The organism is Inquilinus sp. Marseille-Q2685, assembly GCF_916619195.1.
GTDB lineage: Bacteria > Pseudomonadota > Alphaproteobacteria > DSM-16000 > Inquilinaceae > Inquilinus.
The window spans coordinates 55,265-167,320 of the sequence record NZ_CAKAKL010000004.1; the positions used below are offsets into that span (position 1 = coordinate 55,265).

Genomic DNA, 112,056 nt, shown 5'->3' on the forward strand with positions numbered 1-112,056 from the left:
GACGAGCACGTCCACTACTCCGCCGCCAAGTCCGGCGTGGTCGGGCTGGTGCGCGGCCTGGCGGTGGAGCTGGCGCGCAGCGGCATCCGCGTCAACGGCATCGCACCCGGCTACATCCGCACCGCCCAGGCCCTGTCGCGCGAGCATTCGCTGGGCCCCGAGGGGCTGGAGAAGGCGGCCGCCTTCATCCCCATGGGCCGGGTCGGCGAGCCGGACGACATCGCCGACGTGGCGCTGTTCCTGGCCTCGCCGGCGGCCCGCTACATCACCGGCCAGACCATCGTGGTCGATGGCGGGCTACTGGTCGGACGCTACTGACAAACGAATCTTGGCGGCCCCGCTGAGAAGGGCCGGTTTCCGGGTGGTTTTCACGAAACGGGAGACTTCGCATGGCACAGTTTCCGAGCCTGAGCCGCAGGCAGATCCTGCAGGGCACGATCGGCGCCACCGCCCTGGCGATGGGCGGCGGCACGCCCTTCCTCGATTCCCGCCGCGCCTACGCCCAGGCCGGCGCCCTGGCCAAGGAGCAGTTGCGCACCATCGGCCTGTCGGTCACCGTGCAGGATCGCATCCTGGCCGATTTCCAGAAGGCCTCCGGCGTCGGCGGCACCCAGGGCACGGCGGCGACCTTCCCCGACGCCCAGACCAAGATCCTGTCCGGCGCCACCGACTACGACTGCTGGGAGGTGATCGGCGAGCGGCTGCCCTCGGTGGTGCAGACCAACAACGTCACCGCCATCCCGGCCTCGGCGCTGAAGAACTGGGCCAATATCCGCGACACCTTCACCAAGCCGGACCCGAAATGGCCGCGCGGCGCCCAGATCGTCGGCCAGATCTGGAAGGACGAGGCCCAGACCGAGCTGTGGATGGTGCCGGCGGTCTACAACTACGATTCCATCGGCTTCAACCCGTCGGTGCTGTCCGACGAGGAGGCCAACACCTGGACCGCGATCTTCGACCCGAAGTTCAAGGGCAGGTCCGGGCTGAACACCGACCCGCTGATCGCGCTGGGCCAGGCGATCATGGCGATGAACTCGCTCGGCCTCTCCTCCGTTCAGAATCCAGGCAACCCGAGCCAGGCCGAGATCGACGAGGCGATGAAGTTCCTGGTGTCCAAGAAGAAGGAAGGCCAGTTCCGCGCCCTGTGGGGCGATTTCGGCGAGCTGGTGAACCTGATGGCGTCGGGCGAGATGGTGGTGTGCGACGCCTGGCAGCCGGCGGTGATGGCGGTGAAGGCCCAGGGCAAGCCCTGCCGCTACGCCGTGCCGAAGGAAGGCTACCGCGCCTGGGCCATCGGCGTGTCGCTGATCGCCAGCTCGCCGAACCAGGCGGCGGTGACGGCCTATGCCGATTACTGGCTGTCCGGCCCGCCGGCGATCACGGTGTCGGAGCAGGGCTACTACTCCCCCACCACCAACATCAAATCGGTGATGGCGCCGGAGAAATACGGCTTCTGGTACGAGGGCAAGCCCTGGGTCGGCGCGCCCGACCGCGGCATCAAGGAAGGCGACCTGCGCGACGGCGGCTCGCTGGAGACCCGGGCCTCGCATGTCGCCTACTGGCACCAGTGGCCGGACGAGTACGACCACGTGATCCAGAAATGGGACGAGTTCCTGAACGCCTGAGGGCGCGCGGATCGGAGGAACGCAGGATGACCTACGATCTCGAGCTCGTCGGCGTCGGCAAGACCTACCCGGACGGCACGCCGGCGGTGGTCGATTTCGACCTGCAGGCGGCGAAGGGGGAGTTCATCTCCTTCGTCGGTCCCTCCGGCTGCGGCAAGACCACGACCTTGCGGATGATCGCCGGCTTCGAGGACATCAGCGCCGGGGAGGTGCTGGTGCGCGGGCGGCGGATCAACGACCTGCCGCCCGAGCGCCGCCCGACCTCGACCATCTTCCAGAACTTCGCGCTGTTCCCGCACATGACCGTGCGCCAGAACATCGAATACGGCCTCAGGATGAAGGGCCTGCCGGCGGCGGAGCGGAGGGCCAAGGCCGACCATATGATGCAGGCGTTGGACTTGGCCGACATCGCCGATCGTCGCAGCGCCGGCCTGTCCGGCGGCCAGCGCCAACGCACCGCGCTCGCCCGCGGCCTGGTGGTGGAGCCCGACATCCTGCTGCTGGACGAGCCGCTGGGCGCGCTGGACGCCAATCTGCGCAAGTCGATCCAGGCCGAACTGAAGCTGCTGCAGCGGACCATCGGCATCACCTTCGTCTTCGTCACCCATGCCCAGTCCGAGGCGCTGGCGCTGTCGGACCGCATCGTGGTGATGAACCGCGGTCGGGTGGAGCAGATCAGCCCGCCCGAGGAGATCTACCGCCGGCCGAAGACCGAGTTCGTGGCCCGCTTCATCGGCCGCAACACAGTTCTGCCGGGCCGGCTGGAGGCCAAGGACGGCGCCGTGGCCCGGGTCGGCACCGGCTTCGGCCCGCTGCACGGCACCTTGAACGACCCGACGCTCAAGGTCGGCGACGCCGCCGCGGTGGTGGTGCCGTCCGAGGCGATCGACGTGGTCGGCGCCGCCGGGGCCGCTTCGCTGGCCGGGCGCGGCGACACCCTGCCCGGCCGGCTGATCGGCCAGGCCGTCACCGGCCATGCGCTGCACCTGACCATCGGTCTCTCGGACGGCCGCGAGATCGGCGTGGAGAGCCATGTCGACAAATACGCCGCCGGCTGGTCGGGCGAGGAGATCGTGCTCGGCTGGCAGCCGGGCGAGGCGACCGTGATCCGGGCGGCCGCGTGACCGGCGCCCCAGAGAGGAGGAAGTGCGATGGCGAAGGAAATCCTGTGCGGCTTCGGCGTCGATGTCGACGCGGTGGCCGGGTGGCTCGGCTCTTATGGCGGCGAGGATTCGCCGGACGACATCTCGCGCGGCCTGTTCTCCGGCGAGGTCGGCAGCCCGCGCCTCCTGAAGCTGTTCGACCGGCTGGGGATCAAGACCACCTGGTTCATCCCCGGCCATTCGATCGAGACCTTCCCGGAGCAGATGAAGGCGGTGGCTGAGGCCGGGCACGAGATCGGCATCCATGGCTACAGCCACGAGAACCCGATCGCCATGACCCCGGCGCAGGAGGAGGAGGTCCTCGACAAGTGCATCGAGCTGGTGACGCAGCTGTCCGGCCGCCGGCCGACCGGCTATGTCGCGCCGTGGTGGGAGTTCAGCGCGGTCAGCAACGAGCTGCTGCTGAAGAAGGGCATCAAGTACGACCACTCGCTGATGCACAAGGACTTCGAGCCCTATTACGTCCGCGTCGGCGACAGCTGGACGAAGATCGACTTCGCCAAGAAGCCGAGCGAGTGGATGGTGCCGCTGAAGCGCGGCGTCGAGACCGACCTGATCGAGATCCCGGCCAGCTGGTACCTCGACGACCTGCCGCCGATGATGTTCATCAAGAAGTCGCCGAACAGCCACGGCTTCGTGAACCCGCGGCATATCGAGGAGATGTGGCGCGACCAGTTCGACTGGGTCTACCGTGAATACGACTACGCCGTGTTCCCGATCACCATCCACCCGGACGTCGCCGGGCGGCCCCAGGTGCTGCTGATGCTGGAGCGGCTGTACAACCATATGATCCGCCACCCCGGCGTGCGCTTCGTCACCATGGACGAGATGGCCGACGACTTCGCCCGGCGGAACCCGCGGAGGAAGTAGAGGAGCTCTTGGATGGGCCGGAGCCGCCCCCTCACCCGAAATCGCTGACGCGATTTCGACCTCTCCCCGAGGAGAGGTGTAGGGGCCCCGGCTCCTATTCCCCTCTCCTCGAGGAGAGGGGGGGGGCCCGACGCCGAAGGCGGCGGGAGGGTGAGAGGGTGGCGCCGTCTCTCCGCCCGGCTTTGCCATAGACCAGAAGGAAGAGGACACCATGTGCGGCGTGTGCGGCGTGCTCGGCGGCGAGGAGCACTGGACGGCGGAATCCGCCCGGCCGGAGGTGTTCGGCGCCGGCCGCACCCGCCGGGCCGAGCGGCTGCACCGCGCCGCCGCGGCCAACCGGATCCTGGCGCTGTTCGGGCTGCGGCTCGACGACTGGCAGGGCACCGCCTTCGTGCTGAGCGGCCCGACCGGCAAGCGCGAGATCGTCGACGCGCTGCCGGCGGTGTGGGAGGCGGCGTCGCGGCTGCTGGGCCGCAGGATCGACCCGCTCGACCCCGCCCTGCTCGACCGCATCGCCGGGGGCGGACGATGAGCGAGGCGATCCCGGTCAACGTCCTGACCGGCTTCCTGGGCAGCGGCAAGACCACGCTGCTGCGCCACATCCTGGCCGACCCGGCCTTCGCCGGCTGCGCCGTGCTGATCAACGAGTTCGGCGAGGTCGGGCTGGACCACCACCTGCTGCAGGCGGTGGACGAGGACGTGGTGCTGATGCAGAGCGGCTGCATCTGCTGCACCATCCGCGGCGACCTGGGCCGCGCCATCCGCGGCCTGTACGACCGGCGCGAGGCCGGGACCATCCCCGCCTTCGGCCGGCTGATCGTCGAGACCACCGGCTTGGCCGACCCGATCCCGGTGCTGGCCACGGTGATGAGCGAGCCGGTGATCCGCCACCATTTCCGCCTGGGCAACGTGATCGCCACGGTCGATGCGGTGAACGGCTTGGCGCAGCTGGACCGCCAGCCCGAGGCGGCGAAGCAGGCGGCGGTGGCCGACCGCATCCTGGTCACCAAGACCGACCTGGCGACGCCCGAGGCCGTGGCGGCGCTGGAGGCGCGGCTCCGGGCGATCAACCCGGCGGTGCCGCTGTGGCGCTCCGCCAACGCCCCGCCGCCGGCGGAGGAACTGGTCGGAAGCGACGCCTTCGACCCCGCCACCAAGCCGGCCGAGATCCACCGCTGGTTCGACCTGGCGCGCGGGACGGGCGCCGGCCACCATCACGCCCATGACGCCAATGGGCACGACGTCAACCGCCACGGCCCGGAGATCGGCGCCTTCGTTCTGGAGGTCGAGGACCGTGTCGACTGGACCGTGTTCGGCCTGTGGCTGACCCTGCTGCTGCACAGCCGCGGCGACGACGTGCTGCGGGTCAAGGGGCTGCTGCGCGTCGCCGAGGTCGACACGCCGGTCGTGGTCCAGGGCGCGCAGCACATCGTGCATGCGCCGAGCCATCTGGAATCCTGGCCGGACGGCGACCGGCGCTCGCGGCTGGTGTTCATCACCCGCGGCATCGCCCGGGCCGAGATCGAGCGCTCCTTCGCCGCCTTCCAGGCCGCCTTCGCCGAGACCGCCCCCGTCGCCGCATGACCCGGGGAAACGGACCCTCCGCCGCACTGGCCAGCCACCGGCAAATCCGCTTCTAATACGACTTCGCCCGGGGGACGGACCATGGCCGCGGACGCAGCCGATACCGTGTTGAGCAAGCCGGCGCTGCACACCGAGGGCCGGCCGCATCTGCGCGTGCTCGGCACCGAGATCACGCTGCTGGACAGCATCCGCGAACGGGCCGAGGCCGACCTCGGCATCACCGTCAGCTACGAGACGCTGGATTTCCTGGGCGCACAGCAGAAGGCGGCGACCCAGCCCGGCGCCTTCGACATCTACGACCAGTGCTTCCACAACCTCGACATCGTCTGGTTCTGGAAGGCGATCCAGCCGATCGACACCACCCGCATCGCGCATTGGGGCGAGGTCAACGACCTGACCAAGACCGGGCGGCTGAGCGCCGACGCCATGATCGGCCGCGGCGACGCGCCGGTGAAGAAGCTGTACGTCCAGCCCGACCGGTCGCTGGGGCCACAGCCGTCGCGCCACATCAGCATGCTGCCGGCGGTGCACAATGTCGACGCCTTCGCCTACGACCCGACCGTGGTGCCGCCGGGGCAGCCCTATGAGACCGAGAGCTGGGGCTGGCTCCTGGACGAACGCTGGCGCGGCCGGGTCGCCCTGGTCGACGAGCCGGCGATCGGCGTGTTCGACGCGGCGCTGGCGCTGCAGGCCCGCGGCGAGGCCAGCTTCGCCGATATCGGCAACATGACGCTGGCGGAGATCGACCGGCTGATCGACCTGCTGGTCGCGCGCAAGCGCCAGGGCCATTTCTGCGGTTTCTGGCAGACCATGGCCGACGCCAAGCGGCTGATGGCCGACCACCGCGCGGCGATCCAGAGCAGCTGGGCCCCGGCCGCGGTCGCCCTGTCCGGCCTCGGCGTGCCGGTGCGCGAGGCGGCGCCGCGCGAGGGCTACCGCGCCTGGCATGGCGGCCTGTGCATCGCCGCGCCGCTGTCCGGCCGCGCGCTCGACGTCGCCTACGCCTATCTGAACTGGTGGCTGTCCGGCTGGCCCGGCGCGGTGATGGCCCGGCAGGGCTATTACATGTCGATCCCGAAGCGGGTGCGCCCGTTCCTGGACCCGGCGGAATGGGACTACTGGTACGAGGGCAAGCCGGCGGCCAAGGACCTGGAGGGCACCGACGGCCGGGTCGCGGTCAGGGCCGGCGCCGTGCGCTCCGGCGGCTCCTATTGGCGCCGCGCCAGCCGCATCGCCGTGTGGAACACGGTGATGGACGAGCACAACTATCTTGCCCGCCGGTGGTCGGAGCTGACGGCGGAGTGAAGCTGGCGACGTCGTCGGAGTCCTTCCCGGGGGCGACGGGTCAGCCGCCTTGCGGCCCAAGAGGAAATGTGATTGCGGTGGCGGACGCTCTCCATAGAGGCCGCCGGCGGCCTATTCCCGCGGCAGCGTCAGCCGCGCCGTCAGGCCGTGGGGCTGGCGATTGACCAGTTCCAGGCTCCCGGAATGCGCCTGCACGATCTCCTTCACGATCGACAGGCCGAGGCCGACGCTGCCTGCACGGCCGGACCGGGTCGGATCGAGCCGGACGAAGGGCTCGATCACATCCTGCAGATGCTGGCCGGGGATGCCGGGGCCGTCGTCCGTCACCTCGATCACGATCGTGCCGTCATGCCGGACGGCCGCGCCGACCGTCACCTCCTTGCCGAAATGGGAGCCGTTCTCGATCAGGTTGGTCACCGCCCGCGTGATGGCGTTCGGCCGGCAGAAGGCCTGGATCTGCGGGGGGCCGTCATAGCGTATGACGACGCCGCCCTCCTCGAACTCGTCGCAGAGGGTCGACAGCAGCGCCCCGAGATCGAGCCATTCCTTCTCTTCGCGCTCGAAATGGCCGCTCAGGAAGGCCAGTGCGGAGGTAACCATCGACTGCATCAGGTCGACGTCCCGGATCAGCTTGCCGCCGACCATCTCCGCCCGCCCGGTCTGGAGCTGCAGCCGCATCCGGGTCAGCGGCGTGCGCAGATCGTGGCTGATCGCCGCCAGCATGCGCGTGCGATCCCGGATCGAGCGGGCGATCCGCTCCTGCATCAGATTGAAGGCGCGCGTCGCCAGCCTGATCTCGTGAGGCCCTTCCTCACGGATCGGTGCAACGGCGATCTCGCCGCAGAAGCTGTCGGCCTTCTCCGCCAGGCGGCGGAGCGGACCGATCACCCGGGACAGGGCCCAGGCCGACATCGACGCGACGGCGACGCTGAGGAACAGCAGGGTGCCGATGAAGGGCAAGGTGACCGGCGAGAACCGCGGGGGAGGCCGCGGCGAGACGCTCTCGGTCCGGATCTCCAGGATCTGATCGTCGATCACGGCCAGGACCTGGATGTCCCCGGACCGGTCGGTGCCGGCGACATCGCAGGAGCGCACCGTCGCGTCGGTCATGAGGCTGCGAAGCTGGGCATCCAGCACCGCCCGCATGCCCTTCGCCTCGGGCCGCAGCCCCGTGCAGAGAACCGCCGCGGAGGCCAGCCGGACCGACAGGCCGCGCTCCGTCGCCGCGGCGGCGATCAACGCCCGGTCCGCCTGGGGGACGGCGTGGATGCTTTCGATCAAGGCGGCGATCCGGAACGCGTCCGGCCATGGCCATGGCGGCGGTGGCGGGACGGGCGGATCGTGCGTCAGCAGCAGGGCCAGGAACAGCAGGAAGGTCAGCGCCGACGCCCCCGCATTGATCGCGAGGATCTGGCCGAGCATCGTGCCGATCAGGCGCCGGATCATTCGGCCAGGACACGCGGCTGGAAGACGTACCCGTCCGATCGCACGGTCCGGATGATCTCCGCGGCGAGATCGTCATTGGCGAGCTTGCGTCGCAGCCGGCTCACCAGGATATCGACGGACCTGACGGCGATGGCGAATCCTTCGCCGCGGGTCAGGCTGATCAGCGTGTCGCGCGACAGCACCTCGCGCGGGTGCTGGCAGAAGGCGAGCAGCAGATCCGCCTCGGCCCCCGTCAGCGGGACGCGCAGCCCGGCCGGGGACCGCAGGAAGCGTCGCTGCGGGAAGAAGGCGAAGCCGGAGAATCGGTACGCCGCTTCCGTCTGGCGCGGCCGCCCCTGCGCCGGAAGTGGCCGGCGCAGCACCGCCCGGATGCGGGCGAGAAGCTCGCGCAGATCGAACGGCTTGCAGATGTAGTCGTCAGCGCCGAGTTCCAGCCCGACGACGCGATCGGTCGGCTCGGATAGGGCTGTCAACATGATGATGCGGGGTCCGTTCGCGGCGGACAACCGACGGCACAGCGCGAGTCCATCCTCGCCCGGCAGCATCAGATCAAGCAGGACAAGGTCGATTTCATCACTCGCCAGCACTGAGGCAGCATCTTCGGCGCTTGCGATCGCGGTCGTCGCAAGACCATTGATCCGCAGGAAGCGCTCAAGCGGACCGCTGATCTCGGCATCATCCTCGACAATCAATATATGAGCCAAAGCCATTTCGCTTTCCCCTGAATCTTCCTCCCCCGTTATGATTAAATACTAGTATTTAATTTTCGAGAAACAGAGAGCCCCAGTTCTCCTCTGCTCGCTTCGAATTGACTTCTTGTATAGCACGAAATATCTCCTTCAAAATCAGATTTTTATAGGAATTTATACACCATAGAACTCCAAATCTCCGGAGCCAATTGAATCACATCTTCCTCATATCAGGTTATGACTAAAATCTAGAAACTCTATATCAACATTTAAATAAATTTATGTTCGACGCCATCGCGGCTCCATCATAAAATCCGACATATGGGTCAACGAATAGATCGTCAGAGAAATACCCCGCTATTCTCAATTCATGCCAAAAACTACTTCGGACGAGGAGGAGGAGAACGGCCGTTCTTTTTCGTACCCATTGCATCTTTATGCTGCGGCCCAGATCAGGTGCGGACCAATACATCTGCCTAACTCTACTTTTGATTGCTGAACAGACTAATCCACAACAGCTGCGTTGGGCAGAGCCCGGCTGCATGCCCGCGAATCGTCGGGCCAAGCGGCGCCTGCACTGGAGGGGTGATGACAACCTTTCTGATCATCTGGGCCATCATCGGCCCTTCCCTTGGCCTCCTGGCCGGCACCCTCCTTCGGCCGCCCTGAAACGGCCGCCGTCGCCCGTGTCGCGCAGCCGGACCTGCGAGATCGGCTCGCGGAACGCTCGTCTCGATGAAACCTTCGCGCCGTCCAGGCGAGATCCGCCGGAATCCCGAGCCATGCCGGAATTCGTCCCTCCATTTCCGCCACGCCCGAAGACATCGCCATCGATCCTTGAGCTTTTGCGGCTGAGGACGCTCGATTTCTTGAGCATCTGGGAAGAGAAGGCATTCGAATACCAGACGATGTCCATGCAGCTGCTGGCGCGGCAGATCTTCATCTGCAACAGTCCGGATTCGGTCCACCACGCCTTCGTGGGCCGGGCAGAGAACTTCCAGCGCAAGAGCCCGCAGATGCGCAATGCCCTGTCCCCGCTCCTGGGCGACGGGCTGTTCGTCAGCGACGGCGAGACCTGGCGGCGCCGGCGCCGCATGGTCGCACCGGTCCTGCACAGCGGACGCCTCGGGCAGTTCGCCTCGATCATGGTCGGGGCGGCCTCCGAGCTCGGCGGCCAGTGGGCCGCACTGCCTCCGGGTTCGACCGTCGACGCACTCAAGGCGATGGCCCAGCTGACGGCGGAGATCATCGGCCGGACGATCTTCGGCCGCACGCTCGGCGCCGAGCGCACGCGGGAGGTGGTCGAGGCCTTCAGCGAGTACCAGAGACACGCCGACCAGCGCGACCTCCTCTCCCTGCTCGGCCTCCCACTGTCCGTCCCACGCTGGCGCAGCGCCAGGATCACCCGGTCCGCGGCCAGGATCCACGCCATCCTGGACGAGGTGATCGCCGACCTTCGGGACAAGGACGACGCCGGCTCGGTGGTCCGGATGCTGATGCGGGAGGATCGGGGCGGAGCCCTTGATGCCGCGGCGCTGCGCAACGAGGCGGCCGTGCTGTTCATGGCCGGGCACGAGACCACGGCCAACTGTCTGGCCTGGGCCTGGTATCTGCTGTCCCAGGCACCCGAGGCCGAGGACCGGCTGCACCGGGAGCTCGATGCCGTGCTCGGCGGGCGGCCGCCCGCCCTCGCCGACGTGCCGCGCCTGGTCTACACCCGCGCGATCATCGAGGAGACCCTGCGGCTCTATCCGCCGGTGCCGCTGCTGGCGCGGGAGGCGGCGCGCGAGGACACCATCCGCGGCCGCCGGGTGAAGGCCGGCGCCCTGGTCATCGTCGTGCCCTGGCTGCTGCACCGGCATCGCCTGTTCTGGCGCGAGCCCGATCATTTCCGGCCCGAGCGCTTCCTGCCCGGGCACCCGGACGCCCCCCTGAAATACAGCTACGTGCCGTTCAGCGTCGGGCCGCGGACCTGCGCCGGCCTGTCCTTCGGCCTGACCGAGGCGATCGTCTGCCTCGCCACCCTGGCCCGCATGGTGCAGCTGCGGCTGGCGCCCGGCGCCGCGGTCGAGCCGGTGTGCCACCTGACGCTGCGCCCGGGGGACCGCCTGCCGATGACCGTGTCGGCCCGGAACGCCCGCCCGGCGACGGAGACGGATATCGCAGCGGTGGCAATGCCGTGCTGCCCGGTCGCCCGTGGCTGAGGCGCCGCCCCCGCTCTCCGCCGTCTGGGGCGGGGCCGAGGCCCGCGCGGCGTGGCGGCGCTACTGGCTGCGCGACACGGTCTCCGGCCTGTCCGACACCGCCTTGCACTACGGCCTGAAGGCGCTGCCGGTCGGGTTGTGCTCGGTGCTCGGCTGGTGGCTGGGCCAGCGGTTCGGCGCCCGCCATCGGGCGTGGCAGGCGCGGGCCCTGCACAACCTCCGGCGGCTGCGGCCGGATCTGGACGACGCCGCGGCCGCCCGCGCGGTCCGCCGGATGTGGGGCCATATCGGCAGCACCATGGCGGAGTTCTCCGTCCTGCCGCGGATCTGGGGCTCCGACCGCGTCGCCGTCGAAGGACTCGGCCATCTGGAGGCGGCGCGGGCGACGGGACGGCCGCGGATCGCCGCCGCCCTGCATCTCGGCAATTGGGAGATCGTCGGCCCGACCCTCCTGGCACTCGGCGAGAACGGCCTCGACGTCTACCAGCCGCCGCGCAACCGGTTCGAGCGCCGCATCGCCGACCGCGTGCGCCGCCGCTTCGCCGACCATCTGCTGCCCCCCGGACGGGACACGGCGCGGCGCCTGTACCGGGCGCTGGTCGAAGAGAAACGCGGCGTCGTGCTGTATGTCGACGAGTTCCAGGACCGGCGCGTCCACGCGCCTTTCTTCGGACGGCCGCTGCGGCTCGACGGCAATCTCGCGCGCGTCGTGCGCCTGGCGCTGATGGCCGACGCCGTCGTCATCCCGGCCTATTGCCTGCGGGAGGGGCACGGCCGGTTCTGCGTGCACATCCTGCCGCCGGTCCGGCTCGGCCCGCGCGCCGACCGGTCGGCCATCGCCCGGGGCGTGGCGCAGCTGGATTCGATCATCGCCGCGGTCGTCCGCCGCCACATCGAGCAGTGGTTCATGCTGCACGACCTGGTGCTGGACGAGACATGACCGGTCCTGCGCAGCGGCCGGAAGGAGGAACGCCAGTGACTGCAGCCGAGACGCTGGACGGGAGCGCGCGCCGTTCGGATGCGGCGAACGACGACGCTCCTGCCCCCGAGGCCTGGGAAGGCCGCGTGGCCGGATTGAAGCAGAGGGTCATGGCGCGGATCACCCGCAGCATCGAGCAGGCCGCGGGCCGCCTGCCGCCGGTCCCGCACGGGCGGCGGCGCCCGTCGCCGCAGAGGATCGACCGGCCGACCAGCCGGCAGCGCGAGGCAATCGTCCAACCCACAGGTGAGGTCTTGATCGTGACATCGAGCTACAGGTTCCGGGCCTTCGACGGGCTCATCCCGGAGGAGCTGGACGGCCATCTGCCCTTCGCCCCGGCCCGCACCGACCCGGCGGGAAGATCCGGGAGCCTCGACGATCCCGGCGTCCGCGAGCCGGCCGGGCCGGCGCCCACGCCCCTGGGGGCCGGCGCCGCCGCGCTGTCGGCGGGCCGCCCGGCATCCCCCGAGCTCGCGGCCGCGACGGCGGGATCGGGCGAGGGCCTGGCGGCGTGGACGGTCGAGATCGTCCTGGCCTATCTGGCCAAGAACACCATCGATCCGATCGACCTGCCCAGGCTGATTTCCGACCTGAACAAGACCCTCTGGCAGATTTCCGAGAAGGATGTCCCGTCGAAGGACGGAAGCCGGCCGGCGGTTCCGATCGCCAAATCGGTGATGCCCGACTACATCATCTGCCTGGAAGACGGCCGGCGCTTCAAATCCATGAAGAGGCACCTGAAGGCGACCTACAATCTCACGCCGGAGGAATACCGGGACAAGTGGGGCTTGCCGGAAAGCTATCCGATGATCGCGCCCAACTATGCCCGGCAGTGCTCCGAGCGGGCCAAGGTCCAGAAGCTCGGGAAAAGGCGGTCGGGAGGCTGAGAGGAGGCGACGGCAAGCCCGGCGCCGGGCTCCCCGGGATCAGCCGCCCGCCGCCAGCGCATGGAACGCCAGGCCGAGATGGTCGCGGAAGGCGCGGACGGCCGGGGTCATCGCCAGGTCGCGCTTCCAGGCCAGGCCGGCGTCCATGGTCGGCACCGGCTCGGCCAGGGCCCGCTTCTCGATCCGCTGCCCGTCCAGCGACCAGGGCCGGTAGACCATGTCGGACAGGATCGTCACGCCCATCCCGGCCGCGACCATGGAACGGACCGCCTCGACCGAGGAGGTCTGGAACACGATGTCGGGCTGATAGGGCGTGCGGTCCCAGTAGCGCTTGGCGGTGAAGGCGGCCTCGTCCACCGTCAGCATGATGTAGGGCTCACGCGCCACGTCGGCCAGCGACACGCGCTCCGCCTTCTGCAGCGGGTGGTCGACCGGCAGCCAGAGATGGCGGGCGGAGCGGAACAGCGTCTCCGCCGCGATCTGGTCGGTGTTCTCCAGGTTCGAGGTCAGCATCACCGCGAGGTCGAGCTCGTCGCGCACCAGCCCGTCCTCGATCGCGGTGCGGTGGGCCTCGCGCAGCTCGACCGTCACCCCGGGATGGGCGCGGCGGAAGCGGGCCAGGTAGGGCGGCAGGAAATAGCCGGCGACGGTGTAGGTGACGCCGACCCGCACCCGGCCCTCGACCGGCGCGGCGTCGCCGGAGACGCGCATCGCCTCGGCCACCGCCGCCGCGATCGCCCGGGCCTGAGGCAGGAAGCGCGCCCCCTCATGGGTCAGCGATACGCCGCTGGCATGGCGGAACAGGAGACGCGTGCCGAGCAGGTCCTCGAGCTGCCGGATCGCCGCCGTGACTGCCGATTGCGAGACGTTCAGCTCCACCGCCGCCTGGCTGATCTGGCCCAGTTCCGCCGCGGCGATGAAGTAGCGGACCTGGCGGAAGGAGAAGCTCAATCAGCACCTACAACCCTTAGGCGAGCGATATCGGAAAATCAAATATCGATCTGAAGAAGATACTATTTCACAGGGGTGCTTTGCGGCGCAATGATGGGCCAACAACCGGCCCGGACCCGAACGGCCCCGCCCTTCGGCCAGGCGGCCGGATCCAGACAGAGGGGCCTCAATGCGCGCTCCGCGCCCCGGCACCGCCGTGCCCGCCCGGTTTGAAAGGCTCTGACGCATGACCGAGATCAACTGCGACATGGGCGAGGGCTTCGGCCTGTACCGGATGGGCGACGACGACGCGCTGATGCCGCTGATCTCCGTCGCCAACGTCGCCTGCGGCTTCCACGCCTCGGATTTCAACCACATGCGCCGCACGGTGCAGCTGGCCAGCAAGCATGGCGTGCGGGTCGGCGCTCATCCGTCGCTGCCCGACCTGCAGGGCTTCGGCCGGCGCGAGATGAAGATCGGCCGCGACGAGCTGGCCAACTGCATCATCTACCAGATCGGCGCGCTGAAGGGCTTCCTGGATGCCGAAGGCATGCGCCTGAACCACATCAAGCCGCATGGCGCCCTCTACGGCATGGCGGCGCAGCAGGAGCCGATCGCGCATGCGATTTGCGACGCCGCGGACGTGTTCCGGGTGCCGATCCTGGGCATGGCCGGGACGCTGCACGAGACCGTGTACCAGAGCCGCGGCCACCGCCTGGTGTCGGAGTTCTACGCCGATCTCGACTATGGCGACGACGGCCACCTAATCATCGTGCGGTCGCGCGGCAGCATCGACCCGAAGCGGGCGGCGGAGCGGTCGCTGCGCGCCCTGACCGAGGGCAAGGTCGCCTCCCAGGGCGGCAAGGACATCGCGGTGACGCCGGATTCGATCTGCATCCATTCCGACACGCCGAACGCGGTCGATGTGGTCCGCGCCGTGCGCGACGCCATCGGCCCCTGGCTGCGCGCGGCGTGAGGGCGGACCGGTGAAGACCCTGCTGATCGCCAATCGCGGCGAGATCGCCTGCCGCATCATCCGCAGCGCCAGGGCGCTGGGCCTGGCGACCGTGGCGGTGCATTCCGACGCCGACGCCAGGGCGCTGCATGTCGCGCTGGCCGACCGGGCGGTGCATATCGGCCCATCCAAGCCGGCCGAGAGCTATCTGAAGATCGACGCGATCATCGAGGCCGCCCGCGCCAGCGGGGCCGACGCCGTCCATCCCGGCTATGGCTTCCTGGCCGAGAACGAAAGCTTCGCCCGGGCAGTGGCGGAGGCGGGGCTGACCTGGGTCGGGCCGACGCCGGAATCGATCGAGGCGATGGGCGACAAGGCCCGGGCCCGCGCCTTGGCCGAGGCCGCCGGGGTGCCGGTGCTGCCCGGCAGCCGGCGCTTCGCCGAGGGCGACCTGGAGGGGATCGAGGCGGCCGGCGACGCGGTCGGCTACCCGCTGCTGGTCAAGGCCTCGGCCGGCGGCGGCGGCATCGGCATGCGCGTGGTCGAGGTGCCGGCTGATCTGCGCAAGATCGCGGAGTCGACCCAGGGCATGGCGGCGCGCAGCTTCGGCGACGGCGCCGTGTTCCTGGAGCGCTATGTCCGCAACGCCCGCCATGTCGAGGTCCAGGTCTTCGGCTTCGGCGACGGCCGGGCCGTGCATCTGTTCGAGCGCGAATGCTCGGTGCAGCGCCGCTTCCAGAAGATCGTGGAGGAGAGCCCCTCCCCCGGCATCTCGGCCGCCACCCGCGGCCGGATGACGGCGGCCGCCGTGGCCCTGGCCGAGGCGGTGCGCTATCGCGGCGCCGGCACCATGGAGTTCGTGGTCGACGCCGACAGCGAGGAGTTCTTCTTCCTGGAGATGAACACCCGGATCCAGGTCGAGCATCCGGTGACCGAGGCAGTGACCGGCCTCGACCTGGTGGCGCTGCAGCTGCGCCTGGCGGCCGGCGAGGAGCTTTCGCTGCGGCAGGAGGACATCCGGCAGCAGGGCCACGCCATCGAATGCCGGCTTTATGCCGAGAACCCGGCGAAGATGTTCCTGCCGCAGCCCGGCACGCTGGCGCGCCTGGCACTGCCGGAGGGCATGGAGGGCATCCGCGTCGACACCGGCGTGCGCCAGGGCGATGCGGTGACGCCGTTCTACGACCCGATGATCGCCAAGATCATCGCCCACGGCCCGGACCGCGCCGCCGCCATCGACCGGATGCTGGCGGCGCTGGGGCGGGTCGAGGTGGAGGGGCTGGTGGCCAACGCGCCGTTCCTGGCGCGCACGGGCGGCCACCCCGCCTTCCGCGCGGGCCGCACCACCACGAGCTTCGTCGACACCCACAAGGCCGCGCTGATCGGCTGACCAGGAAGACAGGGCAGGCAGGGAGACAGGGATGATCTACGAGACGCCGGCATTCCGGCCGGGCGGCGACCGGTACATGCTGATCGAGTTCGGCAACGAGATGAATCTCGAGCTGAACTTCATGGCCCAGGGCCTGGCCACTGCCATCGCCGAGCAGAAGACCAAGGGGGTGATCGAGACCGCGCCCTGCTTCGCCTCGATGCTGATCCATTACGAGCCGGACGAGATCTCCTACGCCGACCTGTCGCGCGAGCTGGAACGGCTGATCGCCGCCCTGGGCCCGTCCGACGACATCGAGCTGGAGAGCCGGATCTTCTATTTCCCGACGGTCTATCTCGACCCCTGGACGCGCGAATGCGTGCAGGACTACATCGCCAAGATCGCGCCGAAGCAGACCGACCCGGAATTCGTGGCCGAGCTGAACGGGCTGTCGGACGTCGACCAGTTCGTTCGCGTGCATTCCGGCACCGAATACTGGGTGGCGTCGCTGGGCTTCTGGCCCGGCCTGCCCTTCATGATGGCGCTGGACCCGCGCTGCAAGCTGACCGCGCCGAAATACAACCCGCCGCGCACCTGGACGCCGAAGGGCACGGTCGGGATGGGCGGCGCCTCGACCGCGATCTACCCGGAGCACCTGCCCGGCGGCTATCAGATCTTCGGCCGCATCCCGGTGCCGATCTGGGATCCGGAGAAGCGCTTCGACGTGTTCGCGGACTCGATCTGCCTGTTCCGCCCCGGCGACCGGGTGAAGTTCGTGCCCTGCACGGTCGAGGAGTTCGAGGAGGCCGAACGGCGCGTCGCCGACGGCAGCTACGTCTACAACCTGGTCGAGTACCAGAAGTTCTCCGTACGCCAGTACAAGCGCTGGGTCGGGTCGCTCGACCTGGCCCGCCGGTTCTGAGGAGGCCCGCATGCTCGAGGTGATCAAGCCGGGGCTCGAGACCTCGGTGCAGGACTGGCCGGGCCGGATCGGCTTCTGGAACCAGGGCTTCCCGCCCTCCGGCCCGATGGATTCCTGGTCCTTCCGCCTGGCCAATGTGCTGGTCGGCAACGCGCCCGGCGCCGCCGGCCTCGAATGCCAGTTCCTGGGCCCGACGCTGAGGTTCCAGCGCGACGGCGTGATCGCCGTGACCGGCGCCGACATGCAGGCGGCGCTGGACGGCGAGCCGCTGCCGCTGTGGCAGTCGGTGGCGGTCAGGGCCGGCCAGACCCTGGCCATGGCTTTCGCCCGCACCGGCGCCCGGACCTACATCGCCGTGGCCGGCGGCATCGAGACGGAGCCCTGGCTGGGCGCCCGCGCCACCTTCCACAAGGCCGGCGTCGGCGGCATGGGCGGCCGGGCGATCAAGGAAGGCCAGTCGGTGCCGGTGGCCGAGGCCGCGGGCAGGCCCGGGCGCCGGGTGAAGGCCGAGGCGCGGCCGGAGTTCGCCAAGGAGAAGCGCTGGACGGTCGAGGTGGTGGCCGGGCCGAACGACGACTGGATCGACGCCGCGGGACACGAGCGCTTCCTGTCCGCCGACTGGAAGCTGTCGGCCAAGTCCGACCGCACCGGCTTCCGCCTGGACGGGCCGCAATGGAGTTTCACCGACAAGGCGACGGACAAGGCGCCGGAGCACGGGTCGCTGCCGTCCAACATCATCGACCAGGGCTATCCGCTGGGCGCCATCAACCTGGCCGGGCAGACGCCGATCATCCTGGTCAATGACGGGCCGTCGATGGGCGGCTTCATCAACCCCTACACCGTGCCGCAGGCCGCGTTCTGGAAGCTGGGCCAGTCGCGGCCTGGCGAGATCTACAACTTCAAGGCGGTCTCGGTCGACGAGGCCCAGGCCATGGCCCGCCGGCTGCGCGAGCTGTGCAGCGAAGCCTCGATCGAAACCATCTGACGACAGGGAAGACCATGGCGACCGAAGTGAAGACCCAGACCGCGGGCAACATGTGGAAGGTGCTGGTCAAGCCCGGCGACGCGGTGGCGGCGGGCGACACGCTGTTCATCATGGAGGTGATGAAGATGGAGGTGCCGCACGAGGCGCCGGTGGCCGGCACCGTCACCGCCGTGCATGTCGCCGAGGGCGCCGAGGGGCTGGACGCCGACCAGACCGTGGTGGTGATCGGCTGACCGCCCTATACGCGGGTATAATCCCCTAGTCCCCGCGGTTACGGCCTTAAACGTCAAGATGATGGTGCCGTCGGCGTAAAGGGCGTTTGCTTCCGGGGCATCGACGGCCGGGCCGCGATGGCCGGAGCAGCGCCCTTTCGGGTTGCAACCGAAACCTCCGGCCCCGCCTTCCGGCCGTCGAGCCAGCGTGCCAATCGGCCTTGGCCGAAGGTGCGGGCGAGGCCCCGACGACCGTCCCGACCTCCACCTCGCAGCCTCCCGGGAAGACGATCGACGCGTGGATCCGATGACGCCGCCGCGTCGGCCCCGCCCCGCGGCGTGCGGTCCGGCTCCTGAAAAGCCGGGACCACGAAGGACTGGAGGAACACATGACCCTGTTCACCCGCCGCGCCGCCCTCGGCACCATGGCCGCAGGCGGCCTCGCCGTCGCCGCCACCGGCGCGAACGCGCAGACTGCAGCCGTGCCGCAGCCGATGACCCCGGGCCGCGGCGGCACCGATCCCGGCCCGCGCGATCTGCTGCGCGACCAGGAGAATCCGAGCTTCCTGACCCCGCCGCGGACGGACAGCGGCACGTTCCAGAACCTGCGCTATTCGTTCTCCGACGCGCATGTGCGCCAGGAGGAGGGCGGCTGGACCCGTCAGGTCACGATCCGCGAGCTCAGCGTCTCCAAGAACATCGCGGGCGTGAACATGCGCCTGAACGCCGGCGGCACGCGCGAGCTGCACTGGCACAAGCAGGCGGAATGGGCCTACATGCTGTATGGCTCGGCCCGGATCACCGCGGTCGATGCCGACGGCAACAACTTCGTCGACGATGTCGGCGTCGGCGACCTCTGGTTCTTCCCGGCCGGCATCCCGCATTCGATCCAGGGCCTCGGCAATGACGGCTGCGAGTTCCTGCTGGTGTTCGACGACGGCGAGTTCGACGAGGACGGCACCTTCCTGCTGAGCGACTGGTTCAAGCACGTGCCGGCCGACGTGCTGGGCAAGAACTTCGGCGTCGACCCGAAATACTTCGGCAACACGCCCGACCCGCGCCAGCGCTACATCTTCAACCTGCCGGTGCCCGGACCGCTGGCCGGCGACAGGATTGCCGGGGCCACGCCGGTGCCGCAGGTCTTCAGCCACCGGATGCTGAAGCAGGATCCGATCAGGACCAAGGGCGGCACCGTCCGCATCACCGATTCCTCGGTGTTCCCGGCCTCGAAGACCATCGCCGCGGCGCTGGTGGAGATCGAGCCCGGCGGCATGCGCGAGCTGCACTGGCACCCGAATGCCGATGAGTGGCAGTACTACATCGAGGGCGAGGCCCGGATGGGCGTGTTCGGCGCGGTCGGTTCCGCCCGCACCATCGACTTCAAGGCCGGCGATGTCGGCTTCGTGCCCTACGCCATGGGCCACTACGTCGAGAACACCGGCAGCACCACGCTGCGCTTCCTCGAGATGTTCAAGAGCGACCGCTACGCCGACATCTCGCTCGACCAGTGGCTGGCGCTGACCCCGCCGGAGCTGGTGCAGGGCCATCTGAACCTCGACAAGGCGGTGATGGACGCGCTGCGCAAGGACAAGACCCCGGTCGTCGCCGGCTGAGCCGGCGGCCCCGCCGCCGGGTCCCTGCGCCACAGGTGGGGGGCCCGGCGAGGGATGGTTTGGACGCAACATCGGCGCCGTGAAGGAGAAACCGGCGATGTATCGCGACACCATTGCCAAATACGCCGAGTCCGGCGCGCACAAGGCCGGGATGGTCAGGGCCCATCTGCTGAGCTTCCTGATCGGGTCGGCCCTGGCCGGCGCCTACATCGGCTTCGGCGACATCTTCATGTTCACCGTGGGCGCCCATGCCGACCCGTCCTGGTCGCATCTGGTGATGGGCGCGGTCTTCGCCTCGGCCCTGACCATCGTGGTCTTCGCCGGGTCGGAGCTGTTCACCGGCACCGCCATGTACATGCCCTTCGCCGTGCTGCGCGGCGACAGCGGCCTGGGCGACATGGTGCGGGTCTGGACCGCCTGCTGGGTCGGCAACCTGGCCGGCGCGGTGGTGCTGGCAGCGCTCTTGCACATGGCCGGCGGCGGCGTGCTGCTGACCGACGGCAGCAGCGAGTTCTTCGCCGTGGTCGCCGCCAAGATCGCGGCGCCCGGATACGAGCTGTTCGCCCGCGGCCTCCTGTGCAACTGGCTGGTCTGCCTGGCGATCTGGATGTGCGGCCGCACCGAGAACGACGCCGCCAAGATCGCGCTGATCTTCTGGCCGATCGCGATCTTCGTCGCCTGCGGCTTCGAGCATTCGGTCGCCAACATGTTCGTCTTCGCCCTGGCCCTGCTGGGCGAGCATCCCGACACCATCACCTTCGGCGGCGCCGTGCACAACCTGGCCTGGGTGACGCTGGGCAACCTGGCCGGCGGCGGGCTGATGGTCGGGCTGGGCTATTGGCTGCAGGAGCGCGGCGCCGAGCGGAAGGCCGCGATCCCGGCCGTCCAGCCGTCCGGCGCCCTGCCCCGCGCCTGACCCGATCCGAGGAGCACCCCGATGCCGAGAGACAACGATGTGCCGGGCGTGAAGCCCTATGACGGCCCTGCCGGCGGCTGGGGTGCCCTCGGCGCGGTGGCCCGGGCGATCAAGGACCAGATGGCGATCGCCGAGGACACCCGCGCGCTGATGCGGATGAACCAGCCCTCGGGCTTCGACTGCCCCGGCTGCGCCTGGCCCGACCCGAAGCACACCTCGTCCTTCGAATTCTGCGAGAACGGCGCCAAGGCGGTGTCGTGGGAGACCACGAGCAGGCGCGTCACGCCGGAGTTCTTCGCCGAGCACCCGGTCGCGGAGCTGTGGAGCTGGACCGACCATGCGCTGGAGGACCAGGGCCGGCTGACCCATCCGATGGCCTATGACCGGACGACCGACCGCTATGTCGCGATCGGCTGGGACGAGGCGTTCCGCCGGATCGGCGAGCGGCTGCGCGGCTATCCCGACCCGAACATGGTCGAGTTCTACACCTCGGGCCGGGCCTCGAACGAGGCCGCCTTCCTGTACCAGCTGTTCGTCCGGGAATACGGCACCAACAACTTCCCCGACTGCTCGAACATGTGCCACGAGGCCACCAGCGTCGGGCTGCCGCAATCGATCGGCGTCGGCAAGGGCACGGTGACGCTGGAGGATTTCGACCTCTGCGACGCCATCTTCTGCATCGGCCACAACCCCGGCACCAACCATCCGCGCATGCTGACGACGCTGCGCGAGGCGGCGAAGCGCGGCGTGCCGATCGTGGTGTTCAACCCGCTGCGCGAGCGCGGTCTGGAACGCTTCGCCGCGCCGCAGAACCCGATGGAGATGCTGACCCTCGGCTCGACCCCGATCGCCTCGGCCTATCACCAGGTCAAGGTCGGCGGCGACGTTGCCGTGCTGAAGGGCATGATGAAGGCGCTGCTGGCGGCCGACATCGCGGACCTCGCCGCCGGTGGGCCGGGGCTGCTGGACCGCGGCTTCATCGCCGAACACACCACCGGCTTCGAGGCGCTGGCCGCGGATCTGGAGACGGTGTCCTGGGACGCGATCGAGGCGCAGTCCGGCCTGCCGCGCGACATCATCGAATCCGCCGCCTCGGTCTATGCCCAGGCGCAGAACGTCATCGTCTGCTACGGCATGGGCCTGACCCAGCACCGGCACGGCACCTCGAACGTGCAGCAGCTGGCCAACCTGCTGCTGCTGCGCGGCAATATCGGCCGGCCCGGCGCCGGCATCTGCCCGCTGCGCGGCCATTCCAACGTGCAGGGCGACCGCACCGTCGGCATCACCGAGATCCCGACCAAGCCCTTCCTCCACGCGATCGAGCGGGTCTTCGGCTTCGCCCCGCCGCGCGAGAAGGGCCACAACGCGGTGGAATCGGTGCAGGCGATCATCGACGGCCGGTCCAGGGCGATCATCTGCCTCGGCGGCAACCTGGCCGTCGCCATGTCGGACCCGGAGGCGGTGTTCGCCGGCATGCGCCGGCTGGACCTGGCGGTGCACATCGCCACCAAGCTGAACCGGTCGCACCTGCTGCTGGCGCGGGAATCGATCATCCTGCCCTGCCTGGGCCGGACCGAGCGCGACGAGCAGGAGACCGGCGCCCAATCGGTCACGGTCGAGGATTCGATGTCGATGGTGCACGCCTCGCGCGGTGCCCTGCCCCCGGCCTCGGACCAGCTGCGGTCGGAGCCGGCGATCATCGCCGGCCTGGCGCTGGCGACCCTGCCGGAGACGAAGGTCGACTGGGCCTGGCTGGTCGCCGACTATGCCCGCATCCGCGACAAGATCGAGGCGGTGTTCCCGGACTTCTTCGACTTCAACGAACGGGTGTCCAAGCCGGGCGGGTTCCGGCTGAACGTGCCGGCGTCGCAGCGCGACTGGCGGACGCCCTCGGGCAAGGCCAACTTCCTGGTCTGCGCCGGGGTCGAGGAGGATCCGCGCGCGGCCCGGGCCGACGCGCTGCGCCTGACCACCATCCGCAGCCACGACCAGTACAACACCACGATCTACAGGCTGAACGACCGCTACCGCGGCATCACCGGCCGCCGCGACGTGGTGTTCCTGAACCGGGACGACCTCGCGGCGCTGGGCCTCGGCCATGGCGACGTGGTCGATGTCGAGGCGGTGGCCAACGACGCCGGCGGGCCGCCGCGGATGCTGCGCGGCGTCACCGCCGTGGCCTACGACATCGCCCGCGGCTCGGCCGCCGCCTATTACCCGGAGGCCAACGGCCTGGTCGCGCTCGATTCCTACGACGAGCGCAGTGGCACGCCGACCTACAAGTCGATCCCGGTCGTCATCCGCCGCGCCGGCTAGGGCGCGCCAATGTCGTGTAACCTCTACCGCAAGCGGGACCTTTCCAGAATTCGATCGCCCGAACCGACCTCTGCTTTCCGCTCTCCCCCTCCCCTTGCGGGAGGGGGCTGGGGGAGGGGTTCTCTCTGCGAGATCCGACGTGGATCGTCGCAAGCCGTCGCGGATGGCGAGTTGTGCCCACGGCCACTCGCGCGGACGCGCGCAGACCCCTCCCCCTGCCCCCTCCCGCAAGGGGAGGGGGAGAATGGAAGGCTGCGGCGGTGTCGATTTCGCGGGTTGGGTTCGCGGCACGCGAACCAGTTCCCGTTCCCCAGCTGATATGCCCGAGGTCGGGCATCCAGAGATGCGTCGACATTTTCTGGATTGCCGGGTCAAGTGTATGGCCCGGGGAGATGGCGGACACCTGTTCGGAGACATGGCGGACAGATCATGGGTCGGTCAAGTCGATGGTGGCGATGAGGTGGCTGGCGAAGAAGAGGCCGAAGCGGCCGTCGGTGGTCTGTGGCCGAATGGCGACGCGTTCGCCGCGGAAGGCCTGGGGGACCTTCCAGAGCCGGCCGCGGAAGCTGACATAGGCTTTGGTGGTGCCGACGGTGCGGACGAGATCGAGGCTGTCGTACTCGACCTCGGGCAGGCGGCTGGGCATGGCGCGGGGGCTGGAGCGGTAGCGGCTGCCGGGGACCTGCTGCTGGAGCGCCTGGTGCGGGCGCTGCCAGTTGTAGAGCTCGCGCCAGCGGTCGAAGGCGCGCTGGGCGGCGGCGAGGTCGGGGAAGGGCTCGAGGGCGAAGACCTCGGCCGCGAGGGTGCGGTGGAAGCGCTCGATCTTGCCGCGGCTCTGGGGATGATAGGGTCGGCTGTACAGGACCCGGATGCCGAGCTTGAGGAACCAGACCGAAAGCCGGGTCCAGCGCTCGCCCGAGGCGTCGCCCCAGGGGGCGCCGTTGTCGATGAAGATGGCCTCGGGCAGGCCGTGTCGCCGGAAGGTCGCCGTGAGCCGGTCCTGCACGGTCTGGCTCTTCTGATCGGCACAGGCCTGCAGACAAGGCGAGAAGCGGGAGTGGTCGTCGAGCACGGTCAAGGGATGGCACCGGCCGCCCCGGACGAGCGGCTCCCAGCCTTTGAAGTCCATCTGCCACAGCCGGTTCGGCGCCGCCGCCTCGAAACGCCGATAGGGCTGGGTCGCCTCGGCTGCCACCGGATCGATCCGGCCGTGCCGGACCAGGATCGCGTGCACGGTCGAGGCCGCCGGCGGTGCGATCCCGTCCCAGGCCAGGCGGCGGACGATCTTGCGGGCGCCCCACGCCGGATGCGCATCCCGCACCGCCAGCACTGCCGTCTCCAGCTCTGCCGTGCTGCGGCCGGGGCTCACATGTGGCCGGCGCGAGCGGTCCGCCAGCTCGGCATCGCCGGCCTGCCACCGCGCCAGCCATTTGTAGCCCACATCCGGGCTGATCCCGAACCGGCGGCACAGCTCCCGACGGTTCGCCCCCTCCTGCTCCGCCAGCCGGACAAATTCCCGACGCTGCTCCATGACCGACACCTCCCGCCACGCCATGGCCGCCTCCCAAGACGCCGATGCCATGGCTCAATGTGTCAGTCATCTCCCAGAACACCCGTCTGGGATCTCCCCGGGCCATACATCAAGCCCGGCAATGACAGCTGGAGGGATCGCGTCTACCCGGTGTCCGGAGGCTTGCGCCGGGCGGGGGCGGCCGAGCGGGGCTTGGGCGGATCCGCGGCGTCCTCGCCGTCCTGCGGCGGCAGGAAGCCGAGCTCCTCCATCGCCTCGTCGGCCATCTCCAGCCACTGCTCCACCCGCACCGGGTAGCCCCAGCGCCGGCACAACGCCGCCACCGCCACCTCCGGCCGGCTGGCCTCGATCAGCTCCACCACCTCCGGCCGCTCCAGCCGCTCATGCATCTCGGCTTCACGGCGGTCCGCCCCCTCGCCGCCCTCGGACACCTCATAGGCCGCCGCCATCATCGCCAGCTGCACCCGCAGCCCGTGCCAGTCCTCCTGCGCCGCCTCACGCTGCGCCGCCGCCTTGCGCTTCTCCTCCGCCTGCCGCGACAGCTTGTCCTTCAGCAGCAGGGTCAGACGCACGGCGCGGGCGGCGACGGCGAATCTCTGGCCATAGTCGACGCCGGGTTGCGGCGCCTCCACCGCTTCCGTGCGGGTGGCCTCGATGATCTCCATATGGACCTCCGCCGCCCGGGCGAGCATGCGCAGATGCCGGGCCGCCCGCTCCTCCTGAAGAGCGGGCGCGGCCTCCGATGCCTGATCGGTCTGCGTCGCGTCCATGGAACATAGCATGAACACAGATAACCGATAATACTACTGCGACTGCTCGTCCAGCACGCCGGCGATGCGGACGAGGTCGGCGACCGACCGCGCCGCCATCTTCCGCATCACCTGGCCGCGGTGGATCTTGATCGTGATCTCGGCGACCCCGAGCTGCGCCGCGATCTCCTTGTTCATCAGCCCGTCCACGACCAGGGTCATGATCTGCCGCTCGCGCGGGGTCAGGGTCTCGTACCGTCCCACGACCTCCGCCATGCGCTGCGCCGCCGCCCGCCGGTCGCGGTCGCGCTCGATCGCCGCGGCGACGGCGTCGAGCATGTCCTGGTCCCGGAACGGCTTGGCCAGGAAGTCGACCGCCCCGGCCTTCATCGCCCGCACGCTCATCGGGATGTCGCCGTGGCCGGTCATGAACACCACCGGAATCCGGCAGCCGGCCCGGACCAGCTGCGCCTGGACGTCGAGGCCGCTGGCCATCTGCAGCCGGACGTCCAGCACCAGGCACCCGGCCGACGGCGCCAGGCCGCTGTCCAGGAATTCCTCCGGCGACGCGAAGCAGGCGACGCGGAAGCCGACCGAACGCAGCAGGCTGTCCAGCGCGGTGCGGACCGCGGCCTCGTCGTCCACCACCAGCACCAGCGGCGCTTCGGCCGCCATGCCGGTCATGCCGTCCTCCCGGCCGCCGGCAGGGCGACATGGAAGGTCAGCCCGGCATCGGCGTTGCGCGAGGCCCAGATCCGCCCGCCATGGGCTTCGACGATCGAGCGGCAGATCGACAGGCCGAGGCCCATGCCGCCGGGCTTGGTGGTGTGGAACGGGGTGAACAGGCGCGCCATCTCCTCCGGCCCCAGCCCGATGCCGCTGTCCGCGACCAGGATCAGCACCTCCCCCGCCGGGCCGACGCCGGTCTCGATCGCGAGCTCGCGGCGGGGGGCCGCCTCCATCGCCTGGACGGCGTTGACCACGAGGTTGATCAGCACCTGCTGCAGCTGGATGCGGTCGGCCGACACCGGCGGCAGGCCGGGAGCCAGCCGCGTGTGCAGAGTCACGCGGTGATCGGCGATCTCGCGGCGCGTCAGTTCGACGACCTCGCCGATCGCGGCGCCGAGATCGACCGCCGCGGGCTCCGGCGGCGCCTTCCGGGTCAGGTCGCGCAGCCGCTGCACCACATGATCAGCGCGGACCGCCTGGCCGGCGATCCGGCCGGCGCAGGCCCGCGCCTCGTCCAGTGCCGGCACCGGCCGATCGAGCCAGCGCAGGCAGGCCTGGGCATCGGTGACGATCGCGGCCAGCGGCTGCTTCACCTCATGCGCGATCGACGCCGTCAGCTCGCCCAGCGTGACCACGCGGGAGACATGCGCCAGCTCGGCCCGAGCCTCGGCCAGGGCCCGTTCGGCGAGGGCACGCTCGATGATGATGCCGCTCCACCGCCGCTCGTTGTCACGCAGCACCGCCATCGCCGTCTGGCTGCGATGGGCCAGCGCCGTGGCGATGCCGATCGCCGACAGGCTGACGACGCCGCGCAGCAGATGCGCCTCGAAGCCGGTGTGCCGCAGCCCGACGAGAAAGCCGATCACCGTCAGCCCGCCGCAGCCGAACGCGGTGAGCAGCACGCCGCGCCGGTCGAGAAAGCCGACCGACATCAGGATCACGATGGCGTACAGCACAGCCACCGCGATCTTCATCGGGCTGAAGGTGTCGAACAGGAAGATGGCAAGCGCCAGCGCCGCGGTCAGCAGCGGCAGCACCCAGCCCGGGCCGGGCCAGGTGGTTAAGCCGGGCCGGAAACCGGCTTCGGCGGCCGGAGCAGCGGTCACCTTCGTCACTCTCCCGCCGAAGGCGCGCCCTCGGCGGCCAGGTGCGGCGGCATCGCAGTGTCCTGCCGGCGGCGGCCGGCCAGCCAGACCCGCAGCCTGTCGAGATACAGATAGACCACCGGGGTCGTGTACAGGGTCAGCGCCTGGCTGAGGATCAGGCCGCCGACCATGGCGTAGCCCAGCGGCTGCCGCAGCTCCGACCCCGTGCCGGAGCCGAGCATCAGCGGCAGGCCGCCCAGGAGCGCCGCCATCGTCGTCATCATGATCGGCCGGAAGCGCAGCAGGCAGGCCTGGCGGATCGCCTCGAACGGCGTCAGGCCCTGGTCGCGCTCGGCCTGGATGGCGAAGTCGACCATCATGATGCCGTTCTTCTTGACGATGCCGATCAGGAGGATGACGCCGATCAGCGCGATGACGCTGAAGTCGAAGCCGAACAGCATCAGCATGACCAGGGCGCCGGCGCCGGCCGAGGGCAGGGTCGACAGGATCGTCAGCGGGTGGATGTAGCTCTCATACAGCACGCCGAGGATGATGTAGATGACGATCAGGGCGGCGGCGACCAGATAGGGCTCGCTGGCCAGCGAGGACTGGAAGGCCTGGGCGTTGCCCTGGAAGGCGCCGGTCAGCGAGGCCGGCACGCCCAGCTCCTGCTCGGCCTGCTGGATCGCATTCACCGCGTCGCCCAGCGCCACGCCCGGCGCCAGGTTGAAGCTGAGCGTCACCGCCGGGAACTGGCCCTGGTGGTTGATCGACAGGAAGGCCGTCGGCCGCGTGGTCCAGTGCGCCAGGGCGCTGATCGGCACCTGCTCGCCGGTCAGCGGCGACTTGATGTAGATCCGGTCGATCGCCGAGGGCTTGTCCTGCAGCTGCGGCAGCACCTCCATCACCACATGGTAGCTGTTCACCTGGGTGAAGTACTGCGCCACCTGACGCTGGCCGAAGGCGTCGTAGAGCGTGTCGTCGATCAGCTGCGGCTGGATGCCGTAGCGGGCGGCGGCGTCGCGGTCGATGTCGAGCGTCAGGGTGGTGCCGCCGGTCTGCTGGTCGGTGGCGACGTCGCGCAGCTGCGGCAGCGTCCTCAGCTTGTCGTAGATCCTGGGCGCCCACTGGTTCAGCTCGTCGATATTCGCGTCCTGCAGCGTGTACTGGTACAGGGTGCGGGACGTCCGGCCGCCGATGTTGATGTCCTGCGCCGGCTGCAGGAACAGGGCCGCGCCTTCGACCTTGGCCAGCTGCGGCCGCAGCCGGTCGATGATCTGGCTGGCCGAGGCCTCGCGCTGGTCGCGCGGCTTCAGGGTGATGAACAGGCGGCCGTTGTTCAGCGTCTGGCCGCCGCTGGAGCCGAGCGCCATGCCGACGGTGTCGACATCCGGGTCGGCGGCGACGATCTGCCCGAGCTCGACCTGCTTGCGGCTCATCTCGGCGAAGGAGATGTCCTGCGCCGCCTCCGAGGTGCCGAGGATCAGGCCGGTGTCTTGCTGCGGGAAGAAGCCCTTGGGGATGATGACGAAGAGGTAGCCGGTGGCGGCGATGGTCGCGAGGAAGACCAGCAGCGTGATGCGGCTGTGCCTCAGCGCGGCATCGAGCGACCGGCGGTAGCCCGCCAGCATCAGGTCGAAGCCGCGCTCAGACAGCCGGTAGAGGCGCCCGTGCCTGCCGGTGTCGTGCTTCATGAACTTCGAGCACATCACCGGGGTCAGGGTCAGCGACACGACGGCCGAGACCAGGATGGTCATGGTCACGGTGACGGCGAATTCGCGGAACACCCGGCCGACGATGCCGCCCATCAGCAGCAGCGGGATGAAGACGGCGACCAGCGACAGGCTGATCGAGAAGATGGTGAAGCCGATCTCGCCCGCGCCCTTCAGCGCCGCCTGCACCGGCGACAGCCCCTCCTCGATATGGCGGTGGATGTTCTCCAGCATGACGATGGCGTCGTCGACGACGAAGCCGACGGCGATGCTGAGGCCCATCAGCGAGAGGTTATCGAGGCTGTAGCCGAAGGCGTACATCAGCGCCAGGGTGCCGACCAGCGCCAGCGGCACGGTCACGCTGGGGATCGCCGTGGCCCAGAAGTTGCGCAGGAACACGAAGATCACCATCACCACCAGGCAGATGGTCAGGAGCAGCGTGAACTGCACGTCGGCGACCGAGGCGCGGATGGTGGTGGTGCGGTCGCTGAGGATGTCGACCTTGACCGCCGGCGGGATGGCCGCCTGCAGCTGCGGCAGCAGCGACTTGACGTGGTCGACCACGTCGATGACGTTGGCGCCCGGCTGCTTGAACACGATCAGCAGCACCGCGCGCTGGCCGCCGGACCAGGCCGCGAGCTTGGTGTTCTCCGGCCCCTCCACCGCCTGGCCGATGTCGCGGATGCGCACCGGCGCGCCGTTCCTGTAGGCGATGATGACGTCGTTCCAGGGGTCGGCCTTCAGCTCCTGGTCGTTGTCGTAGATGGTGAAGGTGCGCGTCGCCCCGTCGATGCTGCCCTTCGGGCTGTCGGCGGTGGCGTCGGCGATGACGCCGCGCACGTCCTCGAGGCCGATGCCCAGCGCCGCCAGCTTCTGCGGGTCGACCTGCACCCGCACCGCCGGCTTCTGCTGGCCGCCGATGCTGACCTGGGCCACGCCCGGCACCTGGCTGATGTTCTGGCTCAGCACGTTCTCGGCATAATCGTCGACCGTGGTCAGCAGCAGCGTGTCGGAATGGACGGCGAAGACCAGGATCGGCGAGTCGGCGGGGTTGACCTTGCGGTAGGTCGGCGGCGAGGGCAGGGTCTTCGGCAGCTGCCCGCCGGCGGCGTTGATCGCGGTCTGCACGTCGCCGGCCGCGGCGTCGATGTTGCGGTCGAGGTCGAACTGCAGGGTGATCGAGCTGTTGCCCAGCGTGCTGCTGGAGGTCATCTGCGACACGCCGGGGATCTCGGCGAATTGCCGCTCCAGCGGTGCCGTCACCGACGAGGCCATGGTGGTGGGGTCGGCGCCGGGCAGCTGGGCCGAGACCTGGATGGTCGGGAAGTCGACCTGCGGCAGCGGCGCGACCGGCAGCAGCGGATAGGCGACGAGGCCGACCAGCAGCACCCCCGCCATGATCAGCGAGGTGGCGATCGGCTTGCGGATGAAGGGTGCCGAGATGCTCATGATCAGGCGCTCGGCTGGCTGGCGGCGGCATCGCGGGTCTGCACCCTTGTGCCCGGCTGCAGCCGGTACTGGCCGGCGGTGACGACGCTGGTGCCGGCGTCGAGGCCGGTCTCGACCACGGCCGCGCCGCCGGTGATCTGGCCGATGCCGACTGGCCGCAGCTCGACCGTGGCGTCCGGCTTCACGGCATAGACGTAGAGACCGTCGGGCCCGCGCTGGATCGCGGTGGAGGGCACGGTGACCACGTTCTGCTCGGTGCGCAGCAGCAGCCGGACATCGACGAACTGGCCGGGCCACAGCTGGTTGGACTTGTTCGGAAAGGTCGCCTTCAGCCGGATCGTGCCGCTGGCCTGGTCGATCTGGTTGTCGACCAGCTGCAGCGTGCCCTGGTCCAGCGGCTTGTCGTCGCCGCGGGTGTCGGCGAAGACCGTGAGCGGCCCCTTGGCCATCGCCGCCGAGATCTCCGGCAGGTCCTCCTCCGGCAAGGTGAAGATCACCGTGATCGGGTGCAGCTGGGTGATCACCACGAGGCCGCCGGTGTCGGTGGCGTGGACGATGTTGCCCTGGTCGACCAGCCGGATGCCGGTGCGGCCGTTCAGAGGCGAGGTGATCGTGGTGTAGCTGAGCTGCGTCGCGGCGTTGTCGATCGCCGCCTGGTCGCCCTCGATCTGCGCCTGCAGCTGCGCGATCAGCGCCTTCTGGGTGTCGACGCTCTGCGCCGTCGCATACTGGTGCAGGTTCTCGAAGCGCGTCAGGTCGAGCTGGGCGTTGGCCAGCTGCGCCTCGTCCTTGGCCTTGGTCGCCTTGGCCTGGTCCAGCGCCGCCTGGAACGGCCGCGGGTCGATCTGCGCCAGGGTCTGGCCGGCGGTGACGTGCTGGCCTTCCTGGAAGGACACCGTCTGCAGCTGGCCGTCGACCCGGGACTTCACCGTCACCGTGTTCAGCGCCTGCACGGTGCCGAGCCCGGTGAGATAGACCGGCACGTCGCGGCGCTGCGCCGCCGCCGCCTCGACCGGCACCGCCGGAGGCGCGGCGGACGCTTCGGGCGCGGCCGAGGCGGCGCTGCCGCGCAGCTCGCGCCCGACCAGAACGGCGGCGCAGACCAACACGAGGGCGATCGGGGTGCCGATCCGCAGCACCGTCCGGCGGGCGACAAGGGGCATCTGCGTCTCTCCAGCGGGCAGGCAATCGAGAGAGGCGCGGGCGCCGCAGCCATGACGGCCGCGGCGCCCGCGATCGACGTCTCCTCCCGGTCTTCGGCTGGCCCGATGCGCTCCGCCCCGGCGGGCTGCCGGGACCGGGCGCGGACCGGCGCCGACGCCAGCGCGGCGCCGACACCTGCCTCCTTGGTGCTAAGCGAATGACGAAAGGTGACTTCGCCAAAGCTGGGAAGTCAATGGAGGAAGTTCAGCAGGAGACAGGATGACGCAGCGCTCTTTCTTCATGAATTCTTTGCAATATTAGCTCCGGATGATCGCTTTATTAAATTCCCGTAAGAAGAGCTGCACCCGCGCCGCCCCCACCCATATGCTGCAGTGCGGAATCGCTCGACGCCACGGCGATCGCGGCAAGCCCCGCGGCCCGGACGGCCCGCGTTCCGCTGCACTCTCGAAGACCACGCAACGCCGGGAGCCGCCCCGAGGGCCGCTGCCGGACCAGGTTGAAGAGGAACCATCATGTCTCTGCTCAGGCATCCCCGCCCCGCGGGGGTCGCGGCCCTGCTCATGCTCGGACTCGCCGCCGGGCCCGCCTTCGCCCGCACCGGGCTGCAATCCGAGCCCTATCAGATCCCGCTGCAGACGGCGCAGGCGGATCCGGCCGACACCCAGAACGGCTCCGGCTCGACTTTCGACCATGGCGAGAACGGCGACGACCGGTCCGATCATCTGGGCCACGTCGGCCATGACCGTGGAGAGCACGACCATGGCGGGCACGACCATGGCGGAGGGCGAGGCCGATAACCGGACCATCGGCGGAGCCGGCGGGACATCCCTGCCGGCTCCGACGGCCCCGCCCGGCGAAGAGCCCCTCATGGCAGCGCTTGCCCGTCGGCATTATTATCGATATCGTTATCGATAACGATAATGGAGATCGGATGCTCACCCTCGTCCAGGACGGCATGCGGCCCGGCAAGAGCGCGGAGGTCTTCGACGGCCTCAAGCGCATGATCATGCTGGGCGAGGTCGCGCCCGGCATCGCTCTGCTGGAGCTGGAGCTGGCGCAGCGCTTCCAGTGCAGCCAGGGCACGGTGCGCGAGGCGCTGCTGGCGCTGCAGGAGGAAGGGCTGGTGCACCGCCTGCCGCACAAGGGCACGCGCGTCGCCGACTGCACCGAGGACGAGGCGGTCGAGATGTTCCGGCTGCGCCACGGCATCGAGACCCGCGGCATCGTCCGCGCCCTGCGGCGCCCCGACCCTGCCCTGCTGCCGGACCTGACCGCTCTGATCGAGGGCATGGAGGCGAAGGCGCTGGCCGGTGACGAATACGGCCAGACCGAGCTGGACCGCGCCTTCCACCGCCGGCTGTTCCGGGCCGCCGGCCTGCCGGCGGTGGAGCCGCTGCTGCACCGCTGCATCCTGCACAACCACCGCTTCAAGATCACCCGCAGCGGCGAGCGGCGCGACCTGACGGCCACGGCCAGGCGGCACTGGAGCATCGTCGAGGCGCTGGCGGCGCGCGACGAGGCCGCGGCGGTCGCCGCCATCGGCCATCACATCGAGACCATCGTCGATGTCGGCCCGTCGATCTTCGGCGCCGCCCCCGAAGGACCCAAGGCATGACCGGCTTCGACCCGAACGACGCGCCGAACCCCGAGATGGCGGCGATCATGGCACGGCTGGCCGCCGAGGACGGCCACCTGCCGGACCCGACCACCCTGCCGCCGGCCGAGGGCCGCGCCCAGGCGGAGGCGGGCAATGTCCGCTGGAACCGGGACCTGCCGCCGATGGAGACGGCGGAGCTGACGCTGCCCGGCGGCGCTGGCCCCCGCGCGGCCCGGCTGTTCCGGCCGGCATCGGCGCATGGCGCGATCCTGTACATCCATGGCGGCGGCTGGGCCTTCTGCAGCCTCGACACCCATGACCGGGCGATGCGCTGCCTGGCCGAAGCGACGGGCATGGCCGTGATCGGCATCGACTACCGCCTGGCGCCGGAGCATCCCTACCCCGCCGGCCTAGATGACGCCGCGGCAGCCTGGCGGGCCTTGCCGGAGGTGCTGGCGCGGCATGGCATCGCGGGTCCGGCCGGCGTCTCGGGCGATTCCGCCGGCGCCAACCTGGCGCTGGCGCTGATGCTGCGCGAGCAGGAATCCGGCCGGATGCTGCCGGGCTTCGGCCTGCTGTTCTACGGTGTCTATGCCGTCGACCACGACACCGAGTCCCACCGGCGCTTCGGCCCCGGCGGCTACGGCCTGACCACCGCCAAGATGATCCGCTACCGGGACTGGTACGCGCCCGACCCCGCCAGCTGGGGAGAGCCGCCGGTCTCGCCCCTCACGGCATCGAACGCGGCGCTGCGGACGCTGCCGCCGCTCTACCTCAACGCCGCCGGGCTGGACCCGCTGCTGAGCGACACGCTGATGCTCGGCGAGCGGCTGCGGGCGCTGGGACGGGCCGACCCGGTGCGGGTCCATCGCGGCGTCATCCACGGCTTCATGCAGATGACGACCGCGCTGGCGGAGGCCCGGACCGCCTTCGCCGAAGCCGGGGCCTGGGCCCGGCGCTTCAACGAAAACGCATAGAGGGAGGAGGAAACGTCATGAGGACGATGCAGAGCGCGGCGCTGGCCGCGCTGCTGGCGCTGGCCGCCGGGACGGCGCAGGCCGAGAGCACGGTCCGCTTCTGGTACCATTTCGACAATCCGAACAACCCGGTGGCCGACCTGGTCGCCAAATTCGAGGCGGCCAATCCGGGGATCAAGGTCGAGGCCGAGAACATCCCCTGGAACAGCTACTACGACAACCTCTACACCGCGATCGCCGGCGGCAACGCGCCGGATGCGGCGATGGTGAAGCTGTTCGCCCAGCCGCGGCTGGTGGAGATGGAGGCGCTGGAGCCGCTGGACGACTGGATCGCCGGCTGGGACGGCAAGGCCGACCTGCAGGACGACCTGTTGAAGATCAATGGCGGGCCGGACGGGAAGCAGTACTACCTGCCGGTGCAGTACGTCGTCTCCTACCTCTACTATCGCGCCGATCTGTTCGCCGAGGCCGGGCTGCAGCCGCCCAGGACCTGCGACGACTTCCTAAAGGCGGCCAAGGCGCTGACCCGCGACACCAACGGCGACGGCCAGCCCGACCTCTGGGGCTTCGGCTTCCGCGGCGGCAAGGGCGGCTACGACCATTGGGGACCGTTCGTCCTGTCCGCCGGCGCCAGATTCGAGAAGGGCGGACTGACCAGCCAGCCGGTGGTCGCCGCCAACACCTGGCTGGTCGACCTCTACCGCAACCAGAAGCTGTTCCCGCCCTCGGCCCCGAATGACGGGTTCCAGGAGATCATCGCCGCCTTCCAGCAGGGCCGCACGGCGATGACGATCCACCACATCGGCTCCTCCGCCGGCATGGTGAAGGCGCTGGGCGACAAGGTCTCGGCCGTGCCGGTGCCGGAGTGCAACGGCGGCCGCTGGACCTCCTATGGCGACGAATCCCTGGCCGTTCTGTCCTCGGCCGAGGACAAGGACGCGGCCTGGAAGTGGATCGCCTTCCTGGCCAGCGGCGACGCCAATGTCGAGTTCAACAAGGCCACCGGCCAGCTGCCGGTGACCAAGAGCGGCGCGGCGAAATGGACGCTGCACGAGAAGCGCTTCGTCGACGCCACGGTGCAGTCCCTGCCCTTCGCCCACAGCCTGCCGGCCGTCTCGCAGACCGCGGATTTCGTCAACACGGTGTGGCCGGCGGCGATGCAGCGGGCCCTGACCGGCGAGATCACGCCGGAGCAGATGATGCAGGAGATCGAACAGCTCTACGCCCCATGAAGTCCGCCTCGATGACCCTGGCGACGGCCCGGCTGGCCCCGATCCGCGGCAAGCAGCGGACCCGGATCCTGCCCTATGTACTGCTGAGCCCGGCGGTGCTGGTCACGCTGCTGATCGTGTTCCTGCCGATGCTGCAGGCGCTGGTTCTGAGCCTGCACGAATTCGTGCTGTTCCGGCCGACCCGGATGCCCTTCGTCGGGCTCGACAACTTCGCCAAGGCGCTGGCCGACCCGGTGTTCTGGACCTCGCTGCAGCACACCGCGCTGTGGGTCGGAATCACCGTCCCGGCACAGCTGCTGCTCGGCCTCGCCACGGCGCTGCTGCTGAACCAGCGCTTCTGGTGGCGGCCGCTGGCGCGGGCCGTGGTCATCATTCCCTGGGCGCTGCCCAGCGTCGTCATCGCCCTGATGTGGCGCTGGATCTACGACCCCAACGCCGGGGTGCTGAACGACGTGCTGGTGCGCCTGGGCATGCTGCAGGGCGCCTTCCCCTGGCTGGCCGATCCCGGCACCTCGCTCACTGCCATCATCCTGACCCTGACCTGGCAGGGCTTCCCGTTCTTCGCGGTGATGATCCTGGCCGGGCTGCAGGCGGTGCCGCGCGACCTGTACGAGGCGGCGGCGATCGACGGCGCCACGCCCTGGCAGCAGTTCCGGCGGATCACCCTGCCCTCGATCGCCGGGGTGATCGCGACCGCGGTGCTGCTGCGGCTGATCTGGGTCGCCAACTCGATCGACGTGATCTTCGTCATGACCGGCGGCGGTCCCGGCTACGCCACCCACACCCTGCCGCTCTACGCCTTCATCAAGGCCAGGACCAATCTCGACTTCGGCTACGGCTCGGCGCTGGCGGTGATCTTCACCCTGCTGCTCGCCGGCTTCGTCCTGGTCTATCTGCGGCGCACCACGAGGACCATGGACTGATGGTCACCCGCAGTTCCCCCTGGCAGCGCGCCGCCCTGATCCACCTGCCGATGCTGCTGATCGCCGGCTTTGCGCTCGGCCCCTATCTGTGGATGGCGCTGACCTCGCTGACGCCGCCGGACGACATCGTCGGCCGCGGCGTCGCCGCCGACCCGTCGGCCTGGACCGCCGCCAGCTACGAGCGGCTGTTCGGCCGCACCAGCTTCCTCGTCAACATGGGCCACAGCCTGATCGTGGCGCTGGGCACGGTCGCGGTCGGGCTGACCCTCAGCGTCACCGCGGCCTACGCCTTCTCGCGCTTCCGCTTCGCCGGGCGGCGGCTGCTGATGGTCCAGTTCCTGGTCATCAACATGTTCCCGATCGTGCTGCTGATCCTGCCGCTGTTCGTGCTGATGCGGCAGCTGGGCCTGCTGGACACCCACATCGCGCTGATCATCGCCAACGCCACCGTCGCCATCCCCTTCGCCATCTGGATGATGACGAGCTACATCGACGCCATCCCGAAGAGCCTGGACGAGGCGGCGATGACCGACGGCTGCTCCCGGCTCGGCGCGCTGTGGCGGGTGATCCTGCCGCTGTGCGTCCCCGGGCTGGTGGCGACCGGCATCTACATCTTCATCACCGCCTGGAACGAATACCTGTACGCCCTGACGCTGGGCGGCCGCACCGTCCGCACCATGACCGTCGCGATCCAGACCCTGATCGGCGAGTACCAGATCGAATGGGGCCTCTTGACCGCCGGCGGCGTGGTCGGCGCCCTGCCCGCCACCATCCTGTTCCTTCTCGTCCAGAAACGCCTGATCGGCGGCCTGACCCAGGGCGCCGTGAAGGGATGACCGACCCTCGACCGAAAGAACCATCCATGCCGAACCCGATCGGCCTGATCTCCATGCAGGTCGCGCGCCCCTTCACCGCCGAGCATTTCGGCTGGTTCGAGCGGATCCGCGCCATGGGCTACGACTTCATCGAGCTGCTGGTGCCGGAGCCGGGCGAGCTGGACCTCGCCGAGACCCGCCGGGCGCTGGAGGGGGCAGGCCTGTCGGTCGTGCTGGCCGCCCGGGTCAACCTGCAGCGCAACCTGACCGGCGACGATGCCGCCGCGCGCGAGGCCGGGGTCGAGTATCTGCGCACTGCCGCCGGCTGCGCCGAGAAGCTCGGCGCCCGCATCGTCGGTGGCCCGCTTTACGGCAACCCGCTGGTCTTCGCCGGCCGGCCGCCAGCCCCCGTCTCCGAGGATCTGCGCCTGCGCCGGCAGGACTGGTGCGTCGACGGGCTGCGCCGGGCGGCCGACGCGGCTCGGGACCATGGCGTGACGCTGGCGGTCGAGCCGCTGAACCGGTTCGAGACCGACATCCTGTGCACCACCCGCCAGGGGCTGGAGCTAATCGAGCTGGTCGGCCGGCCGGAGGTGCGGCTGATGCTGGACACCTTCCACATGCATATGGAGGAGGCGGACATCGCCGAGGCGATCCGCCTGGCCGGCGACCGCTTCGTCCATTTCCAGGCGAACGAGAACCATCGCGGTTTCGTCGGCACCGGCGCGACCGACTGGGTGGCGGTGGCACGGGCGCTGGCCGAGGTCGGCTATGCCGGGCCGATCTCGGTCGAGCCGTTCCGCCGCGACGACGACCGCTTCGGCGTGCCGATCGCGCAATGGCGGCCGCCGCATGAGGACGAGACCGAAAAGCTGACGCACAGCCTGGCCCTGCTGCGCGGCGCCCTGGCGATGGGAGGGCACCGGCGATGACGCTGAAGATCGGCTGGATCGGCTGCGGCACCCACGCGACCCAGATGCTGCTGCCGCAGCTGACGCGGCACGACGTCGAACTCGTGGCGCTGTGCGATGTCGACGGCGCCAACCTGGCCCGCGCCGCCCGCCAGTTCGGCGTCCGCGCCGCCTATGCCGACCATCGCGACCTGCTGGCCCATCCTGGGCTGGACGCGGTCGGCATGGCGGTCGGCCCCGCGGCGCATCACGCCATCGGCCTGGCCGCCCTGGCCAAGGGGCTGCCGGTGTTCATGGAGAAGCCGCCCGGCGGCACCGCCGCCCAGGCGGAGGAGCTGCTGGCGGCGTCGGAACGTGCCGGCAAGCCGCTGGTGCTGGGGTTCATGAAGCGCTGGTCGATCGGCAACCGCATCGCCGGCAACATCGTCCGCGGCGGCGAATTCGGCCCGGTGCTGGGCTTCTATGGCTCCTACATGACGGCGCCGACCTATTTCCGCGGCGCGGTCGACTACAGCGGCTTCTTCCTGCACCACTGCGTCCACTACATGGACCTGCCAGCCTTCCTGGCAGCGTCGCCGATCCGGGAGATCTCGGCGCGCAAGGTCGAGAACGGGCCGGGGCGCCTGCTGATGCATATCGCGCTGGGCTTCGACAGCGGCGCCATCGGCACCGTGGTCATGGGCACGGTGCAGTCGCGCGGCACGCCGATGGAGTTCGTGCAGATCATGGGCGACCACCGCCGGCTGGAGGTGCGCAACGTGATCGACGTGACCTATTACCGCGATCCGGCGTTCAAGACACAGGACCTCGGCGCCACGCTGTCCGCCGATCACGACGCCCTGACCTGGTCGCCCAACTTCACCGCCGCCGCCAATGAGGACGTCAAGGGCTATCACGCCCTGCTGGAGGTGACGCTGAAGGCCTTCCGCGGCGAGGCGGCCGACGCGCCCACCATCCGCGACGGCGTCACCGCCATGCGGCATCTGGAGACGCTGCGGCGGCAGGTGGGCGGATAGCCCCGCCCCGCCGCCGCGAACCGGGCACTGCGTCAGTCCGCGACGGTGCCGATCACCGCCAGGCAGTCGCCGGCCTTGACCAGCCCGGGGAAATGCCGCGCCGCCAGGATGCCGTCCAGCGCCGCGCGGTATTCCGCCGGCGCCTGGCCGGTGCGGTCGACCGGGTGGATGCGGGCGATGATGTCGCCCTTCTTCACCGGGTCGCCCAGGTCGACGCAGGTCTCGGCCATGCCGTCCTGCTCGGCGAAGCGGAAGCAGTCGGCGGACGGCATGTCGAGCCAGCGGCTGGGCGCGCGCTCGACCTCGCCCTCGAGGATGCCGGCATGGCGCAGCAGGTTGCGCACGCCGCGCTTCGCGATCCGCGCCGTGCGCGCGGTGGCGGTGCCGCCGCCGCCGAGCTCGGTGGTGACGAAGACCTTGCCCGCCGCCTCGGCCGCGGTGTCGTACATGCCGACCGCGTCGATCTCCAGCATCCGCATCGAATACGGGGCGGAGAAGGCCTCCACCGCCGCGAAGCAGCGTGCCTCCTGATCCTTGTCGGGCAGGATATGGGCGGCGGCGAAGGGCACGAAGTCGAGCGTCCGGCCGCCGGAGTGGAAGTCCAGCACGATGTCGGCCAGCGGCAGCAGGTGGCGCTGGAAGTAGTCGGCGATCTTCTGCGTCACCGTGCCGTCCGGCCGGCCCGGGAAGCTGCGGTTCAGGTTGCCCTTGTCGATCGGCGAGGTGCGGGTGCCGGCGCGGAAGGCCGGGTAGTTCATCGCCGGGACGATGATCACCCGGCCGCGGACCGACGCCGGGTCCAGCGTCCGCGCCAGCTCGAACAGGGCGATCGGCCCCTCGTACTCGTCGCCGTGATTGGCGCCGGTGAGGAGCGCGGTCGGCCCCTCCCCGTTCCTGATCACCGCGACCGGGATCATCACCGAGCCCCAGGCGGAATCGTCCCGGCTGTAGGGCAGGCGCAGCGTGCCGTGCTGCACCCCGTCGCGGCCGAAATCGACCGAGGGGACGATCGGCGAGGACGGAAGCTCGGCGACGGTCATGGCTTCACGAAGAGCTGGCGGGGCACGTCGGCCAGGATCTCGACGCCGCTGTCGGTGATGGCGATGCTCTCGGTGATCTCCAGCCCCATCTCCTCTAGCCACAGCCCGGTCATGAAGTGGAAGGTCATGCCGGGCTCCAGCACCGTGCGGTCGCCGGGGCGCAGGCTCATGGTGCGCTCGCCCCAGTCGGGCGGGTAGCTGAGGCCGATCGGATAGCCGGTGCGGTTGTCCTTGACGATGCCGTACTTCTTCAGCACGGCGAAGAAGGCGTTGGCGATGTCCTCGCAGGTGTTGCCCGGCCTCGCCGCGCCCAGGCCCGCCTCCATCCCCTCCAGCACCGCCTTCTCGGCGTCGAGGAAGGCCTGGGTCGGCTTGCCCAGGAACACGGTGCGCGACAGCGGGCAATGGTAGCGCTTGTAGCAGCCGGCGATCTCGAAGAAGGTGCCCTCCCCCGACCGCATCGGCTTGTCGTCCCAGGTCAGGTGCGGGGCCGAGGCGTCGGCGCCCGAGGGCAGCAGCGGCACGATCGCCGGATAGTCGCCGCCGAAGCCGTCGACCCCGCGGGTGCCGGCGTCGTAGATCTCGGCGACGAGGTCGTTCTTGCGCAGGCCGGGCTCGACCTTCTCCAGGATCCGCCTGTGCATCGCCTCGACGATGCGGGCGGCCTTGCGCATGTAGTCCAGCTCCTGCGGGCTCTTCACCGCGCGCTGCCAGTTCACCAGCGCGGTGGCGTCGGCAAAGCGGGCATTGGGCAGGTGGCGCTGCAGCGAGGCGAAGGCGGCGGCCGAGAACCAGTAATTGTCCATCTCGACGCCGATCGACAGCCGGCCCCAGCCGCGCGAGTCGATGATCTCGGCCAGCCGGTCCATCGGGTGCCGCTCGGTCGACTGCACGTAGTGGTCCGGGTAGCCGATGATGTTGTCATGGGCGAGATAGGCGGTGCGCTTGGCGCCGTTGGCGTCCTGGCCGCGGCCGTACCAGATCGGCTCGCCCTCCGGCGGCACCAGCACGCCCTGGTGGACGTAGAAGGACCAGCCGTCATAGCCGGTCAGCCAGGCCATGTTCGACGGGTCGCTGACCCACAGCAGGTCGATGCCGCGGCGGGCCATGGCGGCGCGGGTCTTGGCCAGCCGCGCGGCATATTCCTCGCGGCTGAAGTTCAGTTCGACAGACATGAATTCCTCGGGAACTTGTTGTCAGTTGCGTTTCTGTCGTCTCAGGCTCGACACAGCCCGGTCTCGTGAGAGAACCGTCACCTCGAAAGGGTGAGGCCGCTCCCCCTCACCCTCCCGCCGCCTTCGGCGTCGGGCCCCTCCCTCTCCCCGAGGAGAGGGAGGGGCGGCTCCCTTCACCTCTCCTTGGGGAGAGGTCGAAATCGTGCAGCGATTTCGGGTGAGGGGGCGGCGCCGGCCGATCCATCGGCTCAGCTTTCGAACGGGGTGCCCACCCCGGCGGCGGCGACGCGGCCGCGGGCCAGGGTGGCGATGGCGGTGTCCTGGACGCCGGTGCCGGTCAGATCCGCGACGGTGACGGCAGTGGCGGAGGGCCGGCCGGGTGCCGTGCCGGCGATGACCGCGCCGAGCTCCGGGAAGACGGCGTCGGCGGCCACGGCGCCGGCGGCGATGGCGTGGTGCAGCTCGCCCAACCGGCGCGTCTGGGCCAGGCTGTCGGCGACATAGAGATCCGCCTTTGTGAGAATCGCCGGGTCCAGCTCGTTCTTGTGCTCGGCGTCCGACCCCATGGCGGTGACGTGCTGGCCGGGCGACAGCCAGTCGGCACGCAGGATCGGCTCGGAAGCCGGGGTGGTGGTGACGACGATGTCGGCGCCGTCGACAGCGGCCTGCGGCGCCGCCTCGGCATGGACGGCGAGGCCCAGCTCGTCGGACAGCCTGGTCGCCACGGCCTGCGCCCGGTCGGGATCGCGGGCCCAGATCCGGGCTTCGGCGATCGGCCGCACCAGGGTCAGGGCCTTCAGCTGCAGCCGCGCCTGAACCCCGGCGCCGAAGATCGCCGCCACCCGGGAGTCCGGGCGGGACAGGTGCTTCGCCGCCACGGCGCCGGCGGCGGCGGTGCGGACATCGGTCAGATAACCGTTGTCCAGGAACACGGCGTCGACCAGACCGGTGCGGGCGCTGAACAGCACCATCAGCCCGTTGGTGCTGGGCAGGCCCAGCTTCGGATTGTCGAAGAAGCCGGGGCTGATCTTGATGGCGAAGCCGTCGAGGCCGGGGACATAGGCGGTCTTGACGTCCACCTCGCCGCGATGCTCGGGGATGTCGAGGCGCAGGATCGGCGGCATCGCCACATCCTTCGTGGCCAGCGCCAGGAATGCGTCCTCGACGCAGGCGACGGCGTCGTGGTCGAGCGGGACGGCGCGGCGCAGTTCCGCCTCCGTCACGATGGTCATGCGGGGCACAGTGTGTCCTCCCAGGCGCCGCTGACGATCCGCCGATGCAGCGCCATGTCGATGTTGCGGCCCGAGACCACCAGGACGGTCGGGCCGGATACGGTGAGCTTGCCGGCCAGGAGCGCGCCGATGCCGACCGCGCCGCCGCCCTCGACGATCTCCTGCTCCGCCGCATAGGCGTGGTCGATCGCGGCGGCGATCTCCGCCTCGGTCAGCAGCACCGCCTCGTCCAGCAGGTCGCAGGCCAGGGCGAAGGTGTGGCGGTTGTCGAGGCCAATGCCGCCGCCCAGCGAATCCGCCAGGGTCGGCAGCTCCTCGACCGCGACCGGCCGGCCGGCGGCGAGGCTGTCGCGCATCGCCGGGCCGCGTTCCATCGACACGCCGACCATCCGGGCCTGCGGCCGCAGCGCCTTGACCGCGGCGGCGATGCCGCCGAACAGGCCGCCGCCGGACAATGGCACCACCACCTGCGCCACCTCCGGCAGGTCGGCGACGATCTCGAGCCCGATCGTGCCCTGGCCGGAGATCACGTCCGGATGGTCGAAGGGGGGGATGGCGGTGAAGCCCTCCTCCGCCACCAGCCGGTCGACCTCCTCCTGCGCGTCGTCCTGGGACCGGCCGACGATGCGGATCTCGGCCCCCAGCGCGCGGATCGCGGCGACCTTGTTCTCCGGCACCAGGACGGACATGCAGACGACGCAGCGCAACCCCTGGCGGGCGGCGGCATGGGCCAAGCCGCGGCCGTGATTGCCGGTCGACGCCGCGGCGATGCCGACCTTCCGCGCCTCCGGCGGCAGCGACAGCACCGCGTTGGTGGCACCGCGAAGCTTGAAGCTGCCGGTGGTCTGCCGGGTCTCCAGCTTCAGGAACACCGGCGCCCCGGCGCGCTCCGACAGCGCGGCCGAGCGGACCAGCGGCGTCCGCACCACCTCCCCGGCGATGCGGCCGGCGGCGGCGCGGACGGTGTCGAGGGTAACGGCGTGGGTCATCGGCGCCCAGCCCCCTCACCCTCCCACGCGCTTCGCGCGCGGGCCCCTCCCTCTCCCCGAGGAGAGGGGAATGGAGCGCTGGCCGCCGAATACCTCTCCTTGGGGAGAGGTCGAAATCGCGCAGCGATTTCGGGTGAGGGGGCGACACCGCCCCAACGGGTTCCAAGCCGCCCATTCAGCATGTTCACATGCCGGATCATCTCCCCGCCCTCACAGCGCCATCAGCCGGCCGAGCTCCGGCCGGGGACGGTCGTCGCCGCACAGCCGCAAGGCCATCCAGGCGGTGGCGAGATTGCTGGACACGACCGGCCTGCCGATCCGGCGCTCGATCTCCGCCGCCACCCCGGCGGCGCGGAGCGCGGTGCAGGAGATGAACAGCGCCTCGGCCTCCGGCGCCATCGCCGCCTCGGCCGCCGCCACGATCGAGACCGGGCTGATCCGCGCCATCTCGCGGTCGTCGTCGAGGCCGAGGCAGGTGAAGCGGGCGATGTCGTAACCGTGATCGGCGAAGTACCCGGCCATCGGCCGGCTGGTCTCGATCGTATAGGGGGTCAGCACCGCGATCCGGCGGGCGCCGAGCGCATCGAGGGCGCGGCGCGCGGCCAGCGGCGGGGTCACCACGGTGACGCCCGGCTTGGCCTCGCGGATCGCCTCCTCGATCGCGTCGTCGCCCATCACCACCGAGGCCGAGGTGCAGGAGTAGCAGACGAGGTCGAGATCCTCTTCCGGCAGGATCAGACCGGCGCCCTCGCTGAGGCGCGGCTGCATCCGGCGCAGGTTCTCCGGCGTCGTCGGGTTGGCATAGGCGATACGGGCGACGTAGACGCCGACCCGGTCGCTCGCGACCATGCGGCGGAAATCCGGTTCGGTGGTGTGGTCGGTCGCCAGGATGACGAGGCCGACCCGCTTCGCCAGCGGACGGTCGTCGAAGCCGAGCGGCAGGGCGGACCGTTCGATCTCAACCATGAGGAGCTCCGGGGTCAGCGCAGCGGCCGGAAGCGGCGCTCCAGGAAGCGGAGGCCGATCACGGCGATCAGGCTGATGACGAGGAAGAAGGCGCCGACGAGGGTCATCGGCTCCAGGTAGCGATAGTTGAAGTTGGCGACGCTGCGGGCCTGGTTCATCAGCTCCAAGACCGTGATGGCGGAGAGCAGCGGCGTCTCCTTGAACATGGCGATGAAGTAGTTGGCCAGGGCCGGCAGCATCGGCGGGACCGCCTGCGGCAGGATCACGTGGCGCCAGCTCTGCCCCGCGGTCAGGTTGCAGGCCTTCGCCGCCTCCCACTGGCCGCGCGGGGTGTTGTCGATGCCGGCGCGGTACACCTCCGCCGTGTAGGTCGCATAGTGCAGGCCGAGGCCGATTACCCCCGCGGTCAGCGGCGACAGCGTCAGCCCGAGATCCGGCATGATGTAGAACAGGAAGTACAGCTGCACGAGCAGCGGCGTGCCGCGGATGAACTCGATCAGGAAGCCCACGGTGCGCGCCAGCCAGCGCTGGCGCGTCCGGCGCAGCAGGGCGAGGCCGAGCCCCAGCACCACCGCCAGGGCATAGCCCAGGATGGTGGCCAGGATGGTGATCTTCACGCCCTCGATCAGGGTCGGAAGGATCTCGGCGACGAAAGCCCAGTCCCAATCCATGGCTCAGCTCCGCACGCCGTCGAGGCCGCGGGTCAGGCGCCGCTCCAGCGCCCGCACCCCGGCCGAGATCAGCATCGCCAGCGCGAAATAGATCACCAGGATGGTGAGGAACGGGAAGGCGGTGCTGCCGGTCTGGGCCCGCACGATCTGGGCCTGGAAGGTCAGGTCCGCCAGCGAGATCAGCGACACCACGGCGGTGGCCTTCAAGAGCTCGATGGCGTTGTTGCCGAAGGTCGGCAGCATCAGCACGAAGGCCTGGGGCAGGATGACGTGCCACAGGCTCTGCCGCCGGGTCAGGTTCAGCGCCACGCAGGCCTCGCGCTGCTCGCGCCCGATCGACTGCACGGCGCCGCGCACCACCTCGGCCCCATAGGCCCCGACATTGAGGCCGAGGGCCAGCACGCCGGCCAGCAGCGGGCTCAACTCGAAACCGGCCAGCGGCAGCACGAAATAGATCCAGAACAGCTGCACGAAGATCGAGGTGCCGCGGAAGAACTCGACATAGCAGGTGGCGATGGTGCGCAGCACGAAACTGGACGACAGCCGCCCCAGCCCGGCCAGGAAGGCGACCACCAGCGCCAGCGCGCAGCCCAGCACGGTCAACTCGATCGTCACCCAGGCGCCCTGCAGGATCAGCCCGAGATAGCCTTCCCACTGGCTCATGCGGCGGCTCGTCGTGGCATCGTGTCCCTATGGTGAGGCCGGTGCCGCCCCCTCACCCTCCCGCCGCAAGCGGCGGGTCCCTCCCTCTCCCCAAGGAGAGGGAAGGCAGCGCTCTCGCGGCGAGAGCACGGATCACCTCTCCCCCGGGGAGAGGTCGAAATCGCGACAGCGATTTCGGGTGAGGGGGTTGGCACCGGCCTCTCCTTCCGCCGCGGTTAGTTCGTGCTGCCGCAGAGCTGGTCGCGGTTGGCTTCGATCGCGGCCTTGGCCGAGAAGCCGTAGGGCTCGACGATCTTGGCGAACTCGCCGGACTGCTTCAGCGCCGCCAGCTCCTTGTCGAAGGCGTCGCGCAGCGCCGTGTCCTGCTTGCGGAAGGCGGCGCCGTCGCAATAGAGCGGCGCGTTCTTCACCGGGCCGACCATCTCGATGTTCGGGTCGTTCGCCTTCTTCAGCAGGTCCTGGATCGACAGGATCGGCAGCGAGTAGACGTCGATGCGGCCGTCCTGCAGCATCTTGATGCCGCTCTGCCCGTCCGGCACCACGATCACCCGGTCGCGCGGCACCCCGGCCTCCAGCGCCAGCCGCTCCTCGGTGCCGCCGCCCGGCGCGCCGATCTTGGCGTCGGCATTGGCGGCGATGTCGGCATAGCTCTGGAAGTTCGACGGGTTGCCCTTCTTCACCGCGAAGGCCTCGCCGTCGCACAGGATCGGCTGGGAATAGGCCACGGCGCGGCAGCGCTCCGGCTTCATGAACAGGCCGGCGGTGACCGCGTCGAAGCGGCGCGCCTGCAGCCCGGGGATCATGGCGCCGTATTCCGAGATCGAGGCGACGACGTCGGGGATCCCCATGCGCTTGAACACCTCGCGCGCCACGTCCGGCCCGGCGCCGGAGACCTTGCCGTCCGCCGCCACGGCGGTGAAGGGCGGCTCGTTGGCGATGGCGATGCGGGCGAAGCCCTGCTCCTTCAGGTTGTCCAGCGTGTCGGCCGCGGCCGGCTGCGCCAGGGCCACGGCCGATACGGCGGCCAGGATCAGACTCGCGCAAAATCGGTTGTTCATCTCTGCCTCTCTGTTCCCGTGTTTGTGGTGCGGCCGCGCGGCCCGGGTCAGACCCGGTGGCCGGCGGCGATGATCTTCTTGAGGAAGGTCTGGGTCCGCTCCTCGCGCGGGTGCCGGAAGATCTCGTCCGGCGGTCCCTCCTCGACGATCCGGCCGCGGTCGAAGAACAGGACCCGGTCGGCGAAGTCGTGGGCGAAGCTCATCTCGTGGGTGACCAGCAGCATGGTCATATCGGTCTCGGCGGCCAGGCGGCGCATGACGTTCAGCACCTCCTCGACCAGCTCGGGGTCGAGCGCCGAGGTGACCTCGTCGAACAGCATGATCTTCGGCTTCAGCGCCAAAGCGCGGGCGATCGCCACGCGCTGCTTCTGGCCGCCGGACAGCTGCGCCGGCATCGCCTTGGCCTTCTCCGCCATGCCGACCAGCTCCAGCAGCTCCATCGCCCGGGCCTCGGCGGTCTTGCGGTCGACGCCGTTGGTCAGGATCGGGGCCAGCGTGACGTTGTCCAGCACGCATTTGTGCGGGAACAGGTTGAACAGCTGGAACACCATGCCGATCTTGGCGCGCATCCTGTGCAGGTGGCGCTCGTCCGCCGGCACCAGCCCGCCGTTGCGCGGCATGTGGAACAGCGGCTCGCCCTCGATGCGGATGATGCCGCCGTTGATCTCCTCCAGCGTCATCAGGATGCGCAGGATCGTGGTCTTGCCGGAGCCGGACGGCCCGATCAGGGCCAGCTTCTCGCCCGGCTTCACGGTGAAGGTCAGGTCGTTGAGGACGGTCAGCGGCCCGAAGCGCTTGGTCACGCCCTCGACGCTGATGCACGGATCGGATGCGGAATTTGCCAAGTCGCTCTCCCTGCTGGCGACGGGCCTCTGTTGGCGCCAACGATGGAAGGGAGACAAAATCATGTCAAACGGAAAAACAAATCAGTACAATTTGGCTGGACGTGATGATCCGTTAGGCGCCGGCTTGCCTGTTTTTACATCGCCAGCAGCACCGGCTCCGGCTCGCCCTGCAGCAGGTTGACGACGATCTTGAGTCCGTCGCGCAGCTGCTCGGGCGTGGTCGAGCCGACCGAGATGCGCACCGCCGGCGGCCGGTCCATGCCGCCCTCGGCGGCGCCCCCGATGGCAAAGGAGGCGCCGGGCGCAATCGCCACGCCCTGCAGCCGCGCATGCGACACGAACTCCTCCTCCGACCGTCCTTCGCCCAGCGGCAGCCAGACATGCAGCCCCTCCGGATGCGCCTTGTGCGGGATGCCGGCCAGGAGATCCGCCGCGATCGCCTGGCGGCCGCGGATCGCCGCGTTCTGCCAGTGCACCAGCTCCGCCGCCGTGCCGTTCTCGACCCAGCGCGCGGCCAGCTCCGCCACCAACCCGGTCGCCATCCAGCTGGTGACCAGGCTGCGGTTGGCCACCGACGGGCACAGCCGGTCCGGCACCACCAGATAGCCCGCGCGCAGCCCCGGCATCACGCATTTGGTGAAGGTGGTGACGTAGAGCGTGCGCTCCGGCGCCAGGGCGGCCAACGGCGGCAGCCGGTCGGTCAGCAGCGGCGCCAGCACGTCGTTCTCGATGATCTGCAGCCCGTGGCGGCGCGCCACCTCCACGATCTCCGCCCGCCGCGCCGCGCCCATCAGGCTAGCAGTGGCGTTGATCGGGTTCGGCATGACGAAGAGCGCGCGCACGTCGCCCTCGCGGCAGGCCTCGTCCAGCGCCTCGGGGATCACGCCCTCGGCGTCGATCGCCACGCCGCGCAGCCTGAGGCCGAGATAGGCCGCCAGCGGCACCAGCGTGTGGTGGCCGACCGCCTCGGTCACCACGGTCGATCCCGGCGGGGCCGCGGCCATCAGGGCGATGGTCATGCCGGAGGTGGCGCCGTTGGTCAGGTGGATGGTGCCGGGCGTGGCCTCGACCCCGCAATGCTCGCGCAGCCAGGCCTGCGCCACCCGGCGGTGCCGGGCGAACAGCATGTTCGGGCGGAAGGACAGCACGGCGGAATGCGGCAGGTCGTCGGCCAGGGCGTGCAGCGCCGCCTTCATCGCGTCGATGTGCCGGGTCTCGCACACCACCGGCTTCAGGATCGAGAGGTCGATGACCTCGCTCAGGCGCTCGGGGATATAGGGCGGCGCGGGCTCGCGCTGCGGCGGGCGGATGAAGGTGCCGCGCCCGGTCTCGCCGGAGATCAGGCCGCGGCGGATCAGCTCCTCATATGCGCGGCTGACGGTCTGCACCGACAGGTCCAGCGTCTCGGCCATCGCCCGGTGCGTCGGCAGCCGTTCCCCGGATTGCAGGCGCCCGTCCGAGATCGCCCGTGCGATCTGGTCGGCCAGGGAGAGATAGGCGGGCCGCCGCAGGGCGGCGGGGTCGGGCTGCCAGATTGTCATGATTGGACTGTGATCCACAATCAGTTCAATTGACAACCCGAATTGCGCACCGGCATGGTCGGAAGCATGTCCTCCGTCAAGCTCGACCCGATCGACCTGCGCATCCTGGCCGAGATCCAGCGCGACGGGCGCATCACCAAGCTGGCCCTGGCCGAGAAGGTCGGGCTGTCGCCGACGCCGTGCTGGACCCGGCTGCACCGGCTGGAGCGCGAAGGCGTGGTCGCCGGCTACCACGCCCGGCTGGCGCTTCGCCGCATCGCGCCCTTCGCCATGGTGTTCGTCGAGATCACCTTGGGCGCCCACCGCCAGGCCGATTTCGACCGGTTCGAGCGGGCGGTGAAGGCAGTGCCGGAGGTGGTGGCCTGCTGGTCGCTGGGCGGCGGCATCGACTATCTGCTGAAGGTGGTGGCGCGCGACATCGACGGCTATCAGCGGCTGATCGACCGGCTGCTGGAGGACGAGATCGGCATCGACCGCTACTTCACCTACATCGTCACCCGCACCGTGAAGGACGACGCGACGGTGCCGGTCGAGGTGCTGGCGGACGGGACGTAGACGCCGGCTCTCCCCCTCACCCTCCCGCCGCCAACGCGGCGGGCCCCTCCCTCTCCCCAAGGAGAGGGTTTTCAGAGCCATGCCCACTTCACCTCTCCCCCGGGGAGAGGTCGAAATCGCTCAGCGATTTCGGGTGAGGGGGCGGCTCGGTCTCGCTGAGGAGAAACTCTCTCCCCCATCCCGCCTGCGCGAGAGACTTGGTCTCCCGACCCCGGCCCGAACAGTCTCCTTCTCTCCCGCTCTCCCCCTACCCTGGCGGCCTCGCCCTTGACGGAGGCTCAGCCCATGACCGCCCTCGCCACCCGGCCCAGCCAGCACGACGCGCTCGGCCGCCTGACCGACCGCCGGCTGCTGCGCGAGCTGGCCTATATCGACGGCCGCTGGACCGCCGCCGCCAACGGCGCGGTGTTCGAGGTCGACGACCCTGCCACCGGCGTCACCGTCGCCCGGGTGGCGCGGCTGGGCGCGGCCGAGGCGGATCGCGCCATCGCCGCCGCCGAGGCCGCCTTCCCGGCCTGGCGGGCGCTGCTGCCGCAGGAGCGGGCGGCGAAGCTGCGCAACTGGTTCGACCGGATCCGGGCCGCCAAGGAGGACCTGGCCCTGCTGATGACGCTGGAGCAGGGCAAGCCGCTGGCGGAATCGCGTGGCGAGATCGACTACGGCGCCGGCTTCGTCGAGTGGTTCGCCGAGGAGGCCAAGCGCCTGAACGTCGAATCCGTCACCAGCCACCTGCCGGGCGCCGAGATGATGGTGCGGCGCGAGCCGCTGGGCGTCGTCGGCGTCGCCACGCCCTGGAACTTCCCCTGCGCCATGCTGACCCGCAAGGCCGCGGCCGCCCTGGCCGCCGGCTGCACCGTGGTGGCGCATCCCTCGTCGCAGACCCCGCTGTCGGCCCTGGCCCTGGCCGAGCTGGCGGAACGCGCCGGCATCCCGGCCGGGGTGCTGAACATCGTCACCGGCGACCCGGAGCCGATCGTCGGCCGGATCTGCGCCGACAAGCGGGTGCGGGCGGTCAGCTTCACCGGGTCGACCGAGATCGGCCGGCTGATCGCCGAGCGCTGCGCCCCGACGATCAAGCGGCTGCAGCTCGAGCTCGGCGGCCACGCCCCGCTGATCGTCTTCGCCGACGCCGATCTGGACCGCGCCGTGTCGATCGCGATCGACGCCAAGTTCGCCACCTCCGGCCAGGACTGCCTGGCCGCCAACCGGATCTATGTCGAGCGGCCGGTCTACGCCGCCTTCTGCGAGGCCTTCGCGCGGCGGGTGGCGGCGCTCAGGGTCGGCAACGGCCTGGAGCCGGAGACCGAGATCGGGCCGCTGATGCACGACCGCGCCGTGGCCAAGGCGGCGGAACACGTCCGCGATGCCGTCTCGCGCGGCGCCCGCTGCCTGGCCGGCGGCGAGGCCCATCCGGCCGGACCGCTGTTCTTCGCCCCGACCGTTCTGGCCGACGTGCCGGACGACGCCGCGATCATGCGCGAGGAGACCTTCGCCCCGGTCGCCGCCGTCACCCCCTTCGACGGCGAGGACGAGGTGGTCGCCCGCGCCAACGACACCGAATACGGCTTGGTCGCCTATGTCGTCACCCGCGATGCCGGCCGCGTGCTGCGCCTCGGCCGCGCCCTCGACTACGGCATGGTCGCGGTCAACCGGGTGAAGATCACCGGCGCCCCGATCCCGTTCGGCGGCACGAAGCAGTCCGGCCTCGGCCGCGAAGGCTCGCGCCACGGCATCGAGGCCTTCACCGAGCTGAAGTACCTCTGCCTCGACGCGGCCTGAGCCCCGCCCCCATTTTTCAAGGAGACTTCCGATGGCCCTTCGCGGCAACGAACTCGACGCCTGGGATCGCGACCACTTCTTCCACCCGTCGACCCACATGGCGGCCCATGCCCGGGGCGAGACGCCGAACCGGATCATCACCAGCGGCGAGGGCGTCTACATCACCGACCGCGACGGCAAGCGCAGCCTGGACGCCTTCGCCGGCCTGTACTGCGTCAATGTCGGCTACGGCCGGCGCGAGATCGCCGACGCGATCGCCGCCCAGGCGCATGAGCTGGCCTATTACCACGCCTATGTCGGGCACGGCAGCGAGCCGTCGATCCGCCTGGCCAAGATGATCATCGACCGGGCGCCGGCCGGCATGTCGCGGGTGTTCTTCGGCCTCGGCGGCTCCGACGCCAACGAGACCAACATCAAGCTGGTCTGGTACATCAACAACATCCTCGGCCGGCCGGAGAAGAAGAAGATCATCTCGCGCTGGCGCGGCTATCACGGCTCCGGCCTGATGACCGGCAGCCTCACCGGGCTCGAGCTGTTCCACAAGGCCTTCGACCTGCCGCTGGCCCAGGTGCTGCACACCGAGGCGCCGTACTACTACCGCCGCGAGGACCGGTCGCTGAGCGAGGAGCAGTTCTCCCAAGCCTGCGCCGACAAGCTGGAGGAGCTGATCCTGGCCGAGGGGCCGGAGACGGTGGCCGCCTTCATCGGCGAGCCGATCCTGGGCACCGGCGGGCTGGTGCCGCCGCCGGCCGGCTACTGGGAGAAGATCCAGGCCGTCCTGGCCAGGTACGACGTGCTGCTGGTCGCCGACGAGGTGATCACCGGTTTCGGCCGGCTGGGGTCGATGTTCGGATCGGACCACTACGGCATCAAGCCGGACCTGATCACCATCGCCAAGGGCCTGACCTCGGCCTATGCCCCCCTGTCCGGCGTGATCGTGTCGGAGAAGGTGTGGAAGATCCTGGAGAAGGGGTCCGACGCGCTCGGCGCCATCGGCCATGGCTGGACCTATTCCTCGCACCCGCTGTGCACCGCCGCGGCGATCGCCAATCTCGAGCTGATCGACAGCCTGGGGCTGGTCGAGAACGCGCGCGAGACCGGCGCCTATTTCAAGCAGGCGCTGACCGACGCGCTGGCCGGCCACCGCATCGTCGGCGAGGTGCGCGGCGAGGGGCTGGCGGCGGCGGTGGAGTTCGTGGCCGACAAGGACGACCGGGTGTTCTTCGACCCGGCGCTGAAGGTCGGGCCGCGGATCTACGCGGCGACGCTGGCCCGCGGCGTGATCTCCCGCGCCCTGCCGCAGGGCGACATCCTGGGCTTCGCCCCGCCGCTGTGCCTGACCCGCGACGAGGCCGACATCGTGGTCAAGGCCGTGGCCGGCGCGGTCGAGTCCGTGGCGGCCGAGCTGTGAAAGGGGCCGACGCGATGATCGCCGAAACCATCCCCGCCACCATGCGCGCCGTGGTCCTGACCGGCCATGGCGGGCCCGACAAGCTGGTCTATCGCGACGACGTGCCGGTGCCGAAGCCGGCCGCCGGCGAGGTGCTGATCGAGGTCACCGCCTGCGGCATGAATAACACCGATGTCTGGGTCCGCGAGGGCGCCTACGGCACCGAGGCGGACCCGGAGGCGGTGTCGAGCTGGCGCGGCCGCGGCGACCGGTCGACCCTGACCTTCCCGCGCATCCAGGGCACCGACACGGTCGGCCGCATCGTCGCCGTCGGCGCTGGCGTGCCTGCGGCGCGGATCGGCGAGCGGGTGATGGTCGACTTCAGCATCTACAACCGCGACGACGACAGCCTGGCCGACATCGACTACATGGGCCATGGCCGCGACGGCGGCTATGCCGAGTACATGGCGCTGCCGGCGGACCATGCCCATCGCGTCGACACGCCGATGAGCGATGTCGAGCTGGCCACCTTCTGCTGCGCCTACCTGACCGGCGAGCACATGCTGGACCGCGCCCGGGTGGCGGCGGGCGAGCGCGTGCTGGTCACCGGCGCCTCGGGCGGTGTCGGCTCCGGCATCGTCCAGCTGTGCCGCGCCCGCGGCGCCATCCCCTATGCCGTGGTCGGCCGCGGCAAGGAGGAGGCGGTGCTGGCCGCCGGCGCCGAGGCGGTGGTCACCCGCGACGCCGGCGACCTGGTCTCGGCGGTGGAACGGGCGACGAAGGGGCGGCCGATCGACGTCGTCGCCGACCTGGTCGGCGGGGCGATGTTCAACGACCTGCTGCGCATCCTGCGGCCGGAGGGTCGCTACACCACCGCCGGCGCCATCGCCGGGCCGGTGGTGCAGCTGGACCTGCGGACGATGTATCTGAAGCACCTGGAGCTGCACGGCTCGTCCCAGGGCACGCGCGGCGCCTTCCGGCGGCTGGTGCGGTACATCGAGGAGGGCAAGCTGAAGCCGCTGGTCGGCGGCGTCTACCGCCTGTCCGACTTCCACCGCGCCCAGGCCGACTTCATGGCCAAGGGCTTCGTCGGCAAGCTGGTGGTGGTGCCGGATTCGAAGTGGGGCGGCGCGGCCTGACGCTTGCCACGGACAGGGGCCGGCGCCGGAACCGCGGCCCCTTCCATCCCGTTGACCGGAGGACATTGGACACAGCCGTTCGAGGTGGAGACCACGATGGCAGATCCGAACGCCTCCCATCCGACCCCGCCTTTGCCGAAGCAGCAGCAGGAACCGCCCGGGCTGACCGGGCAGATGAGGCCGGAGCCCGACCACGGCGAGCACAGCTACCGGGGCAGCGGCCGGCTGGAGGGCAAGGTCGCGCTGATCACGGGCGGCGATTCCGGCATCGGCCGCGCCGTCGCCATCGCCTTCGCCCGCGAGGGCGCCGATGTCCTGGTCTCCTATCTCGACGAGCATGAGGACGCCCGCGAGACCGTGCGCTGGGTGGAGCAGGCCGGGCGCCGCGCGATCGCGATGGCCGGGGACGTGGCCGACGAGGCACATTGCCGGGCGCTGGTGGAACGGGCGGTCCGGGACCTCGGCGGCATCGACATCCTGGTCAACAACGCCGCCTATCAGATGACCTTCGAGGGCCTCGATCAGATCAGCGCCGAGGAATGGGACAAGACGTTCCGGACCAACATCCACAGCCAGTTCTACCTGTCCAAGGCCGCGGTGCCGCACCTGAAGCCGGGCAGCGCCATCGTCAACACGTCCTCGATCAACGCCAAGGACCCGTCGCCCTCGCTGCTGCCCTATGCCACCACCAAGGGCGCCATCGCCAACTTCACCGCCGGGCTGGCGCAGCTGCTGGCTGACAAGGGCATTCGCGTGAACTGCGTCGCCCCGGGGCCGGTCTGGACGCCGCTGATCCCGTCGACCATGCCGGAGCAGAAGGTGGAGAATTTCGGCGCGAACACGCCGCTGGGGCGGCCAGCGCAGCCGGCCGAGCTGGCGCCGGCCTATGTGCTGCTGGCCTCGCCGGAGGCGAGCTACATCACCGGCGCGGTGCTGGCGGTCACGGGCGGCCGGCCGATGCTCTGAGGCGGAGACAGGCATGACGCACCTCCTCCGCACGGCCGGCATGGCCTGCTCCGTTGTCATCTGCCTCGCCTCGGCGGCGTCGGCCCAGCCGCAGCCGGTCGCGCCCGGCTTTCCGTCCTCGACCCCGCAGGGACAGGTCTCCCATCCTCCGCCCGGGATGCTGGGCACCAGCCTGATCGGCGCCAAGGTGACCGACACCGCGGGGCGCGGCATCGGCACGATCACGGATTTCGCCTTCGACCGGCAGGGCGGCGCCATCCGCTACGTCGTGGTCGGCGTCGACCAGATCCTCGGCCTGTCGCTCAAGCAGGTGAAGATCCCGAGCGACAAGCTGCGGCTGGCGGACGCCGCCGGCCGCGAGGTCGCGACCGACCTGTCCGAGCAGGACCTGAAGGCGCTGCCGGCGGCGGATGCGGAACCCTAGCGGCCAGCAGAAAGGAGCGATCGATGCAGACCTGGCTCGTCACCAACCCGTCCGGCCCGCCCGTGGCGATCCAGGGCGAGGATCTGGTCAGCGCGATGTCCCGGCACCGGGAGGCGCTGCTGGCGCTCGCCTTCCCCGCCGGGGTCGAGGCGGTCGAGACCGCCTGGATGCATTGGGACCAGGACCTGCTGGACGGCAGGGGCGCGGTCGAGGTCATCCTGACCGGCCTGCGCGCCGGCACCGAGCAGCAGGGACGCCTGCTGATCGACGCCGCGCCGGGCGAGATCGCCCCGGACACCGGCAGGGCCGTGTTCTTCTGAGCCCGTCCGGAACCGGCGTCCGGCCGGCCCCATTGCCGCTGGTAGGACGCGACACGCATGGAGGTTTTCCCCATGGCCACACAGCATCACAGCGGCCAGAGCGAGGCCCACGAGACCCGGGATCACGACACGATCCGGCGCTGGGCCGAGGAGCGCAAGGCCGTTCCCGCCACCGTGCGCGGCACGGCGCGCGGCGGCGACGAGGCCGGCATCCTCCGCTTCGACTTCGTCGGCGACGGCCAGAAGCGCGAAGAGGCGCTCGAAGAGATCTCCTGGGACGAGTTCTTCGAGAAGTTCGACGAGGCCAAGCTGACCTTCCTGTACCAGGACCGCACCGCCGACGGCCATGTGAGCCGCTTCAACAAGTTCGTGCGCCACTGAACCGCAGCCGGCGACGCGGGAGGCAGGGATGACGGACCCATTGCTGGCGGTCCTGCTGTACTTCATCCTGCCGCTGTGGTTCGTCGCCGGCCTCGCCGACTGGTTGTGCCATCGCGCCACGAGCATCGAGGCGACGACAGGGGCGAAGGAATCCCTGATCCACCTGCTGATGTTCGCCGAGGTGGCCGTGTCCCTGCTGGCCGCGCTGTTCCTCGAGATCAATGCCCTGGTCATCGCCCTGATGATCGTGGCCTTCCTGGCGCATGAGGCGACCGCGCTGTGGGATGTCGGCTACGCCGTCACACGGCGCGAGGTGACGCCCTTCGAGCAGCATGTCCACAGCTTCCTCGAGATGCTGCCGCTGATGGCGACCGCCTTCGTCGCCGTCCTGCACTGGCCGCAGGTCCTGGCGCTGTTCGGGCTGGGGCCGGAGCCGGCGCGCTTCGACCTGACCTGGAAACAGGAGCCGCTGCCGGTGGCCTATATCGCTGTCGTGCTGACCGCGGCGCTGCTGTTCGAGCTGCTGCCCTATCTCGAGGAGCTGTGGCGCGGCCTGCGGACTGCCCATGGCCGTCTGGTACCGCTTCGCAAGGCCCAGCACCCCCGACGCGGATAGGACGGTTCGATCTTCCCTCCGGAATGGATTTCGGCTGCCGCCTGTTGTCACCACGGCCGGCGCCCGCGATGCGCCGGGTCTCGCCACAGCCATGCGGCCCAGCCGATGCCAGATGCCGACCGCCGCGTGTCCAAGGGACCCGGCGCCGACCCCGCCTCCTCCCCGCCCCGCCAGGGTGCATTCCGGGTGCTCGGCCTGGGGCTGATCACCGGGGCGGCGGACGACGATCCGTCGGCGATCGGCACCTATGCCAGCGCCGGCGCCGCGCTCGGCCCCTCCTTCCTGTGGACCGCCCCGGCGACGCTGCCGATGATGTTCGCGGTGGTCTACCTGTCCGCCAAGCTCGGCCAGGTGTCCGGCCGCGGCCTGTTCCATGTCATCCGCGACCACTTCCCGCGCTGGGTGCTGGTTCCGGCGCTGATCGGCGTGCTGATCGGCAACACTATCGAGGCCGCGGCCGATATCGGCGGCATGGCGGCGGCGATCGGCCTGCTGCTGCCGGTTCCGTTCGCCGGGATCGTGGTCACGGTCACCGCTGCGATCCTGGCGCTGCAGGTCTGGGGGTCCTACGCGCTGATCCGCAACGTGTTCCGCTGGCTGGCCCTCGCCCTCCTCGCCTATGTCGGCGCCGCGGTGCTGGCGAAGCCGGACCTGGCGGCGACCCTGGCCGGCACGCTGGTGCCGCGGATCCGCTTCGACGCCGAGTTCCTGTCGATGCTGGTCGCGGTGATCGGCACCACGCTGTCCGCCTATCTCTACACCTGGCAGTCGAACGAGGAGGTCGAGGAGGAGATCCAGATGGGCCGCCGCACCCTGGCGCAGCGCCGCGGCGCCACCGACGCCGAGCTGCGCCGCACCCGCAGCGACGTCCTGGTCGGCATGGTCTTCTCGAACCTGATCATGTACTTCATCATCCTGTCGACCGGATCGACGCTGCACGCCGCCGGCCAGACCGAGATCAGCACCGCGGCCCAGGCGGCGGAGGCGCTGCGCCCCCTGGCGGGCGACGCCGCCGGCATCCTGTTCGCCGCCGGCGTCATCGGCGTCGGCTTCCTGGCGGTGCCGGTGATGACCACCGGCGCGGCCTACGACCTGGCCCAGACCTTCGGCTGGAAGCACAGCCTGCACGCCCGCCCGTCGGAGGCGAAGGCGTTCTACCTGGCGATCACCGGCTTCACCCTGGTGGCGATGGGGCTGAACTTCCTCGGCTTCAACCCGATGAAGGCGCTGGTCTGGTCCGGCATCGTCCAGGGCTTCTCGACCCCGCCCCTGATGCTGCTGATCATGCTGATGACCGGCAGCCGCCGGATCATGGGCGACCAGGTGAACAGCCCCGGCATCGCCATCCTCGGCTGGGCCACGACCGCGATCATCTTCGCCGCCAGCGCGGGGCTGGTGGCGACCTGGTTCCTCTGAGGCCTCGCCATGCTCGTCTATGGCGACGCGGTGCGGGTGGAGGAGCCGGGGCAACAGCTCGGCCGCGTCGCCGCAGCGCTCGACCGCGCCCGCGACGCCGCCACCGGCCTGGATCGCCACGACCGGCTGGTCGAGGCGCTGATCGAGGCCGGGGCGTTCGCGCAGGGTGCGATCGATGCCGAGTTCGAGGCCGCCGGCCGGGACGCGCCCTCCCCGCTCCGCGACGCGGCGACGGCGCTGCTGATGGAGCTCGCCGCGGCGCTGCGCCGGTCCTGGGCCGCGGGCTTCGCCGAGGAGCCGGAGAATCCGGCGCTGCGCCGGACGATCGACGGCCTGGCCCGGCAGGCCTTGCCCGGCGCGATCCGCTGCCGCTTGGCCGAAGGCTTCGCCTTCTATGCCCTGTATCCGGAGGCCTATCTGGAGGCTGCCGTGCGGGCGGGGCTGCGGCCGCCGCGGGTGATCGGCATCCGCAGCATCGGCCTGACGCTGGGCGCCGTGGTGGCGGAGGCCTGCGGCGCGCACGGCCCGGCCTCGGTGCGGCCGGTCGGCCACCCGTTCCGGCGGGAACTCGCCGTCGATCCCGGCCTCGCCGCCGACATCCTGCGCGATCCCGCGGCGACCTATGCCGTGGTCGACGAGGGGCCGGGCCTGTCCGGCAGCTCCTTCGGCGCGGTCGCCGACTGGCTCGAGGCCCATGGCGTCGATCGCACCCGCATCCGGTTCTTCCCCGGCCATGGCGGCGAACCGGGACCGCAGGCTTCGCCCGCGCATCGCGAGCGCTGGCGCAGCGCCGCCCGGCACGTGGTCGATTTCGACACGCTGGCGCTGCGCCCGCGCCAGCCCTGGCACGGGCTGGGCGGCTGGATCGAGGATCTCGTCGGCGGCCCGGGCCGCCTGGAGGATCTGTCCGGCGGCGCCTGGCGGGAAGGCCTCGCCCTGCCGCCCGGCCGCTGGCCGCCGGCACATCGGCAGCAGGAGCGCCGCAAGTTCCGCCTGGACACGGGCGGCCGCCGCTTCCTGATGAAGTTCGCCGGGCTGGGCCGGCACGGCCGCGACAAGCTGCGCCGCGCCCAGGCGCTGCACGATGCCGGCTTCGGCGCCGAGCCGGTCGGCTGTCGCCGCGGCTTCCTGGTCGAGCGCTGGATCGAGGACGCCCGGCCGCTCGACCCCCGCGCCGGCGACCGCCATGCCCTGCTGCGACGGCTCGCGGCATATCTCGGCTTCCGCGCCCGCCGCTTCCCGGCTGCGCCGGAGAGCGGCGCCACGCTCTCCACCCTGGCCGAGATGCTCTGCCACAACGCGACCGAGGCGCTGGGAGAGGAGGCCGGCCGGGCCTTCGGCCGCCTCGCCCGCGCGGCCGGGCGCCTCGAAGGACGGGTCCGCCGGGTCGAGACCGACAACCGGCTGCACCGCTGGGAGTGGCTGCTGGACCGCCACGGCACCCTGCTGAAGACCGACGCGGTCGACCATTGCGCGGCGCACGACCTGGTCGGCTGCCAGGACATCGCCTGGGACGTCGCCGGCGCGGCGGTCGAGTTCGACCTGAACCCGGAGGAGGCGGGCGAGCTGGAACGCCTGGTCGGGCACGAAGCCCGGCAACCGGTCGATCCGGAGCTGTCGAGGGTCCTGGCCCCCTGCTACGCCGCCTTCCAGCTCGGGGCGTTCACCATGGCCCGGGATGCCGCGGCGGACGACCCGGACGAGGCGGCGCGGCTGGATCGGGAGGTGTCGCGCTACACCCGGCATCTGCGCCGTTTCCTGTCCTGTCCGTAAAGCGGCGCGGGCCCGAACGCGGAAGTGGAACCGGGTAAGTACCCATCCCGTTGCCCCCCTAGGTGAGCGCCCGTCACGCGCTCGAAACGCCACAGCGACAGCACCATCAACGGGTCCGGATGCGCCGTCGCGCACCAGCCTCGGCAGACCATCCGCGCCCGTCATCCGAAGGGGAAGCCGATCCATGGCAGAGACCATCCTGATCACCGGCGGAAAGGGCTTCATCGGCAGCCATGTGGCCGGTGCCCTGCTGCGGCGCGGCCATCGGGTGCGCGTTCTCGACAGCCTGCTCGAGCAGGTGCACGGCAGCGCCGGCGGGACCAAGGCGCCGCCGGGCGATGTCGAGCTGCAGGTCGGCGACGTGCGCGACGAGGTCGCCGTGGCCCGGGCGCTGAAGGGCGTCGATTCCGTCATCCACCTCGCCGCCGAGGTCGGTGTCGGCCAAAGCATGTATGCGGTGGACCGCTACGTCTCGGTCAACGACCTGGGCACCGCCACCCTGATGCAGCGGCTGATCGCCAACCCGGTGCGCCGCGTCGTCGTCGCCTCGTCGATGAGCATCTATGGCGAGGGCCTGTACCGCACCGCCGACGGTGATCCGGTCGAGGACGTGATGCGGCCGGAGCGCCGGCCCGGCGACCCCTGGGACCCGCTGGACCGTCAGGGCCGGCCGCTGGTCCCGGTGCCGACGCCGGAATGGAAGCGGCCGATGCTGGCCTCGGTCTACGCCCTGACCAAATACTGCCAGGAGCGGCTGGTCCTGACCGTCGCCGGCGCCTACGGCATGGAGGCCGCGGCGCTGCGCATGTTCAACGTCTACGGCCCCGGCCAGGCGCTGTCGAACCCCTATACCGGCGTGCTGGCGATCTTTGCATCACGCATCCTGAACCGCCAGCGGCCGCTGGTGTTCGAGGACGGGCAGCAGCGCCGCGACCTGGTGCATGTCTCCGACGTCGCCGAGGCCTTCGCCCTGGCGCTGGAGCATCCGAAGGCGGCGGGCGGCGTGTTCAATGTCGGCAGCGGCCGCGAGCGGACGGTGCTGGAGACGGCCCAGGCCTTGGCCGACGCCATGGGCCGGCCGGAGCTGGAGCCGGAGCTGGTCGGCAAGGCCCGGATCGGCGACGTGCGCCACTGCTTCGCCGATATCGGCAAGGCGAAGGCCGAGCTGGGCTTTGCCGCGACCAAGGATTTCGGCGAAGGGCTGGCCGAGCTGGCCGAATGGGTCGCCGCCCAGCAGGCGGTGGACCGGGTGGCGGAGGCGCGGCGCGAGCTCGAATCCCGCGGGCTGGTGGCATGAGCAGGCCCTCTCCCGCCGTGACCGGCCTGCGGCCCGTCCTGGTGACCGGCGGGGCCGGCTTCATCGGCTGCAACCTGGCCGACCGGCTGGCCCGCGACGGCCACCACGTGCTGGTTCTGGACGCGCTGGCCCGGCCGGGGGTGGAGCGCAACCTCGACTGGCTGCGCCGGACCCATCCCGGCCGGATCTCCGCCGTCATCGACGACCTGCGCGACGGCGATGCCGTGGCCGCCGCGGCGCGGAAGGCGCAGGCGGTGTTCCACCTGGCCGGCCAGGTCGCAGTGACCACCAGCCTGGACGACCCGTGGTCCGATTTCGAGGTCAATGTCGCCGGCACGCTGCGCCTGCTGGAGGCGCTGCGCCGGCACAATCCTGGCGCGCCGCTGGTCTTCGCCAGCACCAACAAGGTCTATGGCGACCTGGCCGATATCGGGCTGGAACAGGCGGGCGACGCCTACCGGCCGGCCGATGCGGCCCTGCGCGGCCGCGGCATCGGCGAGGACCGCCGGCTGGACTTCCACACGCCCTATGGCTGCTCCAAGGGCGCCGCCGACCAGTATGTGCTGGACCACGCCCGCAGCTTCGGCATGCCGACGGCGGTGCTGCGCATGAGCTGCATCTACGGCCCGCACCAGATGGGCACCGAGGACCAGGGCTGGGTCGCGCATTTCCTGATCCGCGCCCTGGACGGCCGGCCGATCACCATCTTCGGCGACGGCCGGCAGGTGCGCGACATCCTGTTCGTCGACGACGCGGTCGAGGCCTATGTCGCGGCCTGGCGGCGCATCGCGGCGGTGCGCGGCCAGGCCTTCAACCTGGGCGGCGGCCCGGCCAACGCCGTCAGCCTGCGGGAGCTGATCCGCCACATCGAAACGCTGACCGGGCGTTCGGTGAATATCGAGTTCCGCGACTGGCGGGCCGGCGACCAGCGCTACTACGTCTCGGATATCGGCCGCGTCCGGCAAGCCCTGGCCCTGCCGGAGCCTCTGCCCTGGCGCGACGGGCTGGGCCGGCTGGCCGACTGGCTGCGCCGCAATCCCGTCGGCGACATCCCCGCCATCCCCGATCCCCGCGAACAGCGAGCGGAGGCCATCTCGTGAAGATCGCCCTGATCAACCCGCCCTGGCGCTACGACCACAGCATCTATTTCGGCTGCCGGGAACCGCATCTGCCGCTCGAGCTCGGCTATTCCAAGGCGCTGCTCGAAGCCGCCGGGCACCGGGTGCTGATGCTCGACGGCCATCTCTGCGGCACGGAGATGCAGGAGCTGGCCGACGAGACCGCGGCCTTCGGGCCGGACATGACGGTCGTCACCACGGCCCCGACCTACCTGTTCTGGCGCTGCGCCCCGCCGGAGCTGCGCGTCCCGCGCGAGTTCATCGTCGCGCTGGACGGCCGCGGCGGCCGCACCGTGGCGGTCGGCCCGCACGCCTCGGTCACGCCCGAGACCACGCTGCGCAAGCTCGGCGCCGACATCGTCGTGCGCGGCGAATGCGAGGAGGTGGTGGCGGCGCTGGCCGACGGGCCGGATCTGCGGCAGGTGCCGTCGATCGCCTTCCGCGAGGGCGGCGAGGTCGTCGTCAACGGCGGTCTGAACGCCAGCCGCTTCACCGACCAGCCGGCGCTGCGCTGGCCCGACGACTGGGTCCGGCGCCACGACCATCACCACCACCGCTTCGGCACCGAAGCGCACGGACCGGGCGCCGAGGTCGAGGCGTCGCGCGGCTGCCCCTATCACTGCAGCTTCTGCGCCAAGAACGAGTTCCGCGACGCCTATCGCCGGCGCGAGCTGCCGATCCTGCTGGACGAGATCGACGGGCTGATCGCGCAGGGCGCGACCTATCTCTACTTCGTCGACGAGATCTTCCTGCCGCAGAAGCCGCTGCTGGAGGCGCTGGTCGACCGCCCGGTCGAGTTCGGCGTGCAGATGCGCATCGACCTGTGGAAGCCGGAGATGCTGGACCTGCTGGGCCGGGCCGGCTGCGTGTCGATCGAGGCCGGGGTCGAGAGCCTGACCCGCGAGGGCCGCGACCTGCTGACCAAGAACTGCAAGCTGTCGACCGACGAGCTGGCCGACCGGCTGCTCTACGCCCGCCGCAGCGTGCCCTTCGTCCAGGCCAATCTGATCAAGACCGCCGACGACGATGCGGAGATGATCGCCGCCTGGCGCGACAGGCTGCAGCGGAACGGCGTCTGGGCCAACGACCCGGTGCCGCTGTACCCCTATCCCAGCTCGCCCGACTACCGGCGCCTCTGGGGCCAGCCGGACAGCCGGGCCTGGGAGCGGGCGCATGAGCACTATCTGCGCCAGTTCGACCATTTCAGCGACATCCAGGACGAACGGCCCCTGCCCCTGAGAGAATTGGAGGCAGCGTGCGGACCGGCGTGAGCCTTCCCCGCCGGCTGCTGATGACGGCGGACGCGGTCGGCGGGGTCTGGCCCTACGCGCTGGATCTCGCCGCGGCCTTGGCCCGCCGCCACGGCGTCCAGACCACGCTGGCCGTGCTCGGCCCGCTGCCGGACGAGGACCAGCGCTGGTCCGCCGGTCTGGTGCCGGGGCTTCAGCTCGTGGAGACGGCGCTGCCGCTCGACTGGCTGGCCGGGCGGCCGCAGGAGGTCGAGGCCGCCGGCCGCCGCATCGCCGCGCTGGCGGTCGAGACCGGCGCCGGGATCGTGCAGTTGAACAGCCCGGCCCTGGCCGCCGGGACGATGTTCCCGGTACCGACCGTCGCCGTCCATCATTCCTGCGTCGCCACCTGGTGGGCGGGCGTGCGGACGGGCCCGCTGCCCGACGATTTCGCCTGGCGGGCCGCGCTGGTCCGCCGCGGCCTGCATGCGGCCGACGCGGTGGTGGCGCCCAGCCGCGCCTTCGCCCGGGCCACGCGGGCGGCGTACGGGCTGCCGGCCCTGCCCGCCGCGGTCTGGAACGGCCGTGCGGACCCGCCCGAGGCCGAAGCCGCGGCGGAGCCGGCGGAGTTCGTGTTCAGCGCCGGCCGGCTGTGGGACGAGGGCAAGAACGTCCAGGCCTTGGACGGCGCGGCGGCCCGGCTCGGCGTCCGGCTGCTGCTGGCCGGGCCGCTGGCGGGACCGAACGGCGCCCGCGTGGCGCCGCGCCACGCGCTGTGCCTCGGCACGCTCGGCGGCGAGGCGATGCGCGACTGCCTGGCCCGGCGGCCGGTCTTCGCGTCCACCGCGCTGTTCGAACCCTTCGGCCTGGCGGTGCTGGAGGCGGCCCAGGCCGGCTGCGCCCTGGTGCTGTCCGACATCCCGACCTTCCGCGAGCTGTGGGCCGACGCCGCGGTCTTCGTGCCGCCGCGCGACGAGGCGGCGGTCGCCGCTGCCCTCGGCCGGGTGCTGGCCGACCGCGGCCTGCGGCAGCGTCTGGGGGACGCCGCGCGCCGGCGGGCGGCGCGCTACACCATCGCCGCCATGGCCGACCGGATGGCCGGCCTCTATCGCGGCCTCGCCGCCACGGCGGCGCGCCGGCCCGCGAAGGAGGCGGCGGAATGAAGCTGGTCTACTTCACCCATTCCCTGCGCTCCTGCTGGAACCACGGCAACGCCCATTTCCTGCGCGGCGTGCTGCGCGAGCTGGTCCAGGCCGGGCACGAGGTGGCGGTCTACGAGCCGGCCGGGGCCTGGAGCCTGGCGAACCTGCTGCGCGACCACGGCGAGGACGCGCTGGCCGCCTGGCAGCGAGCCTATCCGGAGCTGTCCTCGACCGCCTATGAGCCGGATCTCGACCTGGAGCGGGCGCTGGACGGCGCCGATGCCGTGATCGTGCATGAATGGAACGACCCCGCGCTGGTGGCGGCGATCGGCCGTCTGCGCCGGCGGGGCGCCCGCTTCACCGCCCTGTTCCACGACACCCATCACCGCGCCGTCAGCGATCCCGAGGCGATCCATCGCTTCGACCTCGACGGCTATGACGGCGTTCTGGCCTTCGGCGCTGCCCTGGCCGAGGTCTACCGGCGCTGGGGCTGGGGCCGCCGCGCCTTCGTCTGGCACGAGGCCGCCGATACCCGCCTGTTCCGGCCGCCGGACAAGGACGGTCCGCGCGCCGGCCTGATCTGGGTCGGCAACTGGGGCGACGAGGAGCGCAGCGCCGAGCTCGACACCTTCCTGTTCCAGCCGGCGCGGGCCGCCGGGCTGCCGCTCGACATCCACGGCGTGCGCTATCCGCCGGAGGCGCTGGCCCGCCTGGCCGCCGAGGGCGCGCGCTACCATGGCTGGCTCGCCAATGCGGATGTGCCGGCGGCCTTTGCCCGATACCTGGCCACGGTGCACGTGCCCCGCCGCTTCTATGTCGAGCGGCTGCCAGGCATCCCGACGATCCGGGTGTTCGAGGCCCTGGCCTGCGGCATCCCGCTGGCCTGCGCCCCCTGGCACGACACCGAAGGCCTGTTCCGGCCCGACGAGGATTATCTGGTCGCGGAGGACGGCGCGGAGATGGCCCGCCACCTGGCCGCCCTGCGCGACGATCCCGAGCTGCGCCGCAGCCTGGCCGCCAGCGGCCTGGAGACGATCCGCGCCCGGCACAGCTGCGCTCACCGGATGCGCGAGCTGCTGGCGATCCTGGCCCGGCTGCGCACCGCCACCCCGATGGAGTCCGTCGCATGAGGATCGCCTTCTACGGATCCAGCCTGCTGTCCTCCTACTGGAACGGCGCCGCCACTTATTACCGCGGCCTGCTGCGCGACCTGGCCGGCCGCGGCCACCGGATCACCTTCTACGAGCCCGACGCCTTCGACCGGCAGGCCCATCGCGACATCGACCCGCCCGACTGGGCCGAGGTCCGCGTCTATCCGGCGAGCGAGGAGGCGCTGCGGGGCGTGGTCGCCGAGGCGGCGCTGGCCGATGTGGTGGTGAAGGCCAGCGGCGTCGGCGTGTTCGACGAGCTGCTGATCGAGGGCACGATGGCGGCGGCGCGGCCGGAGGCGATCCGGATCTTCTGGGACGTCGACGCCCCGGCGACCCTGGCCGAGCTGCAGCGCGGCGGCCCCGACCATCCGCTGCGCCGCGCCCTGCCGGGGCTGGACATGGTGCTGACCTATGGCGGCGGCCCGCCGGTGGTCGCGGCCTATGAGGCGCTCGGCGCCCGGCGCTGCGTGCCGATCTACAACGCCCTCGACCCCGAGACGCATTTCCCGGTGCCGGCGGATCCGCGCTTCGATTGCGACCTGGCCTTCCTGGGCAACCGGCTGCCGGACCGCGAGGCCCGGGTGGCGGCCTTCCTGCTGGCGCCGGCGGCGCGGCTGCCCGACCGCCGCTTCCTGATCGGCGGCGCCGGCTGGGAGGGTCGCGCCATGCCGCGCAATGTGCGCTGGATCGGCCATGTCGGCACCGGCGACCACAACGCCTTCAACGCGACCCCGCTGGCGGTGCTGAACATCGCCCGCGACAGCATGGCGGCGACCGGTTTCTCGCCCGCCACACGCGTGTTCGAAGCGGCGGGCGCCGGCGGCTGCCTGATCACCGATGCCTGGGAGGGCATCGAGCTGTTCCTGAAGCCCGACGAAGAGGTGCTGGTCGCCCGCGACGGCGCCGAGGTGGCGGCGCATCTGCAGGCGCTGGACCGCGGGCGGTCGCAGGCCATCGGCGCGGCCGCCCGGGCCCGGATCCTGGCCGAGCACACCTATTCCCGCCGCGGCGCCCAGGTCGACGCGCTGCTGCGCGAAGCGGCCGCGGCGAAGCGCGAAAGGACCGCCGCATGAGCCGCCCCCTGCGCCTCGTCTTCATCGGGCTCAGCCTCTCCTCTTCCTGGGGCAACGGCCACGCCACCACCTACCGGGCGCTGCTGCGGGCCCTGGCGCGGCGCGGCCACGACATCCTGTTCCTGGAGCAGGACCAGCCCTGGTACGCCGAGAACCGCGACCTGCCGGCCCCGGATTTCTGCCGGCTGGCGCTGTATCCGGACCCGGCCGGGCTCTCGGCCTATCGCGCGGAGGTCGCCGAGGCCGACGCCGTGATCGTCGGGTCCTATGTCGCCGACGGCGTGGCCGTCTCGGCCTGGGTGCAGAGCGTCGCCGCCGGGGTGACCGCCTTCTACGACATCGACACGCCGGTGACGCTGGCGAAGCTGGAACGCGACGATTTCGAGTACCTGTCGCCCGAGCTGATTCCCGGCTTCGGCCTGTATCTCTCCTTCACCGGCGGGCCGACGCTGGCGCATCTGGTGCATCGCTACGGCGCGGCGGAGGCGCATCCGCTGTACTGCTCGGTCGACGCCGAGGCCTACCGGCCCGATCCGGCGGCATCCTTGCGCTATGACCTCGGCTATCTCGGCACCTACAGTCCCGACCGTCAGCCGACACTGGACAAGCTGCTGCTGAAGCCGGCGCGGGCGCTGCCGGATCTGCGCTTCGTCGTCGCCGGGTCGCAGTTCCCGCGCGATATCCGCTGGCCCGCCAACGTCACGCGCATCGAGCATGTGCCGGCGAACGAGCATTGCAGCTTCTACAACGCCTGCCGCTTCACCCTGAACGTCACCCGCGCCGACATGGTCCGCGCCGGCTACAGCCCGAGCGTGCGGCTGTTCGAGGCGGCGGCCTGCGGCACGCCGATCATCTCCGATCCCTGGCTCGGCATCGAATCGATCTTCACGCCCGGGGCCGAGCTCTGCCTCGCCCATGACGGCGACCAAGTCATCGAGCTGCTAACCCGCTGCCCCGAGCCGCAGCGCCGCGGCATCGGCGAGGCGGCCCGGCGGCGCGTGCTGGCCGAGCACTCCTCCGACCGCCGCGCGGCGGGGCTGGAGGAGGTGCTGCGGCGCCGGATCGACGGGCTGGCCCGCCAGCGCCCGGTCCGCGCCGCCGCGACCGGGGGCGGACAAGGCCGGAGCCGCGGGGCTCGGCCGCATCTCCGGCTGGTGAAGTAGCGGCCCGGCGTCAACGAGAGAGGATGATCATGAGGAACGGCAAACAGCGCACCGCCATCGTCGCCGGGGGTGCCGGCTTCATCGGATCCCATCTCTGCGACGCCCTGCTCGCGGATGGATTTCGGGTCCTCTGCCTCGACAATTTACGCACCGGCCGGCGGGACAATCTGCGGCACCTGGCGCGCGACCCGCGCTTCGACCTGGTCGAAGCCGACGTGATCGCGCCGACGCCCGCCTCACTGGCCCGGGGATCGGTCGATCTGGTCTTCAACCTCGCCTGCGCCGCCTCGCCGCCGCAGTACCAGTCCGACCCCGAGCATACGATGCTGACCAGCGTGCTGGGCACCCGCAACCTGCTGGCCCTGGCCGAGCGCAAGGGGGCGCGCTTCCTGCTGGCCTCGACCAGCGAGGTCTATGGCGACCCGGAGGTGCATCCGCAGGCCGAGAGCTATTGGGGCCATGTCAACCCGACCGGTCCGCGCGCCTGCTACGACGAGGGCAAGCGCGCGGCGGAGACGCTGACCTTCGACTTCGCGCGCACCGGCCGGGCCGAGGTGCGGGTGGCGCGGATCTTCAACACCTACGGTCCGCGGATGCGGGCCGATGACGGGCGGGTGGTGTCGAACGTCATCACCCAGGCGCTGGCGGGCGACGACGTCACCGTCTACGGCACCGGCGAGCAGACGCGCTCCTTCTGCTATGTCGACGACCTGGTCGACGGGCTGGTGCGGCTGATGGCGTGCCGCGCCTCGCCTGGCGGTCCCGTCAACCTGGGCAATCCGGCGGAGCTGACGGTGCGCCAGCTGGTGACGCACGTCCTGGCGCTGACCGGATCGCGCTCCCGCATCGTGCGGAAGCCCCTGCCGGTGGACGACCCGCAGCGGCGCCGGCCGGACATCGCGCGGGCGAAGGCGCTGCTCGGCTGGGCGCCGCGGATCGCGCTGGAACAGGGTCTGCGCCGGACCATCGCCTATTTCGCCGAGGCGGCGACGCCGCGTCATGCCCCGGCGGTCGGCTTCGGAGCCCTCCGGAAGGGCACCGGGCTGCCGGCCAAGGCGGAAGCCGTCACGCCCTGACGCCGGCATGGGGCTCGAGGCTGCGGCGATAATCCGACGGCGTTGAGCCGGTGTGGCGCCGGAACGCGGCGGTGAAGGCTGAAGGAGTCTGGTAGCCCACCGCCAGCGCGATGTCCGTGATGCGGATCCGGGGATCCCGCAACAGCTGCCGAGCCTGCTCCACACGCAGCCCGGTCAGCCATTCATGCGGCGTGCGCCCCGTGGCATGGCGGAAGGCCGTGCAGAAATGCGACCGGCTCAGGGACGTCAGTGCGGCGAGCTCGTCGAGGCCGATGGCCTGGTCCAGACGGTCGGCCATGTAATCGGTGACTCGCCGGACCTGCCAATGCGGCAGCCCTCGCCGCGGCAGCGCTGCCGGCGCCTGGCCGAGGGTGGAATGGGTCCGCAACAGATGCGTGCACAGCAGGTCGAGCCCCTGTTCGACGAACAGGCGGCGGGACGGGTCGGGATGGGTCGCCTCGCGGCTGAGCGCGCGCAGGATGTGCGCGCCGACCGGATCCGCTTCGCCGAGGCGGGGCGCCAGTTCCACCCGGCGGCCGCGGGTGAGGGGTTCGGCGAACCCCTGGAGGCGGGCATCGCTCAGCATCGCATAGGACAGGGGCGACGCGACATCGATGTCCCAATCCCCGTCCCAGCCGGCCGGCACGATCGTGATGGTCCCCGGGCGCCCGACGCCGGCCAGGCGCATCCGCCCGCGCCGCCAGACCCGGGGCGACGGCGGGCCGTAATAGGTGCCGATCGTATGCGCCGGCAGCCCCGGCATCGGCTCGTGCATCTCCAGATGCAGCCAGCGGGTGGTGATCAGCGTCTCGCGCTCGGGGATTTCCGCGACGGTCGGCAGCGGCCCGGCGATCACCCCGGCGCAGAGCTCGAACGCGGTGCGAGGGGCGAACGCCGTCGGCTGCGGGTCCCCGGCCTGATCGGCGCCCTTTGAATTTCCAGCGCTCTGGCGGGGCCGGGCCAATCGAGGCGACCTTGGCTGGATGTGGCGAGGTCTCAAATGTCGCCGAAAGCCGCGTCCGGCGCCAGTCCCGACCTGCACCTCCTGCGAGCCGGAACGGGTCCGGCCACGCCGTTGCCCGCTGCGGGCGAGCGGTCTCATGCCGTCGCAATCTTGCGACAAACACCGAAATCCGCGAACGGCGGCAAGGACGGCATTCTCGTAATGAAGTCCTTTCCCGCCTCGGCAGGCCGGCGTCGATTCCCTCGACTGGCCGGACGCTGGGCTCGTCCGAAAGGAGCCCTGGATGCCCTATGCGCTCAACGTCAATGGCAAATCCCATTCGGTCGATGTGGATGGAGACATTCCGCTGCTGTGGGTGCTGCGGGACGTCATCGGGCTGACCGGGACCAAGTTCGGCTGCGGCATCGCCATGTGCGGCGCCTGCACGGTCCATCTGGACGGGCAGGCAGTGCGGTCCTGCGTCACCTCCGTCGCGGACGCCGCGTCCTCCGCGATCACCACCATCGAGGCGGTCGGCGACACCGAGACGGGCGCCCGCATCCAGCGGGCCTGGCTCGCCGAGGAGGTCGTCCAGTGCGGCTACTGCCAGTCCGGCCAGATCATGTCGGCGACGGCCCTGCTCGCGATCAACCCGTCGCCGACCGACGCGGACATCGATGCCGTGATGGCCGGCAACATCTGCCGCTGCGGCACCTATCCGCGCATCCGCGCGGCGATCAAGCGCGCCGCCGGCCTGGCGCTGACCGAGGAGGGCCGCTGACATGGGCGTTTTCGCCGCCACCGTGTCCGGCCAGCTCTCGCGCCGGTCCTTCCTGATCTCCGCGGCCCTGGCGGGCGGCAGCCTCGTCATCGGGCCGCGCTTCGCTGCGGCTGCCGAGCCGTTCATCCCCAACCCGTTCATCCGGATTCCGCAGGCGGGCCCGATCGAGCTGGTGATCCCTTCCGCCGAGATGGGCCAGGGCGTCTACACCGGCATCGCCACGCTGATCGCCGAGGAGCTGGAAGTCGCGCTGGAGCAGATCCGGGTCGTCCCGGCGCCCGCCGATCCCTCGCGCTATGCGCATCCCATGCTCGGCGACCAGGTCACCGGCGGCTCGGTCACCATCCGCGGCTTCTGGGAGCCGATGCGCCGGGCCGGCGCCGCGGCCCGCACGATGCTGGTCGCCGCCGCCGCGCGGGACTGGGGCGTCCCCGCCTCGGCCTGCCGGGCCGAGGCCGGCGAGGTGGTCCATCCCGAAAGCGGCCGCCGCATCGCCTATGGCGCGCTCGCCGCCAAGGCCGCGCAGGAGCCGGTGCCGCAGCAGGTCGCGCTGAAGCCGGCAGCGGAGTACAGGCTGATCGGCAAGCCGTCGCCGCGCCTCGACACCCCGGACAAGGTGAACGGCGGGGCCCTGTTCGGCCTCGACGCCCATCCGCCCGGCGTCCGCTTCGCGGCGCTGGCCATCTGCCCCACCTTCGGCGGAACGCTGAAGGCGGTGGAGGACGGCGACGCGTTGCGGGTCAGGGGCGTGCGCCAGGTGGTCCGGCTGAGCGATGCGGTCGCCGTCGTGGCCGACAACACGGGGGCCGCCCGCAAGGGGCTCGCCGCGCTGCGCATCACCTGGGATCCGGGGGCGAATGGCGGGCTGACGACGGCCGAGCTCGAACGCCGCATCGATGGCGCCATGACCAGCGGCGCAGCCCTGGTGGCGCACGAAAGCGGCGATGCCGCCGGCGCCGAGGCCGCCGCGTCCCGCGGCATCGAAGTCGTCTATCGCATGCCGATCCTCGCCCACACCGCCATGGAGCCGATGAACTGCACGGTCCATGTGCGCCCGGACGCCTGCGATATCTGGGTCGGCACCCAGGTGGCGGGCCGCGCCCGACAGGCCGCGGCGCAGGTCACCGGCCTGCCGGTCGAGAAGGTGGTGGTCCACAACCACCTGCTGGGCGGCGGCTTCGGCCGGCGCCTCGACCATGACAACGTGATCGTGGCGACCCGGGTGGCGCAGCAGGTGGACGGTCCGGTGCAGGTGGTCTGGAGCCGCGAGGAGGACATCCGCCACGACTCCTACCGCTACCTCAACCGCAGCCGGCTCGACGTCAGGCTGGGGCCCGACGGGATGCCGGTTTCCTGGCGCCATCGCGTGGTCGGCCCGGCGATCATGGCGCGGTTCCTGCCGATCCTGTTCAAGGACGGCATCGACCTCGACATCACCGGCGGCGCCGAGAGCCCCTACGACATCCCGAACAAGCGGGTCGAGTTCGTCCGGCACGAGGGGCCCGAGGGCATGCTGACGGGCAACTGGCGCGGCGTCGGTCCCACCCGCAACGCCCCGGCGGTCGAGGGCGGGATCGACGAGGCGGCGCATCTCGCCGGCCGCGACCCGGTGGAATACCGCCGCCAGCTGCTGGGCAAGGCGCCGCGGCTGCGCGGCGTGCTGGACCTGGCGGCCGAGCACTCTGGATGGGGCACGCCGCTCGATGCCGATCGCGGCCGCGGCGTGGCCGTGCTGGCGGATTTCGGCAGCTTCGCCGCGCTGGTCGCCCAGGTGCATGTCGCCAAGGACGGCACCTTGAAGGTCGAGCGCATGGTCTGCGCCGTCGATTGCGGGCAGGCCGTCAACCCCGACATCCTGCGGCAGCAGGTCGAGAGCGGCATCGTCTACGGCCTCAGCGCGGCGCTCTACGGCCGCCTCACCATCGCCGGCGGGGCCGTGGTCGAGGGCAATTTCGACGACTCGCCGGTCCTGCGCATCCATGAGTGCCCGCCGATCGAGGTCCATATCGTCCCCAGCACCGAGCCGCCGGGCGGCGTCGGCGAGCTCGGCACGCCAGGCGTGGCCCCGGCCCTGATGAACGCGATCTTCGCCGCCACCGGCAGGCGCCTGCGGGACCTGCCGCTCGACACGAGCCAGCTGAGGAGGGCGTAAGGATGCCGCCGCGCTCACGCCGGATCGGGCTGGTGCTCCTGGCCTCGCTCGCCTCCGCCGCCATCACGCTCGGGATCGGATCCGGCGTCGCCGACACGGCGCAGCAGGATCCGAGCCGGACACTGAAGGATGTCGCCGCGTTCCAGTCGATCGCGAATGCCGGCGACCGGTCACGCGCCCTCTTCACCGAGGCGGCGAAGGTCATCACCGACCCGCGCTGCATGAACTGCCACCCGGTCACGGGCCGGCCGACGCAGGGCGACGACCTGCATCCGCATGTGCCGTTCATGCAGGCGGGCGCCAGCCGCATCGGGGTGGACGGCCTGGCGTGCAGCGCCTGCCACCGGGCGGAGAACACGCCCATCGTGGGCAGCCGCCTGCGGTCCATCCCCGGCAACGCGCACTGGTCGCTGGCGCCGGACAGCATGGGCTGGCAGGGGCATTCGCTCGGCTACATCTGCCGGCAGCTCAAGGATCCCGAGCGCAACGGCGGCCGCAGCCTGGCCCAGATCCGGCAGCACCTGGCCGAGGACCATCTCGTGGCCTGGGCATGGCATCCGGGCGAAGGGCGGCGGCCCGCCCCCGGCACCCAGGCCGGGTTCGGCGCGCTGATCGCCGCCTGGATCGAGACCGGCGCCGAGTGCCCGGCCGAGTGATACGGCTGACCCTCACCGCCCTCTGACAAGGTGGAAGGCGAGCCCGTCCCACAGGGCGAAGGGACGGGTCCCTACCCGGCGCAGGCGAAAGCCGGTCTCGGCCGCGAGATCGGCCAGCTCGCGCCGGTCCGCCTCGTCGTCTCCCCGATAGGAGTGGTTGAGGATCAGGAGATGGCCGCCGGGCCCTAGCACCCGCGCCGCCTCCTCGACATGGCGCCGCACCAGGGCCGGCCCGGCGAGCACGAGATAGGGGAAGCTGTCGGCGGCCAGGATCGTGTCGACGGAGCCGTCGGCGATCCCGGCCAAGTCGCGGCCCGAGGTCCGGCGGATCTCGACATTCGCCAAGCCGGCGCAGCGCCGCCGCGCCTCCGCCACCATCCGGGCCGAGATGTCGAGACCGACGACCCGCCGGACGCGGCCGGCCAAGGCCGCGGCGAAGCGGCCGATGCCGCAGCCGAGGTCCAGCACCGTGCGGTCGGGGCCGAGCAGGCCCCATTCCGCCATGCGGCGCACCACCTCGGCCGTCGCCAGCGCCAGCCGGCCGGCATCGCCGAAGGAATGCAGGGCGACGCTGGCCTCGGGCGACACGCCGGCGGCGCGGTCGAAGGCCCGGGCGAAGGCTTCCACGGCCTGCGCCTCGTCACCGATCGCTGCGTCGTGCCGGACCTCGCCCAGCACGGCCTGGAGGGTGTCCCAGGCCGCCGGGTGTGCGGCATGCATCCGCCGCAGCGCCTGCAGCCGCCGGCGGGCTGCGATCTCGCCCGGGGCGATCGTCGTGTCGAGCGCGTCCAGCAGCCCCGTCAGCGCCCGGCCGCTTTCGGCCTGGATCAGCAGCCGGGTCAGCGCCGACGCGACCGGCAGCTCTCCCGTCAGGCAGCCGCGCAGGGCGGGCCGAAGCGCGTCCGGGCATCCGGCCGCGCCGATCGCCTCGTCGACGGTCACGCCCGGACCCGCCGGAAGCTGCGGCGGCGGTTCCAGCGGTCGACCGCGCCCCAGGCGTATTTGTACGGCTCCTGTCCGCGCAGGAAGTGGAACTCCCGCCCGCCGTCGCGGAGCGCGGCGGCGATGGCATGGCCGATCAGGATCGCCCCCGGGCTCTCATGGGCATAGTCCGGGTCGAAGCCGCCGAGATAGGCGTAGGTCCGGCCGCGCGCGGACAGGCCGTGGAAGGCGCCGGCCACCCGCCCCGCGATCCGCAGCCGGTAGAGCCGCGCCAGCCCGGAGCGGAGCAGGCCGGGCAGCGCCGCACGGTGGAAGCGCCGGACCGCATCGTCCCGCAGCAGGCCGGACTGGCCCTGATCGGCCCATCGGGCGCCGTGCAAGCGTTCGAGATCGTCGAGGAAGCCATCCGCCGCGTCCTCGACCGGCTCGATCTCGGTGGCGCCGCGTTTCCGCGCCAGGGTCAGCGCCCGCCGCAGCTGCTTGCGCCGGCGGGTCGGGACGCAGCCCGAAAGATCGTCGGGCCCGGCGAGATCGAGGGTCGGGCAGGCGCTGTGGCCGGCGGCCGTCTCGGCACAGGCCGCCGGGCAGCGCAGCCGCAGGGCGGCAGCGCCGGACGCCAGATCCTCCAGCTCCCAGGACTCCCAGTCGAGATCCAGGGCCGCATGCTCGATCACCGCGGCCGCGGGGCCGGCCTGGTCGGGATCGAGCAGCAGGTCGAGATAATCGGTGGTGCCGAGCCCGAGCAGAAGCAGCCTGCGGCCCAGCGCTCCGTCCTCGAGATAGAACGGCGCCAGCCCGACCAGCTGTCCGTCCTGCCGCACCGCGATCGTCCGCAGCCGGCCGGGCGCGAAGCTGCGCCACCAGGGCAGCAGCCAGGCGGGGGACTGGAACGGCGTCGCCGCCGGGCAGCGGAGCCAGAGGTCCCACCAGTCCGGCTCGAGCGCGGCCAGCGCCGGCTCCTCCGTCAGCACCTCGGCGAAGAGGCTCATCCCCAGACCCGCAGCGCCGGCGCGGGCTGCGCCGCCAGCCGGCGATAGACAGCGAGATAGCCCCGCACCATCCGGTCGAGCGAGAAGCGCCGGACGGCCTCGGCCCGGCATTCGGCCGGGTCGAGACCGGCGGCGGCGCGTATCGCCCCCGCCATCTCGGCCACGTCGCGGACCAGGAAGCCGGTGCGGCCGTGATCGACGATCTCCGGCAGCGCGCCGTTCGGGAAGGCGACGACCGGCGTGCCGCAGGACAGCGCCTCCATCGCCACCAGCGAGCTGGTCTCCGGGCACAGGCTCGGCACCACCAGGCAGCGCGCGGCCGCCAGGAAGCGCCGCTTGCGCCGCAGGCCCAGCGGCCCGACGAAACGCTGCCGGGCGTCCAGCCGCGGCACCACCTCCTGCTCGAAATAGCGGATATGGGCGTCGTAGGGGAACAGCCGGCCGGCCACGATCAGCGGCACATCGGCCTGCCGCGACGCCTCGAGGGCGAGATGGATGCCCTTCTCCGGGCAGATCCGGCCGAGCATCAGGGCGAAGCCTCGCTTCGCATGCGGCCGCGCGCCGTCGCCGATCGAGACGCCGTTCGGGATCGGCGGCAGCAGCCGGGCGCCCGCGGGGGCGTCGCGGCACTGCGCCTCGGACACGCCGTGCAGCCACAGGTCCGGGCGCAAGGGCTTCAGCGCCTCGGCCGGGAACCAGCCGAGCGGCAGGTGCAGGGTGACCAGGGTCGGCCCGTCCGCCGGCAGATAGGCGTCGAAGTCGATGCCGTGCAGATGGACGAGATCGACCGGCCAGCGGCGCCGGCAGTCGGCGATGGCCCGACGCTGCGCCGCCCAGGCCCGCTGCCGCGCTGCGTCGTCCAGCGGCCCGGGCTCCGCCGGAATCGCACACAGCGTGCCGGCGGCCTCGGAGCCTTCGCAGGCCACCACCAGCGAGCGGTGCCCGGCCGCGACCAGGGCGCGGTCGAGGGCGGACAGCACCTGCTCCGCCCCACCGACCGCGTCGGGGCCGACCGGCGCCAGCGGGTAGGCGACGTTGAGCACGGTCAGAGCCATGGCGGCGGGTCCAGCTCCAGATCGGCAACGGCCGCGGCGACGAGGCCGGGCCACTCCGCCGCGGTCAGCCCCCAGGGCCAGGCGTCGTAATGCACCCGGCCGCCGTTGGGCAGCCGCGCGAAGTCGTAGGGCGGCGCCCGCCGGAAGCGCTCGACCTGGTCGGTGAACGGCGCCAGGGTCCGGCGCTGGGTCTCGTGGCAGGCCAGCATCCGCCGCTTGGTCTCCCAATCCGCCTCATCCAGCATCAGGACGATCTCCGGCGACGCCTCGTCCGGCGGGAAGCGCTGCAGCACCGGGCCGTCGGGGCCGAGGTGATAGAAGGCCATCTCGGCGATCGCCGGCGCCGCTGCGCCCTGCCGCTGCAGCAGGCGGCGCGCGGCATGGACGGCGAAGCACGTGGCGTCGTGGTCCGGATGACCGCCCTCATAGGGATGGGTCAGGGCCAGCCGCGTGCCGCGCGCCGCGAACTGGGCGGCCAAGGCGCGCGTGACGGCGGTGAGGCGTCGGCAGGCCTGCTGGTCCGGCACGTCGAGGCACAGCAGCGCGGCGGCCGGGATGCCGGCCGCCTCCATCGCGGCTGTCAGCTCCCGCTGCCGGGCCGCCGCATAGTCCTGCCAGGTGACGTAGCCGTAGAGCCGCGCATCCTCCAGCCCCCGCGGCGCGCCGTCGGTGACGTGCAGCATGGCGATGTCCGGCAGGTGGCGCAGTTGCCCGCCGATGCCGATGGTCTCGTCGTCGGGATGGGCGACGACGACCGCCGCCTCGGCCGGGGCGATCGGGGCGCCCGCCAGGGAGGACAGCAGCGTCGACGCCGCGACGCCCATCGCCTCAGCCGAGCGCCAGCCGGGGCGCCCGCGGCTCGGCCCGGGCGCCGTAGCGGCGGATCATGTCGGCGCAGAAGGCGGCGAACTCCTCCCTGTCGACCGGCGGGCTGGTGTGGTGGGGCATCAGACCGCGATGCTCCGGCGTGAAGCAGAAGGTGACGGTGACGTCGAAATCGGCCAGCGCCTCCATCTGCCGGTCGAACCAGGCCAGGGCGTCGGGCCGGAAGCTGTCGGCCCAGGACAGGCCGGTGCGGAGGGTGGTGACGCCGAGCCGCTTCATCCAGGCCACGGCGTCGTCCAACCGGTGGTCCTGGTAGTGGAACCACTGGCACAGGCCCAACGCCGGGGCGTGCCGGGCGAAGCGCTCCAGCGCCGGCTTCGGCGTGCCGTCCTCGCGCAGGAGGCCCATGTAGAAATGGCGGTAGTAGGACGAGCCCTCGGCCTCCTTGTGCCGGGTCGTCGCCTCCCAGGCGCTGGGCAGGTCGTACAGGCTGTACCAATGGATCCGCGGCGTGCGGCCGACGAGAAGCTCGGCGGGGCGGTCGAGGCCCCAGGCCTGCACCTCCTCCGCCCCGAAGCTGGAGACGCCGACCTCGCTGACCCAGACCGGCAGGTCGGTAACGGCACGGATCTCCTCCAGCTTCTCCGGCCATTCCCCGATCTGCCACAGGTTCCAGTCCAGCGGGAAGCCGTGCACCGCCACCGCGTCGAGATGGTCCAGCACGCCCCGCCGCTTCATGCCCTCGATGAACACCGGGTCGATCGGCGAGATGCCACCCAGCACCTTCGGGATGTCCGGGTTCTCGGTGGCGATGGCGTCGGCCGCGGCGATCGCCATGTCGGCGAACAACGCCCAGTCCGGATCCAGCTCGCGGTCCCAATGCGACTTGTTGTTGGGCTCGTTCCAGATCATCGCCGCTTCGATCATGCATGCCTCCCGCGGTTCGGATAGACGGCGCCCTCCCCTTCCGGCCGGCCGGCGGGGCGGCAGAGATAGACCTCCGGCTCCGGATGCGCGGCGATCTCGAAGCCGGCGCTGCGCAGCATCGCCTCGACGCAGGCGCGGTTCGGCACCCACCAGTTGGTCGGGTCGTCGGCGTAGCGGTGCTCGATGAAATGCAGCTTCGGGAAGTCTGGCCGGTCGAACAGCGCCTCGTTCCAGAACGGGTAGTTCGGCTCCAGCGGCGCCACCTCGGGGCTGCCCCGCTGCATCGACTGGAACACCATCAGGTCGCGGACCACGTGCTCGCGCACCAGGTCGAGCGCCAGCAGCGGGTGGCGCAGGTGGTACAGCACGCCCATGAACAGGACGATGTCGAAGCGCTCGCCCAGCGCCGCCACGTCGTAGACCGAAAGATGCCGGAACTCGATGTCGAGATCCGCGATCTCGGCGGCGAAGCGCGCCTGGGCCAGGTAGCTGTCGTCGAAATCGACGCCCAGCACCCGGTCGGCGCCGCGGCGCTTCATCTCCAGCGAGTAGAAGCCGCCGTTGCAGCCGATGTCGAGCACGGTGCGGCCGCGCAGGTCCTGCGGGATGGCGCCGGCGAAGGCCCTCCACTTCACCGCCGGGTAGTCGCCCAGGAAATGGTCGGGGGCGGTCGCGACCCCGTCGAGGTCGATGTTGTGGAACCAGGGGCCGAGCGCCTCGGCCCGACGGCGGATCTCCTCACCGGACAGGCGTGCCATGATCGCGCCTCCGTCACTGCTGATAGCGAATGGGGCTGCCGTAGGATCGGCCCGCCGGCCGGCCGGTGGTCACGCGGGCCTCCGACGCCGCGGCATCGCCGAGCAGCCCGATCGCCGCCCGATAGCCGTTCAGCGTGCCGACATCGACATAGGACAGGCCGGACCGGACGCCGACGGCCGTGCCGCCTTCGGCCAGCCAGGCATTGACCAGCGTGCCGATGTACTCGTCCCGCCGGCCGCGCCGCAGCCACAGCGCATGCAGCTGCCGCAGCACCGCGCCCGGCATCTTGAAAGCGCCCCAGATCCAGCGGCTCCCGGCATCGGGCTGCTTCACCTGGATCTCGCGCACCGCCCCCTGCCCGTCCAGCACCACGGCGTCGAAGAACTCCGGATGGTCGACCGGGAACAGCAGGAAGGACAGGCCGTCCTCCGGCAGGTCGGCGAAGCCGTCCTTCGGGAACCAGACCGTGTCGGGCAGGCCGACCAGGACGGGCTCATCGGGCCGGATCAGCGGCAGGGCGCGGAAGATCGCGTCGCACAGGCCCGAGGGCTGCGGCTGCACCACATAGGCGGCGGCCGCGCCGCCGTAGTCGCTGCCGTAATATTCCAGGATGTCCGACTTGCCGGGGGCGATGACGAAGCAGATCTTGTCCGCCCCAGCCTCGATCATCCGTTCCAGCAGGTATTCGCTGACGGCGCAGGGGCGCTCCTCGCCGCCGTCGATCCGGCTGCCGACCGGCAGCAGCTCCTTGGAGAAGGCCAAGGGCTGGATCCGGCTGCCGCGTCCCGCGGCGGGCACGATGCCCCACATCGATCAGGCCTCCATGGCAATGGGTGGCGCCGGCCGCGCCGAGGCGAGCAGCGCCTCGAGATCGGCGGCCCGGCGGTCGGAGGTGTGCTCGTCCAGCACGCGCTCGCGGGCGGCGGCGCCGACCCGGCGCAGCTCGGCGTCGGTCAGGTCCAGCGCCGCCAGCGCGTCCTCGGTGCCGCGGGCCAGCAAGATCTCGCGGCCGGGCGCGAAGAACTCGTCCAGCCCGGGCCAGGCGTCGCTCAGCACCGGCGCGCCGCAGGCCGCGGCCTCGAACAGCCGGCCGGACGGGCACCAGCCCATCCCGGCCATGGCGCGGCGGGGGACGTTCAGGGTCAGCCGCGACGAGGCGTAGAAGGCCGGGTGGGCGCCCGGCGCCAGATGGCGCAGGAAGTAGATGTTGCCGCTCCCCGGGGAGCTGTCCGGGGACTGCGCCCCGGCGATGACGAAGCGCAGGCCGGGCCGCCGCCGCGCCGGCTCGACCAGCAGGGCCTCCAGCGCCGCCTGCCGGTCGGCCGCATAGGTGCCGATATAGGACAGATCGCCGGCGAATTCGGGCCGCGGCGGCGCCGGCCGGTGCACGTCCGGGTCGACATGGCCGTAGAGCGGCACGGCCAGGCGGGCGCCCAGGCGGTCGCGCAGTGCGTCGAGCGCGCCGCCGCCGGTGTAGCTGAGGACGATGTCGAAATCGGCGAGGCCGCGCGGGCCGAGATAGGTCAGCGGCTGCCCCTGCTCCAGCCGCTCCAGCGTCACCGGGGTGTCGAGGTCGTAGAAGACGTGCAGCGGCCGCGGCGCGTCCAGCACCAGCCGGGTCGCTTCGACCCCGTCCGGGCAGAAGGAGGTGACCATCGCGGCGTCGGCATCGGCCAGATGGCGCGCCGCCAGACCTCGGACCTCATCCCAGCCCGGATACAGCACCAGCTCGCCCTGCTCCAACGCGTAGAGGTCGCGGGCGCCGGCGTAATAGGGCACGTCGCGCTCGAAGAACACCACCCGCCAGCCGCGGCGCGACAACGCCCGGATCAGGCCGCGCCACAGCGTGGCATGGCCGTTGCCCCAGGAGGAGCTGACGGTGAGGCCGAACACGACGAGCTTCATCGCGGCCCCCTAGTCGACGGTCTCGTTGAGGCCGAGCAGCCGGGCGCCCCAGTCGCCGATGGCGAGCCGGGTGATCGAGGCGGGCGCGATGTCGAAGCGCGGCCATGCATCGATCGCCAGGCCGAGATGGTGCAGCACCGCCGCCTTGATCACGTCGGCGTGGCTGACCAGGGCGACGCAGCGGCCGCGATGCTCCTCGACCAGCCGCTCCATCAGCCCGAGGACGCGCCGCTGCACATCCAGCATGGTCTCGCCGCCGGGGGTGCGCACCAGGCTGCGCACGGCGTTCCAGCGCTGCCACAGCGGATCCTGCTGCAGCACCTCGAAATCGCGGCCGGCCCAGCGGCCGAAATCGATCTCGTCCAGCTCCGGCGCGGTCTCCACCGTCCGGCCGCAGGCCACGGCCAGCGCCTGGGCGGTCTGCTGTGCCCGTTCGCGCGGGCCGGCGAGGACGGCGTCGATACGCTCCAGCCGCAGGCGCTGCGCCAGGCGCTCGGCCTGCGCCCGGCCAGCCTCGCCCAGCACCACGCCAGGCATCCGGCCGGCCAGGAAGCCGCCGACATTGTCGTGCGCGGCATGGCGCAGCAGCAGGAAGGTGGTGGTCATGCCGTTCCCGATTGCGGGTCGCCGGCGATGAAGCGCAGCGTCCGCTCCCGCGCCACGGCGTCGGTGAACTGCTGCGGCGGCGACTTCATGAAGTAGCTGGACGGACCGACCAGGGCGCCGCCGATGCCGCGGTCGAGGCCGAGCCGGGCGCAGCGCACCGCGTCGATCACGATGCCGGCGGAGTTCGGAGAATCCCAGACCTCGAGCTTGACCTCGGCGTTCAGCGGCACGCCGCCGAAGGTGGTGCCCTCGAGCCGGATATAGGCCCATTTCCGGTCGCTGAGCCACGGCACGTAGTCGCTGGGGCCGACATGCACGTTCTCGGCGGCGAGCGGGATGTCGAGCTGGCTCATCACCGACTGGGTCTTGGAGATCTTCTTCGATTCCAGCCGTTCGCGCTCGAGCATGTTCTCGAAATCGGTGTTGCCGCCGAAATTCAGCTGGTAGGTGCGGTCCAGCCGCACGCCGCGCTCGCGGAACAGGTTGGTCAGCATGCGGTGGATGATGGTGGCGCCGACCTGGCTCTTGATGTCGTCGCCGATGATCGGCAGGCCGTGCTCCTCGAAGCGCTGCCGCCATTCGGGGCGGGAGGCGATGAAGACCGGCATGCAGTTGACGAAGGCGCAGCCGGCCTCCAGCGCCCGCTCGGCGTACCATTCGGCGGCGTGCTGCGACCCAACCGGAAGATAGGAGACGAGGACGTCGGTCCCGCTTTGCCGCAGGACGCCGGCGACGTCGGCCACCGGCTCGTCCGACTCCTCGATCCGGTCGCGCAGATACTTTCCGAGGCCGTCCAGAGTGTTGCCGCGCTCCACACGCACCCCCGTCGGCGCCACATCGGCGAAGCGGTGGGTGTTGTTCGGCGGGGCATAGATCGCCTCCGACACATCCCGGCCGACCTTGCTGGCGGCGACATCGAAGGCCGAGGCGACCTCGATATCGCCGACGTGATAGCCGCCCAGCTCAATGTTCATCAGCCCCGGCGGCGGCTCGTTGCCGCCGGGTGTGTCGCGGTAATAGGTCAGGCCCTGGACGAGCGACGAGGCGCAGTTGCCGACGCCCACGATTCCCAGGCGAATGGGTTTCGAGCTCACGCTTTCGACTCCCTGCGTTGCGGCGCGGGTCGGATCGGGAGAGGCCGGGCCGGGGCGGCCCGCCGAACGTATGTTCCTGCTGGGCCAACGGCATGATCGGAAGGCCGGTTCCGGCCGATTCCGCGCCGGCCGGGAAATTCGCCCCTACCAGGCGATGCCGGTCTCGTGCCGCAGATGCTCGCGGGCGCGGCCGAGGCGGGAGCGGACGGTGCCGATCGGGATGTGGAAGGCGTGCGCCGCCTCCTCATAGGAATCGCCGTTGATCGCGACCGCTTCCACCAGCTCGCGGTGGTGGCGCTGCAGCCGGTCGATGGCGCTGCCCAGCCGGGCGAGGTCGAGGACATCGTCCTGGCTCGGCGGCTGCGGCCCGTCGAAATCCTCGGCCGGCACGGCGACCAGCCGGTTGCGGCGCTCGAACTGCGACAGGAACACCCGCTTCATCACGACGCAGAGCCAGCCGGCGATGTTGGTGCCCGGCTGCCACAGGTGGAACTTGTTGTAGGCGCGCAGCAGCGTGTCCTGCAGCAGGTCCTCCGCGTCGGCGCGGTTGCGGGTGAGGGATCGCGCATAGCGCCGGAGCTCGCATATCACCGGGGCGACGACGGCGGTGAATTCGGCGCGATCCATGGCACGACGTTGGTCCGGCATGGGGTCTTTCCCTTCGACACTGGATGCCGCCCGCATTGAACGAAACGATCCGAGGCGACAATAATTGCGAGGAACATAAGAACTAACCTCGCCTTCAAAACATAGTTCCGGCATCGAATTTATTATCAAATGATAAAAAAGATATTCGACTAACAAATGTTTTCTTCATCACCATCCAAATAAACATCCCCCTCAAGTCCGCAGCTCGACGGAACCATCGGCAGCACTGGGCCATTCCAGAACTGTAACCCCCTATACCCCGATGGATCGCCCGGTCATGACAGTCGTCCGCTTTCCCGATCTCCAGGCCCCGGAGGCCGAGCACGTCTCCTGCGACCAGTGGGGGCGGCCGATGTTCCGCTTCATCGTCGAGTATCCGCATCTGAGGACGCCGTCGGGCCGGGACCGGGTCTGGTCCGCGACGATCTGGGCCTATGACCAGGAAGACGCAGAGGCCCGGCTCGCCGCCATCCGCAGTGCCGGCCGGCTGTCCGGCCAGGTGCTCGAGACCGGGCCCTGGTAGTCGCGACGTCGCCGCTCACAGACCGTTGGAGATGCGCTGGCGTGAGTCGGCTGGCGGTGGTTTCGAGAACCGGCGCGCCGCGGACGTTATAGTCCGTGAGCACCGGAAGCGGAGAAACCGCCGCCAGACGGCCGCGCCAGTAGCATTTCCAAACGGTCTCTTACGCCTGAGGCTCCAGCTTCACCTTCAGCCAGCCGGGCTCGCGCCGGTCGAACGCCTCGAACGCCTCGATCGCGCTCCCGATCGGGTCGACCTGGGTCAGCATTGCCGCCGGGTCGATGACGCCGGAGCGGGTCAGCTCGACCAGATGCGGGATGTATTTCCGGTGATTGCAGTTGCCCATCTTGACGGTGAGATTCTTGTTCATCGCCTCGCCGATCGGGAAATGCTCCGCCGCCAGCGGATAGACCCCGATGATGCCGAGCGTGCCGGCCTTTGCCAGGGCCGTCACCGCCCAAGCCAGCGCCTGGCTCGGCGCGTCGCCCGGCTGCCACTGCCCGTCCCGCGGATGCGCGTCGGGCGCGATCTCCTCGACCTCCTTCTCGAAAGCCCGCTTCTTCTCCTTCGCCTGCCGGGCCGCCGGGCCGTGATGGGCATGGACGGCATCGACACCCACCGCGTCGATGACGCGGTCGACGCCGATGTTGCGGGTCAGGTCGAGGATGGTCTGGACCGGATCCTCGCGCTCGAAGTTGATCGTCTCGGCGCCCTGGCGCCGGGCCATGGCCAGGCGGTCCTCGTGCCGGTCGACGGCGAAGACGCGCCCGGCCCCCATCAGCTTGGCGCTGGCGATCGCGAACTGGCCGACCGGGCCGCAGCCGAACACCGCGACCGTGTCGCCGTCGGTCACCTCCGCCAGCTCGGCGCCGAACCAGCCGGTCGGGAAGATGTCGGACATCAGGATGGCCTGGTCGTCGCTGACGTCGTCCGGGATCTTCACCAGGCCGACATGGGCGAAGGGCACGCGTGCCTTCTCCGCCTGCAGGCCCGGGATGGCGCCGTTCGCCTCCGGCCCGCCGAAGAAGGCGGTGCCGGCGCGGTTGCCGCCGGGATTGGCGACGTCGCACTGGGCGTAGTAGCCCGCCCGGCAATAGGCGCAGCTGCCGCAGGCGACGGTCGAGGGGATGATCACCCGGTCCCCGACATCGATGTTGCGGACCAGGGATCCGAGCTCCTCGACCACGCCGACGCCCTCATGCCCGAGGATCGTGCCCGGCTTCATGCCGGAGACGGTGCCGCGCACGAAATGGAGGTCGGTGCCGCAGATCGCCGAGGCGGTCAGCCGCACGATCGCGTCCGTCGGTTCCTCGATCCGCGGCTCGGGCACGTCGTCCAGACGGATATCGCCGATGCCGTGAAACACCACTGCCTTCATGACCATGCTCCTTCAGGGATCTGCCTGGCCAATCGGGATCGGCCGCGGTCGGTTCCTCCCGATCCGGCCGGATGCGGCGCCTCCCGACAGGACCGCCCAAGGCTGATGGCGTGCCCGCAGCCCGCGCATCGGGGAAACCGGATCCGGAGACGGTCCGTTCACCAGGGATCAGGTTGAGGAGGTGTCGGCATGGCGTCCTGGAACGGCACATGGCGCAACCAATACGGATCGACTGTCGTGATCGAGGAGGACGGCGGCGGCGTCATCCGCGGCGTGTTCCGCACGGCCCTGGAGGACAGCAGCTTCTTCGGGCAGGACGTCCCGATCCACGGGGCGGCCCATGGCGACGTCATCGCCTTCACGGCCGCCGGCAGCGGGACGGCCGGATCGGCAGCGGTCAGCTATACGGGGCTTCTCAGGGACGGCAAGCTCGAAACCCTCTGGCACACCGTCGCCGACCAGGCCCTGACGGCGGCCGAGGAAGGCGTGCCGGCCGAGATCAGGAAGGTCCCGGCCTGGCGCGCCTTCGGCACCAGCCTGGATACGTTCGAGCGCGTCGGCTGACCGGATCGCCGAGCGGGCCGGCTCCCATCAATGCGACAGCAGGCGCCGCACGGCCGCGACCACCTCGCCGGGCGCTTCCCGCGGCACGAAATGCCCGACGCCATCGAGGACCCGGCGCTCGTAGCCGTTGCCGAAGAACGCCTCCTTGCCGGCGGAGGTGTCCGGCAGGTTGTCGCCGTCGCGGGCGCCGTGAAGCATGATCGTCGGGACGCCGATCTGCGGCGTCCGGGCCAGGCGGCCTTCCACCTCCTCATGCTCCGGGGCCCCGGCCGTCTCGCCCCAACGCTGCAGATAGGCATGGATGCTGATCGCGGCCCAGTCCGGATTGTCCCAGGATGCGGCGCTGGCCTGGAACTCCTCTTCGGTGAACCGCCAGCCGGGCGACCAGCTCTCCCAGAGGTACCGGCACAGCCGCCGCCGGTCCGTCTGCATCGCTTCGCGCCCCGCCTTCGTCGCCACCAGCCATTCGTACCAATAGGCCTTCGCCAGCTCGTAGGGCATCTCCCGGACGGGCGTGCCGGTCGCGTAGCCGGCCGCCATCGCCACCAGGCCCCGCAGGCGCCGTGGAAACAGCGCGGCGGCGGCGTAGCCCGCCCGGGCGCCCCAGTCGTATCCGACGATCAGCGCATCGCGAAGGTCGAGCCCCTCGACGAAGTCGGCGAGGTCCTGGCCCAGCGCCGCGATGGCGCCGCTGCGCATCGTGTCGGCGGAGAGGAACCTCGTCGGACCGCAGCCGCGCAGATAGGGCGAGTAGACACGGCATCCCGCCTCCGCCAGCTGCGGCGCGACCCGGTCCCAGCACCGGACGTCGTCCGGCCAGCCATGGACCAGGACCACGGGCACGCCGTCCGGGGGACCGGCCGTCTCGAAGGTGATGTCGAGCCAGGGCGTCCGCACCAGCCGGGTCGTCGCCATGAGCAACTCCTGTCCGCACGCGCCGATGGGCTGGCGGCGCCGGGCTCAGCCCCGCCCGACATTCGGACGGGAGATCCCGCCCAGCGCTTCTCCGGCCGAGCCGTCGCCCTTCATCGCGACGTCGCCCAGCGACAGGATGCCGACCAGGCGCTTGTCGCGGTCCACCACCGGCAGGCGGCGGAGCTGGACATCGCCCATATTGTGGCTGACCTCGCCGAGATCCTGGTCCTCGAAGCAGTACTTGACGTCGGCGGTCATGATGTCGGCGATCCTGGCGTCGGGGCCCAGCCCCTGGCCACGCCGCGGGTCGCGATGTCCCGATCGGTGATCATCCCGACCAGGCGGTCGTTGTCCCCGACCGGCAAGGCGCCGACATCGAGGCTCGCCATCGCCTGCGCGGCCTCGCGGATCGTCTCGCGCGGATTTGCGACATGCACGTCGCGGGTCATCGCTTCGCTGACTCTCATGCTGGTCTCCTTCTCCAAATGGCTGTCTTCACGAGTCAATGGACCCGATCCGGATCGGTTCCGGCGCTCGCCCGCTCGCCGGAACCCGGGTCCCGAGGGTTCTGTTCTTCCCTCAGCGGCGCCGGCTCGGTCGCCGCCGATCCAATCCGAAAGGGAAGCCGGATGCAGCGATTTCAGGGCAAGGTCGCGATCGTGACCGGGGCCGGATCGGGCATCGGCGAGGCGACCGCGCGCCGCCTGTCCGCCGAGGGCGCCGCGGTGGTCCTGGCCGACCGCGACGAAGAGAGCATCCGCCGGGTCGCCGGCAGCCTGCCGCCGGACCGGACCCTGGCGCACCCGGTCGACGTCTCCCGGTCCGACGCGGTCGACGGCATGGTCAGGACGGCGGTCGAGCGCTTCGGTCGGCTCGACATCCTGGTCAACAACGCAGGCATCCATGACGGCGGCGACCCGGCCGGGATCAGCGACGATCGCTGGCGCGCCGTGATGGCCACCGACGCCGACGGCGTGTTCTTCGGCTGCCGGGCCGCGATTCCCCACCTCGAACGGTCGCGTGGCGCGATCGTCAACACGGCCTCGGTCTCCGGCACCGGCGGGGATTGGGGGATGAGCCCCTACAACGCCGCCAAGGGCGCCGTGGTGAACCTGACCCGGGCCCTGGCGCTCGACCTCGGCCGAAGGGGCATCCGCGTCAATTCCGTCTGCCCCAGCCTGACCCGCACCGGCATGACCGAGGAGATGCTGCAGGACGAGACGCTGGTGGCGAAGTTCATCGAACGGATCCCCCTGGGCCGGGTGTGCGAGCCCGAGGAGGTGGCGGCCGTGGTCGCCTTCCTGGCCAGCGACGACGCCAGCTTCGTCACCGGCGCCAATGTCGCGGTCGACGGCGGCGTGTCGGCCTCGAACGGCCAGCCGGCGCAATCCTGAGGCCCGGCGGAAGCGGCATGGAGCGGGATGGGCTGCGGCACGGGCCGCTCGGAGACTCCGTCCTCCATCTCTGCATCGACATGCAGGAGCTGTTCGCGCGCGAGACGCCCTGGCATGTGCCCTGGGCCCATCGCACGGCGCCGTCGATCCGGCGCGTCGTCCGGCACCGGCCGGAGCGCACGGCGTTCACCCGGTTCCTGCCGCCCGAGACGCCGGAGGATATGCCGGGCGCCTGGCGTCGCTTCTACACCCGCTGGGCGGAGATGACGCGCGGCGCGATCGACCCGACGTGGCTCGAGCTGGTGCCGGTGCTGGCGGAGTTCGTGCCCCCTGCCCTGGTCTTCGACAAGCACGGCTACTCGGCCTTCACCGCGCCGGGGCTGGGCCGGCGCCTGCGGGAGACCGGCATCGACACGCTGATCGTGACCGGCGGCGAAACCGACATCTGCGTCTGGGCCACGGTGATCGGCGCCGTCGACCGCGGCTATCGGGTGGTGCTGGCCGCGGACGGCGTCTGCAGCACCTCGGACGCCACCCACGAATCCCTGCTGCATCTCTGCCGCAGCCGGTTCTCGCAGCAGATCGAGGTCGCCTGGATCGACGAGATCGTCGACGCCTGGCGATAGCCCTGGCCAGCATTTCGAACTGGCGCAGGGCGCAGAGAGTGTGGGAAACGCTGGCTAGTCCGCCGCGGCGACCTCAAGCACCAGCTTGCCGCGCAGCCGGTGCCGCTCCAGCCGCTCATGGGCGATGGCGGCCTCGGGCAGCGGCAGCACCGCGCCGATGACGGGCCGCACCCGGCCGTTGGCGATCAGCCGGTCGATCTCGGCCAGCTGCAGCCCGTTCGGCTGCACCATGTAGCCGGCGCCGCGCGCGCCGTGGGCGCGGGCCGCCGCTTCGTCGGGAGGTCCCAGGGTCGACACCAGGATCCCGCCGGGCTTGAGCACGCCCCAGGACCGCGCCTGGGTGTCCCCACCCACCAGATCGAACACGACGTCGACCGGCTCGACCCGCTCCTCGAACCGGTCGGCCTCGTAGTCGACCGCCTGGTCGGCCCCGAGCTCATGGGCGAAGGCCAGGTCGTCGCCGGACACGGTGGTGGCGACGAAGGCGCCGGCGGCCTTGGCGAACTGGACGGCGAAATGCCCGACGCCGCCGGCGCCGCCATGGATCAGCACCCGCTGGCCGGCCTGCAGCCCGCCATGGTCGAACAGCCCCTGCCAGGCGGTCAGCCCGGCCAGCGGCACGGCCGCCGCCTCGGCGTCGCCGAGCCCGTCCGGCTGCGGCGCCAGCTCGGTCCCCTTGACCACGGCATAGTCGGCATAGCCGCCGCGATCCCAGCCCAGCATGGCGTGGACCGGGGTCCCGACGGCCGGCAACCCGGCGCCGCCGCCGCTCTCCACCACCTCGCCGGCCACGTCCCGGCCCAGGACCAGCGGCAGCTGGTCCGCCTGCACCCGCGGATAGCGGCCGGAGCGGATCTTGGCGTCCACCGGGTTCACGCTGGCGGCGTGCACCCGCACCAGCACCTCGCCCCCGGCCGGATGGGGGGCCGCCACCTCCTCGACCGACAGCACCTCGGGGCCGCCGAAGCCGTGGATCCGGACGCATCGCATCGTGGTCATGGCTGGTCTCCAGGTTACGGCCTGGCCGCGGTCTGCTGCTGCGGCGCCACGCGCCAGACGGTGTTGCCGACATCGTCCGCCACCAGCAGCGCGCCGCGGCGGTCGATCGCGACGCCGACGGGCCGCCCCTGCGCGTCGCCGTCGGCGCTGATGAAGCCGGTCAGGACGTCGACCGGCGGGCCGGAGGGGCGGCCGCCGGAGAAAGGCACGAAAATCACCTTGTAGCCGCTGGGCGGATTGCGGTTCCACGAGCCGTGCTGGCCGATGAAGACGCCGTGGCGGAACCGGTCCGGCAGCAGCGAGCCTTCGGCGAAGGCCAGGCCGAGCGACGCGGTGTGATTGCCCAGCGCATAGTCCGGCACGATCGCCCTGGCCACCAGCTCCGGCTTCTGCGGCGAGACGCGGCTGTCGACATGCTGGCCGTAATAGCTGTAGGGCCAGCCATAGAAGCCGCCCTCCTTCACCGCGGTCATGTAGTCCGGCACCAGGTCGCTGCCGAGCTCGTCGCGCTCGTTCACCGCGGTCCACAGCGCGCCCGTCTCCGGCTCCCAGCCCAGGCCGTTCGGGTTGCGCAGGCCGGAGGCGAAGATGCGGGACCGGCCGCTGGCGATATCGATCTCCAGGATCGCCGCCCGCCGCTCCTCCTTGTCGAGGCCGTTCTCGCCGGCATTGCTGTTCGAGCCGACGGTGGCGTAGAGCCGCTTGCCGTCCGGGCTGGCGATGATGTTCTTGGTCCAGTGGTGGTTCAGCGGCCCGGCTGGAAGGTCGGCGACCTTCACGCCCGGCCCGACGATCTCCGTGTCGCCGTCCTTGTAGGGGAAGCGCAGCACGGCGTCGGTGTTGGCGACATAGAGGTCCTGGCCGACCAGCGCCATGCCGAAGGGCGAGTTCAGGCCCTGCAGCAATGCGCTGCGGGTCTCCGCCACCCCGTCGCCGTCGGCGTCGCGCAGCAGGGTGATGCGGTTGGCGCTCTCGACCCCGGCGCCGGCCCAGCCCTGCGCCGCCTGGTAGACCATGCCCTTGACGCCCTTGCCCTCCTCGGGCCGCTTCGGCGCGTTGCTCTCGGCCACCAGCACGTCGCCGTTCGGCAGCACCAGGAGCCAGCGCGGATGATCGAGCCCCTGGGCGAAGGCGGTGACGGCGAGGCCGGATGCGGGGGTCGGCTTGGCCCCTTCGGCCCAGCCCTTCGCCGGGGCGATGGCGACGGTCGGGATCAGCGATGTCGTCGGCTCGGGAAGCTTCGGGCTGGGCCCGATCGACGCCTGTTCGGGCAGCTGCGCCTCGCCCCCGGTGGTGGCGAGCAGATAGACGCCGCCGGCCGCGGCGACGGCCAGCACGACCACGGCCGCGACCGTCAGCGCGACAGCCTTCCCGATCCCTCTCATCGCCCGCTCACCTCAATATCTCAGTGCGGCCGCGGCCGGCACGGAGCGCGGCAGCCGGGACCGCGGCAGGCTGAAGGCGGTGCCGCCGGCCGCCAGCGTCATCACCGCCGCGAGATTCAGCAGATCCTCCTCGCCGCCGGTCTGCGTGCCGCGGGCGGTCACCCCGCCCCCGTCCTCGTCGAAGCGGCCCCAGATCGTCTCGTCCGCAGCGATCAGCAGGGAATCGACCCGGCCGTCGCGCGCGGCGGTCAGGATCTCCTCCAGCTTGATGGCGACGGTGGGCTCGGCCGTGCCGAGCCGGGCCTGGATGCGGTCGAGCACCGGTGCCGCCCTCTCGTCCTCGGGCGGCAGCAGCGACAGGGCCGCCGCATGCAGCTCCTCGTCGCGCAGCCGCGCCGGGTGGCGGCTGACGAAGTCCGGCAGCAGCTCCGGCCAGTCGCCCGCGCCGCGGACCTGGCCGGCCAGCTCCGGCTCCGCCACCAGCACCACCGGGGCGGGGTCGCCGGCCAGCCGGCGGCGCACGGCATTGACGCTGTGCCGGATGTAGTCGACCAGCTGCGTCTTGTGCAGCTCGGCCGGGCTCTCATAGCTGTGCCGCGTGGCCGAGGTGGCGCCGCCGGCGCTGCCGCGCCCGGGCTGATTGGCCTGGCGCGTGATCTCGACCTCGGTCCCGGCGACCACCTCGCTCAGCGAATGCGGCAGGTCCTGCGGGGTGATGTCGCGCCAATGCTCGCGCGTCGCCTCGAGCAGCCGCGTGCCGCCGGCGCTCATCGCCAGGATGTGGAAGCGCTCGCCCGGGCCCAGCCGGTCCAGGATCGGGCGCAGCAGGAAGCGGTGGCCGACCGCGCTGATGTCCTGCGGCGGCGCCTCGCCCAGCGGCAGGGTCTCGACCCGGTCCTCCGCCAGGAACAGCGCGAAGCCGGGGTCGAGGGCGGCGAGATCGGCGCCGGACAGCGCCCGCTCGCCCGCGTCCAGCAAGTCCTTGCGGCGTTCCGGCGTCAGGTCGCAGCTCTGCAGCCGCTGCTCCAGCGCCTGCCGCAGATGCTGCAGCTTCGCCCCGCTGCCGCCGACAGCACGTTGTACCGGCTCGGTGGCGACATAAAGGGTGACGGCGGGATCGTGGGCGGCCAGGAGCCAGTCCCGATCCCCGGTGGCGGCGGTGATGTCGGCGGTCTGCGGCATGACGGCGATCCTGTTAGCTTCGGCCGGCGGGGCGGCGGCCTTTCCGCTTCGGGTAGTCGCGGCCTTCGGACTGGTCGGTGCGCCCCGGCAGGTCGCCCAGGCCTTCCACCGCCTCGACCGGTTCGACCGGTTCGGGGTGGATGACCTCCTCGCCTTCCGTGGCGACCGGGTTGGGGCGGGTCGCGTCGCGCTGGCCGTCCTCGATCGCGACCAGCTCGCGCGCCATGTCCCAATGCGCCTCCTCCCGTCCGGAGGGGCAGCCCTCCTCCAGCCAGATGCGGTGGGCGTGCTCGCGGATGCGCCGTTCCAGATCATCCATCGCCGGTCTCCTGGACAAGGTCTTCGGGCGAAGGCCCTCGTCAGGCGAACGGGCGCGGCGGAGAGGAGGTTCCGGTCTTGGATCGCCGTCCGCTCAGGACGGTCCTGCGATCCCGTCGCCGGCCGTTTCGGCGATCGCGGCGGCCAGCTCCGCCTGGGTGTAGGGCTTCGGCAGCAGCCGGGCCCGCGGGACGCCGAGCCGGGCGCAGTCCTCCGGCCCGGCCTGGCCGCTGGTGTAGATCACCCGGATGCCGGGATGGATCTCCCGCACCGCACGGGCGACGGTCCAGCCGTCCGGGCCGGGCGGCATGTGGATGTCGGTGAACAGGATCTGCAGCGCCTGCGCGGCGCGGGCCATGGCGATCGCCGCCTCGCCGTCGGTTGCGGACAGCGGCTCCAGCCCGAGGCCCTGCGCCGCATCCTCCGCCATCATCCGCACGAAGGGCTCGTCTTCCACGATCAGGATCGCGGCCATACTGTCGCTCTCGACCGGCGCCGACCGGTCGTCGCCGGTCATGTCAGAGAACGCCCGGCGCATGGCCGGGTTCCACGGCTACGACGAAAGTCTCACTCCGATGAAGGTCACCCGGCCAGGCGGTCGAGCGGCATGGTCATCGTGATGGTCAGACCCTCGGCGCCCCAGTGGCGAGCGATCTGACCCTGCAACTGGCCCTTGACGGTGCTGTCGACCAGCCAGGTGCCGAAGCCGTCGCCATGGGCGCTCCCGGCGGCCGGCGGCCCGCCCCGTTCGGTCCAGCTCAGCGACAGGGCCTCGCCCTCGACCGTCCAGACGACGGCGATCCGGCCCGACGCCGCGGACAGGGCGCCGTATTTGGCGGCGTTGGTCGCCAGCTCGTGCAGCAGCAGCGCCAGGCTGGTCACGGCGTGGCCGCCGACGGCCACCTCCGGCCCGGCGATGGCGACGCGCCCGTCGCTCCGGTCCTCGAAGGGCGACACGATGGTGCGCAACAGGGCCTCGAGCGTGGTCGGCGTCGCCGCCTGCTCGCGCCGCAGGTCCGGCAGGGTCAGCTCATGCGCGCGGGCCAGGGTGCCGAGCCGGTTCCGCACCTGCTCCGCCAGCTCCTCCGGCGACTGCGCGGCGCGGGTGCTCAGGGTGATGACGGCGCCGGCCAGGGCGAACAGGTTCTTGACCCGGTGGCTCATCTCCCGCAGCAGCAGGGTCTGGCGCTCCTGAGCCTGCTTCCGGTCGGTGATGTCGCGGGCGATCTTCGAGGCGCCGACGATCTCGCCCTCGCGGTTCCGGATCGGCGAGATCGTCAGCGAGATCTCGACCAGGCTGCCGTCCTTCCGGCGGCGGATGGTCTCGAAATGCTCGACCCGCTCGCCCCGGCGGATCCGGGCCAGGATCTCCGGTTCCTCGCCCAGCCGGTCCTCCGGGATCACGATGGTGATCGGCTGGCCGACGGCTTCCTCGGCGGTATAGCCGAACAGGCGCTGGGCCCCCTGATTCCAGCTGGTGATGACGCCGTTGAGGTCTTTGGCCACGATCGCATCCGCGGAGGATTCCACGATCGCTGCCAGCCGCTGCGCTGCCTGCTCGCCGCGGGCGCGCTCCTCGGCCAAGGCCAAGGTCTGCTGCTCGGCACGATGCCGCTCCGTGATGTCGACCAGCATGTTCACGGCGCCGGCCAGCCGGCCCGCGGCGTCGAACAGCGGCGTCGGATACGGGATGAACGGGACCCGCGTACCGTCGGGCCGCTCGGCCACCGCCTCCATGCCCCGGATCGCCTGCCCCTGCTTCAGCGCCAAGGCCATCGGGCACTCGTCATGCGGCAGCGGCGTGCCGTCCGGCCAGTACAGCTTCCAGGAGCCGCAGAACTCGCTCTTCCCCAGCTCCGGCCGGCAGCCCCACAGCGCGGCCGCGGCCTCGTTGTAGAAGGTGATGCGCCCGGCGGCGTCGGTGGTGTAGATCGCGGCCGGAAGCGCCTGCAGGATCTCCTGCGCCGCCCGCTCTCCCGCCGGGGAAACCGCTGACGCCGGCCGTGTCGTCGCGGGTGCTGCAACCCCGGTCTTGCCGTTCATCTCTAGCCCTCTGGAAAAGATCTGCCCACGCCGAAGCCGATGGGAGAGAGAGCCGCCAGATCCGGCCGGCCGTGTTGTGGAATCTAGCCCGACGAGGCGCGGGCCACAACACAGGAACGAAGCAGCGGCGGCCGAAGGGGAATGGATCATCTCCAGTTCGCGGCAATTCGGCATGGCCGGAATTAACATTTTTTATTTTACAAACTTCAATGTATATTTGTGGCTTGCATTTATACGCATCTTGAATCTGCTTTTGACGGGCCGAAGCCGTGCGCGCGGAACCTGTGGATCGCCTGCGCGTTGACTAAGATACGTCGACATCTCAAGCGAGAGGGCTGGACCCATGCCGCTCCAGATGGCCGCTCCCCCCGCATCGTCCGGAACCCTGCCGCCCGTGGACGGCCTCCGGCCGGGCCGGCGGGACGAGCCCGCATGGGCGCGGCCGCCGCTCGATCTGCTCGCGCCCGCGGCCAGGTCGCGGCTCATCGCCGCGGACCAGCACCGCCTGGCAAAGGGGGACCGGACCGACTGGGGCGACCGCGATTGCCTCCACCTCCTCCGATCCGGCTGGATGGCGCAGTTCCGCACGCTGACCGACGGGCGGCGGCATATCCTTCGCTTCCTCATGCCGGGCGACCTGGTCGGCGTGACCTCGCAGTTCTCCGGATCGGTGCCGGCCCCCGCCGTCGCCCTCACCGACGCGCGGGTGGCGACGGTCCCGGTCGCGGAGCTGATCGACGCCGCCTCGGCCTCCGCCATGCGCCAGCTCTGCGTCATCCTGGCATTGGAGAACGCGCAGGCGCACGAGACCCTGCTGTCGCTCGGATGCCTCAATGCCGACGAGCGTCTCGCCGCCCTCCTGCTGGGGCTGTTCGAGCGGGCCGCGGCCCGGGATCTCGTCAGCGACCGCGGCCTGCGGCTGCCGCTGACCCAGCTGGACATCGCCGACGCCCTGGGGATCTCGCCGGTCCACACCAACCGGATGGTGATGAAGCTGCAGCGGGCCGGGCTGATCCGCCTGAAGGCCGAATGGCTGCAGATCCTCGACGGCCCGGGGCTGGAGGCGGTGGCGCAATGGCCGCGCCCCCTGGCCTGGGCCAGCCGGCCCGACCACGCGCCCCGGCCGCAGCCGCCCAGCGGCGTCCGCCGGCCGCCGGGCCCGAAAGCCCCTGCGGTCCCGCAGCGCACGGCCAAGCGGATCCTGGTGGTCGAGGACGACCAGGTCCTGGCCCTGCACGTGCAGGGCATCCTCCGGTCGCTCGGCTTCGAGATCCTGGGGCCGGCCCCCTCGCTCGAAGACGGGCTGCGCCTCGCCGAGGCCGGCGATCTCGATGCCGCCGTCCTCGACGTCCGGCTCGACCACGGCCAGCGGGTCTTCCCGGTGGCGCGGACGCTGCAGCGCCGCAGCATCCCCTTCTCCTTCATGACCGGCTACACCGACCCGGAGCTGGACAGCTTCGGGGCCCCCGTCATCCAGAAGCCGGTCGAGGCGGGGACCGTAACGGCGGTGATCGAGCAGCTGATCCACTGACGGGCCGCCCCGCCCGGCGATCGAATCCGCGGCGTCCGGCGTGCTGGCCGAGCCCGGCTCCGCCCCGTATCATCGAGTCTTCACGACATATTCCGGGAGGCCTCAGATGGATCGCCGGACCTTTCTTGCGGCCGGGGTCGCGACGGCGGCGTTCGGTGCCGAAGCGCTGGCCCAGCACACCGGCCACCCGGCGCCGCTCAGGGAAGCGCCGCCCTCGCCCGCCCCCTATTCCCGCCTGAGGGGCGGGGACTTCGTGCACCACCTCGAGCCCGACCAGGAAGCCCAGCGCGTGTTCGACAGCCCCGCGCCGAAAGGGCCGCAGGGCCGCTGGATCCCGCGGGCGCCGCTGCCGCTGCCGCGCAGCGAGATGGCCTGGGCGACCGCCTGGGCCGACCGGATGCACATCGTCGGCGGCTATGGCGAAGGCCGCGTCGACCGCGCCTATCACCATGTCTACGATCCCGGCCAGGATCGATGGTTCGACGCGGCGCCGCTGCCGCGCGGCGCCAACCATGTGGCCGTCGCCGCCGATGCCGGGCGGGTCTACGCGCTCGGCGGCTTCATCCAGCAGAACCGCGATCCCGACACCAACGCCTATGCCTATGACGTCGCGACGGACCGGTGGAGCACCATCGCCCCCCTGCCCCGCGCCCGCGGTGCCGCCGCCGCCGTGGCGCTGGACGGCAGGATCCACCTGATCGGCGGCGGCGGCGCGCCGGTGCAGGAGCGGGCGAGCGTCGGCTGGCACGAGGTCTACGACCCGAAGACCGACCGTTGGGAGACGAGGAAGGCCCTGCCGGGCGCGCGCGACCATGTCGGCTGCGTCGCCCATGACGGGGTGATCCATGTCGTCGGCGGACGCTTCAACACCTTCGAGTACAACACCGATCTCCATCACGTGTACCTGCCCGACCGCGACACCTGGGAGGAGCGATCGCCGATGCCGACGGCCCGGTCCGGGCACGGGCTCGTCGTCTATCGCGGCCGCCTGTTCGCGATGGGCGGCGAGGCCGGCATCCTGCAGGAGGGCGTGCCGCGGCAGGCCAAGGTGTTCGGGCAGATGGAGAGCTACGACCCGAAGACGGAGTCCTGGCAGCAGCACGCGCCGATGCCGACCCCGCGCCATGCCGTCGGCGCGGCCGTCCTGGGCGACCGGATCTATGTGGCGGGCGGCGGCGTGGTCCTCGGCGGCTCGCTGCAATCAGCCGTCCACGAGGCCTTCACGCTGGCTTGAGAGCCAGGCACCGACGGCCGCCCGATGTCTCTCCGGCGCCCCGACCGGTAACGTACCTCAAATTCCTTCGCAAAGACACTTGGTTTTCCGGAAGGATTCGCGTTGAATCTCAAAAAATGAATCGGTAACGTACCTCAAAATAGATCAGGGAGGCCGCCATGTCCGTGCCGTCGGGCTTCATCCCCGACCCCGAGATCCGTTGCCGTGACCATCGCATCGGCGCGATCGGCGCCGGGTTCATCATGGCGGATGTGCATCTGGCGGCGTATCGCGAGGCGGGCTTCCCGGTGGCCGCCATCGCCAGCCGCACCCCCGACAAGGCGCGGGCGGTGGCGGCGCGCTGGGGCGTCCCCCGGGTCCACGACACGCCGGCCGCGCTGATCGAGGACCGCGAGGTCGAGATCCTGGACATCGCCTTCCCGCCCGACCGGCAGCCGGACCTGATCCGCCACGCCCTGCGCCAGCCGCACATCCGGGCGATCCTGGCGCAGAAGCCGCTGGCCATGGATCATGCCGAGGCGCAGCGCCTGGCCGCGGAGGCCGCGGCCGCCGGCAAGGTGCTGTCGGTCAACCAGAACATGCGCTTCGACCAATCGATGCGGGTGCTGAAGCAGCTGCTGGACCGCGACGCCCTGGGCATCCCGGTGCTGGCCACCATCGAGATGCGGGCGATCCCGCACTGGCAGCCCTTCCTCGAGGCCTATGGCCGGCTGACGCTGCTCAACATGAGCATCCACCACCTCGACGTGCTGCGCTTCCTGTTCGGCGACCCGGTCGAGATCACTACGGCGGCGCGGACCGACCCGCGCACCCGCTTCCCGCATCGCGACGGCATCTGCTGCTCCACCCTGTCCTTCCCGGGCGGGCTGATGGCGGTGAGCCTGGAGGATGTCTGGTCCGGCCCGCGGCAGGAGGGCTTCGATAGCGACATCTACATCAAATGGCGGGTCGAGGGGACGGAGGGCCTGGCCCAGGGCACCATCGGCTGGCCGGACTATCCGAAGGGCAGCCCCAGCACCCTCTCCTATTGCGCGCCGGAGACCGGGGGCCGATGGGTGCAGCCGCGCTGGGACACGATGTGGTTCCCGCACGCCTTCAAGGGCGTGATGGAGCAGCTGCAATACGCGGTGAAGACCGGCGAGCCGCCGCTGCTGAGCGGCGCCGACAACGTCCGCACCATGGCGCTGGTCGAGGCCGCCTACCGCTCGCTCACCGAGAAGCGCGCCGTCCGCCTGGCGGAATTCGGCGCCTGACAACGACAACAAGCAGAACGGAGGAGGAACGCGTCATGATCCAGGTCGGCATCTTCACCGGATACTTCCCCTATTCGCTGCCGGAGACGGCGAGGAAGATCCGCGCGCTGGGCTTCAACACCGTCCAGCTCGACCTCGCCTTCAAGGACATGGACCTGTCGACGAGTGCGATCACGCGCGACAAGTGCCGGACCATCCGCGAGACCTTCCGCGACCACGACCTGCCGGTCTGCGCCATCAGTGGCTACACCAACATCGTCCACCCCGACCCGGCGGCGCGGCAGGCGAAGCTGGAGCATCTGCGGACGCTGATCCGCCACGCCCGCGATCTGGGCAGCCCCTATGTCATCAGCGAGACCGGCACCTTCGCCACCGACAGCGACTGGGTGCACCACCCGAGGAATAAGACCGAGGAAGGTTACGAGGAGTGCCGCGCGGTCATCGCCGACCTCGCCCGGACCGCCTATGACCACGGCGCGGTGTTCCTGCTGGAGACCTATGTCAACAACGTCATCGGTTCGGTCGACGAGACGCTGCGCCTGTTCGCCGACGTGCCCAGCCCCGGCCTGGGCCTGCTGATGGACCCGACCAACTATTTCGAGGCCCACAACATCGACCGCATGGACCGCGAGCTGAACCGGATCTTCGACGCGCTGGACGACCGCATCCGCATCAGCCACGCCAAGGACGTGAAGCGCTCCGGCGCCGACAAGTCGGAGAAGCATGCCGACATCGACGCGTCGGAGGCGCACAGCTTCCGCGGCGTCGGCGAGATCGAGCTGCCGGCGCCGGGGCTGGGGTCGCTGAACTACGACCTGTACCTGCAGCGCCTGTCCCGCCGGCATCCGAACATCCCGCTGATCATCGAGCATCTGGAGGAGGCCGACGTGCCCCGCGCCAAGGCCTTCATCGACGGCAAGCTGCGGGCGCGGGGGGTGTGACGTTCGGCTTCCCCCTTTCTGTCAAGCCCGGCAATGACAGGAAAAGGAAACAAGAAAATCGATCTCCGAATGAAGCAGACCACCTCTCCCTCCCCCGCCAAGGCCCGCATGGTCGACATCGCCCGCGAGGCCGGGGTCAGCCTGGCTACGGTCGACCGGGTGCTGAACGGCCGCGACGGCGTCAACGCCGAGACCGCGAGCCGGGTGCAGGCGGTGGTGCAGCGGCTGAACTACGCCCCCAACCTGGCCGCCAGCCTGCTGTCGCGCGGCAGGATCCTGCAGTTCGACATCGTGCTGCCGGCCGGCAGCAACACCTTCATCCGCGACCTGGGCGAGGCGGTGCTGGCGGCCGAGCGCGACTTCACCGCCTTCGGCGTGAAGCCGCGGCTGCACCTGATCGAAGGCTTCGATCCCGATGCCCTGGCCGAGGCGCTGCGCCGGGTCAGCCGCGGCAGCGACGGCGTCGGCTTCATCGCGCTGGACCACCCTGCGGTGCGCGAGGCGGTGGCGGAGCTGGCGGCCGCCGGCGTGCCGGTGGCGACCATGGTCTCGGACCTGCCGCAATCCGCCCGCATCGGCTATGTCGGCGTCGACAACCGCGCCGCCGGCCGCACCGCCGGCGACCTGATGGGCCGCTTCCTGGCCGGGCGCGCCGGCGAGGTCGGGCTGATCGCCGGCAGCCTGGCCTATCGCGGCCATGAGGAGCGCGAGGCCGGCTTCCGCAGCGTGTTGCGCGAGCGCTTCCCGAACCTGACCGTCCCGGCCCTGGTCGAGGGCCATGACAGCGTCGAGCAGAGCGCCGCGGTGACCGAGCGGCTGCTCGAGAGACATCCCGGGCTGATCGGCCTCTACAACATCGGCGGCGGCAACCGCGGCGTGGCCGAGGTGCTGCGCCGCCGGCCGGCCGACGCGCCGCACCTGGTCTATATCGGCCACGAGCTGACGCCGCCCACCCGCCGCTTCCTGATCGACGGGGTGATGGACGCGGCGATCAACCAGAACCCGCGGGCCGAGGCGGCGGAGACGCTGCGGCTGCTGCTGGGCCACCACACCCGCCCGGGCCCGGCCGAGCCGGCCGCCCCGGTGCGGATCGAGATCTTCACCAGAGAGAACCTGCCGTAGCCGGCAGGAGGAGGAACCCCATGCCCTTTCCCCAGCTGACCGAGGCCGACCACGCCGCCTTCTGGCGCGACGGCTATGTGGTCAAGCGCAGCTTCTTCGATGCCGAGGAGATCGGCCTGCTGCAGCAGGCGATCGCCCAGGACGAGGGCATCCGCAGCCATGTCGTGGCGCTGAAGGACAGCCTGGGCGGGTCGACCGAGCTGGCGCTGTGGAACCACCCGGGCGACGACCTGTTCGGCGCCTTCGCCCGCTGCGAGCGCATGGTCGGCGGCGCCGAGACGCTGCTGGGCGGCGAGGTCTACCACTACCACTCCAAGCTGACGATGAAGCGGCCGCGCGCCGGCGGCGCCTGGGATTGGCACCAGGATTACGGCTACTGGTACAACAATGGCTGCCTGTATCCCGACATGCTGTCGGTCGCCATCGCGGTCGACCGGGCGACGAAGGAGAATGGCTGCCTGCAGATGATCCGCGGCAGCCACAAGCTGGGCCGGATCGACCACGGAAGGGTCGGCGGCCAGACCGGCGCCGACATGGAGCGGGTGAACCAGGCGCTCGAGCGGATGCCGCGCGACTACATGGAGATGGCGCCGGGCGACGCCTGCTTCTTCCACGCCAACACGCTGCATGCCTCGGAGCAGAACAAGTCCGAGCATCCGCGCAACGTCATGTTGTGCTGCTACAACGCGGCCTGGAACGACCCGTACAAGCAGCACCACCACCCCGGCTACACCAGGCTGGAGAAGGTGCCCGACGACCGGATCAAGGCGCTGGGCCTGACGCTCGACGCCGGCCACCGCGCTTTCTTCGACCCGGAGCGCGACGAGACCGTCGAAGCGAAGACGCAGCCCGAGGGCACCGCGATGCGCTGAAGCGCGGCGATCCTCGCCGGGCTGGCCCGCGCTGTGTCAGTCTCGATGCATGCCGCCCATCGACAGCGAAGGCGGCGATAACAGGGGAGGAAACGCATGTTCAGGCGATTGTCGCTGCTGCTGTGCGGCGTCCTGCTGGCGCTGGCGGCGCCGGCCGCGGCCCAGGCGAAGACCTATTACTGGATATCGCACGGATCGCCGGCCGATCCGGTCTGGACCTATTTCCTGGCCGGCGCCAAGCAATGGGCCGCCGATACCGGCCAGACGGTGAACACCTCGTTCCACAACGGCGACGTGCCGTCGCACCAGGAGGCGGTGCGCGCCGCGATCGCGGCCAAGGCGGACGGCATCGTCACCACCAGCCCCGACCCGGGCAGCCTGGTCGCGGTGGTGAAGGAGGCGAAGGCCGCGGGCATCCCGATCGTCAACTTCAACACCCCCGACCCGACGGCCGGCTTCGACGCCTATGTCGGCGGCGACAACACCACCTTCGGCCGGAACTGGGCGCAGTACCTGGTCGACAAGGGCCTGGTGAAGTCCGGCGACTTCGTCTGGCTGCCGGTCGAGGTGCCCGGTGCGACCTACGGCGTGCAGGAGGAGGAAGGCATCTCCAGCGTGTTCAAGCCGCTCGGCATCACCTGGGAGGTGACCGACAACACGCTGGACCAGGCCGAGGTGATCAGCCGCATGGTCGACTACCTGACCGCCAACCGGACCAAGGTGAAGGCGATCATCGGCCTGGGCGACCTGGTGACCGGCAGCATCAAGCGCGTCTTCGACCAGGTCGGCGTCAAGCCCGGCGAGATCCCGGTCGTCGGCTGGGGCAACTCGCTCGACACCACGCAGGAGGTCCTGACCGGCTACGTCAACGCGGCGCAGTGGCAGGACCCGCAGGCGACCAGCTACGTCGCCCTGTCGCTGGCGGCGATGGCGTCCGGCGGCATCCCGCCCGGGTTCAACGTCATCACCGGCGCGCTGTACGAGAAGGACAGGGCCGAGATCTATGACAAGATCCTCTCCGGCAAGTAGCGCCGGGGCGGAGGCGCCCGCGGCGGCCGGTGCCGCCGCGGATGCCGCCCGCCCGGGCCGCCCGCCCTTCGACGCCCGATCGATCGTCCATCGCCTGGTGGCCAAGCCCGAATTCGGCCCCCTCATCCTGCTGGTGGTCGAGCTCGCCGTGTTCTGGGCCATCAACCCGGAATTCCTGTCGCCCCAGAACATCGGCAACACCCTGGCCTTCACGGTCGAGCTCGGCCTGATCGCGCTGGCCATGACGCTGCTGATGACATCCGGCGAGTTCGACCTCTCGGTCGGCTCGGTCTTCGGCTTCGCCCCGGTGCTGATGTGGACGCTGTTCAACAGCGGCGCCGCGCCGCTGGAGGCCGGCTTCGTCGCCGCGATCGCCGTCGCCGCCCTGGTCGGGCTGGTGAACGGCTGGTTCGTGACCCGGCTGCGGATCCCGTCCTTCCTGGTGACGCTCGGCATGCTGCTGGTGGTGCGCGGCACGGCGCTGTTCATCACCGACGGCTTCCCGCAGCGGACCTGGAACACCGGCGGCAACTGGCTGGCCTGGCTGCTGGCGGGCGACTTCTATGTCGGAAGCTTCCGCATCTACATGTCGCTGTTCTGGTTCATCGCCGCCGCCCTGGCGATGGGCTATGTGCTGAACCAGACCAAGGCCGGCAACTGGATCCAGGCCGCGGGCGGCAACCCCGGCGCGGCGCGGGCCCGCGGCGTGCGCGTCGGCCGCACCAAGATCGCGCTGTTCGTGCTGTCGGCCACGATGGCCGCCCTGGCCGGGGTGATCAGCTCGATCCGCACCTCGGCCGCCAACCCGAACAGCGGCACCGGCTACGAACTCGAGGTCATTGCCATGGTGGTGATCGGCGGCACGGCGCTGGGCGGCGGGCGCGGCACCATCCTCGGCACCGTGCTGGGCATCTTCATTTTGCGGGTGATGCGCAACGGCATCGTCCTGATCGGCGTGCCCGGCCTCGCCTACAACATCTTCATCGGCGCGATCATCTTGGGGATGATGGCGCTGCACTCCTGGCTCGACCGCCGGCACCAGGCAGGGAGCTGATCGCCATGGCCGAACCCCTGATCCGCATGGCGCATATTAGCAAGTTCTACGGCCGGGTGCGGGCGCTGGAGGATGTCAGCTTCACGGTCGGCGAGCGCGAGATCGTCGGCCTTATGGGCGACAACGGCGCCGGCAAGTCGACGCTGATCAAGATCCTGTCGGGCGCCGTGCCACCGACCAGCGGCGACATCTTCATCCGCGGCCGCAAGGTGGAGATCGGCAGCACCACCGACGCCATCGCCCACGGCATCGAGACGATCTACCAGGACTCTGCGCTGGTGACGCAGCTGTCGATCGCCCGCAACCTGTTCCTGGGCCGCGAGCCGATCCGGGGCCCCCGCCTGCTGAACCGCATGGACCACGCCGCCATGGAAGCGGTGGCGCGCGACCTGATGAAGAAGGTCGGCATCAGCAAGGACATCCCGCCCGACACGCCGATCGGCTCGCTGTCCGGCGGCGAGCGCCAGGCCGTGGCGATCGCCCGCGCCATGCATTTCGACAGCGACCTGATCATCCTCGACGAGCCGACCAACAATCTGGGCGTGGCCGAGACGCAGGGCGTGCTGCGCTTCGTCCGCAACGCCCGGGATTCGGGGCATTCCTGCATCTTCATCGCCCACAACATCCACCACGTCTTCCAGGTGGTCGACCGCATCGTCGTGATGCGCCGCGGCCGCGTGGTGGCGGACGACATCGATCCCCGGCACACCAGCGTCGAGGAGGTCGAGCGGGTGATCACGGGAATGGCGGAATACGCCTCCCCTGCCCTCGCCGCGCCGGCCTCCTGAAGCGGATGAGCTTGGAGCGTGAGGGTTTAGGCCAGACCGAGTCACCCGATCACAAGGCGGTGAGGCATTGCCTCTCCCGCTTGCGAGACCTTTTCAAAACACCCATCCCTCATCGTCATTGCGAGGAGGCGAAGCCGACGAAGCAATCCAGGGGCCGGTGCGTGCGGCCCCTGGATTGCTTCGCTGCGCTCGCAATGACGGTGTTGGAAATTCTGAAAAGGTCTCGCTTGCGGGAGAGGCAACACGAAGGCGCCCCGCCCGATGCACTGACGTGACCCGACCTCAGTTCACTCCGGCCTGCGGGCCGGGACCACGATCGCAGTAGTATTATCGATCAGCTATGTTCATGCCACGTTCCATGGACACGACGCAGACCGACCAGGACCTGGACCCGGCGGCCGCTCCCGAAGGGGAGCGGACGGCGGATCTGCGCGCGCTCGACCGGCTGGTCGAGATGGGCATGGAGATCGCCGAAGCCACCCGCACCGAAGCGGTCGAGGCGCCGCAGCCCGGCGTCGACTACTGCCAGAGATTCGCCGTCGCCGCCCGCGCCGTGCGTCTGACCCTGCTGCTGAAGGACAAGCTGTCCCGGCAGGAGAAGGAGGAGCGCAAGGCGGCGGCGCAGCGGGAGGCGGCGCAGGAGGACTGGCACGGGCTGCGGGTGCAGCTGGCGATGATGGCGGCGGCCTATGAGGTGTCCGAGGATGGCGAGGAGGCCGACCGCCGTGAAGCCGAGATGCATGAGCGGCTGGAGCGGCCGGAGGTGGTGGAGCTGATCGAGGCCAGCCGTCCGGAGGTGGCGGTGGCGGCGTTGTGCCGGCGCTGGGGCTATCCGGTGCGGGTGGAGCAGTGGCTGGAGATGGCCGACGAGGCGATGGAGGAGCTCGGCTTCCTGCCGCCGCAGGGCGGCGAGGACGGCGAGGACGATCCGCCCGGGCCCCGCTCCGCTGCCCCCGCCCGGCGCAAGCCTCCGGACACGGGTTGACCGCGTCGGTTGGGTCGCCGCGGCGAACCCAACATCCCGCCGCCCTCGCGGCCCCGACCTACGAAACCGGAGTGTTTTGCCTCTCCCGCTTGCGGGAGAGGTCGGAGGCGCTCGGCACCTCCGGGTGAGAGCGTTTGTCGAGGCCGGGATCCGTCCTCACCCGGCGAAGATTCATCCTGTCAGGCCATGGCGCCGCGGGCCGCGACCGGCCACAGGCATTCGACCCGGCCGGCCCTGACCCCGACATACCAGTCGTAGCGGTCGACCGTCGGGTCGCAATGGCCCGGAACCAGGCGCAGCCGCTCGCCGAGCTTCGGCTTGGCGGCGCCGGGCTCGATCACCAGCCGCCCGTGCTCGTCCGACGGGCCTTCGTAGCGGAGGCCGTCGCGGCCCCAGACCAGCGGCAGACCGCTGTCGGTGGGCAGCGCCTTGTGCCCGGCATCGACCACGGCGGCGCCGTCGCGGGGCACACTCATCACCGTCGCCAGCACGAACAGCGCCTGGCGGAACGGCGGCGGCGGGTCGTTGCGGGCGTAATCCGCATCCATGAAGGCATAGGAGCCGACCTGCAGCTCGGTGAACACGCCGCTCGCCGCCTCCAGTGCGAAGGTGCCGGTGCCGGCGCCGCCGACGATCGGGCAGCCGAGGCCGGCCCGGCGCAGATCTTCCACCGTCCGCCCCGCCGCCTCCGCCGCCTCGGCGATGGCGGCGGCGCGCTCCTCCGGCGACCTTCGATGCTGAGCGCGGCCGTGATAGGCCTGCAGCCCGCCGAAGACGAGGTGCCGGCTGGCGGCGATGCGACGGGCCAGCGCCACCGCCTCCTCCCTCGGCGCCACGCCGCAGCGGCCGGTGCCGACATCGATCTCCACCAGCACGGAGAGGCGCGTGCCTGCCGCCTCGGCCGCGGCCTCGATTGCCGCGATTCCGTCCGGATGGTCGGCGCAGACGGCGACCCGCGCGATCCGGGTCAGCGCCGCCAGCCGCGCCAGCTTGCGCGGGGACACCACCTCGTTGCTGACCAGGATGTCGGGCACCCCGCCCCAGGCCAGGATCTCGGCCTCCGCCACCTTCTGGGTGCATTGGCCGACCGCGCCGCGCGCCAGCTGCAGATGGGCGATGACCGGGGATTTGTGGGTCTTGGCGTGCGGCCGCAGCCTGACGCCGGCCGCCGCGGCCAGCCCGGCCATGCGGTCGAGATTGGCCTCGAAGGCGTCGAGGTCGAGGATCAGGGCCGGGGTGTCGACCTCCTCCTCGCGCATGCCCGGCTCGGCCGGCGGCGGCTGCAGCATGGTCTGGACTCCCTCGGATTCCTGCCAACAGTACGAGAATACAAAGCCGTCATGGCGAGCCCCGCAGGGGCGTGGCCATCCAGGGCGGCTCGCACCGGCCCTGGATGGCCACGTCGCTTCGCTCCTCGCCATGACGGCTTGGGATTGGCTCGGTCCCCATCCTTGCGGCCGTATCACGCCGCCATCGGCCGGGTCGCGCCCTTCAGCTCGCGGAAATTGTCGCGGATATGGGTCGCGGCCCGCAAGGCCAGGGCCGAGATCGTCGGGGTCGGGTTGACCACGCCGCCGGTGGCCAGGACGCTGCCGTCAACGATGAACAGGTTCGGCACGTCCCAGCTCTGGTGCCACTTGTTCACCACCGAGGTCTCCGGATCGCTGCCCATGCGGCAGGTGCCGATCATGTGCCAGGCCGGGGTGCGGTACACGCCGTCCTTGTCGCGGTAGTCCTGCAGCTTCACCTCGAAGGCGCCGGCCGCATTGCCGATATCGACCAGCCGGTCGAGCATGTAGTTCATCATCCGCCGGTCGTTCTCGCCCGGCGCGTAATGCATGGTCGCGACCGGGATGCCGTCGGCGTCGCGCTTCACCGGATCCAGGGCGACGCGGTTCTCCGGGTTCGGCAGGTCGTCGCCGATCGCGTAGATGCCGATGCCGTGGCCGAAATGGCGCTCGAACCAGCGATGGTGGTCGCGGCCCCAGGGCGCGCGGGTCTCGGTGATCCAGCCGGCGGCGACCTCGGCGGCGGCCGAGGTGCTGGTCAGGCAGTTGAAGTTGAAGCCGTTGACGAAGCCGCGGCCGACATCGGTCTCGGCGAATTCGCGGCTGATCAGCGAGGCGACATAGCCCATATGGCCGTCGATCGGCTCGTCGACCCAGATCTCGGCCCCGACCAGCGTGTGGTGCAGCAGGTTGCGGCCGACCTGGTCCGACTGGTTGGCGAGGTTGTCCGACGCCAGCAGCAGCCGCGGCGTGCCGACGCCGTTGGCGGCGACGACCACGATCTCGGCCGGCTGGAACTCGGTGCGCCCGGTCTCGCGGTCGATGTAGAGGGCGCCGGTGGCGCGCCCGTCCCGCCCCTTCTCGATCCGCAGCACCCGGGCGTGGATGCGCAGCTCGGTACCGGCCGCCAGGGCCTTGGGCCAGATCGACAGCGAATACTTGCTCATCGACCCGCGCGGGCAGCCGTTGCAGATGCCGCAGCCGTTGCAGCCCGGCCGGCCGTCATAGTCCTCCGAGATCACCCCCGCCTCCGCCGGCCACCAGTGCCAGCCGAGCTTATCGAAGGCCTGGGACAGGCGGCGCGCCGCCTTGGTGAAGGGCAGCGGCCCGGTCGGGCAGGCCTCGCGCGGCGGCATCGCCGGGTCGCCGGCCAGGCCGCTGACGCCGATCATCCGGTCCGCCGCCTCGTAGAACGGGGCGATGTCCTCATAGGCGATCGGCCAGTTCGGCTGCAGCCCGTGCTCGTCGCCCTTGCGGAAATCCGACGGCCGGTAGCGCGGCCAGATCGCGCCATAGACATTGGTCGACCCGCCGACGCCGTTCCACATCAGCACCTGCGAGCTGTCGGTGACCACCGGGTAGTCGTCCGGATGGCGGCGGCGGTTGACGTCGGCGTTCCACCGGGTGCGGCGCTGCCAGGACCAGTCGGGGCTGTAATGCGGGTGGTCGCCGGCCTCGACCCAGGAGCCCTGCTCGAGGCAGACCACCTTCAGCCCGGCCTGGGCCAGCACCACGGCGGCCAGCGATCCGGTGGCGCCGGCGCCGATGATCAGGATGTCGCAGGACGGCTTGGTCATCGCTTCAGGCCCCAGGCTTGCGTGCGGTCGCTGTCGAGTTCGAGACGGGAGATGTCGACCCGGCGCACGGCCTCGGTCGGCAGGTAGGCACCACGGCCGTGCTTCGGCGCGTCCCGCGCCGGATCGAAGCGCGGCAGGGGATAGCCCTTCACATGCGGCCGCAGCCGGTAGGGGTGGCCCTGCGCGTTGATCACCGCGACGACGAAAGGACTCTCGTAATAGGCGTAGTACGCGGCGTCGCGAACCCAGCCGAACAGCTCGGGCTCCGCCGTCTCCACCGCCTCGGCGATGGCGACGCGCTTCTCCTCCGGCTGATCGGCGAAGGGCCCGCCGGCCTTCAGGATCGCCTGGGCCAGGCGGGCGAGGCCGCCCTCGCCGCGTTCCTCGACCAGGCGGATCGCCACGGCCGACTGGACGCCGACGGTGGCGCCGGACGGCCAGTCGCCGCCGCCCGGCAGCAGCAGGTCGGCGAGATCGGCCAGAAGCCGCGCCGCCACGGCGGCAGAAGGTGTCGTTGTGGTCATTTATGGGTCCGGGTGATCGAGATCATCTTGAGTTCGGTCATCGCCTCGAGCGTGTGGCGGCCGCCGAGCCGGCCGATGCCGCTCTTGGTGCCGCTGCCGCCGCCGAAGGGCAGGTGCAGCTCCCAATAGGTGCTGCCGGCGTTGACGTTGACGATGCCGGCCGGGATCGCCTCGCCGAAGCGCAGCGCCCGGTCCATGTCGGCGGTGAACAGGCCGACGCTGAGGCCGTGCTCGGTGTCCAGCGCCAGGTCCAGCGCCTCCTCGTCGTCGTCGAAGGCCAGCACAGGGACCACCGGGCCGAACGTCTCCTCCCGGTTGATCCGCATGTCGCGGGTGACGCCGGTGATCACGGTCGGCTCGAAGAACAGGTCGCTGCCCAGATCCGGCCGCGGCCGGCCGCCGGCCAGGACCGTGGCGCCGCAGGCGACGGCATCCTCGACATGCTCGCGCACCTTGGCCGCGACCTTGGGGTTGTTCAGCGGCCCCATGGTGGTGCCCTGCTGCAGCGGGTCGCCCAGCTTGTGCGACCGGGCTATCTCGACCAGCCGCTGCGCCAAGGGCTCGACGATGCTGCGATGGGCCAGCACCCGGCCGGTGGCGGCGCAGACCTGGCCGGCGTTGAAGAAGGCGCCGCCGGCCGCGGCCGCGGCGGCGCGGTCGAGATCGGCGTCCTCGAACACCAGCACCGGCCCGTTGCCGCCGAGCTCCAGCAGCATCGGCTTGCCGGCGCCGCGCTCGGCGATGCGCCGGCCGGTATCCGGGCTGCCGGTGAAGCCGATGCCGTTGGTGTCCGGATGGGCGACGATCTCGTCACCGACCACCGCTCCCTCCCCGATCACCAGATTGACCACGCCGGGCGGCAGCCCCGCTTCCTCGATCGCGCGCATCAGCTCGACCGCAGCCATCGAGGTGGTCGGCGCCGGTACCCAGACGATGGCATTGCCGGTGGCAATGCCGGGCGCCAGGTATTCGACCGGGATGTTGACCGGGAAGTTCCAGGGCGTGATCACGGCATAGACGCCGCGCGGCTGGCGCAGGGTCAGCACCAGCTTGCTCGGGTCCTCCGCCGGCAGCGTCTCGCCGCGCAGCTGCTTGACCAGCTCGGCCGCCAGCCGGAACCCGTCCGCCGCCTTGCCGACCTCGCCCCGCGCCTCCTGGAACGGCTTGCCCTGCTCCAGGCTCAGGGTGCGGGCGATGCGGTCACGCACGCCGTCGATCTGCGCGGCGATGGCGAGGCAGGCCTTGGCCCGTTCCCACACCGGCGTCGCGGCCCAGCCGGGCTGCGCCTGCCGGGCGGCAGCGATGGCGCGGCGCGCCGTCTCGCGGCTGCTGCGCGGAAGCCGGCCGATCGTCTCGCCGGTCGCCGGGTTCACCGCCGGCATCGTCTCCGGCTCCGCCTCCCAGCGCCCGCCGATATGGTTGGCGAAGGTCCCGATGTCGTCGCGCTGCATCATTCCGTTCCTTCCGGATGCCACCAGCGCCCGCCCACCACGACGCCCTCGGCGAAGAGCCGCCGGTCGGCGGTGACGACCTCGCCGCGCACATCCTCCAGCGGGAAGGCGCCGTCCTTCAGCGACAGGATGCTGGCGTCGCCGACGCTGCCGGGCTTGAAGGTGCCGAGCTCGGGCCGTCCCACAGCCCTGGCGGCGTTGACGGTCGAGGCCGCGATCACCTCGTCGAGCGGCATGCCCAGCGCCAGGAATTTCGACAGCGTCGTCACCTGGTCGTAGGCCGGGCCCTTGATGCACAGCGCGTGCACGTCGGAGGAGATGGTGTCGGGCTTGAAGCCCTGGTCGAGCATCGCCCGCGCGGTCTTCCAGCCGAACGAGCCCATGCCGTGGCCGATGTCGAACAGCACGCCGCGCTCGCGCGCCGCCAGCACCTCGCGCTTGACCTTGCCGTCGCCGGTGACCGGCGCGTTCGGGAAGGGCCGGAAGCAGTGGGTCAGCACGTCGCCCGGCCGCAGCCGGTCCACCACCGCCTCGTAGGAGGGCGGCGGCTCGTCGATATGCACCATCAGCGGCAGGCCGGTCTCGTCCGCCACCTGCAGCGCGACGTCGAGCGGGGCGATGCCGGACGGGCCGCTGGCGATGCGGCCGATCCGCACCTTGATACCGATGATCACGTCGCGGTTGGCCTCGGCCACCTCCACGGCATCGCGCGCGGCCATAAGCCGGATATCGTGGCTCTCGCCGACCATGACCCGGCTGGAGAAGCCGAAGATCCCGGCGAAGGAGACGTGCAGATAGACCAGGATGCGGATCCGGCTCGGCTCGATCACATGTCTGCGGAAACCGGGGAAGCTGCCGGGCCCGGCGCTGCCGGTGTCGACGCAGGTGGTGACCGCGCTCATCCGCGCGAACTCCTCGGCGTCGATGCCGAGCGAGGTGCCGCCCCAGTAGACATGGGTGTGCAGGTCGATCAGCCCCGGCGTCACGATCAGGCCGGACACATCGCGGACGGCGGCACCGCCGGGATCCAGGCCGGTCCCGACGGTCACGACCCTGCCTTCGGCGAAGGCGACATCGGCGACGCGGTCGATGCCTTGCGACGGGTCGATCACCCGACCGTTCCGGAGCACGAGATCGAAGGCCATGGGATGCACGCTTCCTTGGTGGACTAGACCCGGGCGCCGCTGGCGCGGTCGAACAGGTGGATGCTGCGGTCGGGCGCGGTCAGGGTCAGGCTGGCGCCCGGGCGCAGGCCGTCGGGGTCGCTGCAGGTGGCCTTGACCATGCGGTCGCCGACCAGCACGTCGAGGAAATGCACCGGCCCGGCCGGCTCGATCAGCGCCAGCTCGCCGGTCAGGGACAGCGCCCCGTCCTCCGGCCCCTCCGACGGCGTCAGGTCGTGCGGGCGGATGCCGACCACGCGGCTGTCGTCCTGGCCGCCGGAGACGGCGGAGCCAGGCAGGAAGTTCATCTGCGGGCTGCCGATGAAGCCGGCGACGAACTGGTTGGCAGGCTCGCGATACACCGCCATCG

General features: G+C 70.8%; 110 protein-coding genes (2 of these 110 only partly in view). 62 read left to right on the top strand and 48 right to left on the bottom strand.

Annotated elements, in window-relative coordinates; all coding sequences use genetic code 11:
- From LG391_RS20325 to LG391_RS20355, 7 genes are all read left to right on the top strand, one after another.
- A protein-coding gene (locus LG391_RS20325) for an SDR family NAD(P)-dependent oxidoreductase (protein WP_225769872.1) crosses the window boundary here: on the top strand, positions 1-318 show its 3' end. 441 nt of this gene lie to the left of the window's left edge; 318 of the gene's 759 nt are visible here — the last part of the coding sequence; its start codon lies beyond the left edge, outside the window; it ends in the stop codon at positions 316-318.
- A 71-nt stretch (positions 319-389) separates the two neighbouring features.
- On the top strand, positions 390-1,625 hold the full coding sequence (locus LG391_RS20330; RefSeq protein WP_225769873.1) for a PotD/PotF family extracellular solute-binding protein: 1,236 nt from the start codon (positions 390-392) through the stop codon (positions 1,623-1,625).
- A 26-nt stretch (positions 1,626-1,651) separates the two neighbouring features.
- Entirely contained in the window at positions 1,652-2,749 is a 1,098-nt protein-coding gene (locus tag LG391_RS20335; protein ID WP_225769874.1) for an ABC transporter ATP-binding protein, read from the top strand.
- Between the two features lie 27 nt (positions 2,750-2,776).
- Positions 2,777-3,658, top strand: coding sequence for a polysaccharide deacetylase (locus tag LG391_RS20340; protein WP_225769875.1), 882 nt, complete (start codon positions 2,777-2,779; stop codon positions 3,656-3,658).
- Between the two features lie 211 nt (positions 3,659-3,869).
- Complete coding sequence (locus tag LG391_RS20345; RefSeq protein WP_225769876.1) at positions 3,870-4,190, top strand: hypothetical protein; 321 nt, start codon at positions 3,870-3,872, stop codon at positions 4,188-4,190.
- Entirely contained in the window at positions 4,187-5,242 is a 1,056-nt protein-coding gene (locus LG391_RS20350) for a GTP-binding protein (protein WP_225769877.1), read from the top strand. The genes LG391_RS20345 and LG391_RS20350 overlap by 4 nt, the downstream gene beginning before the upstream one ends.
- Before the next feature lie 81 nt (positions 5,243-5,323).
- The gene (locus LG391_RS20355) at positions 5,324-6,547 is read left to right on the top strand and encodes a PotD/PotF family extracellular solute-binding protein (protein ID WP_225769878.1); all 1,224 of its coding nucleotides are present in this window, start codon (positions 5,324-5,326) and stop codon (positions 6,545-6,547) included.
- Positions 6,548-6,658: 111 nt separating this feature from the next.
- On the opposite strand, the gene LG391_RS20360 is transcribed toward LG391_RS20355, so the two are convergent.
- From LG391_RS20360 to LG391_RS20370, 3 genes are all read right to left on the bottom strand, one after another.
- A complete protein-coding gene (locus LG391_RS20360) occupies positions 6,659-7,993 on the bottom strand; it encodes an ATP-binding protein (RefSeq protein ID WP_225769879.1) in 1,335 nt (444 codons plus the stop codon).
- A complete protein-coding gene (locus LG391_RS20365) occupies positions 7,990-8,703 on the bottom strand; it encodes a response regulator (protein WP_225769880.1) in 714 nt (237 codons plus the stop codon). Before LG391_RS20365 ends, LG391_RS20360 begins: the two co-directional genes overlap by 4 nt.
- A gap of 595 nt (positions 8,704-9,298) precedes the next feature.
- Positions 9,299-9,598: a hypothetical protein gene (locus tag LG391_RS20370; RefSeq protein ID WP_225770215.1), complete on the bottom strand. Its 300-nt coding sequence runs from the start codon at positions 9,596-9,598 to the stop codon at positions 9,299-9,301.
- Here LG391_RS20370 and LG391_RS20375 point away from each other — a divergent pair.
- Genes LG391_RS20375 through LG391_RS34950 form a run of 3 tightly spaced genes read left to right on the top strand, consistent with a single transcriptional unit; the run spans position 9,528 to position 12,752 of the window.
- The gene (locus LG391_RS20375; RefSeq protein ID WP_255646772.1) at positions 9,528-10,886 is read left to right on the top strand and encodes a cytochrome P450; all 1,359 of its coding nucleotides are present in this window, start codon (positions 9,528-9,530) and stop codon (positions 10,884-10,886) included. The two genes, LG391_RS20370 and LG391_RS20375, sit on opposite strands and share 71 nt — an antisense overlap.
- Positions 10,879-11,826, top strand: a complete 948-nt coding sequence (locus LG391_RS20380) for a lysophospholipid acyltransferase family protein (protein WP_225769881.1) — start codon at positions 10,879-10,881, stop codon at positions 11,824-11,826. Before LG391_RS20375 ends, LG391_RS20380 begins: the two co-directional genes overlap by 8 nt.
- A 35-nt stretch (positions 11,827-11,861) precedes the next feature.
- Positions 11,862-12,752 carry a MucR family transcriptional regulator gene (locus tag LG391_RS34950; protein WP_308013061.1) on the top strand — a complete coding sequence of 297 codons (891 nt, stop codon included), beginning with the start codon at positions 11,862-11,864 and terminating at the stop codon, positions 12,750-12,752.
- Between the two features lie 39 nt (positions 12,753-12,791).
- Here the strand turns inward: LG391_RS34950 and LG391_RS20390 are convergent, their stop codons facing one another.
- Complete coding sequence (locus LG391_RS20390; protein WP_225769882.1) at positions 12,792-13,703, bottom strand: LysR family transcriptional regulator; 912 nt, start codon at positions 13,701-13,703, stop codon at positions 12,792-12,794.
- A 226-nt stretch (positions 13,704-13,929) separates the two neighbouring features.
- Here LG391_RS20390 and LG391_RS20395 point away from each other — a divergent pair, with 226 nt between their 5' ends.
- The 8 genes from LG391_RS20395 to LG391_RS20430 all read left to right on the top strand — a co-directional run bounded on the left by LG391_RS20395 (position 13,930) and on the right by LG391_RS20430 (position 22,970).
- Positions 13,930-14,658, top strand: coding sequence for a LamB/YcsF family protein (locus tag LG391_RS20395; RefSeq protein ID WP_225769883.1), 729 nt, complete (start codon positions 13,930-13,932; stop codon positions 14,656-14,658).
- A gap of 10 nt (positions 14,659-14,668) precedes the next feature.
- A complete protein-coding gene (locus LG391_RS20400; RefSeq protein WP_225769884.1) occupies positions 14,669-16,027 on the top strand; it encodes an acetyl/propionyl/methylcrotonyl-CoA carboxylase subunit alpha in 1,359 nt (452 codons plus the stop codon).
- 31 nt (positions 16,028-16,058) lie between these two features.
- Complete coding sequence (locus LG391_RS20405) at positions 16,059-16,928, top strand: allophanate hydrolase subunit 1 (protein ID WP_225769885.1); 870 nt, start codon at positions 16,059-16,061, stop codon at positions 16,926-16,928.
- 10 nt (positions 16,929-16,938) lie between these two features.
- The gene (locus LG391_RS20410; RefSeq protein ID WP_225769886.1) at positions 16,939-17,913 is read left to right on the top strand and encodes a biotin-dependent carboxyltransferase family protein; all 975 of its coding nucleotides are present in this window, start codon (positions 16,939-16,941) and stop codon (positions 17,911-17,913) included.
- Positions 17,914-17,927: 14 nt separating this feature from the next.
- Positions 17,928-18,146 (top strand): acetyl-CoA carboxylase biotin carboxyl carrier protein subunit, encoded by a 219-nt coding sequence (locus tag LG391_RS20415; protein WP_225769887.1) that lies wholly within the window; start codon positions 17,928-17,930, stop codon positions 18,144-18,146.
- A gap of 368 nt (positions 18,147-18,514) precedes the next feature.
- Positions 18,515-19,738, top strand: a complete 1,224-nt coding sequence (locus LG391_RS20420; RefSeq protein ID WP_304608525.1) for an oxalate decarboxylase family bicupin — start codon at positions 18,515-18,517, stop codon at positions 19,736-19,738.
- A gap of 97 nt (positions 19,739-19,835) precedes the next feature.
- Positions 19,836-20,654: a formate/nitrite transporter family protein gene (locus LG391_RS20425; protein WP_225769888.1), complete on the top strand. Its 819-nt coding sequence runs from the start codon at positions 19,836-19,838 to the stop codon at positions 20,652-20,654.
- Between the two features lie 21 nt (positions 20,655-20,675).
- Positions 20,676-22,970 (top strand): FdhF/YdeP family oxidoreductase, encoded by a 2,295-nt coding sequence (locus LG391_RS20430; RefSeq protein WP_225769889.1) that lies wholly within the window; start codon positions 20,676-20,678, stop codon positions 22,968-22,970.
- A gap of 427 nt (positions 22,971-23,397) precedes the next feature.
- On the opposite strand, the gene LG391_RS20435 is transcribed toward LG391_RS20430, so the two are convergent.
- The 6 genes from LG391_RS20435 to LG391_RS20460 form a co-directional block, all read right to left on the bottom strand.
- Positions 23,398-24,525: an IS481 family transposase gene (locus tag LG391_RS20435; protein ID WP_225769890.1), complete on the bottom strand. Its 1,128-nt coding sequence runs from the start codon at positions 24,523-24,525 to the stop codon at positions 23,398-23,400.
- Between the two features lie 119 nt (positions 24,526-24,644).
- Positions 24,645-25,271 carry a hypothetical protein gene (locus tag LG391_RS20440; protein ID WP_225769891.1) on the bottom strand — a complete coding sequence of 209 codons (627 nt, stop codon included), beginning with the start codon at positions 25,269-25,271 and terminating at the stop codon, positions 24,645-24,647.
- A 33-nt stretch (positions 25,272-25,304) separates the two neighbouring features.
- Positions 25,305-25,934: a response regulator transcription factor gene (locus LG391_RS20445; protein WP_225769892.1), complete on the bottom strand. Its 630-nt coding sequence runs from the start codon at positions 25,932-25,934 to the stop codon at positions 25,305-25,307.
- Positions 25,931-27,085 carry a sensor histidine kinase gene (locus LG391_RS20450; RefSeq protein ID WP_225769893.1) on the bottom strand — a complete coding sequence of 385 codons (1,155 nt, stop codon included), beginning with the start codon at positions 27,083-27,085 and terminating at the stop codon, positions 25,931-25,933. Before LG391_RS20450 ends, LG391_RS20445 begins: the two co-directional genes overlap by 4 nt.
- A 5-nt stretch (positions 27,086-27,090) precedes the next feature.
- A complete protein-coding gene (locus tag LG391_RS20455) occupies positions 27,091-30,225 on the bottom strand; it encodes a multidrug efflux RND transporter permease subunit (protein WP_225769894.1) in 3,135 nt (1,044 codons plus the stop codon).
- 2 nt (positions 30,226-30,227) lie between these two features.
- Positions 30,228-31,388 carry an efflux RND transporter periplasmic adaptor subunit gene (locus LG391_RS20460; RefSeq protein WP_225769895.1) on the bottom strand — a complete coding sequence of 387 codons (1,161 nt, stop codon included), beginning with the start codon at positions 31,386-31,388 and terminating at the stop codon, positions 30,228-30,230.
- A gap of 513 nt (positions 31,389-31,901) precedes the next feature.
- Between LG391_RS20460 and LG391_RS20465 the strand changes: the two genes are divergently transcribed.
- The 8 genes from LG391_RS20465 to LG391_RS20500 all read left to right on the top strand — a co-directional run bounded on the left by LG391_RS20465 (position 31,902) and on the right by LG391_RS20500 (position 38,860).
- Positions 31,902-32,186 (top strand): hypothetical protein, encoded by a 285-nt coding sequence (locus LG391_RS20465; RefSeq protein WP_225769896.1) that lies wholly within the window; start codon positions 31,902-31,904, stop codon positions 32,184-32,186.
- A 134-nt stretch (positions 32,187-32,320) separates the two neighbouring features.
- Positions 32,321-33,004, top strand: coding sequence for a GntR family transcriptional regulator (locus tag LG391_RS20470; protein WP_225769897.1), 684 nt, complete (start codon positions 32,321-32,323; stop codon positions 33,002-33,004).
- The gene (locus LG391_RS20475) at positions 33,001-33,963 is read left to right on the top strand and encodes an alpha/beta hydrolase fold domain-containing protein (protein ID WP_225769898.1); all 963 of its coding nucleotides are present in this window, start codon (positions 33,001-33,003) and stop codon (positions 33,961-33,963) included. Before LG391_RS20470 ends, LG391_RS20475 begins: the two co-directional genes overlap by 4 nt.
- Before the next feature lie 17 nt (positions 33,964-33,980).
- Positions 33,981-35,195 (top strand): sugar ABC transporter substrate-binding protein, encoded by a 1,215-nt coding sequence (locus LG391_RS20480; RefSeq protein WP_225769899.1) that lies wholly within the window; start codon positions 33,981-33,983, stop codon positions 35,193-35,195.
- A gap of 11 nt (positions 35,196-35,206) precedes the next feature.
- Positions 35,207-36,118, top strand: coding sequence for a carbohydrate ABC transporter permease (locus tag LG391_RS20485; RefSeq protein ID WP_225769900.1), 912 nt, complete (start codon positions 35,207-35,209; stop codon positions 36,116-36,118).
- Positions 36,118-36,954: a carbohydrate ABC transporter permease gene (locus LG391_RS20490; RefSeq protein WP_225769901.1), complete on the top strand. Its 837-nt coding sequence runs from the start codon at positions 36,118-36,120 to the stop codon at positions 36,952-36,954. Before LG391_RS20485 ends, LG391_RS20490 begins: the two co-directional genes overlap by 1 nt.
- A gap of 26 nt (positions 36,955-36,980) precedes the next feature.
- Complete coding sequence (locus LG391_RS20495) at positions 36,981-37,865, top strand: sugar phosphate isomerase/epimerase (RefSeq protein ID WP_225769902.1); 885 nt, start codon at positions 36,981-36,983, stop codon at positions 37,863-37,865.
- The gene (locus tag LG391_RS20500; protein ID WP_225769903.1) at positions 37,862-38,860 is read left to right on the top strand and encodes a Gfo/Idh/MocA family protein; all 999 of its coding nucleotides are present in this window, start codon (positions 37,862-37,864) and stop codon (positions 38,858-38,860) included. Before LG391_RS20495 ends, LG391_RS20500 begins: the two co-directional genes overlap by 4 nt.
- 32 nt (positions 38,861-38,892) lie before the next feature.
- On the opposite strand, the gene doeB is transcribed toward LG391_RS20500, so the two are convergent.
- The 10 genes from doeB to LG391_RS20550 form a co-directional block, all read right to left on the bottom strand.
- Positions 38,893-39,900 (bottom strand): N(2)-acetyl-L-2,4-diaminobutanoate deacetylase DoeB, encoded by a 1,008-nt coding sequence (gene doeB / locus LG391_RS20505; RefSeq protein WP_225769904.1) that lies wholly within the window; start codon positions 39,898-39,900, stop codon positions 38,893-38,895.
- The gene (gene doeA, locus LG391_RS20510) at positions 39,897-41,075 is read right to left on the bottom strand and encodes an ectoine hydrolase DoeA (protein WP_225769905.1); all 1,179 of its coding nucleotides are present in this window, start codon (positions 41,073-41,075) and stop codon (positions 39,897-39,899) included. The genes doeB and doeA overlap by 4 nt, the downstream gene beginning before the upstream one ends.
- Before the next feature lie 248 nt (positions 41,076-41,323).
- On the bottom strand, positions 41,324-42,307 hold the full coding sequence (gene eutC, locus LG391_RS20515; RefSeq protein ID WP_225769906.1) for an ectoine utilization protein EutC: 984 nt from the start codon (positions 42,305-42,307) through the stop codon (positions 41,324-41,326).
- Positions 42,304-43,296: a hydroxyectoine utilization dehydratase EutB gene (eutB, locus tag LG391_RS20520; protein ID WP_225769907.1), complete on the bottom strand. Its 993-nt coding sequence runs from the start codon at positions 43,294-43,296 to the stop codon at positions 42,304-42,306. Before eutB ends, eutC begins: the two co-directional genes overlap by 4 nt.
- Positions 43,297-43,506: 210 nt before the next feature.
- Positions 43,507-44,262: an ectoine utilization protein EutA gene (gene eutA / locus LG391_RS20525; protein ID WP_225769908.1), complete on the bottom strand. Its 756-nt coding sequence runs from the start codon at positions 44,260-44,262 to the stop codon at positions 43,507-43,509.
- 14 nt (positions 44,263-44,276) lie between these two features.
- Positions 44,277-44,933, bottom strand: a complete 657-nt coding sequence (gene ehuD / locus LG391_RS20530) for an ectoine/hydroxyectoine ABC transporter permease subunit EhuD (RefSeq protein ID WP_225769909.1) — start codon at positions 44,931-44,933, stop codon at positions 44,277-44,279.
- A 3-nt stretch (positions 44,934-44,936) separates the two neighbouring features.
- The gene (gene ehuC / locus LG391_RS20535) at positions 44,937-45,596 is read right to left on the bottom strand and encodes an ectoine/hydroxyectoine ABC transporter permease subunit EhuC (protein WP_225769910.1); all 660 of its coding nucleotides are present in this window, start codon (positions 45,594-45,596) and stop codon (positions 44,937-44,939) included.
- 215 nt (positions 45,597-45,811) lie between these two features.
- Positions 45,812-46,654, bottom strand: a complete 843-nt coding sequence (ehuB, locus tag LG391_RS20540) for an ectoine/hydroxyectoine ABC transporter substrate-binding protein EhuB (protein WP_225769911.1) — start codon at positions 46,652-46,654, stop codon at positions 45,812-45,814.
- Positions 46,655-46,701: 47 nt separating this feature from the next.
- Complete coding sequence (gene ehuA / locus LG391_RS20545) at positions 46,702-47,499, bottom strand: ectoine/hydroxyectoine ABC transporter ATP-binding protein EhuA (RefSeq protein WP_225769912.1); 798 nt, start codon at positions 47,497-47,499, stop codon at positions 46,702-46,704.
- A gap of 134 nt (positions 47,500-47,633) precedes the next feature.
- Positions 47,634-49,040 (bottom strand): PLP-dependent aminotransferase family protein, encoded by a 1,407-nt coding sequence (locus LG391_RS20550; RefSeq protein ID WP_225769913.1) that lies wholly within the window; start codon positions 49,038-49,040, stop codon positions 47,634-47,636.
- Positions 49,041-49,106: 66 nt separating this feature from the next.
- On the opposite strand from LG391_RS20550, the gene LG391_RS20555 reads away from it, so the two are divergent.
- From LG391_RS20555 to LG391_RS20645, 19 genes are all read left to right on the top strand, one after another.
- Positions 49,107-49,595 carry an Lrp/AsnC family transcriptional regulator gene (locus LG391_RS20555; protein ID WP_225769914.1) on the top strand — a complete coding sequence of 163 codons (489 nt, stop codon included), beginning with the start codon at positions 49,107-49,109 and terminating at the stop codon, positions 49,593-49,595.
- Positions 49,596-49,880: 285 nt separating this feature from the next.
- On the top strand, positions 49,881-51,374 hold the full coding sequence (locus LG391_RS20560) for an NAD-dependent succinate-semialdehyde dehydrogenase (protein ID WP_225769915.1): 1,494 nt from the start codon (positions 49,881-49,883) through the stop codon (positions 51,372-51,374).
- Positions 51,375-51,405: 31 nt separating this feature from the next.
- Positions 51,406-52,785, top strand: a complete 1,380-nt coding sequence (locus LG391_RS20565) for an aspartate aminotransferase family protein (protein ID WP_225769916.1) — start codon at positions 51,406-51,408, stop codon at positions 52,783-52,785.
- A 14-nt stretch (positions 52,786-52,799) separates the two neighbouring features.
- On the top strand, positions 52,800-53,903 hold the full coding sequence (locus LG391_RS20570) for an alcohol dehydrogenase family protein (protein ID WP_225769917.1): 1,104 nt from the start codon (positions 52,800-52,802) through the stop codon (positions 53,901-53,903).
- 96 nt (positions 53,904-53,999) lie between these two features.
- A complete protein-coding gene (locus LG391_RS20575; RefSeq protein WP_225769918.1) occupies positions 54,000-54,869 on the top strand; it encodes an SDR family oxidoreductase in 870 nt (289 codons plus the stop codon).
- Positions 54,870-54,882: 13 nt separating this feature from the next.
- Positions 54,883-55,293 (top strand): PRC-barrel domain-containing protein, encoded by a 411-nt coding sequence (locus LG391_RS20580; RefSeq protein ID WP_225769919.1) that lies wholly within the window; start codon positions 54,883-54,885, stop codon positions 55,291-55,293.
- Positions 55,294-55,316: 23 nt separating this feature from the next.
- Positions 55,317-55,613, top strand: a complete 297-nt coding sequence (locus LG391_RS20585; RefSeq protein ID WP_225769920.1) for a hypothetical protein — start codon at positions 55,317-55,319, stop codon at positions 55,611-55,613.
- Positions 55,614-55,685: 72 nt separating this feature from the next.
- Positions 55,686-55,994: a hypothetical protein gene (locus LG391_RS20590; protein ID WP_225769921.1), complete on the top strand. Its 309-nt coding sequence runs from the start codon at positions 55,686-55,688 to the stop codon at positions 55,992-55,994.
- A 28-nt stretch (positions 55,995-56,022) separates the two neighbouring features.
- Complete coding sequence (locus LG391_RS20595) at positions 56,023-56,610, top strand: hypothetical protein (protein WP_225769922.1); 588 nt, start codon at positions 56,023-56,025, stop codon at positions 56,608-56,610.
- 126 nt (positions 56,611-56,736) lie between these two features.
- The gene (locus LG391_RS20600; RefSeq protein ID WP_225769923.1) at positions 56,737-58,026 is read left to right on the top strand and encodes an Nramp family divalent metal transporter; all 1,290 of its coding nucleotides are present in this window, start codon (positions 56,737-56,739) and stop codon (positions 58,024-58,026) included.
- A gap of 9 nt (positions 58,027-58,035) precedes the next feature.
- Positions 58,036-59,799: a hypothetical protein gene (locus tag LG391_RS20605; protein WP_225769924.1), complete on the top strand. Its 1,764-nt coding sequence runs from the start codon at positions 58,036-58,038 to the stop codon at positions 59,797-59,799.
- Positions 59,800-59,983: 184 nt separating this feature from the next.
- Positions 59,984-61,096, top strand: coding sequence for an NAD(P)-dependent oxidoreductase (locus LG391_RS20610; protein ID WP_225769925.1), 1,113 nt, complete (start codon positions 59,984-59,986; stop codon positions 61,094-61,096).
- Complete coding sequence (locus LG391_RS20615) at positions 61,093-62,196, top strand: NAD-dependent epimerase/dehydratase family protein (RefSeq protein WP_225769926.1); 1,104 nt, start codon at positions 61,093-61,095, stop codon at positions 62,194-62,196. The genes LG391_RS20610 and LG391_RS20615 overlap by 4 nt, the downstream gene beginning before the upstream one ends.
- Positions 62,193-63,485, top strand: a complete 1,293-nt coding sequence (locus LG391_RS20620; protein WP_225769927.1) for a TIGR04295 family B12-binding domain-containing radical SAM protein — start codon at positions 62,193-62,195, stop codon at positions 63,483-63,485. Before LG391_RS20615 ends, LG391_RS20620 begins: the two co-directional genes overlap by 4 nt.
- The gene (locus LG391_RS20625) at positions 63,482-64,606 is read left to right on the top strand and encodes a glycosyltransferase family 4 protein (protein ID WP_225769928.1); all 1,125 of its coding nucleotides are present in this window, start codon (positions 63,482-63,484) and stop codon (positions 64,604-64,606) included. Before LG391_RS20620 ends, LG391_RS20625 begins: the two co-directional genes overlap by 4 nt.
- Positions 64,603-65,715 (top strand): glycosyltransferase, encoded by a 1,113-nt coding sequence (locus LG391_RS20630; protein WP_225769929.1) that lies wholly within the window; start codon positions 64,603-64,605, stop codon positions 65,713-65,715. Before LG391_RS20625 ends, LG391_RS20630 begins: the two co-directional genes overlap by 4 nt.
- A complete protein-coding gene (locus tag LG391_RS20635) occupies positions 65,712-66,809 on the top strand; it encodes a glycosyltransferase (protein ID WP_225769930.1) in 1,098 nt (365 codons plus the stop codon). The genes LG391_RS20630 and LG391_RS20635 overlap by 4 nt, the downstream gene beginning before the upstream one ends.
- Positions 66,806-67,972, top strand: a complete 1,167-nt coding sequence (locus LG391_RS20640) for a glycosyltransferase (protein ID WP_225769931.1) — start codon at positions 66,806-66,808, stop codon at positions 67,970-67,972. The genes LG391_RS20635 and LG391_RS20640 overlap by 4 nt, the downstream gene beginning before the upstream one ends.
- Before the next feature lie 29 nt (positions 67,973-68,001).
- Entirely contained in the window at positions 68,002-69,048 is a 1,047-nt protein-coding gene (locus LG391_RS20645; protein ID WP_225769932.1) for a UDP-glucuronic acid decarboxylase family protein, read from the top strand.
- Here the strand turns inward: LG391_RS20645 and LG391_RS20650 are convergent.
- Positions 69,038-70,150, bottom strand: a complete 1,113-nt coding sequence (locus LG391_RS20650; protein WP_225769933.1) for a helix-turn-helix domain-containing protein — start codon at positions 70,148-70,150, stop codon at positions 69,038-69,040. The two genes, LG391_RS20645 and LG391_RS20650, sit on opposite strands and share 11 nt — an antisense overlap.
- A gap of 145 nt (positions 70,151-70,295) precedes the next feature.
- Between LG391_RS20650 and LG391_RS20655 the strand changes: the two genes are divergently transcribed.
- Genes LG391_RS20655 through LG391_RS20665 form a run of 3 tightly spaced genes read left to right on the top strand, consistent with a single transcriptional unit; the run spans position 70,296 to position 73,580 of the window.
- Positions 70,296-70,772: a (2Fe-2S)-binding protein gene (locus LG391_RS20655; RefSeq protein ID WP_225769934.1), complete on the top strand. Its 477-nt coding sequence runs from the start codon at positions 70,296-70,298 to the stop codon at positions 70,770-70,772.
- Between the two features lies 1 nt (position 70,773).
- Positions 70,774-72,924, top strand: a complete 2,151-nt coding sequence (locus LG391_RS20660; RefSeq protein ID WP_225769935.1) for a xanthine dehydrogenase family protein molybdopterin-binding subunit — start codon at positions 70,774-70,776, stop codon at positions 72,922-72,924.
- A gap of 2 nt (positions 72,925-72,926) precedes the next feature.
- Positions 72,927-73,580, top strand: coding sequence for a hypothetical protein (locus LG391_RS20665; RefSeq protein WP_225769936.1), 654 nt, complete (start codon positions 72,927-72,929; stop codon positions 73,578-73,580).
- A gap of 12 nt (positions 73,581-73,592) precedes the next feature.
- On the opposite strand, the gene LG391_RS20670 is transcribed toward LG391_RS20665, so the two are convergent.
- The 11 genes from LG391_RS20670 to LG391_RS20720 all read right to left on the bottom strand — a co-directional run bounded on the left by LG391_RS20670 (position 73,593) and on the right by LG391_RS20720 (position 83,330).
- Positions 73,593-74,522 carry a class I SAM-dependent methyltransferase gene (locus LG391_RS20670; RefSeq protein ID WP_225769937.1) on the bottom strand — a complete coding sequence of 310 codons (930 nt, stop codon included), beginning with the start codon at positions 74,520-74,522 and terminating at the stop codon, positions 73,593-73,595.
- Positions 74,519-75,511 (bottom strand): GNAT family N-acetyltransferase, encoded by a 993-nt coding sequence (locus tag LG391_RS20675; RefSeq protein ID WP_225769938.1) that lies wholly within the window; start codon positions 75,509-75,511, stop codon positions 74,519-74,521. Before LG391_RS20675 ends, LG391_RS20670 begins: the two co-directional genes overlap by 4 nt.
- Entirely contained in the window at positions 75,508-76,566 is a 1,059-nt protein-coding gene (locus LG391_RS20680) for a glycosyltransferase family 4 protein (protein ID WP_225769939.1), read from the bottom strand. The genes LG391_RS20675 and LG391_RS20680 overlap by 4 nt, the downstream gene beginning before the upstream one ends.
- Positions 76,557-77,390 carry a PIG-L deacetylase family protein gene (locus LG391_RS20685; RefSeq protein WP_225769940.1) on the bottom strand — a complete coding sequence of 278 codons (834 nt, stop codon included), beginning with the start codon at positions 77,388-77,390 and terminating at the stop codon, positions 76,557-76,559. Before LG391_RS20685 ends, LG391_RS20680 begins: the two co-directional genes overlap by 10 nt.
- Before the next feature lie 4 nt (positions 77,391-77,394).
- The gene (locus tag LG391_RS20690) at positions 77,395-78,318 is read right to left on the bottom strand and encodes a beta-xylosidase (protein WP_225769941.1); all 924 of its coding nucleotides are present in this window, start codon (positions 78,316-78,318) and stop codon (positions 77,395-77,397) included.
- Positions 78,315-79,076, bottom strand: a complete 762-nt coding sequence (locus tag LG391_RS20695) for a TIGR04290 family methyltransferase (RefSeq protein WP_225769942.1) — start codon at positions 79,074-79,076, stop codon at positions 78,315-78,317. The genes LG391_RS20690 and LG391_RS20695 overlap by 4 nt, the downstream gene beginning before the upstream one ends.
- 13 nt (positions 79,077-79,089) lie before the next feature.
- On the bottom strand, positions 79,090-79,887 hold the full coding sequence (locus LG391_RS20700) for a nucleotidyltransferase family protein (protein WP_225769943.1): 798 nt from the start codon (positions 79,885-79,887) through the stop codon (positions 79,090-79,092).
- 3 nt (positions 79,888-79,890) lie between these two features.
- On the bottom strand, positions 79,891-80,982 hold the full coding sequence (locus tag LG391_RS20705; protein WP_225769944.1) for a glycosyltransferase: 1,092 nt from the start codon (positions 80,980-80,982) through the stop codon (positions 79,891-79,893).
- A gap of 9 nt (positions 80,983-80,991) precedes the next feature.
- On the bottom strand, positions 80,992-81,588 hold the full coding sequence (locus tag LG391_RS20710) for a histidine phosphatase family protein (protein WP_225769945.1): 597 nt from the start codon (positions 81,586-81,588) through the stop codon (positions 80,992-80,994).
- A complete protein-coding gene (locus LG391_RS20715) occupies positions 81,585-82,682 on the bottom strand; it encodes an inositol-3-phosphate synthase (RefSeq protein WP_225769946.1) in 1,098 nt (365 codons plus the stop codon). The genes LG391_RS20710 and LG391_RS20715 overlap by 4 nt, the downstream gene beginning before the upstream one ends.
- A gap of 144 nt (positions 82,683-82,826) precedes the next feature.
- A complete protein-coding gene (locus LG391_RS20720) occupies positions 82,827-83,330 on the bottom strand; it encodes a sigma-70 family RNA polymerase sigma factor (RefSeq protein WP_225769947.1) in 504 nt (167 codons plus the stop codon).
- A gap of 277 nt (positions 83,331-83,607) precedes the next feature.
- On the opposite strand from LG391_RS20720, the gene LG391_RS20725 reads away from it, so the two are divergent.
- Complete coding sequence (locus tag LG391_RS20725; RefSeq protein ID WP_225769948.1) at positions 83,608-83,853, top strand: hypothetical protein; 246 nt, start codon at positions 83,608-83,610, stop codon at positions 83,851-83,853.
- A 160-nt stretch (positions 83,854-84,013) separates the two neighbouring features.
- Here the strand turns inward: LG391_RS20725 and LG391_RS20730 are convergent, their stop codons facing one another.
- Positions 84,014-85,228, bottom strand: a complete 1,215-nt coding sequence (locus LG391_RS20730) for a zinc-dependent alcohol dehydrogenase (RefSeq protein ID WP_225769949.1) — start codon at positions 85,226-85,228, stop codon at positions 84,014-84,016.
- A 189-nt stretch (positions 85,229-85,417) separates the two neighbouring features.
- Between LG391_RS20730 and LG391_RS20735 the strand changes: the two genes are divergently transcribed.
- Entirely contained in the window at positions 85,418-85,792 is a 375-nt protein-coding gene (locus tag LG391_RS20735; RefSeq protein WP_225769950.1) for an avidin/streptavidin family protein, read from the top strand.
- A 27-nt stretch (positions 85,793-85,819) separates the two neighbouring features.
- Here the strand turns inward: LG391_RS20735 and LG391_RS20740 are convergent, their stop codons facing one another.
- The 3 genes from LG391_RS20740 to LG391_RS20750 are packed head-to-tail and all read right to left on the bottom strand — an operon-like array spanning position 85,820 to position 87,174.
- Positions 85,820-86,707 carry an alpha/beta fold hydrolase gene (locus tag LG391_RS20740; RefSeq protein WP_225769951.1) on the bottom strand — a complete coding sequence of 296 codons (888 nt, stop codon included), beginning with the start codon at positions 86,705-86,707 and terminating at the stop codon, positions 85,820-85,822.
- Between the two features lie 45 nt (positions 86,708-86,752).
- Positions 86,753-86,965: a CBS domain-containing protein gene (locus LG391_RS20745; RefSeq protein ID WP_225769952.1), complete on the bottom strand. Its 213-nt coding sequence runs from the start codon at positions 86,963-86,965 to the stop codon at positions 86,753-86,755.
- Complete coding sequence (locus LG391_RS20750) at positions 86,962-87,174, bottom strand: CBS domain-containing protein (RefSeq protein ID WP_304608528.1); 213 nt, start codon at positions 87,172-87,174, stop codon at positions 86,962-86,964. Before LG391_RS20750 ends, LG391_RS20745 begins: the two co-directional genes overlap by 4 nt.
- 162 nt (positions 87,175-87,336) lie before the next feature.
- On the opposite strand from LG391_RS20750, the gene LG391_RS20755 reads away from it, so the two are divergent.
- Positions 87,337-88,101 (top strand): SDR family NAD(P)-dependent oxidoreductase, encoded by a 765-nt coding sequence (locus LG391_RS20755; protein WP_225769953.1) that lies wholly within the window; start codon positions 87,337-87,339, stop codon positions 88,099-88,101.
- 17 nt (positions 88,102-88,118) lie between these two features.
- Complete coding sequence (locus tag LG391_RS20760) at positions 88,119-88,727, top strand: cysteine hydrolase family protein (RefSeq protein ID WP_225769954.1); 609 nt, start codon at positions 88,119-88,121, stop codon at positions 88,725-88,727.
- Positions 88,728-88,781: 54 nt separating this feature from the next.
- Here the strand turns inward: LG391_RS20760 and LG391_RS20765 are convergent, their stop codons facing one another.
- The 6 genes from LG391_RS20765 to LG391_RS20790 all read right to left on the bottom strand — a co-directional run bounded on the left by LG391_RS20765 (position 88,782) and on the right by LG391_RS20790 (position 94,654).
- Positions 88,782-89,726, bottom strand: coding sequence for an NADP-dependent oxidoreductase (locus LG391_RS20765; protein WP_225769955.1), 945 nt, complete (start codon positions 89,724-89,726; stop codon positions 88,782-88,784).
- 14 nt (positions 89,727-89,740) lie between these two features.
- Positions 89,741-91,111, bottom strand: coding sequence for a sorbosone dehydrogenase family protein (locus LG391_RS20770; RefSeq protein ID WP_225769956.1), 1,371 nt, complete (start codon positions 91,109-91,111; stop codon positions 89,741-89,743).
- A gap of 12 nt (positions 91,112-91,123) precedes the next feature.
- Positions 91,124-92,293, bottom strand: coding sequence for a hypothetical protein (locus tag LG391_RS20775; RefSeq protein WP_225769957.1), 1,170 nt, complete (start codon positions 92,291-92,293; stop codon positions 91,124-91,126).
- 13 nt (positions 92,294-92,306) lie between these two features.
- A complete protein-coding gene (locus tag LG391_RS20780; RefSeq protein ID WP_225769958.1) occupies positions 92,307-92,612 on the bottom strand; it encodes a DUF2934 domain-containing protein in 306 nt (101 codons plus the stop codon).
- A 93-nt stretch (positions 92,613-92,705) separates the two neighbouring features.
- A complete protein-coding gene (locus tag LG391_RS20785) occupies positions 92,706-93,128 on the bottom strand; it encodes a response regulator (protein ID WP_225769959.1) in 423 nt (140 codons plus the stop codon).
- Positions 93,129-93,193: 65 nt separating this feature from the next.
- Complete coding sequence (locus LG391_RS20790; protein ID WP_225769960.1) at positions 93,194-94,654, bottom strand: PAS domain S-box protein; 1,461 nt, start codon at positions 94,652-94,654, stop codon at positions 93,194-93,196.
- A 355-nt stretch (positions 94,655-95,009) separates the two neighbouring features.
- Here LG391_RS20790 and LG391_RS20795 point away from each other — a divergent pair, with 355 nt between their 5' ends.
- The 10 genes from LG391_RS20795 to LG391_RS20840 all read left to right on the top strand — a co-directional run bounded on the left by LG391_RS20795 (position 95,010) and on the right by LG391_RS20840 (position 105,463).
- Complete coding sequence (locus tag LG391_RS20795; protein ID WP_225770208.1) at positions 95,010-96,185, top strand: helix-turn-helix domain-containing protein; 1,176 nt, start codon at positions 95,010-95,012, stop codon at positions 96,183-96,185.
- Between the two features lie 106 nt (positions 96,186-96,291).
- Complete coding sequence (locus tag LG391_RS20800; RefSeq protein ID WP_225769961.1) at positions 96,292-97,419, top strand: kelch repeat-containing protein; 1,128 nt, start codon at positions 96,292-96,294, stop codon at positions 97,417-97,419.
- A 158-nt stretch (positions 97,420-97,577) separates the two neighbouring features.
- The gene (locus LG391_RS20805; protein ID WP_225769962.1) at positions 97,578-98,672 is read left to right on the top strand and encodes a Gfo/Idh/MocA family protein; all 1,095 of its coding nucleotides are present in this window, start codon (positions 97,578-97,580) and stop codon (positions 98,670-98,672) included.
- 35 nt (positions 98,673-98,707) lie between these two features.
- Positions 98,708-99,613, top strand: coding sequence for a sugar phosphate isomerase/epimerase (locus tag LG391_RS20810; protein ID WP_225769963.1), 906 nt, complete (start codon positions 98,708-98,710; stop codon positions 99,611-99,613).
- Positions 99,614-99,682: 69 nt separating this feature from the next.
- Positions 99,683-100,735: a LacI family DNA-binding transcriptional regulator gene (locus LG391_RS20815; RefSeq protein WP_225769964.1), complete on the top strand. Its 1,053-nt coding sequence runs from the start codon at positions 99,683-99,685 to the stop codon at positions 100,733-100,735.
- 20 nt (positions 100,736-100,755) lie between these two features.
- Entirely contained in the window at positions 100,756-101,607 is an 852-nt protein-coding gene (locus LG391_RS20820; protein WP_225769965.1) for a phytanoyl-CoA dioxygenase family protein, read from the top strand.
- Between the two features lie 96 nt (positions 101,608-101,703).
- The gene (locus LG391_RS20825; protein WP_225769966.1) at positions 101,704-102,636 is read left to right on the top strand and encodes a substrate-binding domain-containing protein; all 933 of its coding nucleotides are present in this window, start codon (positions 101,704-101,706) and stop codon (positions 102,634-102,636) included.
- On the top strand, positions 102,611-103,690 hold the full coding sequence (locus LG391_RS20830) for an ABC transporter permease (RefSeq protein WP_225769967.1): 1,080 nt from the start codon (positions 102,611-102,613) through the stop codon (positions 103,688-103,690). The genes LG391_RS20825 and LG391_RS20830 overlap by 26 nt, the downstream gene beginning before the upstream one ends.
- A gap of 5 nt (positions 103,691-103,695) precedes the next feature.
- Complete coding sequence (locus LG391_RS20835; protein WP_225769968.1) at positions 103,696-104,478, top strand: ATP-binding cassette domain-containing protein; 783 nt, start codon at positions 103,696-103,698, stop codon at positions 104,476-104,478.
- A 358-nt stretch (positions 104,479-104,836) separates the two neighbouring features.
- On the top strand, positions 104,837-105,463 hold the full coding sequence (locus tag LG391_RS20840) for a hypothetical protein (RefSeq protein WP_225769969.1): 627 nt from the start codon (positions 104,837-104,839) through the stop codon (positions 105,461-105,463).
- 179 nt (positions 105,464-105,642) lie between these two features.
- On the opposite strand, the gene LG391_RS20845 is transcribed toward LG391_RS20840, so the two are convergent.
- The 6 genes from LG391_RS20845 to LG391_RS20870 form a co-directional block, all read right to left on the bottom strand.
- Positions 105,643-106,752 (bottom strand): DSD1 family PLP-dependent enzyme, encoded by a 1,110-nt coding sequence (locus tag LG391_RS20845; RefSeq protein ID WP_225769970.1) that lies wholly within the window; start codon positions 106,750-106,752, stop codon positions 105,643-105,645.
- A gap of 173 nt (positions 106,753-106,925) precedes the next feature.
- Positions 106,926-108,548: a GMC family oxidoreductase gene (locus tag LG391_RS20850; protein WP_225769971.1), complete on the bottom strand. Its 1,623-nt coding sequence runs from the start codon at positions 108,546-108,548 to the stop codon at positions 106,926-106,928.
- Positions 108,545-109,072, bottom strand: coding sequence for a hypothetical protein (locus LG391_RS20855; RefSeq protein WP_225769972.1), 528 nt, complete (start codon positions 109,070-109,072; stop codon positions 108,545-108,547). Before LG391_RS20855 ends, LG391_RS20850 begins: the two co-directional genes overlap by 4 nt.
- On the bottom strand, positions 109,069-110,526 hold the full coding sequence (locus LG391_RS20860; RefSeq protein ID WP_225769973.1) for an aldehyde dehydrogenase: 1,458 nt from the start codon (positions 110,524-110,526) through the stop codon (positions 109,069-109,071). The genes LG391_RS20855 and LG391_RS20860 overlap by 4 nt, the downstream gene beginning before the upstream one ends.
- The gene (locus LG391_RS20865) at positions 110,523-111,668 is read right to left on the bottom strand and encodes an amidohydrolase/deacetylase family metallohydrolase (RefSeq protein WP_225769974.1); all 1,146 of its coding nucleotides are present in this window, start codon (positions 111,666-111,668) and stop codon (positions 110,523-110,525) included. The genes LG391_RS20860 and LG391_RS20865 overlap by 4 nt, the downstream gene beginning before the upstream one ends.
- Positions 111,669-111,691: 23 nt before the next feature.
- Positions 111,692-112,056 carry the 3' end of an ABC transporter ATP-binding protein gene (locus tag LG391_RS20870; RefSeq protein ID WP_304608532.1) on the bottom strand. Its footprint extends 652 nt past the window's final position, so the window shows 365 of its 1,017 coding nt (coding positions 653-1,017); the start codon falls outside the window, past its right edge; it ends in the stop codon at positions 111,692-111,694.

Excerpts from the sequence above, each read along its gene's own strand:
- LG391_RS20330 (WP_225769873.1), top strand. The coding sequence starts at position 390 with ATGGCACAGTTTCCGAGCCTGAGCCGCAGGCAGATCCTGCAGGGCACG.
- LG391_RS20335 (WP_225769874.1), top strand. The coding sequence starts at position 1,652 with ATGACCTACGATCTCGAGCTCGTCGGCGTCGGCAAGACCTACCCGGAC.
- LG391_RS20340 (WP_225769875.1), top strand. The coding sequence starts at position 2,777 with ATGGCGAAGGAAATCCTGTGCGGCTTCGGCGTCGATGTCGACGCGGTG.
- LG391_RS20345 (WP_225769876.1), top strand. The coding sequence starts at position 3,870 with ATGTGCGGCGTGTGCGGCGTGCTCGGCGGCGAGGAGCACTGGACGGCG.
- LG391_RS20350 (WP_225769877.1), top strand. The coding sequence starts at position 4,187 with ATGAGCGAGGCGATCCCGGTCAACGTCCTGACCGGCTTCCTGGGCAGC.
- LG391_RS20355 (WP_225769878.1), top strand. The coding sequence starts at position 5,324 with ATGGCCGCGGACGCAGCCGATACCGTGTTGAGCAAGCCGGCGCTGCAC.
- LG391_RS20360 (WP_225769879.1), bottom strand. The coding sequence starts at position 7,993 with ATGATCCGGCGCCTGATCGGCACGATGCTCGGCCAGATCCTCGCGATC.
- LG391_RS20365 (WP_225769880.1), bottom strand. The coding sequence starts at position 8,703 with ATGGCTTTGGCTCATATATTGATTGTCGAGGATGATGCCGAGATCAGC.
- LG391_RS20370 (WP_225770215.1), bottom strand. The coding sequence starts at position 9,598 with ATGGACATCGTCTGGTATTCGAATGCCTTCTCTTCCCAGATGCTCAAG.
- LG391_RS20395 (WP_225769883.1), top strand. The coding sequence starts at position 13,930 with ATGACCGAGATCAACTGCGACATGGGCGAGGGCTTCGGCCTGTACCGG.
- LG391_RS20405 (WP_225769885.1), top strand. The coding sequence starts at position 16,059 with ATGATCTACGAGACGCCGGCATTCCGGCCGGGCGGCGACCGGTACATG.
- LG391_RS20410 (WP_225769886.1), top strand. The coding sequence starts at position 16,939 with ATGCTCGAGGTGATCAAGCCGGGGCTCGAGACCTCGGTGCAGGACTGG.
- LG391_RS20415 (WP_225769887.1), top strand. The coding sequence starts at position 17,928 with ATGGCGACCGAAGTGAAGACCCAGACCGCGGGCAACATGTGGAAGGTG.
- LG391_RS20420 (WP_304608525.1), top strand. The coding sequence starts at position 18,515 with ATGACCCTGTTCACCCGCCGCGCCGCCCTCGGCACCATGGCCGCAGGC.
- LG391_RS20425 (WP_225769888.1), top strand. The coding sequence starts at position 19,836 with ATGTATCGCGACACCATTGCCAAATACGCCGAGTCCGGCGCGCACAAG.
- LG391_RS20430 (WP_225769889.1), top strand. The coding sequence starts at position 20,676 with ATGCCGAGAGACAACGATGTGCCGGGCGTGAAGCCCTATGACGGCCCT.
- LG391_RS20435 (WP_225769890.1), bottom strand. The coding sequence starts at position 24,525 with ATGGCGTGGCGGGAGGTGTCGGTCATGGAGCAGCGTCGGGAATTTGTC.
- LG391_RS20440 (WP_225769891.1), bottom strand. The coding sequence starts at position 25,271 with ATGGACGCGACGCAGACCGATCAGGCATCGGAGGCCGCGCCCGCTCTT.
- LG391_RS20445 (WP_225769892.1), bottom strand. The coding sequence starts at position 25,934 with ATGACCGGCATGGCGGCCGAAGCGCCGCTGGTGCTGGTGGTGGACGAC.
- LG391_RS20455 (WP_225769894.1), bottom strand. The coding sequence starts at position 30,225 with ATGAGCATCTCGGCACCCTTCATCCGCAAGCCGATCGCCACCTCGCTG.
- LG391_RS20460 (WP_225769895.1), bottom strand. The coding sequence starts at position 31,388 with ATGCCCCTTGTCGCCCGCCGGACGGTGCTGCGGATCGGCACCCCGATC.
- LG391_RS20465 (WP_225769896.1), top strand. The coding sequence starts at position 31,902 with ATGTCTCTGCTCAGGCATCCCCGCCCCGCGGGGGTCGCGGCCCTGCTC.
- LG391_RS20470 (WP_225769897.1), top strand. The coding sequence starts at position 32,321 with ATGCTCACCCTCGTCCAGGACGGCATGCGGCCCGGCAAGAGCGCGGAG.
- LG391_RS20475 (WP_225769898.1), top strand. The coding sequence starts at position 33,001 with ATGACCGGCTTCGACCCGAACGACGCGCCGAACCCCGAGATGGCGGCG.
- LG391_RS20480 (WP_225769899.1), top strand. The coding sequence starts at position 33,981 with ATGAGGACGATGCAGAGCGCGGCGCTGGCCGCGCTGCTGGCGCTGGCC.
- LG391_RS20485 (WP_225769900.1), top strand. The coding sequence starts at position 35,207 with ATGACCCTGGCGACGGCCCGGCTGGCCCCGATCCGCGGCAAGCAGCGG.
- LG391_RS20490 (WP_225769901.1), top strand. The coding sequence starts at position 36,118 with ATGGTCACCCGCAGTTCCCCCTGGCAGCGCGCCGCCCTGATCCACCTG.
- LG391_RS20495 (WP_225769902.1), top strand. The coding sequence starts at position 36,981 with ATGCCGAACCCGATCGGCCTGATCTCCATGCAGGTCGCGCGCCCCTTC.
- LG391_RS20500 (WP_225769903.1), top strand. The coding sequence starts at position 37,862 with ATGACGCTGAAGATCGGCTGGATCGGCTGCGGCACCCACGCGACCCAG.
- doeB (WP_225769904.1), bottom strand. The coding sequence starts at position 39,900 with ATGACCGTCGCCGAGCTTCCGTCCTCGCCGATCGTCCCCTCGGTCGAT.
- doeA (WP_225769905.1), bottom strand. The coding sequence starts at position 41,075 with ATGTCTGTCGAACTGAACTTCAGCCGCGAGGAATATGCCGCGCGGCTG.
- eutC (WP_225769906.1), bottom strand. The coding sequence starts at position 42,307 with ATGACCATCGTGACGGAGGCGGAACTGCGCCGCGCCGTCCCGCTCGAC.
- eutB (WP_225769907.1), bottom strand. The coding sequence starts at position 43,296 with ATGACCCACGCCGTTACCCTCGACACCGTCCGCGCCGCCGCCGGCCGC.
- eutA (WP_225769908.1), bottom strand. The coding sequence starts at position 44,262 with ATGGTTGAGATCGAACGGTCCGCCCTGCCGCTCGGCTTCGACGACCGT.
- ehuD (WP_225769909.1), bottom strand. The coding sequence starts at position 44,933 with ATGGATTGGGACTGGGCTTTCGTCGCCGAGATCCTTCCGACCCTGATC.
- ehuC (WP_225769910.1), bottom strand. The coding sequence starts at position 45,596 with ATGAGCCAGTGGGAAGGCTATCTCGGGCTGATCCTGCAGGGCGCCTGG.
- ehuB (WP_225769911.1), bottom strand. The coding sequence starts at position 46,654 with ATGAACAACCGATTTTGCGCGAGTCTGATCCTGGCCGCCGTATCGGCC.
- LG391_RS20550 (WP_225769913.1), bottom strand. The coding sequence starts at position 49,040 with ATGACAATCTGGCAGCCCGACCCCGCCGCCCTGCGGCGGCCCGCCTAT.
- LG391_RS20555 (WP_225769914.1), top strand. The coding sequence starts at position 49,107 with ATGTCCTCCGTCAAGCTCGACCCGATCGACCTGCGCATCCTGGCCGAG.
- LG391_RS20560 (WP_225769915.1), top strand. The coding sequence starts at position 49,881 with ATGACCGCCCTCGCCACCCGGCCCAGCCAGCACGACGCGCTCGGCCGC.
- LG391_RS20565 (WP_225769916.1), top strand. The coding sequence starts at position 51,406 with ATGGCCCTTCGCGGCAACGAACTCGACGCCTGGGATCGCGACCACTTC.
- LG391_RS20570 (WP_225769917.1), top strand. The coding sequence starts at position 52,800 with ATGATCGCCGAAACCATCCCCGCCACCATGCGCGCCGTGGTCCTGACC.
- LG391_RS20575 (WP_225769918.1), top strand. The coding sequence starts at position 54,000 with ATGGCAGATCCGAACGCCTCCCATCCGACCCCGCCTTTGCCGAAGCAG.
- LG391_RS20580 (WP_225769919.1), top strand. The coding sequence starts at position 54,883 with ATGACGCACCTCCTCCGCACGGCCGGCATGGCCTGCTCCGTTGTCATC.
- LG391_RS20585 (WP_225769920.1), top strand. The coding sequence starts at position 55,317 with ATGCAGACCTGGCTCGTCACCAACCCGTCCGGCCCGCCCGTGGCGATC.
- LG391_RS20590 (WP_225769921.1), top strand. The coding sequence starts at position 55,686 with ATGGCCACACAGCATCACAGCGGCCAGAGCGAGGCCCACGAGACCCGG.
- LG391_RS20595 (WP_225769922.1), top strand. The coding sequence starts at position 56,023 with ATGACGGACCCATTGCTGGCGGTCCTGCTGTACTTCATCCTGCCGCTG.
- LG391_RS20605 (WP_225769924.1), top strand. The coding sequence starts at position 58,036 with ATGCTCGTCTATGGCGACGCGGTGCGGGTGGAGGAGCCGGGGCAACAG.
- LG391_RS20610 (WP_225769925.1), top strand. The coding sequence starts at position 59,984 with ATGGCAGAGACCATCCTGATCACCGGCGGAAAGGGCTTCATCGGCAGC.
- LG391_RS20615 (WP_225769926.1), top strand. The coding sequence starts at position 61,093 with ATGAGCAGGCCCTCTCCCGCCGTGACCGGCCTGCGGCCCGTCCTGGTG.
- LG391_RS20630 (WP_225769929.1), top strand. The coding sequence starts at position 64,603 with ATGAAGCTGGTCTACTTCACCCATTCCCTGCGCTCCTGCTGGAACCAC.
- LG391_RS20635 (WP_225769930.1), top strand. The coding sequence starts at position 65,712 with ATGAGGATCGCCTTCTACGGATCCAGCCTGCTGTCCTCCTACTGGAAC.
- LG391_RS20640 (WP_225769931.1), top strand. The coding sequence starts at position 66,806 with ATGAGCCGCCCCCTGCGCCTCGTCTTCATCGGGCTCAGCCTCTCCTCT.
- LG391_RS20645 (WP_225769932.1), top strand. The coding sequence starts at position 68,002 with ATGAGGAACGGCAAACAGCGCACCGCCATCGTCGCCGGGGGTGCCGGC.
- LG391_RS20650 (WP_225769933.1), bottom strand. The coding sequence starts at position 70,150 with ATGAGACCGCTCGCCCGCAGCGGGCAACGGCGTGGCCGGACCCGTTCC.
- LG391_RS20655 (WP_225769934.1), top strand. The coding sequence starts at position 70,296 with ATGCCCTATGCGCTCAACGTCAATGGCAAATCCCATTCGGTCGATGTG.
- LG391_RS20660 (WP_225769935.1), top strand. The coding sequence starts at position 70,774 with ATGGGCGTTTTCGCCGCCACCGTGTCCGGCCAGCTCTCGCGCCGGTCC.
- LG391_RS20665 (WP_225769936.1), top strand. The coding sequence starts at position 72,927 with ATGCCGCCGCGCTCACGCCGGATCGGGCTGGTGCTCCTGGCCTCGCTC.
- LG391_RS20675 (WP_225769938.1), bottom strand. The coding sequence starts at position 75,511 with ATGAGCCTCTTCGCCGAGGTGCTGACGGAGGAGCCGGCGCTGGCCGCG.
- LG391_RS20680 (WP_225769939.1), bottom strand. The coding sequence starts at position 76,566 with ATGGCTCTGACCGTGCTCAACGTCGCCTACCCGCTGGCGCCGGTCGGC.
- LG391_RS20685 (WP_225769940.1), bottom strand. The coding sequence starts at position 77,390 with ATGGGCGTCGCGGCGTCGACGCTGCTGTCCTCCCTGGCGGGCGCCCCG.
- LG391_RS20690 (WP_225769941.1), bottom strand. The coding sequence starts at position 78,318 with ATGATCGAAGCGGCGATGATCTGGAACGAGCCCAACAACAAGTCGCAT.
- LG391_RS20695 (WP_225769942.1), bottom strand. The coding sequence starts at position 79,076 with ATGGCACGCCTGTCCGGTGAGGAGATCCGCCGTCGGGCCGAGGCGCTC.
- LG391_RS20700 (WP_225769943.1), bottom strand. The coding sequence starts at position 79,887 with ATGTGGGGCATCGTGCCCGCCGCGGGACGCGGCAGCCGGATCCAGCCC.
- LG391_RS20705 (WP_225769944.1), bottom strand. The coding sequence starts at position 80,982 with ATGAAGCTCGTCGTGTTCGGCCTCACCGTCAGCTCCTCCTGGGGCAAC.
- LG391_RS20710 (WP_225769945.1), bottom strand. The coding sequence starts at position 81,588 with ATGACCACCACCTTCCTGCTGCTGCGCCATGCCGCGCACGACAATGTC.
- LG391_RS20720 (WP_225769947.1), bottom strand. The coding sequence starts at position 83,330 with ATGCCGGACCAACGTCGTGCCATGGATCGCGCCGAATTCACCGCCGTC.
- LG391_RS20725 (WP_225769948.1), top strand. The coding sequence starts at position 83,608 with ATGACAGTCGTCCGCTTTCCCGATCTCCAGGCCCCGGAGGCCGAGCAC.
- LG391_RS20730 (WP_225769949.1), bottom strand. The coding sequence starts at position 85,228 with ATGAAGGCAGTGGTGTTTCACGGCATCGGCGATATCCGTCTGGACGAC.
- LG391_RS20735 (WP_225769950.1), top strand. The coding sequence starts at position 85,418 with ATGGCGTCCTGGAACGGCACATGGCGCAACCAATACGGATCGACTGTC.
- LG391_RS20740 (WP_225769951.1), bottom strand. The coding sequence starts at position 86,707 with ATGGCGACGACCCGGCTGGTGCGGACGCCCTGGCTCGACATCACCTTC.
- LG391_RS20745 (WP_225769952.1), bottom strand. The coding sequence starts at position 86,965 with ATGACCGCCGACGTCAAGTACTGCTTCGAGGACCAGGATCTCGGCGAG.
- LG391_RS20750 (WP_304608528.1), bottom strand. The coding sequence starts at position 87,174 with ATGAGAGTCAGCGAAGCGATGACCCGCGACGTGCATGTCGCAAATCCG.
- LG391_RS20755 (WP_225769953.1), top strand. The coding sequence starts at position 87,337 with ATGCAGCGATTTCAGGGCAAGGTCGCGATCGTGACCGGGGCCGGATCG.
- LG391_RS20760 (WP_225769954.1), top strand. The coding sequence starts at position 88,119 with ATGGAGCGGGATGGGCTGCGGCACGGGCCGCTCGGAGACTCCGTCCTC.
- LG391_RS20765 (WP_225769955.1), bottom strand. The coding sequence starts at position 89,726 with ATGACCACGATGCGATGCGTCCGGATCCACGGCTTCGGCGGCCCCGAG.
- LG391_RS20770 (WP_225769956.1), bottom strand. The coding sequence starts at position 91,111 with ATGAGAGGGATCGGGAAGGCTGTCGCGCTGACGGTCGCGGCCGTGGTC.
- LG391_RS20775 (WP_225769957.1), bottom strand. The coding sequence starts at position 92,293 with ATGCCGCAGACCGCCGACATCACCGCCGCCACCGGGGATCGGGACTGG.
- LG391_RS20780 (WP_225769958.1), bottom strand. The coding sequence starts at position 92,612 with ATGGATGATCTGGAACGGCGCATCCGCGAGCACGCCCACCGCATCTGG.
- LG391_RS20785 (WP_225769959.1), bottom strand. The coding sequence starts at position 93,128 with ATGACCGGCGACGACCGGTCGGCGCCGGTCGAGAGCGACAGTATGGCC.
- LG391_RS20790 (WP_225769960.1), bottom strand. The coding sequence starts at position 94,654 with ATGAACGGCAAGACCGGGGTTGCAGCACCCGCGACGACACGGCCGGCG.
- LG391_RS20795 (WP_225770208.1), top strand. The coding sequence starts at position 95,010 with ATGGCCGCTCCCCCCGCATCGTCCGGAACCCTGCCGCCCGTGGACGGC.
- LG391_RS20800 (WP_225769961.1), top strand. The coding sequence starts at position 96,292 with ATGGATCGCCGGACCTTTCTTGCGGCCGGGGTCGCGACGGCGGCGTTC.
- LG391_RS20805 (WP_225769962.1), top strand. The coding sequence starts at position 97,578 with ATGTCCGTGCCGTCGGGCTTCATCCCCGACCCCGAGATCCGTTGCCGT.
- LG391_RS20810 (WP_225769963.1), top strand. The coding sequence starts at position 98,708 with ATGATCCAGGTCGGCATCTTCACCGGATACTTCCCCTATTCGCTGCCG.
- LG391_RS20815 (WP_225769964.1), top strand. The coding sequence starts at position 99,683 with ATGAAGCAGACCACCTCTCCCTCCCCCGCCAAGGCCCGCATGGTCGAC.
- LG391_RS20820 (WP_225769965.1), top strand. The coding sequence starts at position 100,756 with ATGCCCTTTCCCCAGCTGACCGAGGCCGACCACGCCGCCTTCTGGCGC.
- LG391_RS20825 (WP_225769966.1), top strand. The coding sequence starts at position 101,704 with ATGTTCAGGCGATTGTCGCTGCTGCTGTGCGGCGTCCTGCTGGCGCTG.
- LG391_RS20830 (WP_225769967.1), top strand. The coding sequence starts at position 102,611 with ATGACAAGATCCTCTCCGGCAAGTAGCGCCGGGGCGGAGGCGCCCGCG.
- LG391_RS20835 (WP_225769968.1), top strand. The coding sequence starts at position 103,696 with ATGGCCGAACCCCTGATCCGCATGGCGCATATTAGCAAGTTCTACGGC.
- LG391_RS20840 (WP_225769969.1), top strand. The coding sequence starts at position 104,837 with ATGGACACGACGCAGACCGACCAGGACCTGGACCCGGCGGCCGCTCCC.
- LG391_RS20845 (WP_225769970.1), bottom strand. The coding sequence starts at position 106,752 with ATGCTGCAGCCGCCGCCGGCCGAGCCGGGCATGCGCGAGGAGGAGGTC.
- LG391_RS20850 (WP_225769971.1), bottom strand. The coding sequence starts at position 108,548 with ATGACCAAGCCGTCCTGCGACATCCTGATCATCGGCGCCGGCGCCACC.
- LG391_RS20855 (WP_225769972.1), bottom strand. The coding sequence starts at position 109,072 with ATGACCACAACGACACCTTCTGCCGCCGTGGCGGCGCGGCTTCTGGCC.
- LG391_RS20860 (WP_225769973.1), bottom strand. The coding sequence starts at position 110,526 with ATGATGCAGCGCGACGACATCGGGACCTTCGCCAACCATATCGGCGGG.
- LG391_RS20865 (WP_225769974.1), bottom strand. The coding sequence starts at position 111,668 with ATGGCCTTCGATCTCGTGCTCCGGAACGGTCGGGTGATCGACCCGTCG.